This is a genomic window from Chryseobacterium sp. c4a (genome assembly GCF_009900745.1).
Classification (GTDB): domain Bacteria; phylum Bacteroidota; class Bacteroidia; order Flavobacteriales; family Weeksellaceae; genus Chryseobacterium.
In genome coordinates, this window is record NZ_WXVU01000013.1 from 57,672 (window position 1) to 173,014 (window position 115,343).

Annotated in this window: 114 protein-coding genes and 16 tRNA genes (2 of these 130 cut by a window edge); 83 read left to right on the top strand and 47 right to left on the bottom strand. The window is 35.2% G+C overall.

Annotated elements, in window-relative coordinates; all coding sequences use genetic code 11:
* Positions 1-1,088, top strand: partial view of a hypothetical protein gene (locus GTR01_RS16400; RefSeq protein WP_160138883.1) — the 3' portion only. Its footprint begins 193 nt before the window's first position; only the last 1,088 of its 1,281 coding nucleotides appear in the window; its start codon lies beyond the left edge, outside the window; its stop codon occupies positions 1,086-1,088.
* A 308-nt stretch (positions 1,089-1,396) separates the two neighbouring features.
* The gene (locus tag GTR01_RS16405) at positions 1,397-2,941 is read left to right on the top strand and encodes a serine hydrolase (protein WP_160138884.1); all 1,545 of its coding nucleotides are present in this window, start codon (positions 1,397-1,399) and stop codon (positions 2,939-2,941) included.
* Positions 2,942-3,345: 404 nt separating this feature from the next.
* Here GTR01_RS16405 and GTR01_RS16410 read toward each other — a convergent pair whose 3' ends face one another.
* The gene (locus GTR01_RS16410) at positions 3,346-3,822 is read right to left on the bottom strand and encodes a SixA phosphatase family protein (protein WP_160138885.1); all 477 of its coding nucleotides are present in this window, start codon (positions 3,820-3,822) and stop codon (positions 3,346-3,348) included.
* A gap of 115 nt (positions 3,823-3,937) precedes the next feature.
* On the opposite strand from GTR01_RS16410, the gene ruvX reads away from it, so the two are divergent.
* From ruvX to GTR01_RS16435, 5 genes are all read left to right on the top strand, one after another.
* On the top strand, positions 3,938-4,354 hold the full coding sequence (ruvX, locus tag GTR01_RS16415) for a Holliday junction resolvase RuvX (protein WP_160138886.1): 417 nt from the start codon (positions 3,938-3,940) through the stop codon (positions 4,352-4,354).
* Positions 4,351-4,923, top strand: coding sequence for a peptide deformylase (def, locus tag GTR01_RS16420; RefSeq protein WP_160138887.1), 573 nt, complete (start codon positions 4,351-4,353; stop codon positions 4,921-4,923). Before ruvX ends, def begins: the two co-directional genes overlap by 4 nt.
* A gap of 76 nt (positions 4,924-4,999) precedes the next feature.
* Positions 5,000-5,557 (top strand): DUF5606 domain-containing protein, encoded by a 558-nt coding sequence (locus GTR01_RS16425; protein WP_129058634.1) that lies wholly within the window; start codon positions 5,000-5,002, stop codon positions 5,555-5,557.
* Between the two features lie 262 nt (positions 5,558-5,819).
* Positions 5,820-6,587, top strand: coding sequence for a nucleoside triphosphate pyrophosphohydrolase (gene mazG / locus GTR01_RS16430; protein WP_160138888.1), 768 nt, complete (start codon positions 5,820-5,822; stop codon positions 6,585-6,587).
* Positions 6,588-6,638: 51 nt separating this feature from the next.
* Positions 6,639-7,514, top strand: coding sequence for a hypothetical protein (locus GTR01_RS16435; RefSeq protein ID WP_160138889.1), 876 nt, complete (start codon positions 6,639-6,641; stop codon positions 7,512-7,514).
* 84 nt (positions 7,515-7,598) lie between these two features.
* Here the strand turns inward: GTR01_RS16435 and GTR01_RS16440 are convergent, their stop codons facing one another.
* Both GTR01_RS16440 and GTR01_RS16445 read right to left on the bottom strand, forming a co-directional pair.
* Positions 7,599-8,318 carry a hypothetical protein gene (locus GTR01_RS16440; RefSeq protein ID WP_160138890.1) on the bottom strand — a complete coding sequence of 240 codons (720 nt, stop codon included), beginning with the start codon at positions 8,316-8,318 and terminating at the stop codon, positions 7,599-7,601.
* Positions 8,319-8,617: 299 nt separating this feature from the next.
* Positions 8,618-12,334 (bottom strand): metallophosphoesterase, encoded by a 3,717-nt coding sequence (locus tag GTR01_RS16445; RefSeq protein WP_160138891.1) that lies wholly within the window; start codon positions 12,332-12,334, stop codon positions 8,618-8,620.
* Between the two features lie 26 nt (positions 12,335-12,360).
* On the opposite strand from GTR01_RS16445, the gene GTR01_RS16450 reads away from it, so the two are divergent.
* Complete coding sequence (locus GTR01_RS16450; RefSeq protein ID WP_160138892.1) at positions 12,361-13,545, top strand: Pycsar system effector family protein; 1,185 nt, start codon at positions 12,361-12,363, stop codon at positions 13,543-13,545.
* 65 nt (positions 13,546-13,610) lie between these two features.
* On the opposite strand, the gene GTR01_RS16455 is transcribed toward GTR01_RS16450, so the two are convergent.
* The 19 genes from GTR01_RS16455 to GTR01_RS16540 all read right to left on the bottom strand — a co-directional run bounded on the left by GTR01_RS16455 (position 13,611) and on the right by GTR01_RS16540 (position 32,689).
* Positions 13,611-15,929, bottom strand: a complete 2,319-nt coding sequence (locus GTR01_RS16455; protein ID WP_160138893.1) for a GAF domain-containing protein — start codon at positions 15,927-15,929, stop codon at positions 13,611-13,613.
* A 229-nt stretch (positions 15,930-16,158) separates the two neighbouring features.
* Complete coding sequence (locus GTR01_RS16460) at positions 16,159-16,617, bottom strand: hypothetical protein (RefSeq protein ID WP_160138894.1); 459 nt, start codon at positions 16,615-16,617, stop codon at positions 16,159-16,161.
* A gap of 171 nt (positions 16,618-16,788) precedes the next feature.
* The gene (locus GTR01_RS16465) at positions 16,789-18,168 is read right to left on the bottom strand and encodes an NADH-quinone oxidoreductase subunit N (RefSeq protein WP_160138895.1); all 1,380 of its coding nucleotides are present in this window, start codon (positions 18,166-18,168) and stop codon (positions 16,789-16,791) included.
* 152 nt (positions 18,169-18,320) lie between these two features.
* Positions 18,321-19,814 carry a NuoM family protein gene (locus GTR01_RS16470; RefSeq protein ID WP_160138896.1) on the bottom strand — a complete coding sequence of 498 codons (1,494 nt, stop codon included), beginning with the start codon at positions 19,812-19,814 and terminating at the stop codon, positions 18,321-18,323.
* Between the two features lie 2 nt (positions 19,815-19,816).
* Positions 19,817-21,730, bottom strand: coding sequence for an NADH-quinone oxidoreductase subunit L (nuoL, locus tag GTR01_RS16475; RefSeq protein WP_160138897.1), 1,914 nt, complete (start codon positions 21,728-21,730; stop codon positions 19,817-19,819).
* Positions 21,731-21,732: 2 nt separating this feature from the next.
* Positions 21,733-22,062 (bottom strand): NADH-quinone oxidoreductase subunit NuoK, encoded by a 330-nt coding sequence (gene nuoK, locus GTR01_RS16480; protein ID WP_065396642.1) that lies wholly within the window; start codon positions 22,060-22,062, stop codon positions 21,733-21,735.
* A gap of 4 nt (positions 22,063-22,066) precedes the next feature.
* Entirely contained in the window at positions 22,067-22,564 is a 498-nt protein-coding gene (locus GTR01_RS16485) for an NADH-quinone oxidoreductase subunit J (protein WP_066700053.1), read from the bottom strand.
* Positions 22,564-23,121, bottom strand: coding sequence for a NuoI/complex I 23 kDa subunit family protein (locus GTR01_RS16490; protein WP_040996950.1), 558 nt, complete (start codon positions 23,119-23,121; stop codon positions 22,564-22,566). The genes GTR01_RS16485 and GTR01_RS16490 overlap by 1 nt, the downstream gene beginning before the upstream one ends.
* Positions 23,122-23,178: 57 nt before the next feature.
* Positions 23,179-24,243 carry an NADH-quinone oxidoreductase subunit NuoH gene (gene nuoH, locus GTR01_RS16495; RefSeq protein ID WP_160138898.1) on the bottom strand — a complete coding sequence of 355 codons (1,065 nt, stop codon included), beginning with the start codon at positions 24,241-24,243 and terminating at the stop codon, positions 23,179-23,181.
* A 97-nt stretch (positions 24,244-24,340) separates the two neighbouring features.
* Positions 24,341-25,339 (bottom strand): 2Fe-2S iron-sulfur cluster-binding protein, encoded by a 999-nt coding sequence (locus GTR01_RS16500; RefSeq protein WP_160138899.1) that lies wholly within the window; start codon positions 25,337-25,339, stop codon positions 24,341-24,343.
* A gap of 41 nt (positions 25,340-25,380) precedes the next feature.
* The gene (locus GTR01_RS16505; RefSeq protein WP_160138900.1) at positions 25,381-26,253 is read right to left on the bottom strand and encodes a hypothetical protein; all 873 of its coding nucleotides are present in this window, start codon (positions 26,251-26,253) and stop codon (positions 25,381-25,383) included.
* 5 nt (positions 26,254-26,258) lie between these two features.
* Positions 26,259-27,617 (bottom strand): NADH-quinone oxidoreductase subunit NuoF, encoded by a 1,359-nt coding sequence (nuoF, locus tag GTR01_RS16510; protein ID WP_160138901.1) that lies wholly within the window; start codon positions 27,615-27,617, stop codon positions 26,259-26,261.
* 96 nt (positions 27,618-27,713) lie between these two features.
* On the bottom strand, positions 27,714-28,223 hold the full coding sequence (gene nuoE / locus GTR01_RS16515) for a complex I 24 kDa subunit family protein (RefSeq protein ID WP_068939949.1): 510 nt from the start codon (positions 28,221-28,223) through the stop codon (positions 27,714-27,716).
* Between the two features lie 125 nt (positions 28,224-28,348).
* Positions 28,349-29,572 carry an NADH dehydrogenase (quinone) subunit D gene (gene nuoD, locus GTR01_RS16520; RefSeq protein WP_089697003.1) on the bottom strand — a complete coding sequence of 408 codons (1,224 nt, stop codon included), beginning with the start codon at positions 29,570-29,572 and terminating at the stop codon, positions 28,349-28,351.
* A gap of 74 nt (positions 29,573-29,646) precedes the next feature.
* Positions 29,647-30,141 carry an NADH-quinone oxidoreductase subunit C gene (locus tag GTR01_RS16525; protein WP_027373525.1) on the bottom strand — a complete coding sequence of 165 codons (495 nt, stop codon included), beginning with the start codon at positions 30,139-30,141 and terminating at the stop codon, positions 29,647-29,649.
* A 6-nt stretch (positions 30,142-30,147) separates the two neighbouring features.
* Positions 30,148-30,708: an NADH-quinone oxidoreductase subunit B gene (locus tag GTR01_RS16530; protein ID WP_002983540.1), complete on the bottom strand. Its 561-nt coding sequence runs from the start codon at positions 30,706-30,708 to the stop codon at positions 30,148-30,150.
* Between the two features lie 101 nt (positions 30,709-30,809).
* A complete protein-coding gene (locus GTR01_RS16535) occupies positions 30,810-31,181 on the bottom strand; it encodes an NADH-quinone oxidoreductase subunit A (RefSeq protein ID WP_045492896.1) in 372 nt (123 codons plus the stop codon).
* Between the two features lie 122 nt (positions 31,182-31,303).
* The gene (locus GTR01_RS24525; RefSeq protein ID WP_167386949.1) at positions 31,304-31,480 is read right to left on the bottom strand and encodes a hypothetical protein; all 177 of its coding nucleotides are present in this window, start codon (positions 31,478-31,480) and stop codon (positions 31,304-31,306) included.
* Positions 31,481-31,555: 75 nt separating this feature from the next.
* A complete protein-coding gene (locus GTR01_RS16540; protein ID WP_160138902.1) occupies positions 31,556-32,689 on the bottom strand; it encodes a GNAT family N-acetyltransferase in 1,134 nt (377 codons plus the stop codon).
* A gap of 106 nt (positions 32,690-32,795) precedes the next feature.
* Between GTR01_RS16540 and GTR01_RS16545 the strand changes: the two genes are divergently transcribed.
* Complete coding sequence (locus GTR01_RS16545; RefSeq protein WP_089739349.1) at positions 32,796-33,506, top strand: zinc metallopeptidase; 711 nt, start codon at positions 32,796-32,798, stop codon at positions 33,504-33,506.
* 70 nt (positions 33,507-33,576) lie between these two features.
* Here GTR01_RS16545 and GTR01_RS16550 read toward each other — a convergent pair whose 3' ends face one another.
* The 10 genes from GTR01_RS16550 to rbfA all read right to left on the bottom strand — a co-directional run bounded on the left by GTR01_RS16550 (position 33,577) and on the right by rbfA (position 43,391).
* Positions 33,577-34,182: an IMPACT family protein gene (locus tag GTR01_RS16550; RefSeq protein ID WP_160138903.1), complete on the bottom strand. Its 606-nt coding sequence runs from the start codon at positions 34,180-34,182 to the stop codon at positions 33,577-33,579.
* Between the two features lie 102 nt (positions 34,183-34,284).
* Entirely contained in the window at positions 34,285-36,336 is a 2,052-nt protein-coding gene (locus GTR01_RS16555; RefSeq protein ID WP_160138904.1) for a YCF48-related protein, read from the bottom strand.
* Positions 36,337-36,449: 113 nt separating this feature from the next.
* Positions 36,450-36,635 carry a bacteriocin-like protein gene (locus tag GTR01_RS16560; RefSeq protein ID WP_160138905.1) on the bottom strand — a complete coding sequence of 62 codons (186 nt, stop codon included), beginning with the start codon at positions 36,633-36,635 and terminating at the stop codon, positions 36,450-36,452.
* A 42-nt stretch (positions 36,636-36,677) separates the two neighbouring features.
* Positions 36,678-36,842 carry a bacteriocin-like protein gene (locus GTR01_RS24915; RefSeq protein WP_410492604.1) on the bottom strand — a complete coding sequence of 55 codons (165 nt, stop codon included), beginning with the start codon at positions 36,840-36,842 and terminating at the stop codon, positions 36,678-36,680.
* A 40-nt stretch (positions 36,843-36,882) separates the two neighbouring features.
* Positions 36,883-37,932 (bottom strand): bifunctional diaminohydroxyphosphoribosylaminopyrimidine deaminase/5-amino-6-(5-phosphoribosylamino)uracil reductase RibD, encoded by a 1,050-nt coding sequence (ribD, locus tag GTR01_RS16565; RefSeq protein ID WP_160138906.1) that lies wholly within the window; start codon positions 37,930-37,932, stop codon positions 36,883-36,885.
* A gap of 64 nt (positions 37,933-37,996) precedes the next feature.
* Positions 37,997-39,799: a DUF349 domain-containing protein gene (locus GTR01_RS16570; protein WP_160138907.1), complete on the bottom strand. Its 1,803-nt coding sequence runs from the start codon at positions 39,797-39,799 to the stop codon at positions 37,997-37,999.
* 74 nt (positions 39,800-39,873) lie between these two features.
* Positions 39,874-40,611 carry a shikimate dehydrogenase family protein gene (locus tag GTR01_RS16575; protein ID WP_160138908.1) on the bottom strand — a complete coding sequence of 246 codons (738 nt, stop codon included), beginning with the start codon at positions 40,609-40,611 and terminating at the stop codon, positions 39,874-39,876.
* Between the two features lie 64 nt (positions 40,612-40,675).
* A complete protein-coding gene (locus tag GTR01_RS16580) occupies positions 40,676-41,773 on the bottom strand; it encodes an endonuclease (RefSeq protein WP_160138909.1) in 1,098 nt (365 codons plus the stop codon).
* A gap of 49 nt (positions 41,774-41,822) precedes the next feature.
* On the bottom strand, positions 41,823-43,028 hold the full coding sequence (locus GTR01_RS16585) for an ABC transporter permease (protein WP_160138910.1): 1,206 nt from the start codon (positions 43,026-43,028) through the stop codon (positions 41,823-41,825).
* Positions 43,029-43,031: 3 nt separating this feature from the next.
* A complete protein-coding gene (rbfA, locus tag GTR01_RS16590) occupies positions 43,032-43,391 on the bottom strand; it encodes a 30S ribosome-binding factor RbfA (RefSeq protein ID WP_160138911.1) in 360 nt (119 codons plus the stop codon).
* A 93-nt stretch (positions 43,392-43,484) separates the two neighbouring features.
* Between rbfA and mce the strand changes: the two genes are divergently transcribed.
* The 9 genes from mce to GTR01_RS16635 all read left to right on the top strand — a co-directional run bounded on the left by mce (position 43,485) and on the right by GTR01_RS16635 (position 53,015).
* Positions 43,485-43,883 carry a methylmalonyl-CoA epimerase gene (mce, locus tag GTR01_RS16595; RefSeq protein WP_160138912.1) on the top strand — a complete coding sequence of 133 codons (399 nt, stop codon included), beginning with the start codon at positions 43,485-43,487 and terminating at the stop codon, positions 43,881-43,883.
* A gap of 62 nt (positions 43,884-43,945) precedes the next feature.
* A tRNA-Ile gene (locus tag GTR01_RS16600) sits at positions 43,946-44,019 on the top strand.
* A gap of 240 nt (positions 44,020-44,259) precedes the next feature.
* Positions 44,260-45,501: a DNA cytosine methyltransferase gene (locus tag GTR01_RS16605; protein ID WP_160138913.1), complete on the top strand. Its 1,242-nt coding sequence runs from the start codon at positions 44,260-44,262 to the stop codon at positions 45,499-45,501.
* 25 nt (positions 45,502-45,526) lie between these two features.
* Positions 45,527-46,243 (top strand): SinI family restriction endonuclease, encoded by a 717-nt coding sequence (locus GTR01_RS16610; protein WP_160138914.1) that lies wholly within the window; start codon positions 45,527-45,529, stop codon positions 46,241-46,243.
* A gap of 319 nt (positions 46,244-46,562) precedes the next feature.
* Entirely contained in the window at positions 46,563-47,381 is an 819-nt protein-coding gene (locus GTR01_RS16615; RefSeq protein ID WP_160138915.1) for an FkbM family methyltransferase, read from the top strand.
* A gap of 229 nt (positions 47,382-47,610) precedes the next feature.
* Positions 47,611-49,362, top strand: a complete 1,752-nt coding sequence (locus GTR01_RS16620; protein WP_185155142.1) for an alkaline phosphatase D family protein — start codon at positions 47,611-47,613, stop codon at positions 49,360-49,362.
* Between the two features lie 93 nt (positions 49,363-49,455).
* A complete protein-coding gene (locus GTR01_RS16625; protein WP_160138917.1) occupies positions 49,456-50,145 on the top strand; it encodes a hypothetical protein in 690 nt (229 codons plus the stop codon).
* Between the two features lie 230 nt (positions 50,146-50,375).
* Entirely contained in the window at positions 50,376-51,956 is a 1,581-nt protein-coding gene (locus GTR01_RS16630; RefSeq protein WP_160138918.1) for a Na+/H+ antiporter, read from the top strand.
* Positions 51,957-51,968: 12 nt separating this feature from the next.
* A complete protein-coding gene (locus tag GTR01_RS16635) occupies positions 51,969-53,015 on the top strand; it encodes an MBL fold metallo-hydrolase (RefSeq protein WP_160138919.1) in 1,047 nt (348 codons plus the stop codon).
* Between the two features lie 82 nt (positions 53,016-53,097).
* On the opposite strand, the gene GTR01_RS16640 is transcribed toward GTR01_RS16635, so the two are convergent.
* Positions 53,098-53,937, bottom strand: a complete 840-nt coding sequence (locus GTR01_RS16640) for a DUF4822 domain-containing protein (protein WP_160138920.1) — start codon at positions 53,935-53,937, stop codon at positions 53,098-53,100.
* A 118-nt stretch (positions 53,938-54,055) separates the two neighbouring features.
* Positions 54,056-54,910 (bottom strand): hypothetical protein, encoded by an 855-nt coding sequence (locus GTR01_RS16645; protein ID WP_228452263.1) that lies wholly within the window; start codon positions 54,908-54,910, stop codon positions 54,056-54,058.
* Positions 54,911-55,162: 252 nt separating this feature from the next.
* Between GTR01_RS16645 and GTR01_RS16650 the strand changes: the two genes are divergently transcribed.
* The 4 genes from GTR01_RS16650 to GTR01_RS16665 all read left to right on the top strand — a co-directional run bounded on the left by GTR01_RS16650 (position 55,163) and on the right by GTR01_RS16665 (position 58,808).
* Positions 55,163-55,882: a DUF434 domain-containing protein gene (locus GTR01_RS16650; protein ID WP_160138921.1), complete on the top strand. Its 720-nt coding sequence runs from the start codon at positions 55,163-55,165 to the stop codon at positions 55,880-55,882.
* A complete protein-coding gene (locus tag GTR01_RS16655) occupies positions 55,875-56,525 on the top strand; it encodes a hypothetical protein (protein WP_160138922.1) in 651 nt (216 codons plus the stop codon). Before GTR01_RS16650 ends, GTR01_RS16655 begins: the two co-directional genes overlap by 8 nt.
* A 249-nt stretch (positions 56,526-56,774) precedes the next feature.
* Complete coding sequence (locus tag GTR01_RS16660) at positions 56,775-57,833, top strand: hypothetical protein (protein WP_160138923.1); 1,059 nt, start codon at positions 56,775-56,777, stop codon at positions 57,831-57,833.
* Between the two features lie 189 nt (positions 57,834-58,022).
* Positions 58,023-58,808, top strand: coding sequence for a TatD family hydrolase (locus GTR01_RS16665; RefSeq protein WP_160138924.1), 786 nt, complete (start codon positions 58,023-58,025; stop codon positions 58,806-58,808).
* 67 nt (positions 58,809-58,875) lie between these two features.
* Here the strand turns inward: GTR01_RS16665 and deoD are convergent, their stop codons facing one another.
* Positions 58,876-59,586 (bottom strand): purine-nucleoside phosphorylase, encoded by a 711-nt coding sequence (gene deoD / locus GTR01_RS16670; RefSeq protein WP_123908932.1) that lies wholly within the window; start codon positions 59,584-59,586, stop codon positions 58,876-58,878.
* Between the two features lie 286 nt (positions 59,587-59,872).
* Between deoD and GTR01_RS16675 the strand changes: the two genes are divergently transcribed.
* The 7 genes from GTR01_RS16675 (at position 59,873) to GTR01_RS16705 (ending at position 68,321) form a co-directional block, all read left to right on the top strand.
* Positions 59,873-60,262 (top strand): VOC family protein, encoded by a 390-nt coding sequence (locus tag GTR01_RS16675; protein WP_160138925.1) that lies wholly within the window; start codon positions 59,873-59,875, stop codon positions 60,260-60,262.
* 497 nt (positions 60,263-60,759) lie between these two features.
* Complete coding sequence (locus GTR01_RS16680) at positions 60,760-61,410, top strand: hypothetical protein (RefSeq protein WP_228452264.1); 651 nt, start codon at positions 60,760-60,762, stop codon at positions 61,408-61,410.
* Complete coding sequence (locus GTR01_RS16685; RefSeq protein ID WP_160138926.1) at positions 61,407-62,540, top strand: AAA family ATPase; 1,134 nt, start codon at positions 61,407-61,409, stop codon at positions 62,538-62,540. The genes GTR01_RS16680 and GTR01_RS16685 overlap by 4 nt, the downstream gene beginning before the upstream one ends.
* A complete protein-coding gene (locus GTR01_RS16690; RefSeq protein ID WP_160138927.1) occupies positions 62,513-63,256 on the top strand; it encodes a hypothetical protein in 744 nt (247 codons plus the stop codon). Before GTR01_RS16685 ends, GTR01_RS16690 begins: the two co-directional genes overlap by 28 nt.
* The gene (locus tag GTR01_RS16695; RefSeq protein ID WP_160138928.1) at positions 63,247-65,625 is read left to right on the top strand and encodes a hypothetical protein; all 2,379 of its coding nucleotides are present in this window, start codon (positions 63,247-63,249) and stop codon (positions 65,623-65,625) included. Before GTR01_RS16690 ends, GTR01_RS16695 begins: the two co-directional genes overlap by 10 nt.
* Positions 65,615-67,309, top strand: coding sequence for an APC family permease (locus GTR01_RS16700; RefSeq protein ID WP_160138929.1), 1,695 nt, complete (start codon positions 65,615-65,617; stop codon positions 67,307-67,309). Before GTR01_RS16695 ends, GTR01_RS16700 begins: the two co-directional genes overlap by 11 nt.
* A complete protein-coding gene (locus GTR01_RS16705; protein WP_160138930.1) occupies positions 67,302-68,321 on the top strand; it encodes a hypothetical protein in 1,020 nt (339 codons plus the stop codon). The genes GTR01_RS16700 and GTR01_RS16705 overlap by 8 nt, the downstream gene beginning before the upstream one ends.
* Before the next feature lie 197 nt (positions 68,322-68,518).
* On the opposite strand, the gene GTR01_RS16710 is transcribed toward GTR01_RS16705, so the two are convergent.
* A complete protein-coding gene (locus GTR01_RS16710) occupies positions 68,519-69,898 on the bottom strand; it encodes an SDR family NAD(P)-dependent oxidoreductase (RefSeq protein ID WP_160138931.1) in 1,380 nt (459 codons plus the stop codon).
* 11 nt (positions 69,899-69,909) lie between these two features.
* Positions 69,910-69,982: transfer RNA gene (locus GTR01_RS16715), tRNA-Ser, on the bottom strand.
* Between the two features lie 68 nt (positions 69,983-70,050).
* Here GTR01_RS16715 and GTR01_RS16720 point away from each other — a divergent pair.
* The 28 genes from GTR01_RS16720 (at position 70,051) to GTR01_RS16850 (ending at position 83,139) form a co-directional block, all read left to right on the top strand.
* Positions 70,051-70,179: a penicillin-binding protein gene (locus GTR01_RS16720; protein WP_185155143.1), complete on the top strand. Its 129-nt coding sequence runs from the start codon at positions 70,051-70,053 to the stop codon at positions 70,177-70,179.
* 388 nt (positions 70,180-70,567) lie between these two features.
* Positions 70,568-70,693: a hypothetical protein gene (locus GTR01_RS24795; RefSeq protein WP_262885757.1), complete on the top strand. Its 126-nt coding sequence runs from the start codon at positions 70,568-70,570 to the stop codon at positions 70,691-70,693.
* A gap of 63 nt (positions 70,694-70,756) precedes the next feature.
* A tRNA-His gene (locus tag GTR01_RS16725) sits at positions 70,757-70,824 on the top strand.
* A gap of 4 nt (positions 70,825-70,828) precedes the next feature.
* Positions 70,829-70,898 (top strand) — tRNA-His (locus GTR01_RS16730).
* Between the two features lie 5 nt (positions 70,899-70,903).
* Positions 70,904-70,977, top strand: a tRNA-Arg gene (locus tag GTR01_RS16735).
* A 5-nt stretch (positions 70,978-70,982) separates the two neighbouring features.
* Positions 70,983-71,067, top strand: a tRNA-Ser gene (locus GTR01_RS16740).
* A gap of 7 nt (positions 71,068-71,074) precedes the next feature.
* Positions 71,075-71,145 (top strand) — tRNA-Asp (locus tag GTR01_RS16745).
* A 65-nt stretch (positions 71,146-71,210) separates the two neighbouring features.
* A tRNA-Pro gene (locus GTR01_RS16750) sits at positions 71,211-71,282 on the top strand.
* A 98-nt stretch (positions 71,283-71,380) separates the two neighbouring features.
* Positions 71,381-71,453 (top strand) — tRNA-Leu (locus GTR01_RS16755).
* Positions 71,454-71,458: 5 nt separating this feature from the next.
* A tRNA-Asn gene (locus GTR01_RS16760) sits at positions 71,459-71,530 on the top strand.
* A gap of 276 nt (positions 71,531-71,806) precedes the next feature.
* Positions 71,807-71,888 (top strand) — tRNA-Cys (locus GTR01_RS16765).
* Between the two features lie 201 nt (positions 71,889-72,089).
* Positions 72,090-72,176 (top strand) — tRNA-Tyr (locus GTR01_RS16770).
* Positions 72,177-72,419: 243 nt separating this feature from the next.
* A tRNA-Glu gene (locus tag GTR01_RS16775) sits at positions 72,420-72,491 on the top strand.
* A 217-nt stretch (positions 72,492-72,708) separates the two neighbouring features.
* Positions 72,709-72,781 (top strand) — tRNA-Phe (locus GTR01_RS16780).
* Between the two features lie 101 nt (positions 72,782-72,882).
* Positions 72,883-72,955, top strand: a tRNA-Gln gene (locus GTR01_RS16785).
* 8 nt (positions 72,956-72,963) lie between these two features.
* Positions 72,964-73,034, top strand: a tRNA-Trp gene (locus GTR01_RS16790).
* Between the two features lie 136 nt (positions 73,035-73,170).
* Positions 73,171-73,656, top strand: coding sequence for a ribonuclease H-like YkuK family protein (locus tag GTR01_RS16795; RefSeq protein ID WP_160138932.1), 486 nt, complete (start codon positions 73,171-73,173; stop codon positions 73,654-73,656).
* Positions 73,657-73,690: 34 nt separating this feature from the next.
* Positions 73,691-74,467, top strand: a complete 777-nt coding sequence (locus tag GTR01_RS16800) for an ATP-grasp domain-containing protein (protein ID WP_160138933.1) — start codon at positions 73,691-73,693, stop codon at positions 74,465-74,467.
* Between the two features lie 11 nt (positions 74,468-74,478).
* The gene (locus GTR01_RS16805) at positions 74,479-75,024 is read left to right on the top strand and encodes a 3'-5' exonuclease (protein ID WP_160138934.1); all 546 of its coding nucleotides are present in this window, start codon (positions 74,479-74,481) and stop codon (positions 75,022-75,024) included.
* Between the two features lie 19 nt (positions 75,025-75,043).
* Entirely contained in the window at positions 75,044-75,829 is a 786-nt protein-coding gene (locus tag GTR01_RS16810) for a hypothetical protein (RefSeq protein ID WP_160138935.1), read from the top strand.
* A 26-nt stretch (positions 75,830-75,855) separates the two neighbouring features.
* Positions 75,856-76,233: a cyclic-phosphate processing receiver domain-containing protein gene (locus GTR01_RS16815; RefSeq protein ID WP_160138936.1), complete on the top strand. Its 378-nt coding sequence runs from the start codon at positions 75,856-75,858 to the stop codon at positions 76,231-76,233.
* Complete coding sequence (locus GTR01_RS16820) at positions 76,230-77,243, top strand: RNA ligase, Rnl2 family (protein ID WP_160138937.1); 1,014 nt, start codon at positions 76,230-76,232, stop codon at positions 77,241-77,243. The genes GTR01_RS16815 and GTR01_RS16820 overlap by 4 nt, the downstream gene beginning before the upstream one ends.
* A 52-nt stretch (positions 77,244-77,295) precedes the next feature.
* Positions 77,296-77,886: a DUF5565 family protein gene (locus tag GTR01_RS16825; RefSeq protein ID WP_160138938.1), complete on the top strand. Its 591-nt coding sequence runs from the start codon at positions 77,296-77,298 to the stop codon at positions 77,884-77,886.
* Positions 77,887-78,070: 184 nt separating this feature from the next.
* On the top strand, positions 78,071-79,054 hold the full coding sequence (locus tag GTR01_RS16830) for a peptidase (protein ID WP_228452265.1): 984 nt from the start codon (positions 78,071-78,073) through the stop codon (positions 79,052-79,054).
* Positions 79,055-79,188: 134 nt separating this feature from the next.
* Complete coding sequence (locus GTR01_RS16835) at positions 79,189-79,752, top strand: metallophosphoesterase family protein (RefSeq protein ID WP_160138939.1); 564 nt, start codon at positions 79,189-79,191, stop codon at positions 79,750-79,752.
* Positions 79,753-79,892: 140 nt separating this feature from the next.
* Positions 79,893-80,438: a 3'-5' exonuclease gene (locus GTR01_RS16840; RefSeq protein ID WP_160138940.1), complete on the top strand. Its 546-nt coding sequence runs from the start codon at positions 79,893-79,895 to the stop codon at positions 80,436-80,438.
* 69 nt (positions 80,439-80,507) lie between these two features.
* Positions 80,508-81,059 carry a 3'-5' exonuclease gene (locus GTR01_RS16845; RefSeq protein WP_160138941.1) on the top strand — a complete coding sequence of 184 codons (552 nt, stop codon included), beginning with the start codon at positions 80,508-80,510 and terminating at the stop codon, positions 81,057-81,059.
* 106 nt (positions 81,060-81,165) lie between these two features.
* On the top strand, positions 81,166-83,139 hold the full coding sequence (locus GTR01_RS16850) for an AAA family ATPase (protein WP_228452266.1): 1,974 nt from the start codon (positions 81,166-81,168) through the stop codon (positions 83,137-83,139).
* A 13-nt stretch (positions 83,140-83,152) separates the two neighbouring features.
* Here GTR01_RS16850 and GTR01_RS16855 read toward each other — a convergent pair whose 3' ends face one another.
* From GTR01_RS16855 to GTR01_RS16865, 3 genes are read right to left on the bottom strand one after another with little or no spacing between them, the layout of a single operon-like run.
* On the bottom strand, positions 83,153-84,052 hold the full coding sequence (locus GTR01_RS16855) for an alpha/beta fold hydrolase (RefSeq protein WP_160138943.1): 900 nt from the start codon (positions 84,050-84,052) through the stop codon (positions 83,153-83,155).
* Positions 84,049-84,393, bottom strand: coding sequence for a GIY-YIG nuclease family protein (locus GTR01_RS16860; protein ID WP_160138944.1), 345 nt, complete (start codon positions 84,391-84,393; stop codon positions 84,049-84,051). The genes GTR01_RS16855 and GTR01_RS16860 overlap by 4 nt, the downstream gene beginning before the upstream one ends.
* 6 nt (positions 84,394-84,399) lie before the next feature.
* Complete coding sequence (locus tag GTR01_RS16865) at positions 84,400-84,825, bottom strand: MarR family winged helix-turn-helix transcriptional regulator (RefSeq protein WP_160138945.1); 426 nt, start codon at positions 84,823-84,825, stop codon at positions 84,400-84,402.
* Between the two features lie 457 nt (positions 84,826-85,282).
* Here GTR01_RS16865 and GTR01_RS16870 point away from each other — a divergent pair, with 457 nt between their 5' ends.
* From GTR01_RS16870 to GTR01_RS16880, 3 genes are read left to right on the top strand one after another with little or no spacing between them, the layout of a single operon-like run.
* Positions 85,283-87,817, top strand: coding sequence for a DUF6493 family protein (locus GTR01_RS16870; protein ID WP_160138946.1), 2,535 nt, complete (start codon positions 85,283-85,285; stop codon positions 87,815-87,817).
* Entirely contained in the window at positions 87,798-90,494 is a 2,697-nt protein-coding gene (locus GTR01_RS16875; RefSeq protein ID WP_160138947.1) for a DUF6493 family protein, read from the top strand. The genes GTR01_RS16870 and GTR01_RS16875 overlap by 20 nt, the downstream gene beginning before the upstream one ends.
* Before the next feature lie 4 nt (positions 90,495-90,498).
* Positions 90,499-91,848, top strand: coding sequence for an SWIM zinc finger family protein (locus tag GTR01_RS16880; protein ID WP_160138948.1), 1,350 nt, complete (start codon positions 90,499-90,501; stop codon positions 91,846-91,848).
* A gap of 160 nt (positions 91,849-92,008) precedes the next feature.
* Here the strand turns inward: GTR01_RS16880 and GTR01_RS16885 are convergent, their stop codons facing one another.
* The 3 genes from GTR01_RS16885 to GTR01_RS16895 all read right to left on the bottom strand — a co-directional run bounded on the left by GTR01_RS16885 (position 92,009) and on the right by GTR01_RS16895 (position 93,211).
* The gene (locus tag GTR01_RS16885) at positions 92,009-92,155 is read right to left on the bottom strand and encodes a hypothetical protein (RefSeq protein WP_160138949.1); all 147 of its coding nucleotides are present in this window, start codon (positions 92,153-92,155) and stop codon (positions 92,009-92,011) included.
* A 155-nt stretch (positions 92,156-92,310) separates the two neighbouring features.
* Entirely contained in the window at positions 92,311-92,757 is a 447-nt protein-coding gene (locus tag GTR01_RS16890) for a VOC family protein (RefSeq protein ID WP_160138950.1), read from the bottom strand.
* Positions 92,758-93,010: 253 nt separating this feature from the next.
* Positions 93,011-93,211, bottom strand: a complete 201-nt coding sequence (locus tag GTR01_RS16895) for a hypothetical protein (protein WP_160138951.1) — start codon at positions 93,209-93,211, stop codon at positions 93,011-93,013.
* A 57-nt stretch (positions 93,212-93,268) separates the two neighbouring features.
* On the opposite strand from GTR01_RS16895, the gene GTR01_RS16900 reads away from it, so the two are divergent.
* The 8 genes from GTR01_RS16900 to GTR01_RS16930 all read left to right on the top strand — a co-directional run bounded on the left by GTR01_RS16900 (position 93,269) and on the right by GTR01_RS16930 (position 99,050).
* Positions 93,269-94,618, top strand: a complete 1,350-nt coding sequence (locus GTR01_RS16900) for a TROVE domain-containing protein (protein ID WP_228452267.1) — start codon at positions 93,269-93,271, stop codon at positions 94,616-94,618.
* Positions 94,619-94,640: 22 nt separating this feature from the next.
* Complete coding sequence (locus GTR01_RS24665; protein ID WP_228452268.1) at positions 94,641-94,787, top strand: hypothetical protein; 147 nt, start codon at positions 94,641-94,643, stop codon at positions 94,785-94,787.
* Between the two features lie 46 nt (positions 94,788-94,833).
* On the top strand, positions 94,834-95,415 hold the full coding sequence (locus GTR01_RS16905) for a hypothetical protein (RefSeq protein ID WP_160138952.1): 582 nt from the start codon (positions 94,834-94,836) through the stop codon (positions 95,413-95,415).
* 26 nt (positions 95,416-95,441) lie between these two features.
* Positions 95,442-95,849, top strand: coding sequence for a hypothetical protein (locus tag GTR01_RS16910; RefSeq protein ID WP_160138953.1), 408 nt, complete (start codon positions 95,442-95,444; stop codon positions 95,847-95,849).
* Positions 95,850-95,970: 121 nt separating this feature from the next.
* Positions 95,971-96,648, top strand: coding sequence for a hypothetical protein (locus tag GTR01_RS16915; protein WP_160138954.1), 678 nt, complete (start codon positions 95,971-95,973; stop codon positions 96,646-96,648).
* A 12-nt stretch (positions 96,649-96,660) separates the two neighbouring features.
* Complete coding sequence (locus GTR01_RS16920; protein WP_160138955.1) at positions 96,661-97,194, top strand: DUF6584 family protein; 534 nt, start codon at positions 96,661-96,663, stop codon at positions 97,192-97,194.
* 343 nt (positions 97,195-97,537) lie between these two features.
* Entirely contained in the window at positions 97,538-97,759 is a 222-nt protein-coding gene (locus GTR01_RS16925) for a phosphate ABC transporter substrate-binding protein (RefSeq protein ID WP_160138956.1), read from the top strand.
* Between the two features lie 460 nt (positions 97,760-98,219).
* Entirely contained in the window at positions 98,220-99,050 is an 831-nt protein-coding gene (locus GTR01_RS16930) for a hypothetical protein (protein WP_160138957.1), read from the top strand.
* 450 nt (positions 99,051-99,500) lie between these two features.
* Here the strand turns inward: GTR01_RS16930 and GTR01_RS16935 are convergent, their stop codons facing one another.
* Positions 99,501-99,824 (bottom strand): helix-turn-helix domain-containing protein, encoded by a 324-nt coding sequence (locus GTR01_RS16935; RefSeq protein WP_228452269.1) that lies wholly within the window; start codon positions 99,822-99,824, stop codon positions 99,501-99,503.
* 38 nt (positions 99,825-99,862) lie between these two features.
* Complete coding sequence (locus GTR01_RS16940) at positions 99,863-100,288, bottom strand: transposase (protein WP_160138959.1); 426 nt, start codon at positions 100,286-100,288, stop codon at positions 99,863-99,865.
* 608 nt (positions 100,289-100,896) lie between these two features.
* On the opposite strand from GTR01_RS16940, the gene GTR01_RS16945 reads away from it, so the two are divergent.
* From GTR01_RS16945 to GTR01_RS16980, 8 genes are all read left to right on the top strand, one after another.
* Positions 100,897-102,435 (top strand): SulP family inorganic anion transporter, encoded by a 1,539-nt coding sequence (locus GTR01_RS16945; RefSeq protein ID WP_160138960.1) that lies wholly within the window; start codon positions 100,897-100,899, stop codon positions 102,433-102,435.
* A gap of 333 nt (positions 102,436-102,768) precedes the next feature.
* A complete protein-coding gene (locus GTR01_RS16950; RefSeq protein WP_160138961.1) occupies positions 102,769-103,437 on the top strand; it encodes an HAD family hydrolase in 669 nt (222 codons plus the stop codon).
* 8 nt (positions 103,438-103,445) lie between these two features.
* Positions 103,446-104,270 (top strand): phosphoribosyltransferase family protein, encoded by an 825-nt coding sequence (locus tag GTR01_RS16955; protein ID WP_160138962.1) that lies wholly within the window; start codon positions 103,446-103,448, stop codon positions 104,268-104,270.
* Complete coding sequence (locus GTR01_RS16960; protein ID WP_160138963.1) at positions 104,260-104,817, top strand: TerD family protein; 558 nt, start codon at positions 104,260-104,262, stop codon at positions 104,815-104,817. Before GTR01_RS16955 ends, GTR01_RS16960 begins: the two co-directional genes overlap by 11 nt.
* A gap of 2 nt (positions 104,818-104,819) precedes the next feature.
* On the top strand, positions 104,820-105,995 hold the full coding sequence (locus tag GTR01_RS16965) for a toxic anion resistance protein (RefSeq protein WP_185155144.1): 1,176 nt from the start codon (positions 104,820-104,822) through the stop codon (positions 105,993-105,995).
* A gap of 145 nt (positions 105,996-106,140) precedes the next feature.
* Positions 106,141-106,959, top strand: coding sequence for a hypothetical protein (locus tag GTR01_RS16970; protein WP_160138964.1), 819 nt, complete (start codon positions 106,141-106,143; stop codon positions 106,957-106,959).
* Between the two features lie 64 nt (positions 106,960-107,023).
* Positions 107,024-107,632, top strand: a complete 609-nt coding sequence (locus GTR01_RS16975) for a TerD family protein (protein ID WP_160138965.1) — start codon at positions 107,024-107,026, stop codon at positions 107,630-107,632.
* Positions 107,633-107,719: 87 nt separating this feature from the next.
* The gene (locus GTR01_RS16980) at positions 107,720-108,760 is read left to right on the top strand and encodes a TerC/Alx family metal homeostasis membrane protein (RefSeq protein WP_160138966.1); all 1,041 of its coding nucleotides are present in this window, start codon (positions 107,720-107,722) and stop codon (positions 108,758-108,760) included.
* Here the strand turns inward: GTR01_RS16980 and GTR01_RS16985 are convergent.
* The gene (locus GTR01_RS16985; RefSeq protein WP_160138967.1) at positions 108,757-109,218 is read right to left on the bottom strand and encodes a hypothetical protein; all 462 of its coding nucleotides are present in this window, start codon (positions 109,216-109,218) and stop codon (positions 108,757-108,759) included. The genes GTR01_RS16980 and GTR01_RS16985 overlap by 4 nt on opposite strands.
* Before the next feature lie 83 nt (positions 109,219-109,301).
* Between GTR01_RS16985 and GTR01_RS16990 the strand changes: the two genes are divergently transcribed.
* Both GTR01_RS16990 and GTR01_RS16995 read left to right on the top strand, forming a co-directional pair.
* The gene (locus tag GTR01_RS16990) at positions 109,302-109,829 is read left to right on the top strand and encodes a TetR/AcrR family transcriptional regulator (RefSeq protein ID WP_160138968.1); all 528 of its coding nucleotides are present in this window, start codon (positions 109,302-109,304) and stop codon (positions 109,827-109,829) included.
* A gap of 3 nt (positions 109,830-109,832) precedes the next feature.
* Positions 109,833-110,246 carry a DUF1348 family protein gene (locus tag GTR01_RS16995; protein WP_160138969.1) on the top strand — a complete coding sequence of 138 codons (414 nt, stop codon included), beginning with the start codon at positions 109,833-109,835 and terminating at the stop codon, positions 110,244-110,246.
* A gap of 162 nt (positions 110,247-110,408) precedes the next feature.
* Here GTR01_RS16995 and GTR01_RS17000 read toward each other — a convergent pair whose 3' ends face one another.
* The gene (locus GTR01_RS17000; RefSeq protein WP_160138970.1) at positions 110,409-111,422 is read right to left on the bottom strand and encodes a catalase; all 1,014 of its coding nucleotides are present in this window, start codon (positions 111,420-111,422) and stop codon (positions 110,409-110,411) included.
* Between the two features lie 306 nt (positions 111,423-111,728).
* On the opposite strand from GTR01_RS17000, the gene GTR01_RS17005 reads away from it, so the two are divergent.
* From GTR01_RS17005 to GTR01_RS17025, 5 genes are all read left to right on the top strand, one after another.
* Entirely contained in the window at positions 111,729-112,163 is a 435-nt protein-coding gene (locus tag GTR01_RS17005) for an FKBP-type peptidyl-prolyl cis-trans isomerase (RefSeq protein WP_160138971.1), read from the top strand.
* Between the two features lie 140 nt (positions 112,164-112,303).
* A complete protein-coding gene (locus tag GTR01_RS17010; protein ID WP_160138972.1) occupies positions 112,304-113,254 on the top strand; it encodes a hypothetical protein in 951 nt (316 codons plus the stop codon).
* Between the two features lie 65 nt (positions 113,255-113,319).
* Positions 113,320-113,730 carry an Rrf2 family transcriptional regulator gene (locus tag GTR01_RS17015; protein ID WP_160138973.1) on the top strand — a complete coding sequence of 137 codons (411 nt, stop codon included), beginning with the start codon at positions 113,320-113,322 and terminating at the stop codon, positions 113,728-113,730.
* A gap of 58 nt (positions 113,731-113,788) precedes the next feature.
* Positions 113,789-114,442 (top strand): NAD(P)-dependent oxidoreductase, encoded by a 654-nt coding sequence (locus tag GTR01_RS17020; protein WP_160138974.1) that lies wholly within the window; start codon positions 113,789-113,791, stop codon positions 114,440-114,442.
* Between the two features lie 15 nt (positions 114,443-114,457).
* Positions 114,458-115,343 carry the 5' portion of an MBL fold metallo-hydrolase gene (locus tag GTR01_RS17025; RefSeq protein ID WP_160138975.1) on the top strand. It continues 287 nt past the right edge of the window, so only the first 886 of its 1,173 coding nucleotides appear in the window; its start codon is at positions 114,458-114,460; its stop codon lies beyond the right edge, outside the window.

Below are 115,343 nucleotides of genomic sequence, written 5' to 3' on the forward strand. Positions count from 1 at the left end.
AACTTTCATTAGCGGATAAAAAGCCGTTCTATCAGATTGCTTACTCTGCAGGAGGAAAAGCTTTTGGAGAAAATATTTACAGACTGGGTGGTGCAGCCTCTTCAGAAGAAGGATTCTCTAAATTAACGGCAGATAATACCGGAAATATTAGCTCAAAAGGATTTATAGCTACTCAAAATAATGGATTTGAACCTAATTATTTAGTGGTAAGTGATAGTGAAGGATATTATTGGGATGGTTCAAGAGGAATGCTTAAAATTCAGACCTTTAATCCGGGAACTATGCAGCGTACAGGAGAAATTGATCTTTCTTCATTAGCTCAAACGATTGATCCTTCAGTGCTTGAGCCAGGGGAAACAGCGTATCAGGCTGCAGGACAATTAATCTTAATCAAAAGAGATGATAAGTTGTACCTTGATTTACAGATCGGTAAAAAAGGATCAAACTGGCAGATCAAACCTGTTGTAAAAGAAGTGGCGGTTGCTGTATACAACCTGACTTCAAAAAAAGTAGAAAATATTACGAAATATCCTAATACTACGAACTTAGGACTTTTCACTGATCACGTTCTATGGAGTATTGATGAGGTTACAAAAGATATCTATATGGTAGCGGCATCGGATATGAAAGCTCAGGAAGCTGCTTATTCATCAAAGATTCTTAGAATAAAGAACGGACAAACTACCTTCGATTCGACTTTTCAAATTGATATGAAGGACTATGTACAGCCGGCTGAGTTTAACAGAATCTTCGCTTACAATAATAAAATCTATACTACTATCCCTTCAACCGGTGCATCTTATTATGCAGGTGGACATGGAGTAAGCTACAGAAATGATATCTGGTTCTGGAATGAAATTGATGTGCAGACGAAGAAAGCCGTAAAACTTGATATTCCGGTAGATAATTTCTACAACTATCAAAACCCATTCTTATATAAAAACAGAATCTATTTTATGTCTAATAATAAAGTAGATAACTTTTCAGGCTTAAGTTCTTATGATCCTGTTTCTAAAAACACAAAAGTTGAGTTTAAACTAAAAGGAAGCGGTAGATTAATGGGAGTAAACATCATCACTAAAAAATAATTTCTTTTTTGTTAGTACAATAAGATCATTTGATTTAACGAGAACCGGAAGAAAAGTCTTCCGGTTTTTTTTGTGGGTATGAGTAGGGAAGTAAGGAAGTAAGGAAGTGGGAAGCTGGAGGCTGGAAGTTATCGTAGACATGGTTATAAAATTCAACCTGATTTACAACTTAGGTTTATAATGATTTCCTTTTATTTATAACCTAAGAGTACTTCCATCTTCCATCCTCAAGCTTCCATCCATATAAATCACAATTTTATTATTTCATACTCAGCTTATTTACTAAATTTGGGAAAATTAAAAAAATAATGAAGCAGAAATTTTCTTTTTTCATTTTTCTTTTAACCGTAGGATTGGCGAACGCACAGGTTGAAGAAAAAAAACTGGATGAGCTGATCCAAAATACGTTGAAGACCTTTGATGTTCCCGGAATGTCGGTAGGAGTTGTAAAAGATGGGAAAGTGACCTATTCCAAAGGGTTTGGAGTACGCTCTCTTACTTCCAAGCAGCCCATGGATGATAATACCTTGGTCGGAATTGCTTCCAATTCAAAAGGGTTTACTTGTGTGGCTCTGGCGATTCTTGCAGATGAAGGAAAATTGAACTGGGATGATAAAGTTTCAAAATACATTCCCGAATTCCAGATGTATGACCCGTATGTTTCTCAAAATGTAACGATTAAAGATTTGATTACACACAGAGCAGGATTAGGACTGGGACAAGGAGATCTTATGTTTTTTCCGGAAGGAGGAAGTTTAACGGTTAATGATATTATTCATAATGTGAGATATTTGAAGCCAGAAAATCCTTTCAGAACAAAATTGGACTATAACAATATCATGTTTATTGTTGCGGGTGAAGTGATCCACAGAATCTCCGGATTAAGCTGGGCAGAATTTATTGAACAAAGAATCATGAAACCTGTAGGAATGACTTCCAGCTTTGGAAGCTACAACAGAGCGAAGGCAGCAACCAATAAGATCGATGCCCATGCGCCTGTAGACGGTAAAGCCATTGCAGTACCCCATGATTGGAACGAAACCGGAAATGCTGCCGGAGGAATTATGAGTAATATCAAAGACATGACTACCTGGGCAGAATGTTTAATGAATAACTTCACCACAAAAGATGGTAAGAAATTAGTTTCCGATAAAAATGCCCAACAGCTTTGGAGCCTACAGATTCCTGATAGAGTAGCCGCTAAAAATCCTTATGATACAAGTTTCTATGGTTATGGTTTAGGTTGGTTCTTAAGTGATGTAAAAGGACACAAACAAGTACAGCATACAGGAGGATTGATTGGAACGGTAACTCAGTTTACGTTAATCCCTGATCTTAAATTAGGAATCGTTGTATTAACGAATCAACAATCTGGAGCAGCATTTAACACCATTACCAATACAGTGAAAGATTCTTACCTTGGAGTAGCAGACAGAAACTGGCTGAAAACGTATGGAGACAGAATGGTAAAAATGGAAGGTGAATTTAATAAACAAAAGAAAGAAGCTTTTGCAAAATCAGAAGCCTTTAAAAAGGAGAAAGCCCTTCAGCCCAAAGCAGAACAGTTTACCGGAACGTATAATGATGTTTGGTTCGGAGATGTTGACATTGCTCAGCAGGGAAATACCTACAGAATTTCATGCAAAAACTCACCAAGATTAAAAGGAGAGCTAGTTCCATATTCTAACAATTCATTCATCATTAAATGGGATGACAGAAGTTATGATGCCGATGCTTATATCTTATTCGATTATGATGAAAACGGAAAAGCCCAATCTGCAAAATTAAAACCGATTTCTGACGTTACCGATTTCAGTTTTGATTTTGATGATCTGGACTTGAAAAGAAAGTAAAAGATAAAATTTTAGAAAAATATTGAAAAGAACGGACTTTGGTTCGTTCTTTTTTGTTTGTTAACCACGAATGTCACTAATTTATTCACAGATAATACTAATTTTAATGATCATTGAAAATGAGGACTGATATAATTCAATAGGAACGGGCTTTAGCCCGTTTTTTATGTTGATATCAATAATGGCTTTAGCCGAAACTAACCACCCGTCAAAAAATGATTTTTGTTGCCCCTCAGGTGTGGAGGGGAATATGTAGCCGGTAAAAGAAATGTTGGTTTATTGTACAAGATTCAGGTCTTGTTGTGAAAAGGATAAGTTCTGCTTAAAATCAAAATAAGTTTTCTTCTGTTTCTAACATGAGAAAAGAAGTATAATATGGAAGCATAAAAAATAGAAAATTGAAGTTATATTTTCCCTGGTTCATAAAAGAATAAAAGTTTCTTTTTGGCTCCATCAAATTCAGACCAGGACTCACAGTCTACTTCAAAACCAGCAACTCCACAGGTCGGAAAATGAAAAATATTTTCAGAAATAGAATTCGCAAAATTCGAAATTCCATTATTATGAGAGAAAAGAGCTACTGAGCTTAGATTGTCATCCAGGTCATAGATTACAGATTCAAAATTTCTTTCCGAAGGATTATATAATTTGTCATTCGTAGAGCAGCCTAGCTGATAGGTCTGATTAAAAATCTTACACGTATTCAAAGCACGAACCGCCGGGCTTGATACAAAATAATCGATGGAAATGTTATTGTTTTTAAGGAATCTGGACATGTTCATAGCATCCTCCAGTCCCTTGTCTGCCAAAGGTCTGTCAAAGTCTTCCGTTTCTTCCGGCCAGTCGCTTTTCGCATGTCTTACGAGGATGAGTCTCTTCATATATCTGTTTTTTGGAAGATTAAAATTATAAAAAAAAATATGGAATGAAACATGATTTACATAAAAAAACTGCGTAATGAATAAAATCAGTAAATTTTACTAAATTTGCAAACTTATGGGACAAATCCTTGCAATAGACTATGGAAAAGCCCGTTGTGGCATTGCTGCAACGGATGATATGCAGATTATAGCCAGTGGGTTAGAGACTGTAGAGAACCGTAATGTAATGGAATTTTTGAAAAAATATTTCAGTGAAAATAAGGTTGACGAAGTGGTGATTGGGCTTCCCATAGATTTGAAAGGAAATATTTCAGAAGTGGAAACTGATATTTTAAAATTCATTGAAGCATTTCAGAAAGAATTTTCGGATATTGCAGTTCATCGTTTTGATGAAAGGTTTACTTCCAAAATGGCTTCATTCTTTATTTCTCAAAGCGGGAAAAACAAGAAGAAAAGACAGGAAAAAGGATTAATAGATAAAGTAAGTGCAACCATCATATTGCAAAATTTTTTAGAACAAAGATTAAGATGATACTACCGATAAGAGCTTTTGGGGATCCTGTTTTGAGAAAAGTGGGAAAAGATATAGAAAAAGATTACCCCGGATTACAGGAACTGATAGATAATATGTTCGAAACGATGTACAGCGCAAACGGAATTGGTCTTGCAGCGCCTCAGATCGGTTTGGATATCCGTCTGTTTGTAATAGACGTTACTCCTCTTGCGGAAGATGAGGATTATGAGGATATTAAGGATGAGTTGGCAGAATTCAAAAAAGTGTTCATTAACGCTAGAATCCTTGAAGAATCTGGTGAAGAATGGAAGTTTAATGAAGGCTGTCTGTCTATTCCGGATGTAAGAGAAGATGTGAAAAGAAAGGGAACAATCGTTATTGAATATTATGACGAAAATTTTGTAAAACATACAGAAACTTTTTCCGATATTAGAGCCCGCGTAATTCAGCATGAATATGACCATATTGAAGGGGTTTTGTTTACCGATCACCTAAGTGCTTTGAAGAAGAAACTGGTAAAAGGAAAACTGTCAAAGATCTCTCAAGGGGATGTAAGCATCGGTTACAAAATGAGATTTCCAAAATAATTTAAACAAGGATTACAAGAAATAATAAAAAGCAAAAAGCTTAACGCTGATTGCAAAATTTACAAAAAATAAAATTATGCTGTTAGAAAAAATAATTTCAATTTCTGGAAAACCAGGACTTTACAAACTAGTTTCTCAATTAAGAAACGGATTCATCATTGAAGATGTTACCAACAAGAAGAAAGTAAGCATTGGAAACTCAAGCCAGGTAAGCTTATTAGATAATATCGCAATGTTTACATTTGAAAAAGAAGTTCCATTGTTCGAAGTTTTTGAAAATATTGCAAAAAACAACGATTACAAAGAAACAATCTCTCACAAATCTTCAGATGCGGAGTTAAAAGACTTTATGTTAGCTTCTCTTCCTAACTACGATACTGAGAGAGTATATTCTTCTGATATCAAGAAATTGGCTCAGTGGTACAATACACTTCAGAAAGCAGGATACATCACTCCTGAAAGCTTTGTAAAAGCAGAGCCTGAAACTTTAGAAGGAGAACCTGCAGGAGAAGTAAGCTTAGATGTTGATGCTAAAAAAGCAGCTCCAAAAGCAGAAAAGCCGGCAGCTCCAAAAGTAAAAGCGACTTCAGCAGCAAAATCAGCTCCTAAAAGTACGCACAGAAAGCAAGGATAATTCATTTTTGAATTTACCATATAAAACCTCGTCAGAAATGATGAGGTTTTTTTGTTTGTAATTTTTTGCAGGGTTATTCTGTGTGGAACAAAGAATCTGAGATTAATATATTCTAAAAACCTAACAGGTTTAAATAATTATTCAACCATGCTAACACGCACCCCGAATCCCGAATCCCGTACCCCATAACTTTCACCCCCAACGTTTGTCATCATGTCCTAATAACCCTTACATTTGTATAATATTGAATTTCCAATTACTTATGAATACAAAACAGGAAAAATTAGAAGCTTTCGGGAGATTATTGGATATAATGGATGATCTGCGTGAGAAATGTCCGTGGGATCAGAAACAGACGCTACAATCTCTTCGTCATCTTACCCTTGAAGAGACGTATGAGCTTTCCGATGCTATTTTGCAGGAAGATTTGCAGGAGATAAAAAAAGAATTGGGCGATGTATTGCTTCATCTGGTTTTTTATTCTAAAATAGGTTCAGAAAAAGAAAGTTTTGATATCGCAGATGTGATTAATTCCCTTAATGAAAAATTGATTTTCCGCCATCCTCACATTTATGGAGATACCGAAGTGAAAGACGAGGAAGAGGTAAAGCAGAACTGGGAGAAATTAAAATTGAAAGAAGGAAACAAATCCATTTTGGGTGGTGTTCCGAAAAGCCTTCCAAGCCTGGTGAAAGCTTATAGAATTCAGGATAAAGTAAAAGGAATCGGTTTTGAGTTCCATGATGCGGAAGATGCCTGGAAAAAGGTGGATGAAGAGATTCAGGAGTTTCATGCAGAAACAGATTTGGATAAGAAGGAACAGGAATTGGGTGATGTATTTTTCTCATTGATTAATTATGCAAGAATTTCAGGGATCAATCCGGATTCTGCATTGGAGAGAACCAATTTGAAGTTCATTTCCAGATTCCAGAAGATGGAAGGACTTGCTGAAGAACAGGATCTGAAACTTGCGGATATGTCTTTAGAAGAAATGGATGTGCTCTGGGAAAAAGCCAAACGTTTATCTTAATTTCCAATTGGAACAATTAATGCTATGTATGTTCAGTTAAAAAATAAAAATATGCTACGTTTTCTTATGTTACCCGCTTTCTTTTTATTGAGTTGTAATCCAAAGGCTCAGAATTCCCCTATTAAGAACAATGAATTAAAAGTACAGTTTGCCCTTCCCAAAAAATTAAAAGAAGTCTCCGGAATTACTTTGTCCAAGGATAAGAAAACCATTTGGGTAATAGAAGACAGAGGAAATAAAAATGCAGTATATGGCCTTAATGACAATGGTCAGAAGATAGCTAAAGTTCCTGTTGAAAATGCTGAAAATACAGATTGGGAAGATATTATTTCAGATACGCAGGGAAATGTTTATATCGGCGATTTTGGAAATAATGATAACGACAGAAAGGATTTGGCTATTTTAAAAACAGATTTGAAGGATATTACTCAAACTACTACAAAAGTCGTTCAAACCACTAAGTTTCATTATGAGGGACAAACACAATTCCCACCTAAAAAGTCAAATTTGCTCTATGATTGTGAGGCATTTGTAGAAATGAATGGCAACTTCTATCTGTTCACTAAAAATAGAAGTAAAGGATTTGACGGTACTTTCCTGGTATTTAAGGTTCCTAATAAAGAAGGAGATTTTGAAGCCAAACTGATTGGTAAATTAAAGCTTCAGGGCGGTTATAATGATGCTGCTATTACTTCTGCAACGATTAACAGTACAAAAGATAAGATCGTATTGCTTACTCACAAGAATGTGCATGTTCTCACAGGATTTAATGCCGATGATTTCAGTGCAGCTAAGATTAATAAGATTTCTTTAAACCATAATTCTCAGAAAGAGGCTATTGTTTTTGTTGATGATAAAACATTAATGATTGCTGATGAAAAAGGAGAAGGAGAGAGTGGGAATGTATATCAATTTTCACTTCAGTAAGATTTTCTATTGACTATACATATTATAAGAATCCACAGTATTTTGCTGTGGATTCTCCATAAATAAATATAAGTAGAATGATGTTTATGGTGTCAGATAAGATATGTGAATGTTTCCACTTGATAGCCTGAAATCCTGGGTGTAACGACAGCGTATTCTGAAGGTTTCTCCTGCATTAAAGAAGTTAATAGATGAAAGGTTATGGTTCAGTCCTGTAGTACGTTCTCCGTGTCCTGTAGATATTGCTGAAAGGGTTACAGTAGAAGGTGATACTCTCTGGATGTAGGAATTGGCCGTTCCTGCAGTATATCCGTTCCCATTTAAATTAAGATCATAAGTCACATAAGGTACAATATTGTAATATCCCTGTTTGACTACAGTAAAAAGGCCGGTACTGGTATTATAGGTCAGGTAAGCATTATCAATTTTATTACTGATATTATAAACATACGTTTGTGAATAATTTTCATGAGTGCTCACAGGGGCTGTATGAGTTCCTTTATAACTTCCACTGCTAGGGCTGATGGTGGTTTTATTTCCAACGAAAACAACTTTCAGAAAGTTTTCAGATTCTATGGTTCTCCATACCGGAGGATTGTCTATCCCATTTGACATAAGGAATTCACCTCTATTTCCCGAGTTTCCTTTAGTGTTGGCTGTTCCTCCTACATTCAAATCTTTTACAACCTGAAGAGAACCATTAACATGTAAAGTACTTTGTGGTGTTGGAGTCTTTATCCCTACTTGCGCATTTGAAATTGTGGACATAGCAAATAATGCCATGTATAATAGCTTTTTTATCATTCCGAAGTGTTTTTTTTAATGAATAATTTTAAACAAATATAATTTTTTAGAAATAGCCATTTTTTTCAGCAGTTGATAAACATATTGATCTATGGATAGGTGAAGGATATAAAGCTTGAAATATGAATTATTATTGAAATTCATATTTTGTTTATTATTGAAAATCTGTAAACTAAAGTACCTAATGTTAAATTTTATTTATTTTTTATGACCATCTGAAATGGGAAATTATATTAAAAAAAGAATCAACCCAATTGAGTTGATTCTTTTTTATTTAAAATGTATGTTTTGTTGTTGTATTAGAATTTCATTCCTACACCAGCAGAGACCCTTCCTCCGTCTGATCCATAGAAATAATTCAGTCTGGCAGACATCATTTCCACAATGCTTAACCAAACTCCAGCTCCTACAGATTGATGCCACTTTCTGGAATATTCTCCATCATTCCATACGCGGCCGATATCATATCCCACAAGAATTCCTAAGTTGGCAGGAGCAATATTGTTTCTGATTCTTCCAAAATCCCAACGAATCTCTGAATTGTTGGTAAAGTATGATCTTCCGGAAAATCTCTCATTTCTGAATGCTCTCAATCCGTTGTTTCCCCCTAATGCAGCAGCTTGGTAGAACTCAAAATTATCATTATTGATCCACATAACATTGCTGGCATTAGCAAATACAAACACTCCTTTCTTATCAATTCTGTGATCAATAGCCAATTTTCCTTTTAATGTAAGGAAGTTTTTGTTGAAATTGGAAAAAGTAGCTTTCCAGTCAGCATTCAGCATCAATTCCATACCCAGGGTTGGAAAGGCAGGATTATCCGCATTTTTATAGCTGAATGTATAATTAGCTCCTAAGAACTGTTGACTGCCAAAAACTTCAGGTCTTACATCTGGAGAACTATTGATAAAACGTCCGTCTTTTCTTTGAACTTTATTATCTTCAAAAGTAAGTTGCAGCTGATGATTAAAATTCATCCAGCCTTTCTTCGAGATTGAAGGAGCTACATTGAATTTGGAGATTCTGGCTCTATTGTATTCTCTTTCAGTATTTTCTTCATCATAAGGACTTTCGTTGGAAAGGCCAAAGAAATTTTGAGAGAATCTTGGTGTAGTATAAGCTGCATCAATATTAAAATCCCATCCTGAAATTGCCTTTTTAAAAATCCCCTTATAAATAAGGTTGAATCCGGCAGTGGCAGTATAAAAATTAGCTTTTAAACTATGCTTTTGAGTAAATGGATCACGGATGAAATTATTCACGGTATAATTAGCCAAAACACCAATAATGACCCCATCATCAGGGTTGTAATCAAAATTAGGATATCCGGCAAATGCATTATATTTTGGATGTTTATAATTATAGGTATTTATATCATAATCATCTGAAATATTCTTAGTTGCATTCCCTGAATTATAAGTATTCTTTTGAGACTCGAAGTCGTAAATTTTTACTTTTCTTCCGTCTGCCACATTGTATACATCATGGTTATTACCACCAATCAGTCTGATGTTCATTCTAGGATTTCCGGTTCCTACTACGTCATAAATATCGTCGTCCTCCAATCCATAGATCCAGAGTTCTTTTGTTTTTGAATCATGATAAGTTTTTTCAAAAACAAGTTCGTTTTTATCCTTTTTCTTACCTAATTTGTATTGTTGTACAAGAACAGAATGTCCGTTTTTAGTAATTACAAATTTATCAGGGTCTGAAGTTCCGGCTAAAAGAACTTTTTCCTGAAGCACATTGTAATATTCGGAGGCGTATCTCTGTAGTTTTGTTTTTCTTATTTTCAGTTTTCTTTGGATATCTGCGATGGTTTCGTCCTGAACTTCTTTGGGTAAATTATGGAATGCATCATCAATATCTGCATCAGTCAAATGTTCCTGAATATATTTTGCCTGTGCTTCCCACTCTTCCTGAGTAGAGGCTTTTAAAAAGGCAAGATCCATAGGATAAGGCTCCATAGCCAGCCATTTTACACTGCTGATATCTTCCGTAAAGGTTTTCATGTGTCGGATAGCCGGAACATTCATGATAAGTTTGAATGCAGCTCCGTCATATTTACTGAAAGCCTGATCTCTATCCTTAGGAATAGGTTTATAGACAATTTTATCGCCATCTTCATATTCTGCCCATTTCCACTGATCAGAATGCCTGTCCCAGTCACCAATAAGCATATCAAATAACCTTGCCCTGATATAAGATTCCCGGTCTACAGAATATTTGTAATTTTTGGTTAGGTTTTTCAAAACATCGTCAGTAGAAACAATATCTTTTGCATGATCCAGATAAGCTAATGTTTTGGGATCTGAAGAATAGCGTTCCTCAATCATATACATTTCATCACCATAATCTTGATTATATTTCCCTAAAGCCTGTTGTTTAGGAATATAATACAACTTCGGATTGCTATGGAAAATATTCAGTTTTTCTGACATATTTCCTATCGTAAACGGAGTGAAGGGATGGTTGGTTGTATAAAAATCCAAAAGGAATTTTTCCGGAAACGTATTGGTAAGTTCTTCTTTCAAAGTACTCTTTGTAAAGGCCATATTATTAAGAAACCTAACCGCACTTTTTTTCACTCCCCGCATCACAAATTCTTGCCCATCATTAGCTTTTAATCTTAAACTATTAGACTGGTTTCCGCCTCCTTCCCTGAAAGGAACATAGCCGCCATTCAATTCAGAAAGGTTAGCTGTAGGAGCTTCAATAGGCATTCCGTAGTATTTTCTGTAATGATCACCCCAAAGCCATCGGTAGAAACCTTTTTTTTGGGTAAGCTGAACCGGATAGATTGTAGAAGTAAATGTAGGGGGAAACGTATTCGGAAAATTATTCACAAATACGTCGGGTTTGGAGATGACAGAAATTTGTGACAATTTCTGAAGTTTAGCATCTTTTGTAGAAAAAAACTCTACATCAGAACTTTGATCTTTTCGAATATTGAGAACAGCAAAACCGCTTCCTCCATAAGAAAAGTCTGTTTTTTCAACGATCGTGGAAGGATTGGTTTTAGAACCTGCGCCACTGATGATTTGTCTCATGTTTCCTTCTTCATGATACTGCAAATTGTGATCATGTCCGGATACAAAAATGATATTATCTCTGTCTTGAACAATACTTTTCAGGCTGTTGGCAAGATCTGCGTAATGTTGATTGTTGATATCTGCCGGGCTTATCCCTGAAGAACTTCTGAGAATGTTGATGGCACTGGCAACTCCCGGTACTGGAATTTTACTACCAAGAGGAAAAAGGTGAGATTTTGCAGAATGAAATCCTGCATGAGTTCCACTGCTAATGATGGGATGATGAAGGGCAACGATGATCCTTTTTCCCTGATTTTTGATGATAAGATCTTTGAATTCAGTATAAAAATCTTCACGGGTTTTAATGTGACAATTTTTATTGATTCCTGGGTAATTATCCCAGTTCGCAATCACCCATTCCGTATCGATAGCAATCAGTTTGATATCTTTGGTAATGCTGATGTCATCAATAGGGCAGCCATTTTTAGGAAGGAAAGCTTTTTTATCATCAAAATATTTCTTTACGAATGATTCTTGGGCATTGAGCCCGTTTAATCCGCTATACCAATCATGGTTTCCTGGAATAACAAGAGTTTTTCCTTTAAAATTTTTGGTAATGGAAAATTGGTTTTCCAGTTTTTCTTTGGCTAAAGCATACCCTTTATCTGATTCTTTAGGCATTCCGTTGGGATAGATATTATCTCCAAGAAAGATCAGCATCGAGTTGCTGTCTGCAGAATCAAGCTTGCCTTTTAATAAATCCAATGTTTTTTGTGCCTGCGGTTCATCTGCATTTCCGGCATCTCCAATCAGGAAAAGTTTAAAATCGTTTTCAGATTTTATCTCAGAATCTTTTACTTCGAATAAGTTTTTGCCTTTTTGTACGTTATATGTTGCGCAGGAGTACATGACTCCGGCGGACATTACTGTTCTCAGAACAATAGAAGTATTTTTTAGATGATTTTTAAAGGATAAATTCATAAATTTACATTAACAAAAATTCAGGAATGAGCATTCTAGACAAAGCTAAAAATTATGTTGAAATCTTATTCAAAGATAAGTTATCTTCAGTATATTTTTACCATAATTTTATTCATACTGCCTATACAGTCAATAAGGCCGAGGAGATTATGAAGAATACCCCTGTCTCAGAAGAAGATCAGGAAAAAGTACTTGTAGCTCTTTGGTTTCATGATACCGGGTATATAGAATGTGCCATGAACCACGAAGAAAGAGGAGTAGAAATCATGAAGAACTTTCTTCATCAGGAAAATTACCCTGAAAATTATATTGCAGAGGTAGAAAAACTGATCCTGGCTACTAAAATTACCTATGTCCCTCAAAATCTATTGGAAAAAATTGTAAAAGATGCTGATTTTAGTCATTTTGCAGGACATGATTATAGCGATATATCAGATGCTCTTAGAAAAGAGTGGGAGCTTACCAATGTAAAATGTTTCTCCAATGAGGAATGGAATGCCGGTAACCTGGATATGCTGAAAAACAAGCATACTTTTTATACAGATTATGCTAAAGAAAATTGGGAGCCTTTAAAAAAGAAAAATATCAAGAAGATCGAAAAGAAGCTGGAAAAAGAAGATGATAAGAAGGGAAGTACAGATAATAAAGATAATAAATCTGACAGCAAAAAAGATAAAGAAAAGTCTGACCGAAGCGTCGATACTTTATTTAGAGTAACACTTAATAATCATACAAGATTAAGTGATATTGCAGATAGTAAAGCGAATATTCTATTGTCTGTAAATGCGATTATTATTTCTGTATGTCTTTCTGTATTAGTGCCAAAATTGGATGCTCCTAAAAACTCTCACCTGATCCTTCCGAGTTTTATTTTATTGTTATCCAGTGTACTCACAATTATATTTGCGATCCTTTCTACAAAACCGAATGTAACGAAAACTACATTTACTTCGCAAGATATCGCCAATAGAAAAGTAAATCTGTTGTTCTTTGGAAACTTCCAACAGATGTTGTTTGACGATTATCATAATGCGATGAGAGATCTGATCAAAGACAGGGATTATATTTATGATTCTATGGTAAAAGACCTTTATTATCTGGGAAAAGTTCTTGACAGAAAGTACAAGCTTTTATCTATAACTTATAAAATCTTCATGGCTGGAATTATTATTTCTGTGTTGTCTTTTGGATTTGCATTCCTTAGTCTGTAAAAAATATAAATAACGAGATCAGTCAATTTTAAAATTGGCTGATTTTTTTATGAAGTAAAAAGTTATTATTTTTCAGACTCATTCTGACTGATTGAAACCCTCAGTGCCAGTAACCCTGTAATTCCCTGAAGATCCTCTACCTTTAGAAATTCCACATCATGTTCCAGGATATTTTTCTTCTGAAGCTTGGTTACATATTCCAGATATTCTTTCTGGTTTTCCATCCCAAAATAAACAATGGTAATTTTTCCGGGAGCAGTGATTCTTTCTGAAGAATCTTTTATATGAGCTTTATCCAGACGTTTTTTAATGATCTCATAATAGGAATTATAGGCTCCGTCTACATCAAATCGTTTTTCATCCATTCTGAAACGGATATCTATTTTTTCATTATAAACAAAGATCAGAGAGGCTATATCCAACGGAATAGGAAGATCGTTTTTAAAGGATTGAAATTCCAGTTCCATTCTACAGATCGTCTTCAGCTGCCAGTATCTTAATTTATGTACTACTTTTGAAGTATAATGAAGATCCGGGGCAATGTTGTGACCAATATACAGGTTATGTTCCACACCATCAGACTTAAATCTTTCATAGTAATGCGGGAAGATCTGCTGAGCCTTAATTTGGCTTTCATCCAGCATATCCGCCAGCTTTCTGTTGACAAGAGTAATAGAATCATCCAGATTTTTTCTATGGCTGTAAAACAGATCTGTTTGTGCCAGTATCTGAGAAAAATAATCCTGAATTTTAGCTTTCACAGGTCTAGGGGTTCTTACCTCCAGTTTTCCCTGTAAATAGGGGTGAATTTCTTCTCTCAGTAATCTTTGGAAACGTTGTTCTGTATCTGCTTTTATTTCATTATTCAATTCATTCTCAAATACATCAAGAGCCAATATGAATTTTTCAGAATCAGAATTGATGAGCGTGAATATTGTATTAAGCCATTCTATCTGATGATTCAGGTCTTTAAGCATGAGGTTAAAACGCTTTTCAGATGAAGAACGGATATCAGATACTCCAAATAAAGGAGTCAGATTTTTAAATGAAATTTCCTTTAAAGTATGTATTTTTTTTCCTAGAGAAGCTGTAAAATATTTCTCTGCTTCATTTCTGAATTTCCAAACCACACTGTCATGAATGGTTGTATATTCCCTTTGTATGATGGCTTCTATCTGATAATTTTTTTCAAAATAAAATCTACTGAGAGAGAAGAGAACCATATCGGTAAAAAACTCAAGTTTTTTAAGCTTTAAACCATTAAAACTACCCGCAATAGGAGAGGTAAACTCCATAATAGCGAGAAGTTCATTGTCTTTCATGATTGGAATTACCATGAAGCTGTTGACGTTGTTATCCTTTAAAATAGGAAAGGAGGGAAGTCGTTTAACATTCTCATCCATATTATCCACATTGGAAACTACAATGGATTTCGAATTATGAGCTAAATTGTTAAAAGTTGTTTTACGGGTTTCTTCGTCAAATGTATTGATCCAGAAGTCCAGAATATGATTGGTAAGCAAGCTTTCATAAATCGGGAGTTTATCAAGCTTCTGTTCTTTTTTGTTAAAGGTCATCAGTCCGAAACTAAGCTCCGGAACATCAAAATATGATTTGAAAATCTCTGTCAGATTCTCATTCGGATTTAAATTTTCAGGATCAATTTCGATCATGCTTGATTTTAAATCAGAAAGTGCAACTTCTGAGGTACAGTCTACCAGTGAGATAATGGTAAAGCCTTTCAATATCCAGGATTGTGAAGGAAAATATTTTTTCCATAATTTGAAATCATCCAGATTTTCCAACAGCATATCCATGATTTCCTCAGTTGGGATTTTTGCATCCTCAGTAGGATAAATCTCTGTAAAATCTGAATTTACCGTTATCTTGTAATGTTTCATGATTCCCAGTTTATTCGGGATATCATAATAAAATGGAATGGTACTTCTGATATCTTTTTTAAAATAACTCTGAAGGATCAGACAGCAGCAGAACACATAGAATTCATTGTCACTAATATTTCTCAGCTCAATTTCAAAATCTTTTCCAGCATCTTTAAGGATATCTTTAAATCTCTCCGTATAATTGAAAGTAATATTGGAAAGAGGAATACTGGCCGCTTTTATTTCATTGCGGGTAAGCCCTGTAGGGAAAAGATCGGCGAGTAGAGATCTGATGAGATCTTCATTTTTTTCAAGAATGCTTATATCCTGGAAACCTTCTCTCAGTTCTTTAAAGTTTCGTGTTCTCTCGATCAGAGATTCAGCATAATTGGCTCTGTACTCCAGACGATCATTATAGCGAATATGTTCCAGCACATCCAAATATTTTTTGAACGAGATATAAACCTGAAAGGGAGAGTCTTTTTTGTAAAGATTAGCCAAGAGCTGAATTTTCAAGTAAAGTTATGAAAAAAAGACTATTTCCAAAGATGTTTTAGATTGGTAAAAATGATTCTTTATAACCAAATTGTTTTATTTTTTTGAAGAAATAATCAAAATAAATAGAACATTGTATCTTTCTGATTTACTTTTTAAAAGTATTGGCAGTCATCTTCTATTTTTTTGAATAATAATTAAATAAAATCCTAGCTTTTTTTCTGTCTGTATTCTTTTAATTGTATAATTTAATTTTCTTATCCTTAATCAGTGATGAGGCAAAGTCTTTAAATGATTCCTGTGCATCGGGAATATATTCAGTGAGAATATTCTTCTGGGTTTCATCATTGATGATTTTATCAATTTTCCCGGTATTGCTGTAATAAAAAAGATAGGTTTCGTAAGTGGTTTCTATCAATTGATCATTCATATAGTTTTCCACTTTGAACTTTACTTTTGCAGAATTTTTATCTTGGGAAATATCTTCAGAAGTATAGGTTGCTGCACACCCTGAACCACAACTTAGAGTAAAGGAATTATTTTCCATATCTGCTATAGTTTCTTCGATAGGAGCTGGAGCAGTGGTAGTTTGTATTGGCGGGAGATTTTCTATTTTTTGTTCCAGAGTTTTCTTTTGACAAGAAGATAGAAGGGAGATGATGAATAGAGAAGTAAGAATGGCTTTTGTGGTCATACAATGATTTGGAGTAATTATTTTTTTGAATGAAGCAGCTTTTATACTACGTTCAATCAAACTCTTTAATATGTAAAAATAACAAAATCCTGCTTATAAGAAAAGGGAGACCAAAGCACAAAAAAACCTTTCAGATCATCTGAAAGGTTTTTGATATTGTATGATAACTTTTTACAGTCCGAACATTTTTGCAAACAGATCCGGGAAAACACCCAAGATAATAATCGCTGCGATTACAAATACTGCAACAATATTGTAAGTAAGCGTTACTTTTTCTGATGACTTGAATGTTGATTCTTTAAAGAAGAACATCGCGATTATCAGTCTTAAATAGTAAGCAATGGATAGGGCAGACCCTAAAACGGCTACTAAAACTAAGAAAGCTGCTCCATTCATTGCTTGGGAGAATAAAGCAAATTTTCCCATGAAACCAGCTGTTAGCGGAACCCCTGCCATTGAAAGCATAGAGATTGCTGCAGCTGTTGCCAATAAAGGTTCTGTTTTTGCCAATCCTTTGAAAGCTCCGAAAGAAGTTTCTCTTTTTAATTTCTCTACCCAGATCAAACACATGAAAACTCCTACTGTAGATAATGAGTAAGCGAATAAATAGAATGCTAAGTTATAAGTAGAAAGACTAGTCATTCCGAAGAATACCAATCCGATGTATCCTGCGTGAGAAACTGAAGAGTACGCCAACATTCTTTTTGCATTCGTCTGAGCAAGTCCCATAACGTTTGCTAATAATAAAGTAATGATTAAGAATACTCCTAAAACATGAATCCATTCGTGAGTTACTCCAGCAAATCCGATGGTCATCAATCTGAATAGTGCGAAGAATCCTGAGATTTTTACTACACTCGCCATGAAAGCCGTGATCAATGAAGGAGAACCTGCATATACATCAGGGCTCCACATGTGGAAAGGAGCTAAAGCCACTTTAAATGCCAATGCACAAAGGATAAGCAATACCCCTAAAATGAACATTACGTTTGAAGCATTAGCTACTCCAAAGTCGTGGATCTTATATAAATCAAAGCTACCTGCACTTCCATAGATGAACGCAATTCCGAAAAGTAAGAAACCTGTCGCGAATGCCCCCATTAAGAAATACTTGATTGAAGCTTCATTTGATCTTAAATCAGTTTTGTTGGCACCTGCCATTACATATAACGGGATAGAAAGAATCTCAACACCTAAGAACATAGTTACCAAGTTCTGGTATCCGAAAAGAACAATTCCTCCGCATAATGCAAATAACATCAATGCATATAATTCTGACTGGTGGCTTCTGTGATTGCTGAATGCAAAACCTCCCAAGAAGAATAACAATAAAGTTGTTACAATGGATAATTTAGTGAATAATGCTGTATTAGCACTGTATTCATACATATGCTTGTAGTGATCGAAGAACGAACATTCAGGCATAAAGCTTACATACAATGCGATGATTAAACCCAAAATCCCAATGTATCTTGCGAATTTTCCTTGCTCGAAAACTCCTGAAAATAACGCAATAACTGCCGTTAGGAAAACAATAATTAAAACACTCATAATATAGATTTGAGATGTGAGATTTAAAGTTTAAAGTTCAAGGTTTAGAGTTATAAGTTTCCAGCTCAAAAGTTCCTGTCTCTTATCTCTTCGTCTATTATCTTTATTCTCCCTAATCTCTTATTTTTTTAATTTTTAAATCTTTTAATTTTTTAGTTAGCCATCGCTGTGTAGATAAACTTCACTGAACTACTCACCATGTCGATTACCGGTTGTGGGAAAATACCAAGTAAGATCACAAAAACCGCTAAACTAGCTAATACAGAGAATTCTACACCAGATAAATCTTTTGCTGTGCTTAAAACTTCTGCATTTCCTTCTCCAAACATTGCTTTTCCGTAGAATCTCAATAAGTACACCGCACAAAGAATTACCGTAAGACCAGCAATTACTGCTGCAGTTCCGTTGAAATCATATACTGATTTTAACAGGATAAATTCCCCGATGAATCCATTCGTCAATGGAACTCCCATTGAACCTAATATAATGATCAAGAATAAAACAGCAAACTTAGGCGCTACTTTAGCTAAACCACCCATTTGTCTGATGTCTCTTGATTTAAATCTCTTGTATAAAATATCACAACAGTAGAATAAACCTACTACGTTGATACCGTGAGCGAAAGTCTGTACCAAAGCACCTTCAGCACCTTCTACATTGAAAGTTCCTCTTAAAGTAACCACTGCAGAAGCGAAGATACCTGCTACCATCAATCCTACGTGAGAGAAAGATGAATAAGCGATGATTCTCTTCATATCCGTCTGGATGATGGCAATCAATGCTCCGTGAACAATTCCTACAATAGCAAGGATGATAACAATCTGTCCGGAAATTCCTGCAATCGGAAGCGGAGTGATTGGAAGTAAATAACGCATTACACCATACACCGCCATTTTAAGCATGATACCAGATAACAACATCGATCCCTGAGTAGGAGAGTAGGTATAGGTATCAGGCTGCCAAGTATGGAAAGGGAATACCGGTAATTTCACTGCAAAAGCAAAGAAGATGAACCAGAATACCACAGTCTGTTGTGTTTCGTTCAGTTGCGCATTATATAGATCCGTTAAAGCGAATGATGCAGAGTGGTTGTACACATAGATCAATCCGGCTAACATAAATAAAGATCCAACGAATGTATATACGAAGAACTTCGTAGTGAATTCAAACCTTTTATTCTCTTGTCCCCAAAGTCCGGCAATAAACCAAATTGGAATCAAAGTTACTTCCCAGAAAATGTAGAACAATAATCCGTCTAGAGAAGTAAATACTCCCACAAGACCGAATTGCATCAACAGAATCAATCCGTAGAATGTATTTCTGTAGTTTACACTTTCGTTGAAAGAAGATAAAATGATGATTGGCGCTAAAATGTTAGTCAGCAATAAAAGAAGCATACTCATTCCATCGATACCGAAGTGAAGAGAGCTTTTCATAAATTGTGACCACGGATAATTGATCTCGTGCTGCAATACGCTGTCTACTGTCGGAGTAAAATCAAAATCCGATAGTATATAGAACGTAAGAAGCATTTGTACCAATGCAATCCCTAGTGCCAAATATTTGCTGGAATTACTCTTCCACGCAAAAACTAATCCCGAACCTACTAGAGGTAATAGTAATAATGTTAATAATAAACAAGACATTATTATTGTAATAAAAAGTTAACAATTAATATAATTCCCACAGCTAAAGACATGATAAGAATATACGTCTCTACATTTCCGTTTTGAACACGCTTCATAGCTTTTCCGCTGTCTTCAGCACCATCACCTACAAAGTTTACAAAACGGTCTAAGATACCCTTATCAAACATCTTTCCTCCGCGTCCTAATCCTTCAACAGTTTTTACAATCAATGCGTTGTAAAGTTCGTCAACGTATAATTTCTTAGCAGAAAGCTTTTCCCATCCGGTATAGTTTTCTTCTGCCACAGCCATTTTTTTCTTTTTCACGTAGGTATTTCTAACGATAAACCATACAGAGAAGAACATTAATACTGTAGCTGCTAATAAGATCATTTCAGTATTGAAAGGTACTCCGGAAAGAGTAGCTTCCATCTGGCTGTAGCTTTGTTCCGTAAGAACAGGCTTTAACCATTCCATCAGTTTAGCATAGTGTCCGTGACCGATGAAGTGTGGCAGGTTGATAAAACCTCCAACTACAGAAAGAATAGCCAATACGATCAATGGTAATGTCATATTAGACGGGCTTTCATGTAAGTGGTGTTTTTGCTCTTCAGTACCTCTGAACTCTCCGTGGAAAGTAAGATAGTATAGTCTGAACATATACGTTGCAGTCATTGCCGCTAAAACAAATAAGATTACCCAGTAAACAGGGTTTTTAGCGAAAGCTGCTATTAAAATTTCGTCTTTAGAGATCATCCCTGATAATAGAGGGAAACCTGAAATTGCTAATGTCCCGATCAGGAAAGTCGCGTGCGTAAGAGGAATATATTTTTTAAGACCTCCCATGAAACGCATATCCTGTTCGTTGCTCATAGCGTGGATTACAGAACCTGCACCTAAGAATAGTAAAGCTTTAAAGAAAGCGTGCGTCATTACGTGGAACATAGCTGTTGTATAAGCTCCAAGACCTAAAGCGATGAACATAAATCCAAGCTGTGAAACTGTAGAGTATGCCAATACTTTTTTGATATCGTTCTGACGTAGAGCATAGAATCCTGCTAAAGCCGCCGTTAAGAATCCGATGAATAAAATCCCTCCTTGTACAGTAGGTGCTAAAGTAAATAAGAAGTTAGATCTTACTACTAAATAGATCCCCGCTGTAACCATCGTTGCCGCGTGAATTAACGCAGAAACCGGAGTTGGCCCAGCCATCGCGTCCGGTAACCATGTATATAATGGAACCTGAGCAGATTTACCGGTAGCACCGATGAATAAACTCGCTGTGATAAAGATAATCACTGTTCCGTCTAATTCAAATTTTGAAGCGTTTTCAGCTACTGAAAGGTAATCTACAGCATTCGTCTGAGCAGCAATCATAAAGATACCGATCAATAATGCCAAGTCACCAATTCTGTTCATGATGAAAGCTTTTCTTGCCGCTTTACCGTATTCTTCGTTGGTATACCAGAATCCGATCAATAAGTAAGAACAAAGACCTACACCTTCCCATCCGATGAATAAGATAAGGTAGTTGCTTCCCATTACTAAAAGTAACATTGAGAAGATGAAAAGATTCAGGTAAGTAAAGAACTTATAGAATCCTTTATCATGACTCATATATCCGATAGAGTATAAGTGGATCAGTGAACCGATACCTGTAATAATCATTACCATCATTAAAGACAGCTGATCGATCTGGAATCCAAAATTGATCTGAACTCCGTTTACTCTAAACCATTCAAAAGCTTTTACGATTACAGGCTGGCTTTCAGAATTGAAATTCATGAAAAGACTTACAGCAATACAGAATGATCCAAAAACCATAGCTGTTGCTAAAGAACCAACTACTATTTTTGGAAGATTTTTTCCGAATAAACCGTTAATAAGAAACCCTAAAAGTGGTAAAAGTACTATTGCATATACTAAATTCTCCATTCTTATCCTCTTAATTTATTAAATATACTAACATCTACAGAACGGGTATTTCTATACAGCATAGCAATAATTGCCAGACCTACCGCTACTTCAGCAGCTGCAACCACCATAATGAAGAACACTAAAAGCTGTCCGTCTCCGTTCCCTTTGTATGCTGAAAAAGCAGCCAATAAAAGGTTTACAGAATTAAGCATAAGCTCTACACAGCCCAGAATCACAATAGCATTTTTTCTAAGCAATACGCCCATTACTCCTAAGCAGAACAATACTGAACAAAGGATAATGAAGTAGTCCAAAGGGATGCTTTGTATAAATGTATTTACTTCTCCCATAATTTTATAAATCTTTTTTACCGATTAATACCGCGCCTACAATACCTGCTAAAATCAGGATGGAAGCAAGCTCAAACGGTAAAACATATTCATTAAACAAAAGTCTACCCAGGTTCTTCGTAAGACCAACACCTCTGTCTACATTCTCAACAACAATGTGGTTTTGCTGAACTCCTCTGAATACTCCTAAAACTCCTACCAAAAGAAGACCTGCAGTAAAAACTCCAATAAATTTTAAAGTATTACCCTTCTTACTTTCGTCTGCTTTATTAAGGTTAAGCATCATTAAGATGTAAAGGAAAAGTACCATGATGGCACCTGCGTACACTATAATCTGGATGATTGCTAAGAATTGTGCATTCAGAAGAATGTACATTCCGGCAATTGAAAACATCGTAACAATTAATGACAAAATAGCATATAAAGGATTTTTTGCAAACACGAAGTACACCGCACTTGCTACTGCTAAAAACGCCACCAAGAAAAATAAAAACTGATCCATTATTTTACCGCATTTTTTTGTTTCTCGGATTGTCTTGTCGTGATGTCAATCCTTTCATTTATTTTTTCAACTAATTTATCTTTTCCGTAAATGAAAGAACCTCTGTTGGTCTCTACGTCTACCAATCTGTCCGTAAGATAGATCGCAGATTTAGGACAAGCCTCTTCACACATCCCACAGAAAATACATCTTAGCATATTGATTTCATATACTGAAGCGTACTTTTCTTCTCTGTAAAGACCTTTTTCCTCTTTTGTTCTTTCAGCAGCAGTCATCGTAATGGCTTCTGCAGGACAAGCTACCGCACAAAGTCCGCAAGCAGTACATCTTTCTCTACCTTCCTCGTCTCTTTTCAAAACGTGCTGGCCTCTCCAGATGGTGGTTCTTGGCTTCTGTACTTCCGGATACGAATATACTGCGGGAGCACCCTTTATCACGGTTCTTACAGCATGCTTAAATGTAATCCCCATTCCTGTAAAGATGGCAGGAAGGTAGATTTTTTCAGCAAGGGTCATTTCTTTATTGGAAACAACTTTTGATCTGTTTGTAAGTTTCATTTATTTAATTTTTTTAGGCTGAATCTGTATCCAGCATTAAAAATATATTCTTATCTCTTAGTTTGCAAATGCTAAAATTACAGCTCCTGTAATTAATAGGTTTACTAATGCCATTGGGATTAATGTTTTCCATCCTAAGTGCATTAACTGGTCATATCTGAATCTTGGAAGTGTCCATCTGATCCACATGAAGATCAAAATTCCGATTACAGTTTTCGTTAAGAATGCTACGATACTTAAGATTCCTGCAACGTTTTCTCCCCAGTTCTGAGTTACCCATTCAATACCAGGATAGTTATATCCACCGAAGAAAAGTACTACCATGAATGCATTAGAGATAAACATGTTCACGTATTCCCCGAACATATATAAACCTAACTTCATAGAAGAGTATTCTGTAGAGTATCCTGTTACCAATTCAGATTCACACTCAGGTAAATCGAACGGGTGTCTGTTTGTTTCTGCTAAAGCGGCTACAAAGAATACAAGGAAAGCAATTGGCTGGTAGAAAATATTCCAGTTCATCCCGGAAACCCAAGGAATAACTCCCCAAAGTTTTCCAGTAGTTTGGCTTTCAGTGATTACTTTTAAGTCTAAGCTTCCAGACATCATAATGATAGAAAGAAGTGCTAGTCCCATTGCCAATTCATAAGAGATCATCTGAGAAGAAGCACGGATAGCACCTAATAATGAATATTTGTTATTCGAAGCCCAACCTCCGATCATGATTCCGTAAACACCAATGGAAGCCATTCCGATGATGAAAAGTACACCAACGTCAATGTTAGCTACCTGAAGATCAAAAGAAGTACCTGCAATATTTAAACTTTTACCCCAAGGAATAACTGCTCCTGTGATCAATGAAATAAACATTACTAAAGCTGGGCCCAATACGAAAAGGAATTTTTCAGCATTGGCAGGCGTAAAGTCTTCCTTAAAGAAGAATTTTCCACCGTCAGCAAGAGGCTGCAGTAATCCGAAAGGTCCCGCTCTGTTAGGACCAATTCTATCCTGCATGATAGAGGCTACTTTTCTTTCTGCCCAGGTAGAGTAGGCTGCAATCGTTAACGATAGCAGGAAAAGTGCTAGTACAAGTATAAGTTTAAATGTAAGTAAATCCATTTTTTATTGTAAAGATTTTTAGATGTGAGATGTCAGATACTAGATATAAGATAAAGTCTGATGTCTTGCGTCTGAAATCTAATTGTCTTTATTAAAATTATTTTTCGTCTTTTTCACTGATTTCCTTTGCATCAGGATTATCAATCATTATCAATTCGTCTTTTGGCTTTTGGTAATGATTCAATGAAATTACAGAGTGTCTGTCGATATGTCTAGGACCTTCGATATTCCAGTCTGATAAAGATTTTCTTTCGAAACGGCATGTATCGCAGATGAATTCTTCAACTTCACCCCACTGGTCTTTTCTTGCAGTAACTCTTACAATTTCGTCACCTTTCATCCAAACTACAGCTTTTCCTGAACACTTATCACATTTACAAGTAGCATTCATTGGTTTTGTAAACCATACTCTGCTTGCAAAACGAGATGTTCTGTCTGTTAATGCTCCTACAGGACAAACGTCGATAACGTTTCCGATGAAGTCATTGTCTAAAGCTTTATTTAAGTAAGTAGAAATTTCAGCATGATCTCCTCTGAAAAGAATACCGTGCTCTCTTTCACCTGTTAATTGGTTAGCAGCTAATACACATCTTGCACAAAGAATACAACGGTTCATGTTCAGTTTGATGTGTGGGCCAAGATCATCAGCTTCGTAAGTATTTCTTTCAAATTCAGTTCTTGTCTCAAGGTTTCCGTGCTCGTATCCAAGATCTTGAAGGTGGCATTCACCAGCCTGGTCACAAACCGGACAGTCAAGAGGGTGATTTACCAATAAGAATTCGGTAACGGCTTTTCTTCCTTCCTGAGCTTTCTCAGAAGTAAGGTTTTTAACTTCCATACCGTCCATTACATTTGTTCTGCAACTTGCTACCAATTTCGGCATAGGACGTGGATCTGCTTCAGATCCTTTAGAAACTTCTACAAGACAAGTTCTGCATCTTCCGCCACTGGTTTCTAATTTGCTGTAGTAACACATTGCAGGAGGTACAGATTTACCACCAATTTGTCTTGCAGCTTCCAAAATAGAAGTACCAGGCAAAACTTCAGTAGTCTGTCCGTCTATAGTTATTTTGAATTTTTTAACTTCTTCGCTCATATTGTATGCTTTAAGCTTTATGCATTAAGCAATAGGCTTTGTTATTTATATTTCTTTGTATTAAATGTATATCCAATTCCCCCCATGATTTGTCCGAAAACAAAATCCTGTTGAGCTTTGTCTGGCTTGTTATTCAATGTAGTTTTAATATCCCACATATTGATGTAACCTGCTTTTCCTTCTAATCTCACCATTACGTGGTTCCAAAGTACTAAGTTAAGGCTGGCTCTTACATCGGTTCCCATACCTGCAACGTGGAAACGGTCACTTCTTTCATTTCCAAAAAGTTTTACATTACTTTTTGGGAACATAAATCCGATACCGGCACCATAAGACCAAACCAAATCAACATTCTTCTTATTGATAATACTTTGATACTTTTCAAGACCTAAGTTTTCATAATTAAGTCCGTCTGTATGTTCAAAAGTAAGGAACTTCTCATCTGCAAGGTTTACTTGCCCGTTTTGTACTATGGCAGCATATTCAGGATCTGAGATATGTCCTTTAAAGTTAACGGTTTGATTTTGATCCATCACATATTTCATGTGGTCAATTCCTAAAACAAGCGCTAAATTATCTTTAATAAAATATCCTATTCTGAAGTTATACTGCGTTACAGTAAACCAACTTGGATCAAAATAAACAAGTCCAAATTTGGTAGGTCTATCCTGAGCCGTTACATTATTCAGTTGAAAATCATATCCATTTCCTTTAAAACGAATATCAGAATTACTGAATGCTGCTCTGTTCCATCCGTAGAAAAAGAACATTTGTCCTTTTTTACTTAAAGGCTCAGGTTTCTTAGAAACAGGAGTCTTAAACAGATCTGCATTATTTTCTACTACTAAAGAATCCTTTTTTTGTCCGAAAACAAAACTCGACATCATTAAGCCGACAACAAACAATCTTTTCATTTCAACTACGCATTCTTTTCAACAGCTGGGATAGGATCTGCATAATGTGCCAATCCATAGTTCTGAGTCTGAGATAACTCAGGGTTTTTCACGTGCCATTCAAATTCATCTCTGAAGTGACGAATGGCTGCTGCAACTGGCCAAGCCGCTGCATCACCTAATGGACAGATCGTATTTCCTTCGATTTTTCTCTGGATATCCCAAAGTAGATCGATATCTTCCATTTTACCTTCTCCTTTTTCAATTTTCTTAAGGATTTTGTACATCCATCCTGTACCTTCACGGCAAGGAGTACATTGTCCACAGCTTTCGTGGTTGTAGAATCTCGCTAAAGTCATCGTGTGATCTACAATACACTGGTCTTCATCCAATACGATGAAACCTCCTGAACCCATCATTGTTCCGGTAGCAAAACCACCGTCAGCTAATGATTCATAGTTCATATATCTTGGCTCTCCGTTCACTGTTCTTAGCAATAAGTTGGCAGGAACAATCGGAACAGAACTTCCTCCAGGAATACAAGCCTTTAATTTTTTTCCGTTTTTAATACCACCACAATATTCATCAGAGTAAATGAATTCTTCTACAGTAATGGTCATGTCAATTTCGTATACTCCTGGTTTGTTGATGTTTCCACAAGCAGAAATTAATTTCGTCCCTGTAGATCTGCCTACACCAATTTTAGCATACTCAGCACCTGTAATATCAATGATTGGAACGATTGCTGCAATAGACTCAACATTGTTTACCACTGTTGGTCTTTCCCAAAGACCTTTTACAGCCGGGAATGGCGGTTTTAATCTTGGATTTCCTCTTTTTCCTTCAAGGGATTCAAGCAATGCCGTTTCTTCACCACAGATGTATGCTCCACCACCTCTTTGTACATAGATTTCAAGATCGAAACCAGTTCCTAAAATATTTTTACCTAAAAATCCTGCTGCTTTAGCTTCTTCAATAGCTTCTTCAAGGATATCCGGAATCCAAGAATATTCTCCACGGATGTAGATATAAGAAACATTTGAACCTAAACAGTAAGATGAAATTAGCATTCCTTCGATCAATAGGTGAGGAAGGAACTCCATCAGATATCTGTCCTTGAATGTTCCAGGCTCAGATTCATCAGCATTTACCACAAGGTGTCTTGGAACGCCTTCCGGTTTTGCCAAAAAGCTCCATTTCATCCCTGTAGGGAATCCAGCTCCACCACGACCTCTTAGTCCTGAAGTTTTTACTTCTTCAAGAATCTCATCAGGAGTCATCTTCAAGGCCTTTTCAGCTGCTGTATAACCTCCCTGTTTACGGTATGTTTCAAAGTAGCGGATACCTTCTATATGTGCGTCTTTAAGTAAAAGTTTTTTACTCATTGTTTATTATGCTTTTAGCTATTGGCTTTGGGCTTCTAGCTTTTTATAATTATTTTAAAAATTAACTGACTTTAAATCCGGGATTCAAAATCATGATTAGTCTAAAGCAAGTTGTCCCTGTCTGCAAAGATCAAGGATTTCGTCTACTTTTTCTATCGTTAAATTTTCATGAAAGAACTTACCAAGCTGCATCATCGGTGCATAACCACATGCTCCAAGACATTCAGCAGGTTTTAGAGTGAACATACCGTCTTCAGTAGTTTCACCGTCTTTAATGTTCAGTTTCGTTCTGATATGATCAAGGATTTTTTCGCTTCCACAAACCATGCAAGGCCCGGTTCTGCAAACTTCCAAAACATATTTACCCACCGGCTTCATGTTGAACATGGTATAGAAAGTAGCCACTTCATATACTTCGATCGGTTTGATACTTAATAGTCCGGCAACATAATCCATCACAGGAACGTCTAACCATCCTCCGAATTCTTTCTGTGCCAAGTGAAGTACAGGAAGAAGAGCAGATTTCTGTCTTCCTTCAGGGTATCTTGCGATAATTTTGTGTACCTGTGCTAAACTTTCCGGTTTAAAAGCTATTGTTTCGCTCATTTTTTTATATAGATTAAAGAACAAAGAATCAAGAGAAAAGACTTTTTGATTCGTGATCTAAATTCAATTTTATTAATTTGAAGAAAGTCTTTATTCTTTCTTCTTTTATCTTTTAGTCAAAGTTATTATGCGTCTAATTCTCCCGCAATAATATTCATACTACACATCGTTACAATAGCATCTGAAATTACAGAACCTGTAATCATTTCAGGATATGCCTGATAGTAGATGAAACATGGTCTTCTGAAGTGAAGTCTGTAAGGGCTTCTTCCTCCGTCACTTACAAGATAGAACCCTAATTCTCCGTTTCCTCCTTCTACAGCATGGTAAACTTCTCCTTTAGGTACATCAGTTTCTCCCATTACAATTTTGAAGTGGTAGATCAATGCTTCCATTTTCTGATATACATCTGCCTTTTCTGGAAGATAGAAATCAGGAACATCCGCGTGGAATGGCCCTTCAGGAAGGTTTTCGTATGCTTGTTTGATAATTTTAATGGATTCCCAGATTTCTTGTTGACGAACCATGAAACGGTCGTAAGTATCTCCTGAAGTTCCTACAGGAATAATGAAGTCGAAATCTTGGTATGAAGAATAAGGTTGTGCAACTCTCACATCATAATCTACACCTGCTGCACGTAAGTTTGGACCAGTGAACCCGTAGCTTAATGCTCTTTCTGCTGAAATAGCTCCTGTACCGATGGTTCTGTCCATGAAAATTCTGTTTCTTTCTAATAGGGTACAGAATTCTTTGAATCTTGGTGGGAAAGTCTTTAAGAAGTCTTTCAATAACTCATGGAACTTAGGAGTGAAATCTCTTTCAAATCCTCCGATTCTTCCCATGTTAGTCGTCATCCTTGCCCCACAAATCTGCTCATACATATCATAAATACGTTCTCTTTCGATAAACATATAAGTAAGACCAGTAATCGCTCCTGAGTCCATTCCGGTTACCCCGTTACAGATCAGGTGGTCACCGATTCTCGCTAGTTCCATTAAGATAACACGCATATAGTCTACACGTTTTGGAACTTCAACGCCAATCAGCTTTTCCACTGTCATGTGCCAACCTAAATTGTTGATTGGTGCAGAACAGTAATTCATACGGTCAGTAAGGGTAGTGATCTGAGAATAGTTTCTTCTTTCAGAAATTTTCTCAAATGCTCTGTGGATATATCCTACCGTTTGCTCAGCATGAAGGATTCTTTCTCCATCCATCGTTAAGATATTCTGGAAAATCCCGTGAGTAGCAGGGTGAGTAGGCCCTAAATTGAGGGTGTATAGTTGTCCGTCAATTTGTTCCTTACTTTCGTACTGGTTTAGTATATTAGATAATGAGTTATCTTTCATAATTTAAATGCTTTAGGCTATAGGCTATAGGCTTTAAGCTTATCGCTTACTGCTTATCGCTTATTGCATTATTTTTATCTTCCGAACATGTTATCATCCTTATCGGTTCTTGTACCGTCTTCAAGGCGATATTCCTTCAACATTGGGTGGTATCCAAGATCTTCCATATTCAAAATAGGTCTAAGATCCGGGTGTCCTTTAAATTTGATCCCATAAAAGTCATACGTTTCTCTTTCCATCCAGTTAGCACCGGCGTATAACTCAACAAGAGAATCTACTTCGATATTTTCTCTAGACATAAAGATCTTCAGACGTAATCTGAAGTTGGCCATCATATTATGTAAATGGTATACAACACCAATTTCCTTGTCTGGGAATTCAGGGTAATGAATACCGCAGATATCCGTCAGGAAATTGAATTCCAAAGATGAATCTTTAAGATAGTGAATGATTTTTTTAATATCTTCTTTCTTCACTTCAATCGTCAGCATTCCATAAGGCTCTGAACTTGAAATAACAGATTCCGGAAATTCTCTGGTGATTGCTTCTAATACAAATTCGTTTGTCATTTCCGTTTAGTTGCTTATGTTGTAAGAATCTAATAATTTCTGATATTCAGGCATGTCTCTTCTTCTGATGCTTTCGCTTTCTGCTAGAGCCTGTACCTGCATTACACCTTCAATGATCTGTTCTGGTCTTGGAGGACATCCAGGAACATAAACGTCTACCGGAATAATTTTATCAATTCCCTGAAGTACAGAGTAAGTATCAAAAATACCACCGCTGGAAGCACAAGCTCCAACTGCTACTACCCATTTTGGCTCAGCCATCTGAGTATATACTTCTTTTAGGACTGGCCCTAATTTTTTTGATATAGTTCCGCAAACCATCAGCATATCTGCTTGTCTTGGAGAGAAAGAGTTTCTTTCCATACCAAATCTTGAAGCATCATAAGTAGGGTTTAGGGTAGCCATAAACTCAATACCACAACAAGAGGTAGCAAATGGCAATGGCCAAAGTGAAAACTTTCTTGCCATCCCGATTACACTGCTCAGTTTTGTTGCGAAAAACCCTTCTCCTTCATATCCTTCGGGAGCAGGTGCATCTGTTCTTATTACTGGTTTTTTATCTGACATTTTAGTAAATATTTAAAGATTAAAATATTTAAAGATTAAAAAAATAAGACCTTTACAATCTTTAAATTACTTAAATAAATTCAATCTTTTAATGTTGAAATTTATTTATCCCAATCGAGGGCACCCCGTTTCCAAACATAGAAAAACGCTACGAAGAAGATCGCAACGAACGTAAGTACAGCCAGGAATCCTTCCATGCCGAATTCTCTGAAGTTTACCGCGTAAGGATAAAAGAATACGATTTCAATATCGAATAGTACGAACAATACCGCAGTCAGGAAATATTTAATTGAAAACGGTGTTCTTGCATTTCCTTCACTAGGAACTCCACATTCCCAGCTTTGGTTTTTTACAGAATCTCCTTTTTTCTGTTTTGGCCCTAAGAAATGTGCACCAAGCAATGAAACAGCGACAAATCCTACTGCTACACCTGCCTGGATAAGGATTGGAATATAACTTTCAGGTAAATTCATTTTTGCATTATTATCTCAATTTGCAAATTTAACGAATAAACAAGAAAGCATGAAATTTATCAGCTTAAAAGTCGGCTGAAAATAGAGAAAACCTACAATTTAGAATCAATAAAAATAACGAGTTATTTCTTCATTTTTTTAAGGAGAGAGTAAGCCATAAATGCAATATATCCAAAAAGAAGACTTGCAAAAACGATATTAATTACCGTATTTGTTCTGCCATCTTGTGATTGAAAAAAGAAGTTATACGCAATAAATCCTGCAATTAAAACAGCGAAAATGATAAGTTGTGGCTTCATGAGGTAAGGGTGTTTGAGGGTGGAAGAGTTTTAGAGTGAATGAGTAAGATTGTACTCACTCATCATTATCATTTATCATTTATCATTTATCTCAAGTGAGTATGTTCTTCTTCTCTTATGATTCACGGGGTTATAATCCTGCCATAAAAGTTGAATACTTTTATTTTCTTCTAGCTCAGGATTGGTTTCTAAATATTTAACTCCTTTTTTTCTGAATATTTTCCAGATTTCTTTGAAGATGATCGAGGTAACTCCTCTTCTTTGATAGTCAGGATGGATGCCGATCAAATAGAAATTGGCTCTGTCGTTTTTTCTACCTGCTTTTAAAAAGTGCCACCAGCCAAAAGGCAATAGTTTTCCTCCGGATTTTTGTAATGCTTTAGAATAAGAAGGCATCGTAATCGCAAAGGATATAAGGTGATTGTTTTCATCCACGATACAAACAATGAAGTCTTTGTCAATAAGCTTAAAGTACTTTTCCTTATATGTTTTACGCTGTTCGTCGGAAATAGGAGTGTAGGTAGAAAGATGTTTGTACGTTTCATCTAAAAGATCAAACATTGGATCCACATACTGGATAATTTCTTCCTTATTGTTAAATTTTAAAACGCTTAGTTTGTATTTCTGAGAAATAAGCTCGTTGAATTTGTGAATTTTTTCTGGTAAAACTTCAGGGAAAATAATTTCAAATTCTACCCATTCTTTTTCTTTTACCAATCCAAGTTTCTCAAGATGCTTAGGATAGTAATCGTGGTTGTAAATTCCGATCATGGTAGCCAATTGGTCGAAACCCTTGATTAGCATTCCGGCTTTATCAAGATTCGTGAATCCCATTGGGCCTTCTATCTTATCAATATTTTTTTCTTTGGCATAATCTATTGCTTTTTGGATTAATGCCTGAGAAACTTCTTCGTCATCAATGAAATCGATCCATCCAAAACGTACTTTTTGAATTCCTAATTCTTTTTCCTCTTTATGGTTGATAAGAACAGCAATTCTCCCTACAATGTTGTCATTTTTGTATGCTAAATACTGTTTCGCTTCGGAATATTGAAGCGCAGGATTTTCATCAGCATTCCAGATGTTGATTTCGTCATTGATAAAGGATGGAACATAGTACGGATTATTTTTGTACAGATCCATTGGAAATCTTACGAATTGCTTGAGTTGGCCGGGCGTTTTTACTTCAATAATTGAAACTGTTGACATGTTTTTTGAGAGTAATTTGAGGACAAATATAAATAATAAAATCGTATACTTTGGCACAGTTTTTATATCATTATGCTTAAAAATTGAACACAAAATCTAAATAAAAATGACGGGTTATTATATCATTATTGGTATTTCAATGCTGGTGAGCTGGTGGGTTTCGTCCAGATTGAAATCAAAATTTGAATATTATTCCAACGTACATCTTCGAAATGGCCTTTCGGGAAAAGAAGTAGCGGAAAAAATGTTGCGAGATAACGGGATTAATGATGTTCAAGTAATATCAGTTCCCGGGCAGTTGACGGATCATTATAATCCGGCAGATAAAACAGTAAATCTTTCTGAAGGTGTATATATGCAGAGAAATGCAGCAGCTGCAGCTGTAGCGGCTCATGAATGCGGACATGCCGTACAACATGCTGTAGGATACTCAATGTTGAATTTACGTTCAAAGTTGGTTCCTGTAGTTAATATTAGTTCCAATCTGATGCAGTTTGTTCTTATTGCAGGTATTGCGATTATGGCAGCCACCAGAACTGTGGATAATCCTAATGGAAATACAGCTATTCTGGCTATTGGAGTTGCGATGTTTGCGGTGACAACATTGTTTGCTTTTGTAACATTACCCGTAGAGTATGATGCAAGCAACAGAGCGATGAAATGGCTTAAAGATACAGGAACAGTAACAGCTGAAGAGTTTGTTGGAGTTCAGGATAGTTTAAAATGGGCAGCCAGAACCTATGTGGTGGCAGCTTTAGGGTCTTTGGCTCAGCTTCTTTACTGGGGGTCTTTACTTCTTGGTGGAAGAAGAGATTAATTATCTTTAATTTCAAATGAAATATAAAGCATCTCAGAAAATCTCTGAGATGTTTTTTTATGAATACACATTAGTCATTGAACTCAAATGAAACATGTTGCATCTCTGATAGTTTTTCAGAAATACTTTCTTTTTGAGCCAGCTTTAATGAAGCAGTAAGAATACAGTTTTCGTTGGCATCAAAATTTAACACTTTAGCATCAAACTTTGATAATAGAGTGAAAATAATATTTTGCTGGTTAAAGTTGAATTGAATTTCAATTTCTGTTTCCAGTTCTCTTGTGATGATAGTGGCTTCTTCTAAGGTGATTTTAGCAGATTCTTTGTAGGCTTTTACTAAGCCTGAAACGCCTAGTTTTGTACCGCCGTAATAACGAACAGAGATCACAAGAACATTGGTTATTTCGTTAGCTAGAAGTTGGTTGTAAATAGGAAGTCCGGCACTTCCTGAAGGTTCACCGTCGTCATTAGCACGATAGTTTTCACCATTTAATCCCATTCTGAAAGCATAGCAGTGATGGGTTGCTTTTGGATGTTCTTCCCTAATCTTTTCCAATGCGGCCTTTAGCTCTTTTTCATTGGTGACTGGGAAAGCAAATCCGATAAACTTGCTTCCTTTTTCTTTTAATAAAGTATTTTCTATGGGTTTTTCTATGGTTTTGTACTCAAACGTCATCCTGTAATCCTCTTTATTTATGCAAAAGTATTAAATGCTTTATAAATTTACACCTTTATTGGAAAAGAAGCTGTCGGAATTCCGACAGCTTCTTCAGTATTTTTATTTTTTTATTATTTTTTGGGTGAGCCACTTTCCATTGGAATCAAACTTAACAAAATAAATTCCGGGTTTCAGCTGTGAGATATTAATTCCGTTGTTCTCTTTTGTAAATGCCATTATTTTCCCCTGAACATCATAAACCTGAACTTTGTCTAAAGCTACGGGTGTTTTAAAGAATACTGAGGATGTAGTAGGATTAGGATATATCTGAATACCTGGATGATCTTTTGTTTTCTCCATTTCGTTGGTTGCTAAAGATGCATTTGAAAAATCAGCGATATAGATATCCGAATAATCTCCTACAACTATAACTTTGTTATTAAAATATTTAATAGCATTAATACTTGTAAGTTCTAAATCATACTTAGTTATGCCAGGAACAGCAAGTTGTGAGGTAGCTCCTCCGTCTGTAGTTCTGTAGAGAACACCATTCAAGAAATAGCCCACATTTTCATTGAGAAAATAAAATTTAGAAGAATTAGAGTTTGTGGTTTCTACCCATGTTGCTCCCGCATCATTACTCGTAAATTTTTTTCCATAATTTGCAGTTATATTAATTTTGGTTGCGCTAATTACATTGACAGAATTTAAATAACCTGTTGCTTCAAAAATAGAGTTCCAGGTAATTCCTCCATCCGTAGTTTTATACAGTTTATGAGAGCCACCTGCATAACCAATCATATCGTTATAGAACTGAATGGATTCTATTTCTTCCATTTCAGTAAATTGGGAAGCTGTTGAAGGTGGTGATATGAAATGTATTCCATTGGGAGGACTTGCATAAGGTGATGCAGTACCTAATAAAACATCTCCATTATCTTTAATCCAGAAATCAGAAATAAATGTTACCGGATTATTTGATCCGGAACTATCCCATGTTTGTCCAAAATTTGATGTTAAAGAATAGCTTCCATTTCCAACAAGAATACCTTTTCCGTTTGCTTTTAATTGTACCCCTTTAAAAGCATTCAATGTAAATGTTGCCATTTGGTTGATCCAGGTATGACCACCATCAGTTGTACGGTAAACAACACTGTAGAATCCATTAGATCCGCTTCCTACGATAGTTCCCTGGTTGTCATTGGCAAAAGAAATGCTTTTTAATTTGGAAGGATAAACACCAGGTACTAAAACGCTCCAGTTAGTTGTATTGGTAGATGTATAAATGTTGGATTGTCCTCCAACAAGCATATTGCCATTTAACATACCAATCGAATTAAGATTGAAATAAGGATAAGTATTAATTAATTGTTGATTCGTCCAGGTTTGTCCCAAATCGGGTGACTTATAAATTCTATTGTCATCACCAACAACATAAAGCTGGTTGGAGTACAATTTTATATCATTTAAATTATAAGTTGCTGAAATACTTACAGGAGACCAGTTTACACCTTGATCATTTGTTTTAAAGATTTTACCATTATTTCCGACAATGAAAGCATCCGTATTATTAATAAAAAGAATTTTATTAATGCTGGTTGAGCTTAAGTTTGTAGCGCTCCAATTAGCTCCCTGGTTTGTTGTTTTGTAGATTTTTCCATTAGCAGCGCACACAAAACCGATATTTTCATCTATAAAAAAGATATCATTGATACTAGTTTGCTCCGGCAATGCCGCAAAAGTGAATGAATCTCCTGAATTTAATGTTTTGTATATAACCCCTGAATTCCCACCCAGAAAGCCTACAGATTCATTTACAAAATAAAAAGTTCTTAAAAAAGCGGCATTTGCTGATTTAGAAACAGAAGTGTTAAATCCATCCGTGGTTTTATAAATCCCGGTTTGCGTTAATACAAATCCAACATTGTTATTGAGCATTTGAATATCTCTGTATATTTCGTTTCTGAAGAGTTTTCTCCAGGTTTTCCCGCCATCCTTTGAAGAGGCTACAACTCCATATTGAGATTGATCGAGCATGTATAATGTTTGATCGGGTGTAACTTCAAGATTAGTGATAGTGGAAAATGATTTTACAGGAGTTAAAAATTGCCATTCCTGAGCGTTGGTAATGGAGATTAAACTCAAAAAAAGAATAGAGAAATATTTCTGCATTTTATTAGTTTTTTACAAAACTAATAAAAGTATTGACAAATTACGCTCAAAAAGATATATGCTGTTAAATTTTTGACAGCATATATCTTATTTTTAATAACAAATATTAGCTCTTATATTCCATCTCCGCAAAGATCCATGGGAATTAGGCACATATAGCTTGTTGGGCCACAGAAATCCTCAGGGCACTTATCTCTGCATCTTGTAGGCTGACCGTTAGGTAATGTACATGTTACAAAAATAGCACCTCCTTGAATTGTTCTTAACCCGATTCGGGATAATTTTCTTAGATTTTTCATGGTAATATTTTTAGTTCGATTAATTTGTACGATACAATAGTATTAGCATGGGAATGAACCATCTGTCCAAGGTGGTGGACAACTCATACTCGAAGGGGTAGCACAGCAATGTTGTAATGAAGATGGGTAAAACGAACAACACTCAGGAGCAATGCCTCCCTTTACTTTTTTTAAGTTCTGTCTTGAAATTTTCTTTACATTTTTCATGGTAATATTTTTTTGGATACTACTAAGGTAAGAATTTATTTCATGCAAGAGTGATAAAGTGGTTTTGTTTTGATTTGAAAAAAGAAATGATATTATCTCTATAATTTTCTATTTTATTAGGAATATGATTGAATTCCGGGGCTTTTGTCCCATTCTCAAATTTTAGGTTTTCATTTTTTATAACAATGGCTTCATCCCAAAGACCGGCATCAATGAATTGTTGTAAAGTGAAACGACCGCCTTCAATAATGATGGATTGAATCTGTTCTTTGTACAACACTTCCATCAAATCAGGTAAAAAGTTGTCTTTATAGATTGTAATGAATTCTACATGATCTTCTGTCGCTTCTTTTACAGCATTTAAAACCAATGTTCTGGCTTCGTTGTTATAGATTTTAAAGTCATTCGGAATTTTCAGATCAAAATCAATTAAAACTCTGATTGGGTTTGTACCCTCAACATTTCTGACGGTAAGACTTGGGTTGTCGTGTAAAGCGGTTTGTGTGCCTACTAAAATAGCATGTTCGTCTGCTCTTAATTGGTGAACGAATTGATTAACCAAGGCATTTGAAACAGCAGTAGGTTTGAAATCCTTATCTAAAAATCCATCACCTGATTCTGCCCATTTTAAAATGATATAAGGTCTTTTCTTTTCATGATAAGTAAAGAATCTTTTGTTCAGCTCTATGCATTCTTTTTCAAGAATCCCTGAAACGGCTTCTATTCCTGCATCCTGAATGATCTTTTTTCCCTTTCCGTTTACCTTATCATGAGAATCCATGGCACCAATGACTACCTTTTTAAAACCAAGTTCTTTAATTTTTAAAGCGCATGGAGGAGTTTTACCATAATGTGCACAAGGTTCCAACGAAACATAAATCGTTGATTCGGGGATAAGGCTTTTGTCTTTCACTGAATTGATGGCATTGATTTCAGCATGGTTTTCTCCAGCTTTATGATGGTAGCCTTCACCAATGATTTCTCCGTTGTGAACAATTACACTTCCGACAAGAGGGTTGGGGTAGGTCTTACCAATAGCTTTTTGAGCTAGTTCAATGCATCTTTTAATATATAATTCGTCGTTATTCATATTGATAAAAAGAAAAAAGCGAAGACAAATTGCTTTGCTCCGCCTTTATGTTTTGTATTAAGATTTATTCTCCTGCAATAATGTTGTGGAGATTTTGCTTTAAAGTTTCCAGATGAGCTTTCTTTTCATCAATTGTATTATAAGTATCTCTTAACAGAGGATTCTCTCTTGATGGTTTATTGAAGAATGAAAGGTTATTTTCAAGTTTAACGATTTCAGCTTCAAGATCAGAAATCTGATTTTTGATCTTTCTTGCTTTATCAGTAAGTTGATTTTCAGATAAACCTTCTTCTTTAAGCTCAAGTTCATTGATTTTGTTGATTTTCAATTTCTCTCTTAAAGTTTTATTGAACTCAGAGTTGATTGAAATTTTATCTCTAGGAACTTTCCCAATATTATTCCAAGCTGTTTTGATGGCTTCAATCTTTTCAATACTTCCTTCGTCATTGGAAACGGTTTTCAGATCGTCAAGAAGAGCTTTTTTGTTTTTGTAATTTTCTTTCCAGTTATCTGTAGAAGTATTGCTCTTTTCTCTGTAATTGTTAAAGAAAGCATTGCAGGCATCACGGAATTCATCCCAGATTTTATTGGTCATGCTCTTTGGAACATGTCCAATTTTTTTCCAGTCTTCCTGAAGTTTTTTGAACAATGGAACAGCAATATCCCATTCTTCATTATTTTGATTATCCTGAGCAGTCTGGATCAATTTAAGTTTTTCTTCAAGGTTAGCCTGTTGAGAACCTTTTAAGGACTTATAATAATTGTTTTTTGTCGTATTAAATCCTCTAAGAGTTGTTTTGAAATCATTCCAATTCTGGTTGGATAGTTTTCTAGGAACACTTCCGGTTTTCAGGAAATCAGAACGTAAGTCTTCAACTCTTTTGATTGCATTCTGCCAATAGTTGTGATTAGGTGTTTCAGAAGGTTCAGAAAGCTTCTTAATCTCAGCTATAATTTGGCTTTTCTTTTCAAGATTGGCAGTTTGTTCTTTTTCAATAGATGCTGAAAGCTCCGATTTTCTTTCGTGAATTTTGTTGGAAATTTCTTTGAATTCTTCCCATGTTTTTTCACGGAACTCTTCTGCTACAGGTTCTGCTTCTTCTTTCCACAGTTTATGAAGATACTGAAGTTCATTTAAAGCCTTTTGAATAACAGGTTCATTTTCCAATTCCTGAGCACGGGCAATGATGTGTTGTCTCTTTTCAAGATTGTGGCTGTATTCTTGCTCTAAAAATTCTTTATTCAGATCCAGCATTTGATAAAACTGGTTCAGGTGGTGGAAATAATTATTATTAAGGATTTTGAATTCAGATTTGGCAACCTGTCCGGCTTTTGACCATTCTTCCTTGATCTCACGGATAGATTTGAAAAGGTTGGTTCCCGGTTCTGAATTGGTATATAAATTTTTTAATCTTTCAATAATACTTTGACGGTGCTCCAGATTTTTCTTTTGCTCTTCTTCTTGTCCTTTCTGGAATTCATCGTGCTTTTCTTTGAAAATATTAACCAAAGCGGAAAACTTAGCTTGTGAAGGATGTTCATAGCTGAATGTTTCAGGAGCATTGCCTGCTTCTACAAACTCGTGTTTTTTATCTTCCACTTCATCATGGATGTGATGACTTGCTTTTTCTTTTAGCTGATTGAATTTTTTAGAATTTTCACCGGCATCAGATGCATTGATGAGTTTTTCCATTTCTTTCAGGGCATCAGCCAGAGAGATTTCAACATCTTCATGTTCTTCCAGGTGTTCAGCATCATCTTCATGGGAATGGGCATCATGAGCAACAGTGTTTCCTGATGTCTCCTGAGATACTTCGTTAGGATTTTTCTTTTCTTCGTTTTCAGAAAGATTGTTTTCTGTAGTCATAGCAAATCTTTTATGTGAGTGGCGTTAATATCCTTTAAATATAGCTGTAAGGCCAATTAAAGTACTAATTTATGTTATTTTTTTTGAAAATTCCAAATTTCCCAAGCTTTTTCTGCTTGTTGTTCAAGCATATAATAACCGTTTACCGTTTTGGCTCCTTTTTCAGAAGCATTGATGATAAATTGCGTGTAGTTGGGGTTATAAATTAAATCAATAACTAAATGTTCAGGAGAAAGCGCATCAAAAGGAAAAGTTAGGCAATCTTCAACATTTGGAAATGTGCCTACCGGTGTACACTGGATAATAATCTGATGTTTCTGAACAGTTTCTTTATCCAGGTTTTCAAAATTGATTTCCGTACTTCTTGAGATGGTTTGGGAGGGGATATTATGTTTGTCTAAAACATATTTTACAGCTTTTGCAGCTCCTCCGTTTCCTAAGATCAATGCTTTGTCCTGTGTTGGTTTTTTATGAAGAAGAAGTGTCTTCTCAAAACCAAAAGCATCCGTATTATATCCGGTTTTTTTACCATTTTGAATTAAAACACAGTTCACTGCTCCTATTTTTTCCGCTTCATCACTTAATTCATCAAGATAATTGATAATCTGTTCTTTATAAGGAATGGTAACATTGAAGCCTAATAATTCGGGTGATGAGAAGAGGTTTTCAACTTCATTGATTTCATTCAAATCAAAAATGTCGTAGGAGAAACCTTTAAGCATAAGCTTTTGGAACTTATTTTCGAAGAATTTTTTAGAAAAAGAATAGGAAATATTTCGACCTATCAATCCTAATTTTTTATTGGAATCCATACGATCAAAATTATAAAAAAAGACCGGATAAATCCGGCCTTTAGTTTGAAATATTTTATAATAATTATTCTACGATGAATTTAGTAGAGAAATTATCTGTTTTTAAGATGTAAGTACCTTTCACTAAACCTTTAAGGTTAATCTTATTTGAATTTTGGAAAGGATTAGCAATGGTTTCAATCACTTTTCCTGAAAGGTCAAAGATCTGAGCTTTTGAAATTTTATTAAGATTTTCACCTCTTACAAACAATTCATTGTTTTTTATCGGGTTAGGGTAGATCGTGAATTCTGTACTTTTTGTTATATTATTTTCACTTGTAGAAAGTGTAGATCCCCAGATCATATTAACCCATTCAGGGTGATCAATGAAAGGGTTTCTGTTTGATTGTCTTGCATAGACTGCATCATTTCTGTCTCTTTCTTTTTGGGAAACCGGATCTTGGGCTGCCCATTTTAGCATAAGATTTAGATACCATTGTTGTAATCCTCTATCTGTAGTGCCATCTAAGGGGCTTGATGGAGTTTGGAATTGGGTGAAAGAGGCAAGTCTATCTTCATATCTTGTAACAAAATATAACTGCATTCTTGCAATGTCTCCTTTAAACTCATCGATTGGTTCGAAGATAGTTCCACTATATCCAGGGAAAGTACAGGTTCCTAGTTTTGATCCATTAGTAGATGTCCACGTTGGTGAACTTGTTTCCCCGTAAGGATAATCGCTTCTTTTGTTGTTGACAAAATAGTCTGTAGGAATTACGAAATGAGCATCGTTTGCCATTGGAGTAGCATTTTGACCTCCGAAATATCTTTTAGGTAAAGAATGTTCTCTATTATAACAAGAGTTTTCATAATTTTTACCGTTACCACATTGTTTAGTTCCTAATACATACTCATAAGCATCCGGTCCTGCAGGCTTTTCAGAATACATATCCAATAGAGTTCCATTGTTTTCATAGTAGTTATCTAAATCTGAAGTGTAGTAAGTTGTCCATAATCCACTATATCCTTTGTCTTGAGCTCCACTGCTGATGATCTGATTAAGCTTTGTTTTTAAGGTATATCCTGTTAAACCTGTTGTACCATTATAATAACCTAATGGTATTTGGGCGAAAATATTAATAAGTGTAGTACTTAGAAATAAAAAAGATAAAATTCGTTTCATTTTTTTAAAATTGGGCCGTAAAGGTACAAAAAAATGAAACTGAAACGTGTTAATTTTTAGTAATATACTCTTTGCTGATCTTTGAGAAGAACCATGAAATAGCAATTCCAAAAAGGGATGCGGTAAGCGCTACAATAAGATAGTTTTTACCAACTATTTTTACTGGAAACGGCAATACTTCATTGGCTCTGAAGAATTCTGTGTAAAGTTGGAAGTAGCATAATGCTGTTCCAAAGATTAATCCCGTAATAACTCCGGAAATAACAATAAGAATTCCGGTATAAAAATAGGTCATTCTCAGATGGCTTAAAGGAAAGCCTAATGAAATTAGAGATTTTGCCTGTTCTTTTTTATCAAGCTGCAAGATAATAATGGCTCCTGCAAGATTAAAGGTGGTGATGAAAATAACCAATGCAAAGATCAGATAAATAAACATCTTTTCTGTATTAATCATTTTCCAGAAAGCGGCATTTTCTTCCTCTTTGGTTTTTATTTCAACGTTTTTGCCCAAAGAAGAAAGTAAATTTTGTTTTACAGCATCAGCATTTTCCGGATTTTTTAATTTAATAACAATCTGGTAAGCTGAATTTTTCGGGAGCGTTAATAATTCTTCTGCTAGTTCAATAGGAGAGATGATATAGTTGTCCATCTGGTCTTTTCCAGGGAAAACTCCTGTTACCAGGATATCTCTTTTATTATAGATATCTTCTTCTTTACTGATGATTCCAGTTCCTGGCTTCGGCATAAAGACCGTTGCATAATGATTGGAGGAATCTACCGGGATGGATAATCTGTTATCAAGACTATTTTCCATCAATACCTCATTGGAATATTTGAAACTTGGGTAAGTTCCATAGAAAATATCTTTGTTGATAGGATTTACCTTTGTATAGGCAGAATCTACACCCCGTAAATAAGCTATATCACCTTTTCCATTAAAGCTGATATAGACCTTTTCTTCAATAATACGGGAGTAGTTACCAATTTCTTTATTGCTTCTTAAAACCTTATTCACCTGATCCAGGTTTTTAATGGTTTTACCTGAAGCGCTTTTTAAAGTTAAATCAGCATGGAGATTTGAAATCAAATCTTTATTCAGGTCTTCAAGTCCTGAAAACACAGAGATAATAACGAACATTGCAGTCACAGCAACCGTCATAGCTCCTACTGCAAGCCATGTAATAAAGGTCACAGCAGTACTGCCTTTTTTAGCTAAAAGGTATCTGGATGCTATGTAAAATGCAATATTCTTCAAGATCTATAAAACAGGATTATCGCCTTCGCCTCTTAATTCTCTTTCCAATTTTTCAAAGTCATCTAGAGCGGTGTCTAAATAAAAGTTAAGTTGCGGAATGATACGTACCTGTTTTGCCATTTTCTGGCCGATGAAATTTCTGTATTGAGGTTTGTTTTCTTCAATTTCCTTCATTACCGCAGCACGGTGTTCCTGAGGGAAAATACTTAAATAGATTTTAGCAATACCCAAATCTGCCGTTACTTTTACATCTGAAACGGATACCAATATACTTTGTTTGCTGTCAGCAGCCTGCTTGCGGAAAAGTTCTGCGAAGTCTTCCTGAATGATCTGTGCTACTTTTCTTTGTCTGTTACTTTCCATAATTTATGCAAATTTAGTACTTTTGTTTGAATTGATACTTTGAAATTAAGCCACAGTATCAAATTTACGAATTAATTATATTTATTAGTATTTATGAAGCTAGAACATATTGGCATTGCAGTAAAGTCTTTGGGAGTATCTGATGAGCTTTTTGCTAAGTTGTTAGGAAAAGAATCCTATAAAAAAGAAACGGTGGAAAGGGAAGGGGTAGTAACTTCTTTCTATGAAACAGGAGAAAGCAAAATTGAACTTTTAGAAGCCAGTAATCCTGAAAGTCCAATCTCAAAATTTATAGAAAAGAAGGGGGAAGGCATCCATCATTTGGCATTTGGGGTGGAAAATATCCTGGAAGAAGTAAAAAGATTAAAAAAAGAAGGATTTCAATTTATCTCTGAAGAACCGAAAGAAGGTGCTGATAACAAATTAGTTGTCTTCCTTCATCCAAAGTCCACAAACGGTGTGCTGGTAGAACTTTGCCAAGAAAAGCAATAAAAAATTTTGTAGTGAAAGAAATTTTACTATTTTTGCAAACACAAAATTTAACCAAGTTTTGAGGTCCTATAGCTCAGTTGGTTAGAGCACCTGACTCATAATCAGGTGGTCCCTGGTTCGAGCCCAGGTGGGACCACAGAAAAGCACTCTATTTGAGTGCTTTTTTTATTTATACGTATTTCTTAGTTTTTGTAGTATCCTTTCTTAAAAAATATCTTCTGATTAACGGAAAAAGATTTAAAACTGAATGTAGCAGATTTATTAAAAGAATAGTATTCTATTTTAGAGCGAATTAGAGCTGTTTTAATGAAAATTTGAAAGATTCTGATTCTATAAATAAATATTGAAAGTGTAAATTTATTAGTAATTTTGCCGCATGATTGAAGATAAGATTAGTGAAGTTTCTTACAACGCTGATGCCCTAAATACCCTTTCTTTTTTCTCAGGAGCACTAGGTTTGGACTTAGGACTTGAAGAAGCTGGATTAAATATATTATTAGCCTGCGAGTTTGATAAACACTGCCGGGGGACAATTAGTTTAAATAAACCTGAATTAGGATTAATAGGAGATATAAGAAATTATAATATAGATCAAATTCTAGAATATGCCGGTTTGGATAACAAAGATCAGGTAGATGTAATCGTTGGTGGCCCTCCTTGTCAAGCCTTTAGTACCGCTGGTAAAAGATTAGGTTTTGCTGATGAAAGGGGAAACGTATTTCTTAAATTTATTGATGTCATTGAGAAAATTCGTCCTAGATATTTTGTAATGGAAAATGTAAGGGGGCTAATGTCTTCTATTTTACAAATTCCAATTCGTGATGAAATTATAGATAACATTCCGGATGAGTTGTTAAAAGTTAAGGGCTCTTCATTATTGTATATAATTTTAAGACTAGAGAAAGCAGGATACAATATTAATTTTGATTTGTATAATGCTGCTAATTACGGAACTCCGCAAAAAAGAGAGAGAATTGTTATTATAGGTACTTTAGGTGATGAAAAAGTTCCTCTTCTAGAACCTACCCATGCAGAAACTCCTTCTGGGAATTTAAAACCATGGGTTAATATTAATGAAGTCATTAATAATTTAGGGAATGATCCTTTAGAACATATCAAATATTCTCCTGAGAGAGCTTACTATTATGGATTATTAAAGAGTGGAGAAAACTGGCGTAATTTACCTGAAGAACTTCAGATTAAAGCGCTTGGTAAAGCTTATTATTTAGGAGGTGGAAAAACTGGATTTTTAAGACGATTAGATTGGAATAAGCCTTCACCTACTTTAGTTACAAATCCAGCCATGCCTGCTACCGACTTATGCCATCCAGATGAAATCAGACCATTAAGCGTAGAAGAATATAAAATAATACAACAGTTTCCTGATCATTGGGTTTTTAGTGGAAAAACTCTGGATAAATATAAACAAATTGGGAATGCTGTACCTACAGGCTTAGGCCAGGCAATAGGGAATACTCTAATTAATCATTCTAATCATGTCATTAAGAATAATTATTCAGACTTTAAACAAACAAAGTATAAAAACACCAAGTATCAGGATTTCATAACCAGTATGTTTAAGAATGTAGAAAGGAATTTATTTGCTAATAAAATATAATATTCCTACTTTGGCTCAAAAAGCCATGGATCCACAGATAACATTCGATGAAAGCCTAGAAAAATCATTAGAATATTTAGAAGAAGTATACAAAGATGAAGTATATTATAATGATTTAAAAATAGTTCTTTCTGTTGCGATTAAAGATGCAAGGAACTTACCCACATTCAAACCGCTTGGTAAAGAAGGCGTTTCAGTAAAGGAATATACAAAGAGATACGCTGATAAGTATATAAAAGCTTATAATAATAGGACTTCTGTAAGAAAAGCTAATCCTTCTGGAACATTTCCTGATCCAATTCAAGAAATAGTTTTGAAAAATACATTTCAAAATTCAACCGATGAAGAGATTGATAAAATTGTGTACGGCCACTCTTTTTTAATGTCGGTTGAAAATGTAATTGGAGACTTGTTGGAAGAATATCTATGTGAAAAACTGAAACCACTAGGATGGTTTTGTTGTTGGGGAAGCAGTATTGATGCAGTCGATTTTTGCAAAGCTACAGGAGAATTGTTGCAAGTTAAAAATAGTGATAATTCAGAAAATAGTTCTTCTTCAAGAGTTAGAAATGGAACTGAGATTGAAAAATGGTATAGAAGATTTTCAAAAAAAGAAAATACCTTTAATTGGGATGCCTTGAAAACTAAAACCGGAGCAAAAGATATTAGTGAAGAAGGATTCAGAGAGTTTGTGGTCAAGACTTTAAAAGATAATCCTGAATTAGTGCATGTAAAAAAATAATTTTATTGCCAGGTATTGTAAACTCTATCCATTATTAGAATAAGATATAACCTTAAATGGAACAACAGAAAAGCACTTTACTTAGAGTGCTTTTTTATTTATAGTTTCTGCTCTAAGCATATTATCAAAAAAACTCAATAATAGTTTGAAATCATCTTATTTTCTTATGGTAAACTTAGACAAAATAGATGAAAGCTTCATTGTCCAGTCTATTTTATATAAGTATGAATGATTATATTTGCGGAACTTCAGAAAATAATGGTTTACATTGTTTTTTCAGACATTGATTATACCAATTGAAACCAGCAATATCTAAATTATGTTTATCAATAAACTAAGTACAATTCTTTCTAAGGCTATCTTTTGTTTTAAGATCAGTCCTTCTTTCTCTCAAGCTTTGGCATTTATAAAAAATTCTAAAAAATATAGTTCAGAGTTTAAAAAGAATAATTTTTTTGGAAAAGAAAATAAAGAGGTTATCGCATATAATCTTGTCTTATCAGAAAGAAATATTCCCATTCATATCAGAACATACTCAGGTGATATTGATATATTTTATGAAATTTTCTGGAGAAGAACCTATCAGATTCCAAAAGAACTTTTTACATCAGGTCACAGTATTATAGTAGATCTGGGAGCGAATGTAGGATTTACATCTGTATTTTTTGCCCTACAGTATCCTCATGCCAAAATATATGCTCTGGAAGCTGAAAGAGAGAACTATACAATATTGGAGAAAAACATCTCTTTCTCCAAGAATATCATTGCTGAACATGCTGCTATTGATACTAAAGACGGAACTGTATTTCTTTCTTCCCCTGATTTATCCTATAATTTTAGAATTTCAGATACAGCTGCAGAGAAGGGAAGTCCGGTAAAATCCTATAGTATGATCACTTATATGAATATGCTGGGAATAGCTCATATTGATTTATTAAAAATAGATATTGAAGGGTTGGAACAGTTCCTTTTAAAGGAGAATAATGAGTGGCTTAGAAAAGTAGACCATATCATTATAGAGCTGCATGATCCCTATACAATAGATCAGTTAAAAGAGGATTTGTTACCTTTTGGTTTTAAAGTACTATCTCCTGGTTCTGTTGATGGGCTGAAAATGATTTTTGCCACAAAAAAGTAATCAATAAATACTCTTTTTTGCTGGTATTGATTGTGATTAAATATAAACATAGATTCTAGTTTTAATAAGGTACACTTTCTAGAAATAACAAAATATTTAATGGTTTTTAACTTTAAAACTTCAGAAAATATTATGTTAAACATATGTTTAAAAAAAGCGTAAAGAATAATTAAAACTCAGTTAACAGCCTTCTTCTCCAGATCCCGTTGCTTTGCAGAAAAAAGTAATGATGGAAAATAATAATCATCTTAACAGAAGAAGATTCCTAAAAAATTCACTGTTGGCTGCCGGAGGACTTCTTATTGCTCCTCTGATTATAAGCTGTAGTGATGATGATTTTACTGACAATGGAAAAGCTCCTGATGATCTTAAAAATGCAGGTTTTGATACTGGAGTAGCCAGTTTTGATCCTACAGCAACGGGAGTTATTATATGGACAAGATATTCCGGAGGAACAAATGCAGAAATTACATGGGAAATAAGTAAAAACAGCAATTTCTCTGAGATTTTAAGAAGAGGAAATGCTAATGCATCAGCAACCAATGACTTTACTGTAGCGGTAGATGTACAGAATATTCCGTCCAATACCAAATATTACTACAGATTCTATAACCTTAAAACGAAAGAATCCAGTGTAATAGGTGAGACCATTACATTACCCTCTAAAACAGATTCTGTAAATGATGTGAAAATGGCGGTGGTATCATGTTCCAATTTTCCTGCAGGGCTTTTCAATGTATATGGAGCGGTTGCCAAATCTGAAGCTGATGTAGTAGTACATCTTGGAGATTATATCTATGAATATGCACCGGGGCAATATGGAACCAATCCATACACGAATCAACTTGGAAGAGCTCATAAGCCAGCTAAAGAAATCCTGAATCTGGACGACTACAGAGAAAGATACAGACAATACAGAGGTGATAAAAACCTTCAGTTAGCCCACCAGAAAAAGCCTTTTATCTGCGTATGGGATGACCATGAATTTGCCAACGATACCTACAAATCCGGAGCAGAGAACCATCAGCCGGATGAAGGAGACTTTGAATTGAGAAAAAAAGCTGCATTTCAGGCATACAGCGAATATGTTCCTCTTAAAACAGGAAAAGATCTCAGAATCTACAGAAGCTTCAACTTCGGAAATATTGTTTCCCTTTATATGATGGATACCAGAGTGATAGCAAGAGATAAACAGTTGGAGTATTCGGATTATTTAGATGCTGCTGGAAACTTTGATCAGGTGAAATTTAAAACTGCATTTTTAGATCCCAACAGAAAATTGATTGGAAGTGAACAAATGACTTGGTTAGGTTCTCAAATCAATGCAGATACCGCAAAATGGAAAGTATTGGGACAGCAGATTCTGATGACCAAAATGATGGTGCCTGCAGAATTATTGATGCTTCTCAATCAGATTTTAGCAGAAATAAAAAAGCTTGGAAGTGCACAACCAGCTACGATGCAGGCTTTACAAAATACAATTGGGCAGCTGATCGTTATCAAAGAAAGATATAAAAAGCAAGATCCGGCACTTACACCGCAGGAAATAGCAAGAATAACGACCACTTTACCTTATAATCTTGATGCCTGGGACGGATATTTCATGGAAAGAGAACAATTATATTCCCTCCTTGCCGGTAAAAATATTGTTGTATTAGCAGGTGATACACACAATGCTTGGTTAGGAAAATTAACCAATGCACAAGGAAAGTTCATTGGAACCGAATTGGCTTGCAGCTCCGTTTCCTCACCAGGTCTTGAAGGCTATCTTGGGATCACTTCAGATCCTACCCAGGCGATTGCATTGGCTCAAGCTTTTTCAGCACTGATTGATGATTTGGATTATGCCAACCTTTATAAAAGAGGATATCTGCATGTGAAATTTACAGCCGGAAGTTCAGACGCAGAATGGAGGTTTGTAGACAATGTAATTTCCGATGTTTATAATGTGACAACAGAAAAAAAATATACAATCTCATAGTTTTAAAGAACATATCTTATTTTCAATTTTGTACAGAGCTTCAGGGAACAACTGGAGCTTTTTTTATTCTCATTTTTTCCGTATATTAAACAGATGCAAGAGAATTTTACAAAACAATTTTTACCATTAGTTTCCAAACCTAGCCGGATAATGACATGGCTGATAAATATTTCCGGAGGAGCATTGTTGCTGGCGATGTTTATAGTACTTGCTGTGCTTCCCTTTTTAATATCAGACAGTGTGAAGATACTTGTGCTCATTGCTATATTATATTATCCTGTTTGGGCTGTTGCGATGTATCGGATTTTCCGTTATATGAGAAAGAATATGGCTGTAGCTATCAGGAAAATAATAGTAGATGATAAAGGAATTCATTTTTATAAAAAAGATGGAAGCATAGATGATGTGCTTTACAGTCAGTTGGGGCCATCTTATCTTTCAGATGATTATGAAGTGTATATATCGAAAGAACGCAAAACATGGATACTCACTGTAGGAATAGACCATAATGAAACTCAAATAATGTTTGATGGAACACACCTTGGAAGTATGTATTACATTAAAAATTCAAGAGCGCTGCGAGCCCGATTTATCGAAGGAATTGCCCGCTTCAGACCCGATTTGAGAATAGATCCTGTTGTATTTGAAGAATTCAGTATTCATCCCGAAAAATTTACCTTTGACAGGAATAGGTATCTTAAGCACATAGGCGAAGCAGCTGTTATATTAGGTATTATATTATTAATCAGTTTCGGATTGATGTTCCTGGTTGTAAAAAAATAGGAAAACAAACTGTAAAATGTATCCGTTTTCCTGCTTTCATCAAAATAAATCACAAAGTCATGTCACAAGGAAAAATCAACATTAAGAATTATCCTGTTAGCGAACATCAATTTCCTTAATGTGTTTAATCTACACTTCTTTTTCTGTTCGAATTGAAAACCAGATAAAAAAACAAATCATATTTCTCAAAAAATATATAAATTAGATTCACACAATTAATTGAAAAACAAATGGTGGAGAATTTTATATATTATCTCGGACTGGTTCTTGTCATTATTGGAGCCATTATGCTGGCGAATCGTTTAAGAGTTGCTTATCCCATTATATTGGTGATTGCTGGTCTCCTTATCAGTTTTATTCCCGGGTTACCACCCATTAAAATTGACCCTGAACTTATTTTTATCATTTTCCTGCCACCATTATTATACGAAGCCGCTTTTGCTGTTTCATGGAAGGAAATTTGGAAGATGAGGCGGATCATTACCAGCTTTGCTTTTATTGTTGTATTTCTTACCGCGATATCAGTCGCTTTTGTAGCCAATTCATATATTCCCGGGTTTTCATTAGCGTTAGGTTTTGTATTGGGAGGAATTGTTTCTCCACCAGATGCAGTGAGTGCAGGTGCTATTTTGAAATTTGTAAAAGTTCCTAAAAATTTGTCTACTGTTTTAGAAGGTGAAAGCTTGTTCAACGATGCTTCCTCACTTATCATTTTTAGATTTGCTATGGTAGCCGTAGCAACCGGACAGTTTATCTGGCAGGATGCAGTGGTAAGCTTTGGATGGATGGTATTCGGAGGATTGGGAATCGGCCTTGTGTTGGCATTTATCTTTCTTAAAATTGAAAAAATATTTCCAACCGATGTTAATATGGATGCTATCCTTAGCTTGGTAGCACCTTATGTAATGTACATTGCTGCTGAAGAAGTTCATTCTTCTGGAGTATTGGCGGTGGTGAGTGGCGGATTGTTTCTCTCCATCCGAAGACATGAAATTTTCAGAACTTCAGAATCACGGCTTAAAGGTTCCAATGTATGGGAAAGTTTCGTATTCCTGATTAACGGAATTGTGTTTCTATTGATCGGCTTAGACTTACCGGAAATTATGGTAGGGCTGAATAAAGAAGGAATAGCTCTTTCAGATGCAATCATGTATGGATTACTGATTACAGCAGTCCTGATTATCGTACGTTTTCTATCCTCTTTTGGGGCTGTTTTTGTGACAATGATTATGAGAAATTTTATTAATGTTGCCGATAGAGATCCGGGAATGAAAGCTCCTATACTGATGAGCTGGACGGGGATGCGTGGTGTGGTTTCATTAGCCGCAGCCCTATCAATCCCTGTAGTGATGGAAAACGGGCAGCCTTTTCCTCATCGTGATCTTATTCTTTTCATTACTTTTATTGTAATTTTGGCAACCCTTATTATTCAGGGACTTACATTACCCGCTTTGATCAAGAAACTTCACTTGTCTGATACCGGAGGAGAATATATGTCTGAAGACGAATCAGAACATTTTTTAAGAAGAGGAATGCGCCGTATTGCCCTCAATTATCTTCATGAAAACTATAAAGAAAGACGAAGTGAAAATGAATATTTCAATAAATTGATGGATCGATGGGAGCAGGAAGACAAAGAAAATTCAGTGCATAAGATGTCTGATGAGGCTAAAGAAATTTATTTTGAAACACTGGAACAACAACGCATCTGGCTTCGCGAAGAAAACAGACGCAATCCAAATATCGACGAAGAATATATAAGACATTATCTAACCAGGCTGGATCTTGAAGAAGAAAGGCTCAGAATGTAAAAAAATAAAGCAATGAATTTAGTAAAACAACTCGGGCAGTTTCCTGATGAAAAAAGAAAAGAATACTTCAGTACACTTCCCAATTATGCTAATGGGAGATTTCAAAATATATTGATTACACCAGCTTTATTAGAGGGTGAAAGTATGACCAAAGCCCTTCTTAACAGTTTGTGTAAAGTAGAAAATACTTCACCAAAATCAGCACTTCCTTTTGTTATCACAGATCTAAAAAATCTTTCACCGGAAGAAAATGTTCTGGTATGGTTTGGGCACAGCTCCTATTTTATACAAATTGATGGCAAAAAGTTCCTAATAGACCCTGTTTTTAGTGGAAATGCTTCGCCAATGCCCGGATCTATAAAAGCATTTCAAGGCGCAGACTATTATAAACCCGAACATATACCGGATATAGACTTTCTTTTGATTTCCCACGATCACTGGGATCATCTGGATTATAAAACGGTACAGGAATTAAAAGATCGAGTAGGAAAAGTAATTTGTGGATTGGGAACAGGGCAGCACTTTGAATACTGGGGTTGGGAATCTGAAAAAATCATTGAAAAAAACTGGTGGGAAAGTATTGATATTGCGGATGGTTTTAGAATTACATTGACTCCGGCAAGACATTTTTCCGGAAGGCTGCTGAACAGAAATATTTCTCTTTGGACTTCCTTCGTCCTGAAGACCCCAACTAAAAATCTATTTTTGGGCGGTGATAGCGGCTATGGAAACCATTTTGCCGAAATTGGAAATAAATATGGGCCATTTGATCTTGCCATAATGGAATGCGGACAATACAACGAAAAATGGCCGTACATTCACACATTGCCGGATCAGCTTATTGGAGAAATACAAGAATTAAAAGCGAAAAATTTTATCCCCGTCCATCATTCAAAATTCAAGCTTGCACAGCATCCGTGGTTTGAACCAATAGAATTAGCCGCTAAAAATGCAGAAGACAATAATCAGCCGATTACTTTACCCATTATAGGGGAAAAAGTAGATCTCAATCAATTAGAAAATGTAACCTGGAAAAAATGGTGGGAAGAATACTGGTAGAATAAAATACATATACTTAGCGAAGAAAATTAAAACCTGCCCATCACTGAGCAGGTTTTCCTTATTATCAAAAAAATAATCACTATTGAGGTTCCTTGTGAGAATCCTTCGTGTGAATAATATCATAGAATACAGATGGATTAGTAGCATCAGGGGTAATTCTGTAGGTAAATGTCGTTTCATTCAGAACAAGAATATCTACAACGCGTGTGAATGTTGGAGTTGTAAGGGTTCTTGTTTTTCCGTCTGGAGAAATAGACCATGTCCCTTCTGATCTCAATAAATCATTCAATCCGAAGATTTTAAAAGTTCCATTAGCTTTGAAGTAAGAATATCCTACATACCCGGCTACACTTGAATTATCTAAAGCAACATCGGCTCCGCTTTTATCTTTAGCACCTGTAGTTTTCCATGGAGTAGAAGCCAGTGTAAGCTGTCCGTTTTTAGGCTCTGCATGAGCAGTTCTTGTATGGATAATATCATAATAAACAGATAGATCAGCCGCATTAGGACAGATTCTGTATGTGAATTCATTTTTGTTTAAAACAAGAATTTCAACATCACGAGTAAAAATCGTTGTTCCATCCGGATTTAAAGCAGCAATTGTTCTCGTCTTTCCCTGAGCATCTACAGACCATGTTCCTCTTGATCTTAATACATCAGTTAAACTGTAAATAGCAAAGTTCCCATCTGCTTTAAAGTAAGCAAATCCTACATAACCAGCTACGCTGGCATCCGTTAATGCTACATTAGCACCGTTTTTATCTTTAGCTCCCGTAGTTTCCCATGGAGTAGAAGATAGAACCTGCGAGGGAGTCTGTTGCTCAATAATAATTTCGTTATCATCGCTGGAGCATGAAACGAAAGGAGCAGATAAAAGTATCGCTGCAGACAAATAACATAGTTTTTTCAGTGTATTCATAAGGGTATTTTTAAGTATTTGCAAACTTATCCCTATTGCGGGTTAAAACTGTTGTATGAAATATCTCTTTTGTTGTAAAAAATATAACCGATCTTGTAATAAGTTAACTAATATCATATTACCAGCCTGTCACCAAAAGATTTCTTGCTGCTTTTACACTGCATTTCTGGTATTTTGAATAGGCCAATGCCGCTCTGCTTCTGATTTGTTCACCCGACTCATTGTTGAGATAACCTGTTAAAGCATCATGCAGAATATAAGCTTCGGGAGCCATCAAATGACTTGACCAAACTAAAGGATTAGATTTGGTTTCCAGTAATAATGGTGCGAAAAATCGTTTGCTGTAACAGGCCAGAATAATACAATCTCTTGTCTGATTATCCGTATTTTTAAAAGATTCAGACAGTTGGAAATCCATCAATCCGTCATGTCCCACATAAGACACAAGTTTAGCATTTCCGTAAAGTCCAATTTTGGTATTATTCACTGAAAGTACATCTTTCATTTGTCCTGAATTGCTGTAGAAAAAATCTTTTGTACAGTTTTTGATATATTGCCCATCATAAGCATCAGCAACCAGATAATAATTTTTCTTTGAGGTATGTTGAAAAATAAGCCTTTCCATTCTTATTGAATCCTTTTTTTCAGATTTTAAAAGCTTCCAGTCCTTGCTCTTTTTAAAGTAAGTCCGAACTCCATAAGCCGCTCCCCAATATAAGTTTTGATCAGGATCCTGCCCATTTCCTATTTTTTCGGGAACAGGAACAATGCCTTGGTATTTATTATCACATAAAGCAACAAGTACATGAAGTGTTTTAGTGTCTTTATCAAAATTATCGATATTCTTCAAGGTTTCCTGACCTTTGCCAAGACCTGCAAGGTTAATAATTTTTTCTTTCGTTTTATTTTCACAGCTTAGCAGACAAAGAGTGAAGCATAGTAATACAAACAAAAACGGGTTATTTATTTTCATGGCTTTGTGCATTTTCTATAAAAGTACAACAAACTGCTTTATGAAAAAACTATTCTTTCACAGATCATAAAGATGCAGATGGTAAAGCTTCTCACAGATCACACAGATGGCTACAAATATGAAAATCAAAAATTTTCAAAAACTTTTGTGGTTAATTATCTTTTAGCTTTTCCTTTGATATTAGTGTTTAAAGTTTCTGTATTTAGAAGATCGTTGTAAAGAATCTTATCTCTAAAAGTTCTATTTTTGAGTATGAATAACAGAAACCGCGGAAAAAATACAGGCGATGATGCATTGTTCGGTTCAGAAAAACAGATCAGTAAACTGAAACTGGCTGTTCAGGATATGCAGTATTTACTCACAAGAGGGTATGCAGAAAAAGCGGCATCTGATCTTATTGGAAACAGATACCGATTGAAAACACGACAGATACAAGTCTTGCGTGGGGCATCGGCATCAGAAGGGCAAATTCATGACAGAAAGAAGAAACAGCTGAAAATTTCGGATCTGAAAAATAAAACTGTTTACCTTGATGGCTTCAATGTATTAATCCTGTTGGAAAGTTTATTGTCAGAAGCCTATATTTTTGAAGGGGTTGATGGCTGCTTTCGAGATCTCTCCGGTGTTCATGGGACGTATAAGAGAGTTAACCAGACTCAGAGAGCCATAGAGCTTGTGAGTGCATTTTTTCAAAAGAGCCAGGTTCAGAAATTAGTATGGATTTTTGACCGGCCGGTTTCCAATAGCGGAAGAATTAAGCAGATTGTTGTTGATGTTGCGATGGAAAATCAACTTAACTGGGAGGCAGAATTAGAATTTAGTCCGGATAAGTTTTTGGCAGAAAGCTCTGCAATAATTATTTCTTCAGATGCCTGGATTCTGGATCATTGTAAAGAATGGTTTAATCTTATAAGTTATCTTATCGAAGAAGAAAACCTGTCTGTTAATCTGATACAATGTTACGATGAATAAGTTTGATGAGTATATTCCATGGATTTCAGCTGATTGGAAGGGAAAATATCAGGCTGTTTTAACAGAAGACCATCTAAAGGCTCTGTCGGAGAATATTCAAAAATTTCAGGATAACATTCTGGAGTATAACCTTCCGTATTTTAATGAAGAAGTCAAGATTAACAGAAAAAAGATCTTTAATCAGTTTATCAACATTTTCAATACTAATGAAACAGATGAGGTGAAAGCAGCGCAGTTGGAAAGTATTCCATTTGAAAATTGGCTGATTATTTTAGGGCAAAGACTGACTTCTGCAAGCATTCGTGATGAAAGGGCAGTTCCACCCCTAAACTCAATGTTGATTAAAGCCTGCCAAGAACCTTTTAACGACGATATTACCATTGGCCAACGTGCCTGGGAAAAACATACAGGAAGAATGGAAGATAACTTCTGGGGCGAAGTCAAAGGAAATAATCAGCAGAAACAGGAGAAAGTAATGATGAAAGTTCAATATATCTTAGACAACAGAACCTGGTGGAATGTTTTCTTTCATTATAAGCATGAACTGGTCTTTGAAGTCAGAGAAAAAGAAGGCCACGGAATCCGTTGGAGCCATGGAGGAAAAAAACTGATAGGATTTCTTGAAAAATTTATCAATGAATAAAATAAAAGTTGGAAGTTGGAAGAAGGAGGCTGGAAGTTACTTTTTGCTCCGAAACTTTTTATAATTTTTTAAGGAATGATAAAAGAAATAGAATTCATCCTATGACATTGATAACTTCCTTCTTCCAACTCCTAGCTTCCAGCCTATTTAACTAATATTTTCCCACTGCGTAAAAAGATTGCGTACATTATGATTAATTTTGTCCTCATATTTCGGATGTAATCTGACCAAAAAATAAAAACTATGATTATGAAATATATTTTACTTTCAGCGTTTGCATTGGCATTGTTCTCCTGTAAAGGAAAAGAAAACGGAAAGCCTGGTGAAAAGAAAGATTCATTAACTGCTGTAAAAGCTGCTCCCAATACAGAATCACAAAAAGACTTTGACATTCTGAAAGTATTACTGGATGAAGAAATAGGCAATGAGAAACCTAAAGAAATAGATTATAAAAATTATACGGTCTCTTTTCGTAATGATGAAGATCCATATACAGTGACTTTCCATACAATAGCTTCTGATGATTTTAATAATGACGGAATCACAGATTATATCATAGAAAGAAACTCCGAAGGAATGCTGGGCGGAAATGCCAATACCAATTCCGAGATTTTATATATCATTATGGGAAAAGACCATAAAATAAGCCAAAGGCATGAAATACAGGAATCTGCTCCTTTTTCATACAACGTTCTGGACGGAATTTCCTATGAAGGCGGAAAACTAAAAGCTACAGCACAACAGAACTACCGTTCTTACGATAAGCCGATAGACAGTCTGGAATCTACAGAACTTTCTTTTATTTATAAAGATGGAAATGTCTTCGAAGAATCTTATCTCACCAGTTGTTCTCTGGCGAAATGGAAAGATAAAAAGATCTTTAATCCAAGTTCTGAACATCACAGAAGTATAGACCGACATAATTATACCGAAACGATAGAAGAAAAGTATGCATCAAATGATTTTGAAGCCTCAGCAGAATTGTCAGGATGTGATAATTTGGTGATAATTTTTGAAGGAACTTATAAAACCGCAGATACAAGCCAGAAATCTATTGGAGAGAAAGGCAAACAGTTTCTGAGTTTTTTAGCTAAAAATACAAATGGATACCTTCAGAAGGATCTTTCCGTTATTCAGAATTATTACCTGACTCATAAAATTTCAGAAGATGAAGCTAAAGCAGAAAATCTGTCCTTCTATATTTTCACTAATAAAGATAAAGGAAAACTCAACTTCAGACTTGTCATGACAAAAGAATCTAATCCAAAAGAAAACGAAAACTGGGAAATTGTAACCCGGGCAAAATAGAATTAAAAGGCTGGAAGCTAGGAGCTGGAAGAAGGAAGTTAAGGATGTCATTAAACGATTATTACGTTCTTTATTATATTTTTCAAGAACTTTTATACTGATGATAAGTAGTGATATGACTGAAAGTAACTTCCATCTTCGTTCTTCCATCTTCCAGCCTATAAACAATAACACAAAAAATTAAAACAAATGAATACATACATTGATATTGGCATTAACCTGACCAATAAACAGTTCTACAATGAACAAGAAGAAATTATTAATCGCGCATTAGATAATGGCGTAGATTATATGATCCTTACCGGAACAAGCGTTCGTGGAAGCAAAGAATCAGCAGAAATAGCAGAAGATTATCCTGATGTTTTATTTTCAACAGCAGGAATTCATCCGCATGATGCAAAATCTTTTAATCATGAAAGCATTAACGAGCTGAGAAAGCTATTAAAACAGGATCACGTCATTTCAGTAGGCGAATGTGGATTGGATTTTGATCGCGATTTTTCTCCAAGACCCGTTCAGGAAAAATGCTATAAAGCTCAGTTAGAATTATCAATAGAAGTTGATAAACCACTTTTCCTTCACGAGAGGTCAGCATTTAAAAAATTTAATGAAATTACAGATGATTATCTTTCCCGATTACCGGAAGCGGTGGTTCACTGTTTTACCGGAACATTAAATGAAGCAAAAGTATATCTGGACAAAGGATTTTATTTAGGCTTTACCGGAGCTATCAGCGATGAAAAAAGATTTAAACAGTTAGAAGAAGTGATCCGATATGTTCCGCTGGACAGAATGATGATTGAGACTGATGCTCCATTCATGCTTCCGAAGAATATGCCGAGGGTGCAGAACAGACGAAATGAACCGTCATTCCTCCCTTATGTGGCCCAGACGATTGCCCATCTGAAGAAGATCAGCATTTCAGAAGTTGCAGATGAAACGACAGAAACTGCCAAGAAGTTTTTCAGACTATAAAAAAGAGCTCTACTGATACAGTAAAGCTCTTTTTTTATTGTTGAAAGGTTAATCCTTTTATCTTTTCTTATAAACTCTTGATGGCAGACTCTAAAGCCAATTCCATCATAGGTTTCAATGCTGTTTCTCTTTCGTCAGCAGAGATTTTCTCATGAGTTGGTATAATATCAGTTACTGTAAGAATAGTAGCTGCATTTTTACCTAAGTGCTGAGCATTAGCAAACAATCCGAAAGCTTCCATTTCTACTGCAGGACAGTTGTATCTTGTAGCAATTTCAGGAGTATTAGGATCTTTTCTGTAGAAAATATCACTACTGTGGATATTGATCGCTTTAGCATCTATTGATAATTCTTTAGACGTTTCATTGATCGTATTGAAGATATTTCCTTGGTGAGGAAGAATATCACCTTCAATTCCCCATGCATATTTAGCATATGTACTTTCGCTGGCTGCATTTTCAATATTTAAAATATCAAAAAGTTTAAGATCCGTATTGTAAGCACCACAAGTTCCGATTCTGATGATGGTATCTACTTCATACTCTGTAAATAACTCAAAAGAATAGATCCCGATACTTGGGAATCCCATTCCACTAGCTCCTACAGTGATTTCTTTACCTTTATAAAGACCTGTATAATAAAAGATACCTCTTGTTTTGCTTACCAGTTTTGCATTTTCTAAATAATTTTCAGCAATATACTGTGCACGAAGCGGATCCCCCGGCTGCAATACTACTTTAGCAATTTCTCCTTTTTTTGCACTGATGTGAATACTCATAATTTAATTTTGAATGGCACAAAGATAATAACTTTTATATTGACCTCATCATTGTGAGAAGTGAAATGATGAAGCCATTTTATAAGAATATCACAGGTAAATAATTGTATATAAATGTTTTGTTGATGTCTTTTAAACCAGAGTTTTAAGATCTTTGCTTTTGTCCGTCTTTTTGCAATAAAAATAAAAACAGGTAAATACAGAACAAAGATAGAATAACCGAGAGCGGATATACCTCAGTGCTGGCAGCTACTTTTGCAATATTCAATATTCTTAAAATTAAAAAATGAAAATAGAGCATATTGCAGTCTGGGTAAAAGACCTTGAAAGATCCAGAGCATTTTACGAGAAGTATTTTGGAGCAGTTTCCAATGAAAAGTATATTAATCCAATCAAAAATTTTGAATCCTATTTCCTCAGTTTTGAAAATGGCAGCCGACTTGAAATCATGACCAAGCCAGATCTTAGAGAAAGTAGTAACTCTTACGAATTCCAACAATTTGGGATCATCCATATTGCATTTTCAGTAGAAAATAAAGAAAAAGTAAATGAGCTTACAGAGACTTTAAGAAAAGACGGCTATACCATTGCAGGTGAACCCCGAACAACAGGAGATGGATATTATGAAAGTGTAATCCTCGATCCAGAAAACAACATCATTGAAATTGTTGCTTAAACTGTCATTGCGAGGAGCGCTAGCGACGAAGCAATCTCTTTCTCTTGAAGAGATTTTTATTGTTGGAAAACATTAAAGTACATAAGTACAAAGATATTTTGAAATGTATTATTTGTAATGAAAAGTATTGATTTACAGTGAATTATATTTTATGTATTTTTTTATGCAATTTTCTATGTGCCCTTTAGTTTGTAAAAAGAAATTAAGTTTACAAACTAAAGGGCATATAGATTTTATATATCCTAAATAATAATTCGTACATCCATTGCAATTATTTAACAGTACACAATCTTGTCGCAGATAAAATCTTATCGCCTTTAAAAGCATCAAAAAGAAAAAGTTTTGCGCCTTAGCGTTTTCCAACATACAATTCTTTCAAAGTAAAAAAAACGCCACTTGCAGCCTTAAAACCCGCATTTTTCCATCAGCAGCATAATTTAATATCAATCCTCACTTCAAAAGTTTTGTTCTCAACGAAATAATTCTATTTTTGTTAGATGATGGAAACCAAATCACCATTTTTAGATACAATCTTTCTGCTGAGGAAAAATGAATGCATTACGCTATTTTCCAATATTCAGACGATTTCCTCCAAAGAAGAGCAGGAAGCAGAAGAATATTTTGAAGCAGAATTTGAAAAAGAAAGACTTGAATTTCTGTCCGACCAGTTAATATGTAATAAGACAACAGCTGTTTGGGCAGCAAAAGTATTGTATTATAGTGCTCAGTTATATTTAATAAGAGAAAATACAATCAATAATCTTGAAAATCTTATTCCGAAGTTTAAAGGAACAAGAGATATTTCCTCTGTTTTATCTGCCGATCTATGTTTGAGATTCCTACCTGAAGTGATGATTGCCCTGAATTCAATAGATCCCGAAGACCCACTCATTAAGATGCTTGAAGATATTCTTACAGAATTCCATTATTCAGGAGTTGGATATGATCTTGACCTGAAGCATGTAAACTGGCAGAAAGAGTTGGAAGATAAAACCTATCGGAAATTATATTTGGAAAGAATTGTTGAGAAAAAAGACTATAAACTGGCGGAGGTTCCATTCATCAATAAATTACTTATCGCAGAATTTGGAATGCATAAAGATGCATTCTGGAGAGAATTGAAAATAATACCTGAGGAAAATCAATGATACAGAATATTAATACACTCAATACGGTTTTAAACTATGTTAAAGACACCTTTGTTGGAAAAAATGATGTAGTAGACTTATTGGGAATTTGTCTTTTGGCAAGAGAAAATGCTTTTTTATATGGGCCTCCGGGTACTGCAAAATCAGCTATTGTAAGAACCTTAGCTAAAACTGTAAAAGACGGAAAGAACTTTGAATATCTTTTAACCCGTTTTACGGAACCAAATGAAATTTTTGGCCCTTTTGATATCAGAAAATTAAAAGAAGGTGAACTTCTTACTAATACTGAAGGAATGATGCCTGAAGCTTCCATGGTTTTTCTGGATGAGATCTTCAATGCCAATTCTGCTATCTTGAATTCCCTTTTGATGGCTCTTAATGAAAAGATCTTCAAAAGAGGAAAAGAAACCAAACATTTACCAGCTTTGATGTTTGTAGGAGCAAGCAATGTTCTTCCGGAAGATGAAGCTTTGAATGCGTTGTTCGATCGTTTTCTGATAAGAATCAATGTAGATTACGTCAATCCGGAGCTCTTACAGCAAGTACTTTTAGCAGGAAGAAAATTGGAAAATGAAGAAGAAACGGACATTCCGGAAATTCATGCCGATCAGATCAGAGAACTTCAGAATCTGTGTAGAACAAAAGATTTAAGACCAATTTATGAAGTATATCTGAATACCATTATGAGTCTTCGAAACACAGGAATTGCTATTTCCGACCGTAGAGCAGTGAAACTTCAGAATCTCATCGCTGCAAGTGCTTTGATTTGCGGAAGAAATGAAGCCGTTTTATCAGACCTTTGGGTTCTGAAACATATCTGGGATACAGAAGAACAAATTGAAATTCTGGAAGGAATCATCAACCGAACCATTGAGAAGGACGATCATCCAAATTCCCATCCGCAGGCCATGCAGAACAAGACTCCCAATCCGGAAGAAGTGATGAAGGATGTGAAAATCCTTGTTGATAAATGGAATCAGGGACAACTAAGCTTTGAAGAACAAAACGTAATTAAAGATAAACTAAGATACCTTCAAACACGATGTGACTGGATCAGAAACCCTGAACAGAAACAATACATTCAGCAAGAAATTGAAAGCTTATGGCAGAAAATTCTTCAAACCATATAAAAGAATTCTGGGCAGAAATTCCCCGTGCCGATGAAGATTATTTAGGCTCTCTACGAGACTGGAAAAACGTTCAGATTGCAACGGATGATGAAACAATATGGCTCAAAGGCTTCACAGATGAACAAGCATTAGCTTCAGAGCTTCATCAATTGCCTAATTTTTTGCTGTACGAACTTCGGGATGGCCTTTTATTTAAAAAAGAAGCCTTGGTTCCCAGTAAAAAAATGAGAACAGCATTGCTTTGGATGCCTATTGATAAAGCATTAAGGCTTACTTTTCCAGCTTCTAACCAAAATTATTTTGGGATCAGTGAAAAAGTATCAGTCAGATTAAAAGAAAGTAATGAAGAACATCCGGTCATTGTTTTAATAAGCAAAATCCAGGATATCAAAGAAAGTATGGCAGCATTGCCAAAATTCAGGCTGGAAAAAATAGAATGGGCTGTGATGGACGATAATGCTCTTTTTTTAGGAACTCCATTATTAAGTCTGCCGGGAAAAACATATTGGACAAAAGACGGACACCTTTTGCCTTCCGGTTTTGATTTTGAGTTTAAAAACCTGAGTATATTTTTACAGCAGAAATATAATAAAGAATTAGATGGATGGCTGTTATGGGATGTGAATGGAAACTATCTTTCAATAAAGAAAACAGATTTCCGACCATTGTCCGTAAGCTCATTCCGTCTTACTGAAAAATCAAGAGAATGGAATTAAAGGCATACTTCCAGTCCTATGAAAATTATTTTTGGGAATGGAAAACCGATGAAGATGTTCCCGGAGATTCCGGATATAACAATAACAATCTCCTCTCCGTTCCAGGAGTAGGGGCTATTGCTTATAGGCCTTATGTCATGGAAATTCTTAAAGAACTTCAGCCTCAGGGATGGCCTCCATTCGGGGCTTTATTGATGGTCTTATATGCCATGCAGGAAGGATATACAGATTTTGCAAGCCCTTTAAGACATACTACAAAATTATATAGTGTTGGAAATTTTGAATTTAATGCAGAAAAAGAGATTGAATTTCTTGATAAAATAAAAGCACTTCCTAAAGTTTACAAACAAAAACAGAACAAAATTGTACTGTTACAGACTTTATTTAAAGATAGTCACAATACAATATCTTCTGTAAGTGCTAAACTTTCCTTGAAACTCTATTACAAAAGAGCTCATGAACTTGTTGCCAGTGCAGATAAAAAAACTGATGGGGCATCCGCTTTAACCAGAGATTTAAAAGCTTTGGATCTTAATGACAAATTTCCAACTACACAATCCATCATTGATGCGATGAAAGGATTCATCGAAGAACCAGAATTGGATGATGAGATTGTAGAGGAAGAAACTACAGCAGATACCGCTAAAGACTTTATCAGAGAACTGGTGGAAGAGCCTAAAACATTTCAGGTAGGAAGTCTGATTAAAAGGATTTGGAGCGGACTTAAAATTCCAATGCGTCATCTTTCTCCGGGAGAACAACCTATCGGTGGAGTTTCTGATATGACCAATAAAGGTGATTTTCATAAAATGCTCTTGTCAGAATTTGCTAATGATGATGAGGTATTCATGAATCGTGTGGCGAATAATGAAGCCTTATACATTCAAAGAGAAATACCACCCGAAGAAAATATTTTTGAAAGAATAATTCTTATAGATACTTCCCTTAGAAACTGGGGAACACCAAAAGTACTGGCATTTGCATCAGCAATAGCCATTATAAAACATCCTAAAGCCCACTCAGAATGTAAAGTGATGGCACTGGGGCAGGCAGCAGTTCCCATTTCTCTGAATAAAGTAGAAACCGTAATTGAAAATCTCAATCAGGTAAGCCCTGTGCTGGAAGCTTCAGAAGCATTGGATAAATTTTTTAATGAAGAATATCCCCAAAAAGATATAGAAGTATTTTTCATAACCCATGAAGAGAACCTCGAAGACGAAAAAGTTCAACGAGTTATTCATAAGAATAGAGATAAACTTAAATTTTTAGTAGCTACAACATCAAATGGAGAAATTAACTTTTATAAGCATGATAAAGGAGCGCGAAAGCATATCCAGAAAATAAAACTTCCCCTTCATGAATTGTGGGCTAATCCGCCACAGCAGAAAAATACAGAAAACAATTCAAACGGAAAGAAAACCGAACTTCCATTAAATTATCCAATTCTGTTCCCAACTCCAGTTAATAAGATTGCTCAGTTTTTGTACGAAGGTGAATTTTTTATCCTAAGCTCAAAAAAACAATTGTTGAAAACGTATCTTTCTGATAATTATTATGACAGACACTCCTATGATTACTATAAAACTTATCATGGTTGTGAGGTAATGATTGAAGACATTTCTGTAAAACCAACCGGACAATTTGCCCTGGCAAAAAATAAACAGAAACATTTTATTCTCTGTCAATATCAACCTTCCAAAAAATTAGTATCTAAACTCAATCTGAATACAAGAGAGTATTCCGATATTAATGTTACCGGATTGAATATCCCGGATGATTATCAACCCATTTATTTTGATCAGTCTTTCTATCTGCATCAGCCTGGCAACGCTCAGTTATATAAAATTAACATCGAAGGAAATATCTCTGTAGAGCCTTTTGATAACAAGTATTATGATCTGGATAAAAATATAGCAAAAGTAAATGCAGAAGTAGCCAAACTGAATAGAAGCGGATTAAAAATCATTGGAAACTTCAATAAAATAGGGGTCAATGCTCATCATAATCTTGTTTTTTCAGGATTTGAAATAAGCAGCGTATATGAGAATAGTCTGAACCTCTATAAAAACAGATCTGAGATCAAAATATTCGCAGAACAGAATAAAAATAAATATACCTTCCCGGATGGCAGCGAAGTTATTGCAGATTCTCGCGGGATGCTGACATTCAGGAGCAGTAACAAAGGAATTGAGGAATTTTATATACCCACTACAACTTATGGCTTCCTTGCATTGGCTACCTATACAGAATTTGGAGGATCAGAATATTACCTTCCGGAGCAAGCTTTATTGAAAGTAAGGACTATGGAAGAAATGTATGATCAATATTTAAAGCCATTTATAGAGCAGATCTTAGATTATGGAGCTTAGAATAAAACCTTTCCCTAAGAATATATATCCTAAAAAAGGACTTTTAATAAAAGGTTCCTCACCATGGGTATGGCTTCAGGAAATGGAAACATTGGGAATCAATTTAGATCAGATAAGATCCTTTGCTATTCCTGATAATATACCAAATGTATTGTACGGATGCTTTCTTGTATTTTCAGATCATGCTCCACAAGAAGTTGGAAGGAATGCTTATTTCCAATCGGTAGATAACAAACTTTTTATCCCGGAAAATACTACCTTTTATCCAAAAATTAATCCCGAAGATTGGGAAACAATGGGTTCGGATTTACTTATCATGCATCCTGAATTTGGACTTGTTAAATTATCAGAACAGATCGATTGGATAAGCTTGATTCAGAAGCCTGAGGAAATAGCAGCAACCATCAGAAAACCTTTGAATGGAGTTAAAATTCCACAAACCATAGAAAGCTATACAGTTGAGATAGATGATGAAAAAATGCTCGAATCATTACAGAAACCTCAAACTGAAGAAGAATGGATCAATAATTTGCCATTTGACCTGAAGAAAGTAATGGCAGGAAATAAAAAAGAAATTGAGAAATATTTAAAATACATTGAAAAATATCCTGAGCGAGCCATAGAACTGGGAATCCCTCTAGATATTATGGGAACTTCCAGAGGCGATGGTTTTGGTAAATTTACCTGGCTGGAAGGGTTATTGGGTCGTGGAGCAGGAGGTAAAGTGGAAAGTGCCGGTACCAGAAATTTTCGTTGGATATTCTGGGGCATCATTATCATTGCCATTGTGTTAAAAATAGCTTTGCCCGCCGAAGATAAACCTCTTCAGGATGAAAATATAGTCTCTTCAGGAAGTATAACAAAGGGAGCACAATCTCCTTCTGATATAATTGCTTTTCATTCCGGAGTTTCAGAAATAGATCAGAAGATAGATTCTATGTATTTTGATAAAAGGAAAAGCTTGTCTAATGAACTCCTGAATGCAGGCCTTCAGGAAAGTAAAACAGAAAAAGAAAAAAAAGAATATAAAAAGAAAGGAGGAAGGGATGTAGGTGAAATTAGTCCCGATATTCAAAAACTTAGCAATAAAGAACAGCAAAGCAGAGATTCCCTTAAAATCATTTATACAAAAAAGATAACGAAGCATATTCAGAAAAGAAGCGAAGTGCTGAAGCGTAAGATTTCCGATTCTTTAAAGCAATATACTAAAGGAAAACCTGTGAATGGAGACGTTGTAAAATATCTTTTAAAGAAAAAACAGGTGTTGATACAAGACTCTTTAGGAAAGCTATACGGCACCATTGATATTGCAGATATGCCCCCTCCGTCAGCCATCAAAGACTCCAAAGTAAAAGGCGTAGAATCTGGTGGCCATTCCCTGAAGAAAGAGGCTCCTGTTTCAGATATTATATACATGGTAATTCTGATGATTGCAGCCGTTGGATTATATTCCTTCCTGTTTAAAAATAAATCATTGAATCTTGGTGGAGATAATATTCCGATCTGGGTGAAATTCCTTTTGATCATCATCCTGGTAGCCATGCTGGTGTATCTTTTTTATCCTTTGGTTAAAATGTTTGGCTATAACTGGTTTGTATGGGTATTGGCTATTGGAGTGATGCTATTGCTTTACCGCCTGTTCAGGGATGATAAAACCATTTTAAACTCTGATGATGATGAATAAACAAAAATTTATAGATAAGTTTATGGCCGCTTTTGTATTGTTGGCCATGTTTAAAGTCATCGGTATCGTGGCAGAACTGTTTCATGAAAGTTTTTGGAGTGTTGTCGGAAATTTAATGATCTTTTTAATTGTAGCATTTATCATCCTTATGGTTATTGCTTTTTTAAAAGATAAAGAACAAAGTAAACAGAATTCAAAAAGAGGCAGAGCCGGAGGTGGAAACTTTTATCTCGAAAACTCACTGTTTGACAGAATACGAAGTAAATACGAAGACCTTGCTCAGAAATATATTGCAGAAAAAGAGTACAAAAAAGCAGCAAAAGTTTATATGAATTTGTTGCAAGACCACTACAGAGGAGCAAAAACCCTTGAAGATGGTGGATTTTATAACGAAGCAGCAGCAGTATATCTTAAAAAATTGAAAAATAAATCAGATGCAGCCCATTGTTATGAAAAGGCAAAACAATACAAAAAAGCTATTGATCTGTACAAAGAAATGGAGCAAAAAGAAAAGGTAGGAGATCTTTACAAAGAAATCAATGATCTGAAAAATGCCCATACTTACTATCAAATGGTAGCGGATGACTATACAACCAACAATCAGATGGTAAAAGCATCACTGGTATATAGAAAGAAAATGGAAAAGCCTGAAGATGCCCAAAAGGTATTATTAAAAGGCTGGGAAGAAGATAAAGATGCCTTCAATTGCTTGAATAATTACTTTACCAATATTTTTGATACTAAAAAACTGGAGGCAGAAATACAAAGTCTCTATGAAAAAACTCCGGCTTACAAAAAGATGACCTATTTGGAAGCCATGAAATATGAGTTTAAAAAAGACCCTAAACTACAGCCGGTTACCCGAAAAATAGCTTACGAGATTATTGCGGGGAAAATAGAAAACCGCTCAGAAATTGTTAACGAACTGAAATACTTTAACCCCGACGATGAAGTGATTCTTAAAGATATTTCGAGATTTAAAACCGGAAGAAATAAAATGTTTAGAAATTAAATGATAAAAATAAAATGGATAATACATTGAAATATCTCCAATATAAATATGACAATAAAAATCCCTTTGAAATTGCACAAGAAATGATATCACAAAAGGAATAATTAGATGAAGAAATAGAATAATAACTTTACAGTAACTCTAAAAAAGTTTGTTCTAAGTGTACTGCACTTTAGTTATAATCACTTCCAGCTTCCTCACCATCCCGTTTCCTGATAGTTCTTCAAAAGCTTTCCATAAATTTCCTGGTCACCCTGATTGATCTTTACAATGGGATGAAAAATTCTCATAGCACCATCCACAGGATCTAAAGGCGGTATTTTCGTTTTTTCGAAAAGTCTTTCTCTTTTGGATTCTATAGCTCCGGTGGAAATCCAGCCCACATCTACAGCATTCATGAAGATGTTGTCCTTTACAAAATCAGAAGCTGAAGTTTTTGTAAGCATATTCAGGGCAGCCTTAGTCATATTGGTATGAGGATGAAACTCATTTTTACTCTTATAGCTGAATTGTCCCTCTGTAGAAGTGACATTGATGATATGCCTGTGCTCAGCATAACTTTTTTTCATCAGAGGTTTCAAGGCAGAAATCAGCAGATAAGGAGAAATATGATTGATGAGGTTCACCTCCAGAAGTTCCTCAGTTCCGATTTCATCCATTAGAGAATTCCAGCTGTTTTTGTCTCTTAAATCCTTTGGCTGCCCAAAACGAGTGACAGGCATTTCAGACAGATCCTGGTGAGATAAAGTTAAAAAATCATGTTCTCTCCCATGTACAGGAGTTTTATTTTCAATCAGGTTTTGAGGAGTACGAGATAAAAGAAGCTTTTCCTTTACGATGAGTGGCTGATAATATTCCGGAGTATATTTGATGGTCTGCGCTGCATTATTGATAAGGATCTCAATACTTCCAAAGTTTTGATAACAATAATCTGAGAAATCATGTATCGATCTGAGGCTTCGTAAATCCAAACCATAAAGAAAAAGACGATCCTTCCATACATCATAATCATTCTCTCCCTGAAACTGTTCAGATGCCAAAGCCGGAAATCTTGAAGTGGCAACAACTTTTGCTCCGCTTCTTAAAAACTTTAAGGCCGCAGCATATCCTATTTTTACCCTTCCACCGGTAATAATTACAGTCTGACCAGTGAAATCATGAGTTAAATTTCTGTTTTTATAATTTTCATCCGCACAGGAAGGACAAAGTTTGTGATAGAAGAAATGAACCTGATGATAGGGCTGATGGCAGCAATAGCATAATTGAGGTTTTTGCAGTATTGAAAAAGACTGAGCTTGTTCTTCAGTATGAGTATACAACGTTTCATTGTCCAGAGCTTTCTTTACAATAACTGATTGTTTAAGAATTTCCAGATCAGGACTTTTAGCCTGTAATTGCTGATGATCTCTATATTCCTCTGGGTTTTTACCGATGTTTTTCTGAGCCTTTTTACGAATTGATGAGATCAGAGTTTTGAAACGCTGATTATCCGGATTGTGCAATGGGTTCTCCTGAAGTGCTTCCAGAACCTTCAGACAGGTTTCCCATTCCTCGTTACTGAATGGATATGAGGCCATAATAGAATTTTGTGGGGGAGGAGGGTTCGAACCTCCAATTTCAACGTTAGCAGTGTAGTGTTTTTCCAGTTAAACTATCCCCCGTATTGGTGAACAAATGTATCGTTTTCCGTATTGAAAAACAATTTTTCATATCTTTGCGCCAGAAAATTATGACAATACAAAGAGCACATATCAATGCAGAACTATGCGAAAGCCCATCAAAACTGGGATTATTCGTGTATGATTGGATGATATGGAATGAGGCGAAATGTGCTGACTTTGGAAATTATTTACTGTAAACTCGTAAAAAATTAATCAAAATACAACAGAAACGCCTCGATTTTTCGAGGCGTTTTTTGTTTTTTAGGTCAGAAATTATTTAGAATGAAAAAAAATAACCATAAACATGAAAATTTTTTAATTAACAATGCAACTTTAATACAATAAAATAGAGTGATAGACAACCCAATGAGAGACAGTCATTTAGGTAATTAAGATATCTGCAAAATATTGCGGACAGAAATCGCTTACTCTAAAAATTAAACATAACTAATTGATTATCAATAATTTAATTTGAAAATTTATTTGCAGGTTCCAAAAAATCCTATTTACTTTGCAACCGAAAATTGAAAGCAACAGATTTTCAGGATTCAACAAAAAATAATTTAAAAGCAAAACAAAAATAAAATGAAACAATTACATAACATACTCAATCAATATTCAGAACTATTCGGACAAGAGCCGAGAGGGATGGTGTGTGCTTATGATAGTGAAATTGTGGATAAAAGGTGCTTATATACGTGGATCAGCTAATGATCTCTCACGTCAGAATATAAACGAGCGCCTCCCAAAAAGAGGCGCTTTTTTTATGGTTTCTTTAGCTTATTTGGTAAAGCGCCGGTCTGTGGAACCGGAGAACAGGGTTCGATCCCCGGAGATACCCAAATTCATCTCATAGCTCAAAGGTAGAGTATCGGAAATGACCCGAAGGTTGAGGGTTCAAGTCCTTCTGAGGTGGCAAATGGCTCCATGGCTCAATTGGATAGAGCATGGGTTTTCTAAACCCAGGGTTACAGGTTCGAGTCCTGTTGGAGTCACAAAAGGAGAGTAGGCAAATGTTGGTTTGTTGCGGCTTACTGCTAATAAGTTCTACGACAGTAGTGAAGGTTCGATTCCTTTGCTCTCCGCAAAAAAGGTCTATTGAGGTAATGGTAACCTGCCCGACTGTCTCTTGGGCACTGCGAGTTCGATTCTCGCATAGACCGCAAAGATTCATAGAAGTATCGGCTCCGGCTGTCTCCCGGAAAAGAATGAAAGTGAATCTGCAAAGCTGGAAAGATAACGGTGGTTGTTTACCCGTCTTGGACGCGGGAGGTCGCAAGTTCGAATCTTGCTTTCCAGACAGAAAAAATGATGAATAATGAGTAATCAGGAATCATAGGTAGAAACATAGTTTTCAATAGTACTTATCACCAATTACCCATTACTTATAAAACCGCCGCGGGAATGGTGGAACGGTAGACACACTTGATTTAGGATCAAGGCGCTGAGGGTTCGAATCCCTCTTCCCGTACAAAAGATTTCGTAGCTCAATGGTAGAGCGCTGGTCTGTTAAACCAGAAGTTGAAAGTTCGAATCTTTCCGGAATCGCAGTAACTAAATGTTAATTGTTTCAGGAGAAAATAAAAGTTTGTCAAGAGCAGAAGATCTTTACACCAAAACACGAAAAGTACAGACAAACTTTTTCTTTCTCAATCATAAGCAGTTAGAAGCTAAATATAAATATGATTAATACAATTTTAGGTAAAAATAAAGTCTGTCAAGCGCAGAAGTTCAAACAAAAAAATAGAGACAGACTTTGTTTTTTTAATAATAGGCAGTAAAAGATGACTCATTACCCATTGCTTATTATTCATATTAAAATCTGATGGTTCGCCGAAGTGGAAGAGTCGGGGCGGTCTGCAAAACCGTTGCGTAAGCTGAGTGGGTTTGAATCCCATAACCATCTCAAAGTAAAATTGTAAGTGAATAGGAAGAAGTATCTATCACTTATAAGAATGAAGAATATCCTTTATTAATAAAAGAAAAATGTCTGTCGAGCGCAGAAGATCTTTAAGCCAAAACACAAAATACAGACAGGCTTTTTCTTTTTATCAATAATGAGCAATAAGTAATGAATGATAAATTACTCATTTCTTATAAAAAATCTGGAAGTACGCCGAAGTTGGAGAGTCGGGGCAGACTGTAAATCTGTTGCTTCATTGCTGAGTAGGTTCGAATCCTACTACTTCTACCAAACCGCTGATAATGTAATGGCAGCATGCAGGAAATATACTCTTGTTGTTTAGGTTCGATTCCTAGTCAGTAGGTCAAAGAAAATATTAAATGCTCAATATAATTTTCGAAAGAAAGGCTTGTCAAGCGTAGAAGTTCTTTTTGTTAAGCAAATTTAAAGACAAGCTTGTTCTTTTTTAATAATGAACAATAAGTAATGAATGATAGATTACTCATCACCAATTACTTATTGCTTATAAAAAACGCTCTATTCGTCTAACGGTAAGGACGTCTGCCTTTCGAGCAGAAAACAAGGGTTCGATTCCCTTATAGAGTACTGGATGTGAATAACTGGTCAATATTGAATTGATTTTAATACCATGAAAGTTCAGATTAAAAAAACATTGGCCAGTTGCCATTCACACAGAATGAAGAAAAGGGAAAGGGTTTGTCAAGCGCAGAAGATCTTTAGTCAATAAAAAGAGACAACCTTTTACTTTTTATAATAAGTCATGAATGATAGAAAAATAGTTTTCATCATTACTCATAAACAGGGAAGAGTGGTGTACTTGGTGTGCACGTTAGTCTGAAAAACTAAAGGTACAGGTTCAATTCCTGTCTGTTCCGCAAAAACATGAATGATAAGTAATATAATGAGTCATCTTTGATACTTGACAGTTTTTTAACATTACTCATTACCAATTACTTATTACTCATGAATTTAAATCTGATTCATAGTGTAATTGGTCAGCACACAAGATTTTGATTCTTGGAGTTTAGGTTCGAGTCCTAATGAATTAACAATATTTACTCTGATAGTGTAATGGCAGCATCTCAGTCTCCAAAACTGATGGTACTGGTTCAAGTCCGGTTCGGAGTGCAAAACGAATAATTAATAGTGAATTCGCTTTACGGGCAATTTAAAAACTCACTTGCGAAGCAAAATTCACTATTGACCATTCACTAATTAATTATCAATAATCATTTATCAATTATAAATTAAAGTATGTAAAAAAATGGAAACGCAACAACAAACATGGCAGAACATGAACGGAAAATTTTTCCAACATTCTATCACACAGCTGGTAGAAGAAGCCATTATTCGCGAACAAGCAAACGGACATCGTCTGAAAGTATGTGTGGGATCAGACTCTCACGTATATGGAGAAGCTATTAATTATGCTACAGCAGTAGTATTTATTCGTGAAGGAAAAGGAGCGTTTACCTTTATCAGAAAAGAAAGAGAAATACAGAACATCAGTATCAAAGAACGAATGCTGAATGAAGTCAACAAATCTGTTGAAATCGCTTATGCAATCTGTTCTGTATTGGACACTTATGGAGTAGAAATGGAGGTACACGCAGACATTAATACCGATCCTGATTTTAAATCCAATGTAGCATTAAAAGATGCTATGGGATATATTCTGAGAATGGGATATGTGTTTAAAGCAAAACCTTTTGCCTTCGCTAGTTCCAATTGTGCTGATATGATGGTGTAACAAGATAAAAAATTAAAGATTAAAACCAATAACCATGTATTTTTTAATTCAGTCTACTATATATTCAGATCCCGATCATTATAAAATTTTTGAGGCACTGGAGGAATTAAATATTGATTATAAAGTGATCAATATTCTGCCAACAGCAGATAAAATAGACTTTGAAACAGATCGAAAAGATATTTTCGTTTATGGTTCTGTGACAATTGCAAGACTGGCTAAACAGCATTCAGATTGGGTTCCCGGTTCTTTTTACGGAGGTAACCATTTGTATGAGATTTATTCACAACATTATGGTGAAAACCTTTTGAATCATAAGGTTTCCGTGCAAACTATTTCTGAAGAATTATCATGGAAAAAAGGGGAAGAAAAATTTATTAAGCCTTACAATGAAGCGAAGATTTTTACAGGAAAGGTTTTTACAGAATCAGAATGGAAGGATTTTGTTTTTGAAAAATTAGAAAATCAAGCCAACAGAATTACAGCAGATTCTTTAATTCAGATCTCCGAAGCCAAGCGAACCATAAAAGAAGCAAGACTTTGGATTGTAGGCGGAGAAATCGTTGACAGCGGTTATTACCAACTTCATGAGGAAGCTCCTTTCGAAGAAAATGTTTCCCGGGACGGGTTGAATTTTGCGAAAGAAATGATTCAACTGTTTAATCTTGAAAAAGCCTTTGTAATGGATATTTGTTTAACAGATGAAGGCTGGAAAATTGTTGAAATCAATGGCATCAACAGTTCCGGATTTTATCCCAATACCAACGTGAAAAGTGTGATCAAGGCATTGAATATCTACTTTTCAAATTAAAAAATAAAACAATGCTTTTGTATGATAAAATTACAGTAATAGACATAGAAGCGACTTGCTGGGAAGATGACAAGATTCCTGAAAATCAGGAAAGAGAAATTATTGAAATCGGAATCTGCAAGCTGAATATGTCAGATGGAAGCATCGAAGATAAAAGAAGTTATTTCGTAAAACCTTACAAATCCGAAGTCAGTGAATACTGTACACAACTGACCGGAATTACAGCAGAAAGACTGGAAAAAGAAGGTCTCTCTTTTCAGGAAGCCTGTTCAAGAATAAAGAACAGATACAATTCACTGGTCAGAATCTATTCAGGATACGGAGGATTTGATAAGGAAATTATGGAAAGTCAATGTAAAGAAATGGGAATAAGATCTCCCTTTAATACAACTTATATTGATCTCAAAATATTGATAAGCCTGATGAAAGGAGAAAAGCCGAGAGGTCTTTTAAAAGAACTCGAAGCAAGAAATCTTGAATTTGAAGGCAATAACCACAGCGGAGCAGACGATGCTTATAATACCGCAAAACTATTATATCACGTATTAAGAAAATAATACAACAAAAACTAAAAACATGACTCACAATAGAATAGCCGTTATCGGTTTACACGAACAGGAATACGAATATATACGACAGCATTATGATGGCCTTATGATCTGGCATCAATCCATTCCGATGATAAAAGTAGTCGATGGAACATTATATGTGGAAAAACCTCAGGGAGTAGGAATGCTTCCGGTAGATAAAGTAGTTTATCATGGAATTTTTGAAGATGATCTTGATCTTATCGCCGGGTTGGCCATTTGGAATGGGCCATGCTTTCCAAACGCCTACGGAATGATGGAATGCCGATTGAAAATTCCTTGCCTTGCCAAAGCGATGAAGTATTCAAAATTTAATTCCCAAAGAGGATTTATCTCGGCAGGAGCTTATGTGAATACGGATACCGAATTGGTAGCAAAATGGGGCAACTGGCACTGTGGAGAAAACAAACATAAATTTACAGGAAGCTGGGAAAGTACAGAAAACAGTGTGCTCGAACCTTATTTTGAAGGCGATGCTGTAAGAATATTAAACATCGGTGAAAAATCCTGGCAGATCAAGCTTGAAGGAGAAACATGGTTAAAATCCATACATCCGGATGATGCCCAATTCATGGAAATTGATGCAGAACTCCTACAGGATACCCTGATGTTAAAAGAAAAAATAGGAATGGATGTGATCGCGAATGACTATATCGTTCAGAAAAACGGTCATAAACATTTATTGGAAATTAATCATATTCCCAATATTACAAGGTTTGAAGAAGTGAGATTACATTTCTTAAAGACTGTTGTAGATTGGATTCAAGAGGACTAGATAAAGTTCAAAGACAAAAAAATACGATGGAAATGACCAAAAGACTATTGTTTCTGGATGATGTAAGATACCCGATTGAGGCGTATCATTATACCAAACAGGATATATTTCTCAGAAGAGATTGGCATATTGTTCGGAATTACGATCAGTTTGTCAATAGAATTCTGGCAAAAGGCCTTCCGGAAATGATTTCTTTTGATCATGATCTAGCCGATGAACACTACCTGAAAGCAGACACGAAAGAGTTTGTGGAAAAAACAGGCTATGATTGTGCAAAATGGTTAATAGAATACTGTATGGATCATTATTTAGACTTACCGAAATTCTATAGCCACTCTATGAATCCTGTGGGAAAAGAGAATATAGAAAGACTTTTAAAAAACTTTAAAAAACTAAAAAAATGATTTTCAAAACATATAACTCTATAGAAAATGCTTACCAAACCCGTGTGATCGATCAAATCAGACTACAGGGCTTTGGGGATGAGGTTTTCATTGTGCAGGAAAAAGTTCATGGAGCTAATTTCTCTTTCTTTACCGACGGAAAGGAAATTAAGATCGGGAAGCGAACTGCTTTTATCGAAAAGGATGAAAAATTTTTCAATGCACATCAGATTTTGGAACGCTACAGAAAAAATGTAATAGAGGTGTTCTGGAAGGTAAAAACCATGTACCCGGATGTTGAAACTGTGGTGATCTACGGTGAATTGTTCGGTGGCGGTTACAAACATAAAGAAGTAGAACCTGTAAAAGATGCTGTGAAAGTGCAGAAAGGAATTGAATATGCGCCTCACAATGACTTTTATGCTTTTGATATTAAACTGAATGGGATTACCTATTTGGATACGGAAGTGATCAATCAGATTTTTGAGGAGACAGGATTTTTCTATGCAAGAACCCTTTTTCAGGGAACTCTGGAGGAAGCTTTGAGGTTTCCCAATGTTTTCAATTCAAAAATTCCGGGTTGGTTTGGGCTTCCCGAATTAAACAATATGTGTGAAGGAACCATTATCAAAACTCTAAAAACCAGATATTTTGGAAACGGATCCAGAGTCATTCTGAAAAATAAGAATGAAAAATGGATCGAGAAGTCTAAAATGGTCAAAAAACAAGATAAAATTGTCCAGAAACAGGTTTATTTCAGTGAAACTGCTCAAAATATTTGGGATGAAATCCAAAGATATGCAACAGTGAACCGCCTGAATAATGTGGTGAGCAAAATCGGCGAATTCGAACCTAAAATGATAGGAAAAGTGATTGGTCTTTTTGCACAAGACATTTTAGAAGATTTTGAAAAAGATTTTCCGGCAGTTTTTACAACCATTGAAAAAGAAGAACAGAAAAGGATCAATAAAAAGTTGAATTCTTTAGTGATTGATATTGTGAAAGAAGAATTAAATTCAGCAAAAGTATAGTTTGGGATTGATGCCAATGAATAAAGAACTTTTGCCATTAAAACAATTAAAAATGAAAAAGATAAGTACATTATTCAAAAAAGATATAAATAATTTAGGAAGAGTTATTAACGAAATTAATCCTGAAAACAATTGGGTTTTTGATGGAAAAGCTATTGCTACGCAAAAGTTTGATGGTTCTGCATGTGCAGTGATCAATGGTAAATTATACAAAAGATACGATGCCAAAAAAGGTAAAACAGCTCCTGAAGGTGCAATTCCATGTCAGGAAGCAGATCTTACTACAGGCCATCATCCGCATTGGGTAGAGTGTAGCATGGAGAAAAAAGATGATCAGTACTTCTGGGAAGGTTTCAATGCGTTGGCCGAATCGGGCAAGGTAGAAGAGGGTACTTACGAACTTATTGGTGAGAAAGTGCAGGGAAATCCTGAAAATATTAAAGGTCATTTATTAGTAAAGCACGGAAATAATATTCTTAGTTTAGAAAGTTTGGATTTTGAATTTATCAAAAACTTTCTGAGCAATCCTGAGAATAATATGGAAGGTATTGTTTTCCATCATACAGCGGATAATCGTATGTGTAAGATCAGGAAATCTGATTTTGGTATACGTAGAAAAGCGATAAAAGAACTTATTGTTTAAAATAAAGATGAAGTTTCGGTAATTTATTTTACCGGAACTTTTTTATGTATAAATGCAACCACAAATCTAGATATTTTTGAGTCTATAAAGGTGAAATTGTTAGTATTCACATTAGGCAGCCAGTTTGTCATTCCATAGGAATCCCTACGGTAAAAATTTAAAATGATATTTAGATTCCTACGGAATGACAAAGAAATTGGTTTTGTGGTTTAAAAAGAAAGAAAAAATGTTACAGGCAGAAATAAAAAGTCTTTTAAAAGAAGACATCAGTATATTAATAAAAGTTCCCAACTCCGCAAAGCACTATTTGTGTGATTGTGGAGAGGCCAGTTTATTAACGGTAAAAGAAGCGCAGGCGATATCGGCGATATTGATCAGCCATACTCATATCGATCATTTTTCCAATTTTGATGGTATTTTCAGACATCAGATTGGAAGTGGAGAAAAAGTCGTTATCTGTGGGCCAAAAAATATTCATCAGCAAATTGAAGCAAGATTAAAATCCTATACCTGGAATTTAATAGCAGAAGATGCTATTGAATATGAGATCCGTGAAATTGTTTCCAAAGAAGAAATCAAGGTTTATACCCTTCGTCCTCCTTACTGGAATATTGAATATGTAAAGACTCAGAATTTCCTTTTTGAAGATGAATTTGTAAATATAGATTTTGCTATTCTTGATCACAAAACAGATTCCATTGCGTACCTTTTTAAAGAAAAGGATACCGTTACTTTTCATGAAAATGCTTCTGGTTTTAAGAAAGGAAAATGGATCAGTGAACTGAAAGCAGCCTTTGAAAATAATGATCCGGATAAAGAAATTGAAATAGAAGGAACTCTGTATAAAACATCAGATTTGTTTCATTTGTTAACCAGAAATGAAGGTTACAAATTAGGAGTAATCATGGATCATGCTGCGGATGAAGACAATTATAAAAAGATAAAAGAAGTCTTCAGCAATGCAGATACAGTCTATATTGAAACATTTTACAAGGATTCAGATCAGGAATTTGCAAAGATTAATTATCACAGTTTTGCCTCTGCATCTGGAAAAATCATGAATGAGTGTAAGGTAAAAGAAGCCATTCCGATCCATTTTTCAAGAAGATATACTGAAAATGATCAACAAGAAATTGAAACCGCTTTTTATCAAGCTTTTCAAAATTAAAAAACGTAGTACTTCTTTCAGAAAAAGTCCCAGTTGAAGACCTAGTATTTTCCTTCTCAGGAGGAATGTTAAATCTACAATTTGACGGGTGGTTCTAAACACTACCAATAACTAAACAAAAAAATTAAAAAACAATGAAACCTAATATATTTTTTACAGCAGACCATCACTTTGGTCACGAAAATATTATAAAATTCTCCGAAAGACCCTTTGAGTCTATGGAGCAGATGAATCAAGAACTGATTAAAAGATGGAATGAAAGAATCAATCCCGGAGATACGGTTTACCATTTAGGAGATTTCAGTCTTGGGAAACCGGATTTTACAAAAGAAATCTTAGATCAGCTGAACGGAAACATCCATTTGATCAAAGGAAATCATGAAGGAGCAGCTTTAACGTACCCTAAGCGATTTGCCTCCATCAGAGATTATCATGAATTGAAAATTGATGAGCCGGATACCAGCAATGGAAAACAGAAAATCATTCTTTTTCATTACGCCATGCGCACCTGGAATGGCTCACATCGTGGAGTCTGGCAGCTATACGGACATTCACACGGAACATTGCCGGATGATGAAATGGCATTGAGCTTCGATGTAGGAGTAGATTGCCACAATTTTTACCCGATTTCCTACGAAGAAGTCAAGGAAATCATGAAAAAGAAAAAATGGACACCACCATTTGCCCCTCGAGAGTAGTAGACAGGAGAGCTTGGGAGAAAAGAATTTAAACAGAAAATAAATCAATAGCTAAATGATGCCATATTTATGGTATCCAGATTCTTTATGACCTGGTTTATTGACTTTATCCTGCTCTCATTAATACATTGTACACAACCATGAAAACAACCAATGAAATCATAATTGTCGATTTGGAAGCAACCTGTTGGGAAAACGACAGGATTCCAATCGGACAGAAAGTAGATATTATCGAAATGGGAATTTGTAAATTGGATCTGATATCCAAAACTATTTCCCAAAAACAAAGCATTTATGTCATTCCCGAAAGATCAGAAATCAATAGATTCTGTACAAAGCTAACAGGAATTACCCCGCAATTAATAGAAGAAAAAGGAATCTATTTTGAAGAAGCCTGTGAAAAGATCAGAGATGAATACAACCCTGAATCTCTTACCTGGGCCGGATACGGAAACTTCGACAGAGAACAGATTATTGAACAATCCGACTGGCTCGGAATTGAAAATCCTTTTTCAGGACAATACCTTGATGTGATGTATGAATTCAAAAGACATTTCAGACTTCATAAATCTATTGGCTTGAAAAGAGCTCTGGATCATCTGAAAATGGATTTCGACGGAAACCATCACAGCGGAGCAGACGATGCTTATAATACCGCCAAAATTCTCAATAAGATTTTGGAATAACTTTTTAGATGGAAGTATAAAAATCAAAACTATACATTACTTCCATCCTTTAATTTTAAATATAAAACAATGAAAACAACAGAAAATATACTCATTATAGACCTTGAAGCCACGTGTTGGGAAAAGTACCCGCCGAGAGGTCAGGAAAGTGAGATAATCGAAATCGGGGTTTGTATCATGAATGCAAAAACCGGTAAAATCTCTCAAAATGAAGGGATTTTAATAAAACCCCAACATTCAAAAGTGAGCCCGTTCTGTACGGAGCTTACTACTCTTACTCAAAATATGTTGGATAATGAAGGAATCATGCTGGATGATGCTTTTGATATCCTGAGAGCAGAATACGATTCAGAAGAATTGACCTGGGCAAGCTATGGAAACTATGATCTGAATATGCTTCAGAACCAGGCCAGAAGATTTTATGTGGATTATCCTTTAAGTGATGACCATATCAATGTGAAAACATTATTCGGTGAAATTCATCCTACGGTAAGAAAAAGTGTAGGAATGCAAAGAGCCCTGAATGAACTTGGGTTTAAATTAGACGGAACCCATCACAGAGGAGTAGATGATGCCAGAAATATTGCCAAGATTCTGCATTGGTGCCTACAGCATAATTAAAATCTAAATAGATAATAATTGATATGAAGAGACTGCTCCGAAAGGTTCAGTCTTTTTTTATGGCCTTTTATTTTTTATAATTTACCTTTGATAAAAATTGTATCCCTTGGAGGAGCTCATCAAACTACTGGAACATACCAACAGAAGCGTTTTTCTGACAGGGAAAGCAGGAACTGGAAAAACTACCTTCCTGAATGATTTTGTAAAGAAAACACGTAAAAAACATATTATTGTTGCTCCTACCGGGATTGCAGCAATTAATGCTGGTGGAGTAACCATACATTCATTGTTTGCCATTCCTTCACGAACCTTTGTTCCTACCACAGAATTTGTTGATCCTAATCTTGCGATGAATATCAATGAGTTGTTTCCCCATTTTAAGTACAGAAAAGAAAAACTGGATCTTTTTCGGGAAATAGAATTAATTATTATTGATGAAGTATCCATGTTGAGAGCTGATTTACTGGATATGATGGATCATTCTTTAAGAAGAGTAAGACGAAATCAATTGCCGTTTGGAGGAGTTCAGTTGTTATTAATAGGAGATCTATATCAATTGCCGCCTGTGGTAAGAGATGATTCTGAAAGGATTTTATCAAAATTCTACGAAACTCCTTTTTTCTTTTCGGCCAAGGCTTTACAAAATGTACGATTAATCACTGTAGAATTAACAACGGTATACCGTCAGCAGGATGAAGAATTTTTAGAAATACTCGATGCAGTAAGACATGCAGACTTTCACGAACTGGATTTTGAAAAATTAAATTCCCGATACAATCCTGATTTTGAGCCTGAAAATGAAACCTACATTCATCTATGTTCTCATAATCGTATTGCAGATCATATTAATCAGAAAAAACTCACGGAGCTCAATGAAGAATCTATGTTGTATAAAGCTTCAGTGATTGGGGAGTTTAAAGAAACCCAATATCCGATGGAAGAAACTCTGGAGCTGAAAGTGGGTGCTCAGATTATGTTTATTAGAAATGATTCATCGCCTGATAAAAACTTTTACAATGGGAAGCTCGCGGAAATTTCCTATCTCGATGAAGATATTATAAAAGTCGTATTGGATGAAAGTAAAAAAGAAATTATCGTAACCACCGAAGTCTGGGAACAGAAAAGATATACTCTTGATGCTGATAAAAACATTCAAACAGAAGTATTGGGAAGTTTTGAACAATATCCTATACGATTGGCTTGGGCAGTTACCATTCATAAAAGTCAGGGATTGACATTTGATCGTGTCATTATTGATGCCGGAAGATCCTTTGCCAGTGGGCAGGTCTATGTTGCATTAAGCCGTTGCAGAACTTTGAATGGAATCGTCTTGAAATCTAAAATTTCACAGAATGCTATATTCAAAGATCATAGAATTGAAGACTTTCAGCAGGTTACCAATGCCAATGACAGGCTTACACAGATCATTGAACATGAAAAATATGATTATACATTGCATAAAGTTCAAATGACATTAGATGCAGCGTGGATAAAAGAAACAGTCTTGATTTGGAAAGAAATAGCTCTAATGGCAAAGATGTCGGATCAGGAAAAGATAGATGCTTTGTCTGATGAGTTTGAAAGAGAAAGCGAGCACCTTTTTAAAGTATCTGAAAAATTTAAAAGAATAATCCGTTTGAAATTAGCCGATTTTATAGCTGGAGAAATTCAATGGAGTGAGGTCGAAGAAAAATGTCAGGGCGCTGTACACTTTTTTTATAAGAATACTGCAGAAAAATTTTTATTGCCTTTGAAAAGTCTTTACTCGGATACGATAGGAACTAAAGGCTTAAAAAAATTCAATGAAGAAACGAAAACCTTTTTGTATGATCTTGAAAACTACATTGAAAGATTGAAAGCCAGTTACCTGTTGGATGTGCTGTTATTTGATAAAGAAATTGAAATAGATACTTCAATAACCGTTGTTAAAAAACCAACACACCTTATTACCTTTCAATTATTTGATGAAGGGATGCCTCCTTTTGAAATTGCTGAAAAAAGAAATCTTACTCTGGCAACCATCTACAGGCATCTGGCAAAAATGGGATTGACAGAAGTAGAGAGAACTTTTAAACAATAATATCACCTCAACACTATGCTCTAACTCCTGGGCTTAATTCTGTAATTTGATCATAGATTGAAGGATATAATTCCGGTGGAATAGAATGCCCCATTCCTTCAATCAGAATAAATTGTGCATCGGGAATAGAATCTGCAATATCTTTTCCACAATCCGGATGAAAAATAGGATCCTGAGTTCCATGGATAACCAAAGTTGGAATTTTGATTCTCGTTAAAACTTCCCGATCATACCGATAAGTAGCTATGGCCAGCAGTTGTCTTATAATACCGTCTTTTGTGTTTGAGCGGGTAAGCTCTTCTTCAATCATTTCTCTTTCTAAGTTTTCATCCAGTTTATATAAATCTCCTGAAATTCTTCTAGCAAAAAATAGCTTATCCTTAATATAACCCTCTTTATCTGCAATTGGATCTACTGAAGGTTTCATCATCATGGCCATAACATCAGGATCTGAAGGTGGTAAAGCCGGATTCAGAGATGTTGACATGATGATCGTTAATGATAAAACCCTTTCAGGATAGTACGACCCTAATAATTGGGCGATAATTCCACCCATAGATCTGCCTGCAAAATGAGCCTTTTCAATCTGTAAATAATCAAGTAAGCCAATCACGTCCTTGGCCATATCCATCAGAGAATAAGGAATATCTTCTGCTTTTATTTTAGAAAAGAAAGTCTGATGATTTCCAGTAAAATTCAAGGGTTTATGAGAATGAAAAACAGACATTCCGGAATCTCTGTTATCAAACCGGATCACTCTTAAACCGTGTTGTACCAATAATTCACAAAATGTATCATCCCAGCGAATCATCTGGCTTCCCAATCCTGAAATCAGTACTATGGTCTGTTGATGTTCCGCTCCTAAGATTTCATAGCAAAGATCAACTTCATTTATTTCAACAATATGGTTCATAATCCGTAAAGTTCTCCGTCAATTTCCGATAGGGCAGTTCGTTCTGCCTTTAAGATCTCCTGACGGTAATTAACATATTTATTTTCCTGAGTAGGAATAATGGTTATAAATTCAAAACTGAAATTTTCACTTCCATATTCATTCCAGTCTTGTTGTAGCTGAGTATTGGTGTATAAGCCACTTTGTAATACAAACTTCATCTTATTGACCAATGCTTCCAGATTCAATGCTCCTTTGATATATTGTTTTCCATTTATATTATTTCTCACAGCAAGTACTCCCATGGTGATAACATGGTTTTTTGCCTTTTCTCGAAGTTGCTGTTTTATAGTATTTTTCATATTGATCTATTTAATATTTCCACCCAATTCGGATAAAAGTTCAGTAGCTGTTTGCAGTTGTTTATTCTTTTTTGAAGAAAGAATATTCTTGGTGGCATATTCAGCAGTTACTTTTGCTTCTTCAAATATTTTTTTTCCATTAGGAGTAATCACAACATAGCTTACCCTGGCATCTCTTTCATTGGTTTCTCTTCCCACCAATCCTATTTTTTCCAGAGGATTTAGTAAACGGGTGATACCGGAAGCTGTAACCCCAATTTTCTCAGCCAAATCAATTCTGCGCATTTTGCTTTCAGAAGATTGACTAAGGATATAAAGAATCACAAAATCATTAAATCCCAACCCATGGGAACTCAGAGAATCAAACTTTCGGACAATAACCGATTGTAGTTTGTTGATATTCATTAAAAATAATAATTCAGAGCTTATCATTGAAAAGTATTTGAGTTCTCAAGTATTTTATTTTTGCAAATATATGAATTTTAATGAACTACAAGTATTTGTATATATTTTTTTCTGTAGAATATGCGTTCAGTTAAAATCGGAAATGGAATCAGGAAACTCAAGATCTGTAAATAGGGTATAATGTGTTTGAGTATCAATAAATTATGATTATGTTGTGATTTGTATACCAAATGGTAATTTTCATTTTTCCTTTTCTTATTTCTATCCTTTTTTCAAAGAGATGCTAATAAAACTACCAGTTTTAGGCATACTTTACGATTTCTTACTCCATATATCTTTACAATGGGAGAACTCGGTATTGAAGTAAAGCGAGTGGTAGAAGAGCTTTTATTAACTTAAAATTTTGTTAAAAAATTCACTTTTTAGGGATAATTTACTTCCGGGCAATCAAATTTCTTTATTTTAGCCGGGCAAGAATGAATTTATGCTTATTGAGGAGCAGTTTAAGGTTATATATTTAAACTATAAAATCAAGGAAATTATTCCTTTCCTAAAGAATCTTACACCTAAAGATAGAAAAGAAGTAGCTGCCATTTTGAAGAAGCACATAAACAAAGAATGGGGGCACAATACAGTATCGGTGTTGGCAGCTTTGGCGTGCAGTATAACGAAGGAGGAATATGAAAAGATGAGACCGGGATTCCATTCCATTCCGGAAGAACTTGTTGATGAACTTTTTGAAACCTATGTTCCTGATTGGATTGGAGAAAGTCATTTGTTCCTCAATGGGTTCGATTATCTGAAAGTGCTGGAATGGGAACAGAAAGGTTACTTGACTCTTCAACCTGAATTCTGGGCCTCTTTGCTTTCCTCATCATCAAGAACGGAAGAAATACTCCTTGCTTATCCGGTAACTCTGAAATCCCATATCTGGTATTTGTTTGAGCATGAATGCAGCATTACCTCTATTTATCAAAACAGAAGCTGGAAAGATGTTGTAAAGAATCTTATTGAAGAAAAGAAAATTGACCGTTCAAGAGTCTTGAAAGCAAGCCTTGCTGCAATCAATTTTAATTTTTCAAAAGAACATAATACCTGGTTCCTTGAACTTTTTGCTTATCTGGAACCTACCCACAAAGAAATTCTGGATTTACAGGATGAAATATTTATGATCTTTCATTCCACACAACATTCGTTGTTTCCGGGAGTATTAAAGATTATCAATCCGATAGTTGCAGAAAATAATTTTAAAACAGAAGATTTTTTGCAGGCTGCTGCAGCTTTGATGACTCTTCCCACGAAGAATATTGTCAATGCCCTCCTTCAGGCACTGGAGAAAATAGCAAAAGATCATAAAAAATATCATGAAACAGTATGCCTGTTTTTGATGCCTGTCTTTTTGAATAAAGATAAAACACTTCAAACCAAAGGGGCAAAGGTTATCGTTAGATACGGAGATCCACAATCAGAAAAAATAAAGACAGAACTGACATTTTATACAGCTTCTCTTCTTTCTGATGCACAGTCTTTACTGGCGAAATTTCTTCTGGTAAATGATGTCATTGAAAGTAAAGAAGAACCTAGCTATGAAGCCGCTCCATGGTATATATCACAGCCTATTACTCCTGTAGAAGCCATTGATGATTTTATTTTCCTGGCTTCTCAGATCTTTAATAATAATGAAACTTACCACATTGATCTGTTTCTGGATGCTTTGATAAGATTCAATGGTACTTTTGAAGAAGAAGATTTTAATAAGCTTGAACCTACCTTTAATGCCGCATTCAAAAGAAAAGAAACGATAGGATTCCAACATTTGATGGCCACTTTTGTGATTCATTATGGTCTGTTGAAACAGAGAAATACATCAAAAGTATTATCGGATGCCTATTTGAGTTTTCCTACACTCGAAAATTGGAGTGAAAAAAGAACTCCTTTTATTTTTAAAGCATATCAACAGCTGTTCTTAGGTGTATTTGAGTTTTTAAGAGAAAATAAACAACTTCCGTTACTGTCAGTACCGGAACATACACCTTGTTGGATCACGATGAATACTCTTGTGGATAAATTAAAAATTTATCAGCTGCAAAAAGAGATGCCTATTCCTTTTGATCTGGAGATTGCTTTACTTCGGGTAAAAAAAGAGAAGCTGAAAAAAGGGGAACAATATGCAAAAGAACAGCTGAATGATGAATATTTTGATCTTCTCAAGCCGGTTCTGGAGCAAGACTATTTTTCAAAACTTTATAAAAAAGAATTTCTTGATGGCAGTTTCGACTGGAAGCTGGGATATAAAAAGATCTATAAGTGGAATGATACTGAAGAAGTTCCAGAATCATTAATCTCTATTGAAAATAGTAAAGAACTCCATGGAAATGCTTCGTTTCTGGATTATCTTTTCAATTCTTATCACACAATGTATCAGGATGATTTGATTCGTGCTTTATATACAACCCCTTATTTTTCGGGATCTTTGGTGGTAAGCAAATACAATAGTGATTTATCCTGTTCTACCTATCAGTATGACATAAAAGGGAATATAGAATTCCTTGATGCCTTAATGAAACTGAATCTTCCGTTTCAGCCTGTACATTATTTGTTTCTGTCAGCAGGATTGTTTAATAAAGATAAAACATTCTCTGGTATGGCTTTTGAAGCCCTAGTAAACAAGGCTGTTTCAGAGGATTTTAATATTCTGGAACTCGGAATGATTATAGGCAAAAAGATTAATTTTGAATGGGCACCTGTGAAACGATTTACAGATGGGCTTTCTGGATTTATTAATCTGAGTACCAGACATAACCAAGTCTTTGAAAAACTGTTGATATCCATTCTTTCAGCAGTTGAAAAACCGGTTTTTAATATCAAAAAACTGTTGGAGCTCTATTATGAGCTCCTGAATCAAAACAGAACCCAGGTAAGTGAGAAAATTGCTGAAGGTTTGAAAGAATGGGAAAATGAGAATAACCTGAAAAAAATTATACATCAAATTAAAACACATGAAAGAAAGACTTTATGAGATCCTTAATGAGGAAAAAATACATGAGATCGTCCCTTTTCTGAAGCAGCTTACCGCAGAAGAAAAGCAGACATTAGTACCTACGATAAAAAAAATAGATCGTGAGATCAACAAGATCATCATGACTAAGAATTCTTACCATACAGCAGGCTCTGTAAATCAGCATGCTATTATTGATATTGCATCATTTGTCTGTATGGATCAAAAAAACTTTGGTAAAAATTACTGGAGTCTTTTTCGCAATATAGAACAAACAGAGCAGATTTTAGAATGGGGATGCCCAGATTGGTTCTCCGACTTTATCAATGATTCTATTGATGCTGAGTTTACAGCTTTCAATTATCAGCATATTTTAGGATGGGCAGAAAAAGGCTATATCCAGCCTAAACCTGAATTGCTGGGACATCACCTGAGTAATTATCCGGCAGATCTGGATCAGCATCCCGAAACACTCAGGACTCACTTTTGGTATCTGTGCGAATATCCATCCAAATCATTACCATTCCAGAGAGATTGGTTTCCACTGGTACAAAAGCTTGTTTTAGAAGAGAAAATCGACAGGAAAAGATTTTTAAGAGAATGCCTCCTGGCTGCCAACAGAAATTTCAATAAGAATGTGACAGGTTGGTTCATGGATGCTTTTACAGCTTTAAAACCAACAGAAAATGAATTGGTAGAGCTTCAGGATGAGTTATTAGCCGGATTAACGTCTGTGCAGTCAAAAGCTGCCAATACAATTCTTATTCATTTGAAGAAAATGGTAGGAAATCCAGCTTTTAAAAGCAGTGAATTTGCTCATTATCTTCCTAATTTGTTGAGTCAGGAAGTTAAAACCGTTGTGATGGGCAGTCTTACGTTAACGGAAAAGATCTTCCAACATAAAAAACTTGATCCTGAAGTCTTAGGAATTGCTTTAACCTCTGCATTTGTAAGCAAAGATGACAGTATACAGTCAAAAGCAGCAAAGATTATTCTGAAATATATTCCTCCGTCCGAAACGATAAAAGAATCACTTTCTCATTACTCGGATAATATTCTGACGAATGTGCGTGCTCTTTTAGATCCATATATAGAAGAAGAACTTCAGGAGCTGGAAGCAATTGTTTCAGAAAAAATATCTTTGACCACAGAAGAAAATAAAGTTAAGGTATTGGAAAGTTTTGAAGATTTAATGTTTTTCCTTCCCTTAGCTATAGAAGATCCATACAGCCATCATTGTGATACAGCTTTGTCCGGCTTTGCCCGCTTTGCTAATGATATCAATGAAGAGTCTGTAAAATTAATAGAACCTGTATTTCTTAAAGCCTGTAAAACCATTGCAAAATGGGAAGTTCCGTATTTGAATGTCCTGATATGCAATCTTATTATTAATTATGGATTAAGTTTATTGGAAAAATATCCGGATCAGCTTAAAAATCTGGAAAAAATATATCAGAAAACCAGTAATGAAGAAGCTGCAAGAGAAGGATATTTAAACTATCAAAAAAAGCTTGGCCCTATTGCAAAAGTGGGAGCAGGTAGCCCTGTAATGAAAGCTTTTAAGGAGTTGGCAATATATACTTATGAAAAAATAAATGCTGGTGACAGCGTTCCTTTACTATTTGCCATTACCCATGCTCCTTGTTGGATCTGTCCCGTTACTTTGGTAGAAAGGCTTCAGGTATATCAGGATAAAGATATAGAACCTCACCATCTGGATTTGCAGTTGGCATTGCAGCGATGTGCTTTAGATAATACTTCTGAGGCATTACAGCTTGCTGAAGCAAAATTAAAAGGAGAATATAAAGAACTAATGCTTTTCTTCTTTGGTAAAAATCCACAGCCAAAAGGGAAATTCGAACATCCTGCATGGTGGATGACTGCCGGAATTACACGTTCTCCGGGAACAGATTTTAAAGAGTTTAGTAGTTTTGGATATGATACAATTCCTAGGGAGTTTTTTTCAGGTGTTTATCAATGGAAAACCATTGACAGCAAGAAAAATTCATACTATCCCACTGAGCTGAATATTACCATTCCAAAATATCACGTAGAAAAAAGAAAAGATCCGTTGCTGCTGGAATACTTTATTGCTGAACCAAGAGAGCTTTCTGAAACCATTGGAATGATGTGGTGCTTTCCAAACACATTAGGGAATGCCTTGGCTAAAGTGATTAAAAGCTGTCTTTTCTATTCAGGTATTGCAGAAGTGTATGAAAGAAATCTAGTACTGAATACAGCACAAGCCCTTTATCAGGTTAAAAAACCTTTGGAAGAAATGGGATATCTGTTTTTAGGTACCATTTTCCTGGATGGAGATAAAACAATCCGTGGAACTGCTGCTGAAATCTGGCTGGAACATGTTTCTCACAAGATGATAGACAATGCGCAATTAGGAAAAGTGATTGGTACTCATGAAAAATTGGAGTGGGCACCGGTAAAAAGATTGACAGATCTTATTCAACATCAGATGCTGAATGTCAGTAAAAATCATAATATTGCATTGGAAGAACTAATTTCCAACATTCTCCTTCAGATGGATAAGCCTGTTACCAACCTGAAGAAATTGCTGGAGGTGTACCACGAAGTATTAGCTTTAAACCAGTCGGAAGCTCATAAAAAAGTAATCGAAAAACTCAACGACTGGAAAGAAAACTCGAGCCTGAAAAAAATCTGCAATCATCTTCTAAAAAAATAGATGTATGGAAGATATGCTTACTTATAATTATTCAAGATCATCCTCATTCGTAAAGAAAGATGCGCTTGAAGAACTGTTTCTTGCCCAATATAGCGAGATACAGAAAAAGACAGATGTACCCTGTTTTTTTTGGGGAAATGTGAGACAGCCTTTTATATTGGCGCGTTGTCTCATCACGCTTTCCAATATTGTGAAATCAAGTTTCAGTTTATCACCATTTCAAATGGCTCTTCTTAAAGATCCGATCGTTACTGCTGGGAACGAAAGACTTCGCTTTGAAGGCTTTTCCCATTGTGCAGGCGTATATGCCCGTGTAGATGTTCTTCCTGGTGGACTGGATGGTGAGTTCCTGAAAAACGGAACCACCAATGTAGACTTTAATCAGACTATGATAACAGCCTTGGGAAGCATTCGTCCCAACGAACAAATTATGCTTTCTGTGGGAGAAAAAGAAGTGGGACTGTACAAGGAAGAAAAAAAAGTAGTGGAAAGAAAAGTTCCACTGCCTGTAAAATGGATAAAAGGCCTGGGAACTGTGCAGATTTATCTTTCCGAATCGGAAAAACAACATACCTTTAATAAGATTCAGACCCAGCAGTTGTTCAGAGGAATGCCAAAAGGAGTAGTGAAGTCAGATTACTATCTGATTGTAAGAGGAAACAAACCAATGTTCTCTCCTGTAAAATCCGTTGATGCTGTTTGTATTGGAGGTCTTCATAGACTTCGTTTGCTGGAACCTTTGCTTCCGTATATTGATTCTATGCAGGTGTTTCCACATCCGAATATGCAATCTACCACTTGGCAGCTCTATATGGGAAATATAAGATTCAGCTTTTCTTTATCAAGAGAAAGCTGGCGCGGATTCTCAGGTGAAGGAGCCTTGTTAAACAGCCTGACTACAGAAGTTCCTGATGAATGGATGGATGCATTAGATAAATATGCCTATGCCAATCAGTCGTTCAATGCAACAACTCTGACAATAGAAGAAAATCTTAGTGTAAGTAAAACAGAAAACTTAACAAGAAGATTGGCTGCTATGGGATTACTTGGATATGATCTGGATGATAATGAATTTTTCTACCGCAGATTACCTTTTAAACTGAGCCGGATCTTAGGGTTGAATCCTCGAATGAAAAATGCTGAAAAGCTGATTGAAGAAGGAAAAGTAGAGATTTTAAATAATACCAAAGAAAGAACAGAAGCCAGAGTAGAAGGTACAGGTGTACATCATACTGTAATTCTGGAAGAAGATAAAGAACGCTGTACCTGTGAATGGTTTAGCAAGTATCAGGGCGAAAGAGGGCCTTGTAAACATGTGTTGGCGGTGAAGAAAATGGTGAATCTAGTATATTAAATCTAAACTTCGGCAAGCCCTAAGGGCTTGCCGAAGTTCGTTAGAATAGCAATAGATTTAATAAGGAATTATTTTTTAACAGAGACAAGAGCGATAATAGCAAAAAAAGGAGCTAGTGAAAATGTGCCGTATAAAACTAAAGATGCATTTTGTGTACCTTCTATCCCTCCAGAAATTGATTGATAACTTCTTCCTGTATAAAAGTTTTGTTGAGAAATGATTGATCAAAATACAGCTGAATGACTTCCAGATCAGCTGAAGCTTTTTCTGTTGAAAAAATCTTACCGGGAGAAAGAATAGCGATCATAGTCGGGCCAAGTTCAAAACTATGATGCCCGATTGTGATCTAAGTAAGTCCTTTTAAACATAGCAAAACAATGTCGTCATTATTCTTTTGCGGAACTACAGCCAGAAACTGACTGGGATCTTTTGTGTAAAGGATATCTGAATTCATTTTAAGTTTTATTGAAGATTCATCCACTCTTCATAAGAAAGTACTCCCAATTCCGGCTTACTTTCTCCTTCCAGAATGGAAATAAACTCAAGCTGATTACCATCCGGATCATTAAAATAAATAGCCAATGCAGGCATCCACGCAAATACCATAGGTTCTATACTACCGTTTTTCAAAAAATTATAAGGCTTTAAATTTTTATTCTCTAAAAACTTTACGGAATAATTCAAAATGTCTTCCTTAGTACTGGTAAACGCGAAATGTCTTGTCTGAAGGTTTTCTTTCTGCTCCCATAATCCAAGCATAAACTCCTTTCCTTCTCCAATCCAAAGAAATGCAATAGGTCTTGTTTCATCTCTATGTGCCAATTTCAACCCCAATACTTCAGTATAAAACTGAATTCCTTTTTCTAAATCACTTACCTGAACATGGGTTTCGTATAATCCTTTAATCATAGCTTTAATTTTAATACCACAAAGCTAGAAAACACTCGTATAACAGCCTTGTAATACCGATTTCTTTCATGAAAATGAATGATAGATAAAAGATAAAAGATAAAAGATAAAAGATAAAAGATAAAAGATAAAAGATAAAAGATAAAAGATCTTGCCGTTAAACAACAATTATGCATCAGGATATCAACATCAATAGAGGCGGGCTTTAGCCCGGCTTTTTTGTAAACATAAATTATTTATTAGGATATCAACATCAATAGGGGCGGGCCTTAGCCCGACCAAACAATAAACCATCAAATTCCATTGGCTTTAGCCAAAACTTAAAATCGGCCTTATCAGCAACATCTGAGAGATCTTCAAATCCTTCATCAACCCCGCTTGAAATAAAAAGTAATTTTTTTTCAAAAAAATAATCTACGCAAAAAGACTGCGTAATACTGTTCTTACTTTGCATCAGAAATCAGAGAGGAAGCAAAACTCTTCCCATGTTTAACACTAAAAACAGTAACTCATGAAATTTAACTTTCTAAGAAAAGAAAAAATAGTGGTAACCAACCACGAAGGTGCAAAAGCTTATGTAATGACACCTGCAGAAGAATTGTACAGTGCTGTAGTGACAACAGGACTGTCAGATATTACGTATGAAAAAGGAAATGACAGATTAGAGAGAATACAATCTCTGATTCAGAAAAACGATCCGGAATTTGTTGCAAAACTTGCTGTATATGCCAGAAAAGATATGCATCTACGTTCTATTCCATTAGTTTTGGCCACAGAATTAGCGAAGGAAACTTCTGGTAACGGTCTGGTGAGCAAAACGGTAGATGGCGTGGTTCAGAGAGCAGATGAAATTACAGAATTGTTAGCGTATTATCAGCTTGCTAATGAAAGAACGGAGACCAAAAAATTGAATAGACTGTCCAAGCAGATCCAGAAAGGTCTGGCAAAGTCTTTCAATAAATTTGATGAATATCAGTTTGCTAAATACAACAGAAAAGGAGAAGTAACCTTAAAAGACGCTTTGTTTCTTGTACATCCAAAAGCAAAAGATGAAAACCAACAGTCCATTTTCAACAAGATTGTAAATGATATTTTGGAAACCCCTTATACATGGGAAGTAGAACTTTCAGTATTGGGTCAGAAAAAGTTTGTAAACGAAGCTGAAAAGAAACAGGCTTTCAAAAGCAAATGGGAAGAACTGATCTTCAGTAATAAACTGGGATATATGGCTACTTTACGAAACCTAAGAAATATTCTTGAAGCCGGAGTATCTCCAGAGGCAATGAGTAAGGTTTGTAATTATTTGTCAGATGAAAGAGCAGTGCGCAATTCAAAACAATTGCCATTTCGTTTCCTGGCTGCGTATAGAGAATTGAAAAAGATTGATTCTCCTTATCTATCCTCTGTTTGGAATGCATTAGAAGAAGCAGTAGTGGTAAGCGCACAGAATATCAAAGGTTTTGGGTTCAATACTTCGGTAGTGATTGCGGCAGACGTTTCAGGTTCTATGCAGAAATCAGTTTCTCCTAGGAGTAAAGTATTATTATATGATATTGGTTTGCTGATGTCTATGATCCTGCAGTCGAAGTGTCAGAATGTGACTACAGGAATCTTTGGTGACCGATGGCTGCGTGTTGCGATGCCAAAACAAGGCATTTTGAACAATGTAGATGCCTTCTACAAAAGGGAAGGTGAAGTAGGATATTCTACGAATGGTTACCTGGTGATCGAAGATTTGATCAAAAGAAAAGAAATCGTAGATAAAGTAATGTTGTTTACCGATACACAACTGTGGGATAGCAGCGGAAGAGGAAACTCTTTTGAAGATACATGGAGTAAGTATAAATCGATGGCTCCCTAAAGCTAAACTTTATATTTTTGATTTGGCAGGATACGGCAGACAGCCTATTGATGTTAAAAGAAATGATGTATACCTTATTGCAGGCTGGTCAGACAAGATTTTCGATGTATTGAATGCCTTAGAAGACCAAAAATCAGCCATAGAAATGATTGAAAAAGTAGTGCTGTAAAAGGCACTGCTACTTCAGTTATCCTTAATTCCTAAAAAATAAACCCATGAAGATTATCAATAAATATCCCGTGTTTGTAAATGTTGTACGGATAGGGAAAGAATCTTTTCAATTCAAATTTAAGAAATCATTATGCTTTGATGAAGGAGAGGATTTTTTTGTAGTCAATTTTCATGGGTTAAAGATTCATCAGGATGCTGAAGAATGTATTAAATCTATAAAAAATGACCATCTGAATATGGATTCAGTCATTACGATTGATGGCAATACCATGGAGATCTTTACAGGGAGCTTTGAAGAATCCCTTTGGGGCGATTGGTGTACAAGCTTTTCTCCATTTGAATTTGAAAGGTATGATACCATGTATGTTCAAAAAGAACTAAAGGATTGGGAGGATGAATTATTATTAACCGTTAGAATGCAGGTTCTGGAAAAAATACGTCAGCATGTAATGAGCCCTGAATTTAGAAATAAGATACATGAGTATTGCACAGATGATATACTGAAGATAGGCTTGGAACCAATGCAACGGGAAACATTAACAGATGTTCTGGAAAAAATTAACAAGCTTAATGCCTGGGATTATTATGAAGTATTTGTCCGAAAAGGAAGATTTGATATCAGTTAAATTATACCCAATTCATTATAATTAAAATGGAAAAAATCGTAGAAGATCTTACCCATCTCTGTATATGCTCTGTTTGCGGAGCCCCTGATTGTGGTGCCGAATATGCATTGTGGACAGAATTTGAAGGCCAAAAAGAATATGTAACTTTTGGTGGTGATAGTTTCGGAAGCTACCTTAATTATTGGTATTATGAAGGAATTCCTTTCTGTGAATACAGACAATTGCCCGAGTTTGTAAGGCATTACACAGAGTACATAGGATGGCGTGACCATGAAACCGAAGAAATAAAAGCTGATGATTTTCTGAGAACTTTAGAATCCATAAAGAATAGCCAAAAGGCAGATCAGGATTTTGAAGAATATTATTATCCTGTTTTTAAAAGATTCGTGGAAAATGTTATCCAAAAAGGAGGTAAGCTATTTATAGAAATTTAAAAACAAAATAAGCCTTATAAAAATTAGTATATTAGGAGCTTATTCCCGCTTTCCGCTATATCTTTTTCGCCTGCCTTAGGGCAATTCAGAAAAAGGATGCCACTGCAATCGGGGCTAGAAAATGCAGAGATATATTATGATAGAGCTTATTAACACCATTGAAATTAATCCTTTAAAATATTCCAAAGAAGACTTTGAATTACCGGAAGCCGTTGAGTATCCTGATCCGGAAGAGTATTTTTTGAAACTGACAGAAACAGCATCACGGCTTACCCTTAATTTTAATGGGATTCAGAAAGGTTCCAATCTGGTAGATATTGAAACCATTGATGATGAAAGTTTACAAATGATTGTAGCTGGAAAACTTAGTGAAGTAGAATTTGAAGACCCTGATGAAAATGGTTTTGTATTATCTTTTGATGGTGGAATTGTATTGAAAAAAGATGATGAAGTTCTTATTCAGCCAAGCTGCTGTGGAGATATGGAAAATATTGAAAACTGGGAGAAAGTTATAGATAACAGATCTTTCGGATGGGCAGAAATGTGGATCGGACATCCCTGGGTTTTGTATAAAAGAGAAAATGGAGTCATCAGTTTTTCAGATTATACAGAAGCTAATATTAATGAGGTGAAAAATGTAAAAATAAAATTTGAAGTTGATGAATCAGAATTTCAAAATGAATTGGGAAAAGTGATCCAACATCAGATCCGTTTTAAAAATAGAATTTTAGATATTTTGAAGAAAATGAATATCAACAATGCCGAGGTAATTTCAAAACACATGTCCGGTATTGAATAAAAAGATACAACCATGGAAAAGCTGTTTGATAGAATAGAACAAGATTTGAAAGAAGGAAAAAAGAAAAAAGCTTGTGACAGATTAAGAAATTTAATCAACCAGTTTCCAAATGATCTTTCTTTGAGAACTAGATTAGGCCAGATTTATTATAACGCAGGATTTCTTGATGAAGCCGGAAAGTTCTGGATTTTATCTGAACCTGAAAATGAGGAAATGGAAAAAGCTGTTGCGCTCTACAGAAAGACATTAAGCAATTCTGGAAATGCTATTTTAAAAGATATTGTCTTCAGAGGAAATAAAACTCTCCTTAATGAATATGCCGTGAATATTTTGGCTGAACTTGAGAAAGATAGCCTCAATAAAACAAAACATATCCCTGATTTTAAACCTAAAAACAGAGAGAGCAGCAATTATCCAAAGTCGGAAGCCAAAACAGGATTTCTAAATACTTTAATGTTCATAATGTTGATCGTATTTCTGATATCGCTTCCTATTTTAGGGATTTTCAAACTTTTTGAGTTGATAAAATCATTATTTTCCTATTAAAAAATAAACTACGTAAAAAGGATGCGTACTTACTATGTAATTTTGCAGTATAAATATTACCGGTGTCGTAAGAAAGATTTACTTCGATTCCAAAACTGACAGTGTCTTTCACCAAGTTATCCGGTAAAAATAAACCAATGCCGTAGCTAAGAGTTTCATCGTCAACTTCCAATTGAAACCATTAATTACTCTTATGATTTTTTGCTTGGTTTTTATAAAAAAAATGAACTGCGTAAAAAGAATGCGCAGTAACCAGATAAATTTGTAACATCAACTAATAACCATGAATAATTATAAACCAGATCTTAAAGAAGCAGTGTATTGAGGTTAATACTCAATACTCATGAAAAAAATTAAAACTTTAAGACAAAAATTCGGAATCAATGAATATGAATGGATTGATTTCCCGAAGAAAATTTCCGGGGTACAGATTTCCAGATTCCAATACGGAAACGATTTAGGATGTTCGTATTGTTTTCCACACGGATTAGAAGTGGTGAACGCAAAATATACCAAGTTTCAGCGAAACTGGAAGAAATTCAGAAGAACCCAATGGAAAAATTAAAAGCAAGTGCCGTAAAACAGAACTACTTCGTGGGGTAACAGAGGTATAGGTTCAAGTCCTGTTCTGCGAAAGCAGATGGTATAAAGATAGCACGCCGTTAATACGAGTCTGTTTAGCTGATTGCCTTGCTGTTTTTGATTATCATTTTGTAATCATATTTGAAACGAATACAAATGGAAAGCAAAAAAAGTATAAATCAAGTGTCGTTTAGGAATCATACTTCGACCACATCATTAGGTTATAGGTTCAATTCCTGTCATTCTTGTTGTAAACGGGATGTAGCTCAAAAATAGGATAGAGCAAATGAAAGAAAGGATTCCATACTTTTACCTTGATTATAATAAGAGTGCCGTAGAAAAGGCTTACTTCGGTTTATTTGGTTCAACTCCAGAAGATCATGAAAATGATCTGTAAATGTCTTTTCAAAATTTGCCTCTTTTTATTTTTAAAATTAATAACAATGGATATACCAATTAATCTGACTGAATTTTTATACTGGGTCAAAGAACGTACAGAAAAAATATGGTCTGTAGATGATGAGAATTGTCTCAATGGATTTTACGGTGCCAAATGGCAAGGCCTTTCAGATGAACAGATTAACGAGATCGAGTATAAGTATGAAGTTCGGTTTACACCAGAGCATCGGGAGTTTTTAAAAATCCTTCATGCTATTGATAAAAAAGAAATTGTTGAATATGAAGATGAGGGAGAACTGATTATAGAAGAAAGTACATTCTTCTATAATTGGCTTGCTGATGAAAAGGAAGTTGCGGAAATAATAAAAGGCTCTTATAATTGGATGAAGCACGATGTTGATGAAAAAAGTCAGGTTTGGCTGAAGTCATGGGGGATAAAACCCGCATCTTTGGATAGGAGAATAGAAATTTTTGAAGAATGGTTTTCTCATGTTCCGGCTCTTTTACCTTTAAGAGGTTTCCGATATATTGTAAGTGATGAAAATCTTAAATGGAAGCCAATTATTTCAATGGGGTCTTCTGATATTATTGTTATGGGCTGGGATTTCAGAACTTATTTATTAAATGAGCTAAGGAATCATCTTGATATTCATATCGAAGTCTTTGATGAAGAAGACCAAATGTTTTATCCGGAACTTATTGATGAGGTTCAGCAAATATTTGATGAAAATTTTAAATATGATGAAACCAAAGATATTCCTTTTCTGAAAGAAAGAATTCTTTATTTGTCTTCTGGTTGGAGTAGTTTTGGTTTAATGGATTACCCTGAAAATGCCAGAGTTCATCCTATCTATATTGCTGAAGAAGAAAAATAAAAACAAACAAGTGCCGTAGAATAGTGCTACTTCATTCATCACGACGGGGACACGGGTTCGAGTCCCGTCTCTTCCACTCAAAACAAAGGAAGAGTAGCTCAGCTGGTTAGAGCACGACATCACTATTTGCCTGTCGCCTTGTTTTATTATTAAAAAATAAATATTTACAAAAAATTAAATAAACGAAGCCAAAAGCAGGGAGGAGGAAATAATCTTTGTATCGTAATTTTCTAAAAAGTCCGACAAGTTATTCTTTCAGACTTTAACAACTTCCTTTCTTCCCACTTCAAGCTTCCTTTCTAAATGATAAGTGTCGTTAGAAAAAACTTCATCGTACCTATTGGGGAGGAATAGCGAAGTCGGTCACTCCGGCAAGGCTATCCGGTTCGACTCCGGCATACGTGTGCCCCGGGTTTTTCTTACTATTACCTTATAAAAAAAGCCGATATATTATTTATCGGCTTTTTTTATAGCTTGATCCAGCTCTTCCTCAAACATGAGTTTCCATTTGGAAAGAGTAGTTCTGCTTATCTTATATTTTTTAGACATATAACTGGTAGAATGGCCATGCTTCTTTTGATACTCAAGAAGTTTAAGCATCGTTTTTTTGTCGTACGTTTTAAGTTTTTGATTGTTTCTTTGGCTTTCCTTAGAAGGTTTGAAAAGCCTGTCATTGAATTTCAGAACATCTTCACTGGTATCCAGCTTTCCAAGAAGTTCCTTTATTTTAGGATCTTTTAATTTATCAGGATACTCCATTTTGAGCATGTCCATGTATATCTTCTTATAATTGGGACGCATCTCTTATTAATTTATCCGTTAATGTCAGTTTTCTGAAGCCACCTATGAAGTGTACTTTTAGGAATAGAATACTCCTTAATAACTTCACTTTGAGTCATCTCCCCTGAAAGAATTCTTTTCATAATGAATTCCTTAATTTCCTGAGTATAAATGTTTTTTCTGAAGTAAGGGATCTTGTCAGATTTTTGCTGATTTTTGTTGGCTGCTGCAGGCGGAGCATATAAAATCAAGTGTGAACTGTAGAGCCTGAAAAAATCATATTCTAATAGTTTACTCCATCTTAAAAGAAGATCCACATCTATTGATCTATTGTTGTACATTCCTTCTACAGTATCTTCATCTCTATCCAGGAACTTACATATCCTCTCCATGGTTATTTCGCTTTCATCAACCCTCTCCTTAATAAACTTTCCAATATGGATTTCTTTGTATAACATTTTTATTTAATATTATCTATATTATTAAAACTTATGCATAAGAAAACGCAAAACAGGCAATATATATTATTCTATCATTACAGAATGTAATTCACTTATTTTTGAAATCAGAAAATGCAGGATACATTCAAAATTTTGAATTCCTTAATGCGACTTATAAAGTCTTTGGAAATAGGTTAGGACAGCTTAATCTTAAATGGATATTTTAGGTATAGGCTTTATTTCCAACGGGTAATCGCTCCTCTTCTGTTTCAAACTTCTTTTTTCTACCATTTGTGTAAATAATATATAGCCTATTAAACTTGTTTCATGCAATTCTATTTACGTTAAGCTTTTGTGTTGAAAGGTTGTATGTGTATTGACAACCAGTTTTTTACGTTTAGAATATCTTGTTTAGTACCAAATAATCTGCTTAATTGTTTTCAAATTTAAACAAAAATTAAAAGCGAAGACAAGGAGAAATATAAAAAAGTTTGTTTATGGACTAATTTTAATTAAAATTAACATATTATTTGAACGGAAGTGTGAATTATTCTAAATAAAAGTAGTATAAAGAGGCAAAAGAGAAAATTGTATAGCATTCAATAAGTATTTACCTTTGCATTTCAATGAAAAATACTATCAGCTTATTCGATTTTTCGAAGAAAATAAATTATAAAAATGAACTATTGGCAGGCTTTACGGTTGCCATGACCATGATTCCCGAGTCTCTTTCATTTGCGATTCTGGCAGGATTATCTCCACTTACCGGATTGTATGCTGCTTGTCTAATGGGATTGGTAACGGCTGTTTTGGGAGGCCGCCCGGGGATGGTTTCTGGAGGAGCCGGAGCAACCATTGTTGTTTTAATTGCACTCATAAAATCTCACGGCATCGAATATCTCTTTGCTACCGTAGCTTTGGCTGGAATCCTTCAAATACTTGTTGGAGTTTTTAAATTAGGAAAATTTGTAAGACTCATTCCACAACCGGTTATGTACGGATTCCTGAACGGATTGGCGATCATTATTTTTATGGCGCAGGTTGAGCAGTTTAAAATTACAGATGCTAATGGAGTTGTAAATTGGCTTCAGGGAATGCCTTTGTATATCATGGGAGGTTTAACGGTGCTTACTATTACGGTTGTCTACTTTTTTCCAAAACTTACAAAAGCTGTTCCTGCATCTTTAGTAGCGATTATTGTTGTATTTGCCATTGTTCTTGGGTTTAATATTCCCACGAAAACAGTAGCAGATATCGCCCATATCAGTGGAAATCTTCCAAGTTTTCATATACCACAGATTCCTTTCACTCTGGAGACCCTGCAGATTATTTTTCCCTATGCCTTAATTATGGCTGGTGTAGGTCTTATCGAATCATTGTTAACTTTATCGATGGTGGATGAGATAACCAATTCTAAAGGAAGTGCCAACAAAGAATCAGTAGCACAAGGATTAGCTAATATTAGCAACGGTTTTTTCGGTGGAATGGGAGGATGTGCAATGGTTGCCCAAACTTTGGTAAACCTTAATGCAGGCTCTAGAGCACGACTATCAGGAATTATCGCTTCTATCATGATCTTATTGATTATTTTGTTTGGAGCCCCTATTATTGAGAAAATTCCGATGGCGGCCTTAGTAGGAGTAATGATGATGGTTTCTATCAGTACCTTTCAGTGGGTTTCTATCAGAATTGTGAATAAAATGCCGAAATCAGACATATTTGTAGGAATTACTGTTGCTTTAATTACCGTGGTTCTGCATAATCTTGCCCTTGCTGTTTTGGTAGGAGTGATTATTTCTGCTTTAGTTTTTGCCTGGGATAATGCCAAGAGGATTCGTGCCAAAAAATATATTGATGAAAATGGAGTTAAACATTATGAGATATATGGGCCATTATTTTTTGGTTCTGCAACAGCCTTTGCAGATAAATTTGATCCAATAAATGATCCTGAGCAAGTGGTGGTAGACTTTAAGGAAAGTCGAATCGTAGATATGAGTGCCATCGATGCAGTAGATAAATTATCAAAACGATATAAACAACAAGGGAAAATAGTATTACTTCGCCACCTTAGTGAAGACTGCCGCAAAATGTTGAAAACTGCTGAAGCTGTAGTAGAAGTTAATATTCAGGAAGACCCTAGCTATAAGGTGATGCCGGAAAAGTAGGGTATAAATCAATAAGTGAATTTTGCTTTGCAAGTGAATCGTGAATTTTTTGAAATATAGTTGAAACTAACAAGCGAAGCGAATTGACTATTCACTATTCACAACAAGAAATACTTAAAACTCACACAAGGACTGTAAGATAAATCTACAGTCCTTATTTTTTACCATTTCTTCTCTCAAATCATAAAATATCTTAAAACAGAGAGGTAAAGTTATGCAGTAATGATAAAAATTTTATCTTTGGGAAGATATAGAGAATTAAACACTTTTTGATGATTAATAAATTTTAAATCTTTTTCAAGAAGCTAAATAAAACTTTTAACTTAAAACATATTGAAAACAGATATCGACATTCATAACCACTGTCATTTTTCTTTTGACTTGTGGCTCACCCTAATCAAATCTCACCCTGAATTTAAAGCAAAAAGAGTTGAGCTGTTCTCCTCATTTTTTAATGTGGACGCTCCGATTGAAGTGGTTGCAAGAACTGTAAAATATTATGATGATCTTTGCAATACCATTAACGAAGTTACAGGAGGAAATATAGACACTTTCGAGATTTATCTGATGATTCTGGGAGCATTGAATGTAGATGTAAAGCTTTTAAACAAAGAAAAGCTGAATGAGTTTTATGTAAAAAGCGAAGAACTGTTTCTTGAGTATAAACCTGTTGTCATTTTTGAAAATATTCATGATTTTTTTGATGAAATTAAAAATCAGGGAAAAACCATCAATATTCTGAGTAATACAGGATTTATCAAAGGAAAAACCATGAGAAAGTTTCTGATTCATGAAAATCTGGATCAGTATATTGATTTCCATATTTATTCTGACGAAATCAACTGTTCAAAACCGAACCCACTTATTTTTCAGGAAGTGAAAAATAATCTTAAAGATCAGGATCTTCCACTAAGCCAGATTCTACACATTGGTGACAATCCGGTTGCCGATTATAAAGGAGCAAAAGACTTTGGGTTCAGCGCACATTTACTTAAACACTAACCATAAACATGAACAAAAGATACAGCTTACACCACATTCATTCAGCAGATGAGTTTACTTTCTCACCGGCAGAATACAGCTATTTCAAGTATGGCGATAAGTCGTATGCTGAAAAATTTGCAAAAGAATTATTCGACGGATTTATTTCCGAAAACGAAGAACTTTTAAATACAGATAAAGAGATTGTAGTGCTTCCAAGCCCTTATATGGCCATTCCTACGGCTTCCAATTTCTTATGTTTTTACTTTAAAAAACATTTGGATTATTATTTGTTTCAAAAAGAGAAAAAGTCAAGTATTTTATCAAAAATCAATAGAAATCATACCTATATCACAGATTATGGAAACCTTAATTTTGAGGATCGTAAAAATCTGATTGCCAATGATACTTATTACATTGATAAAGACTTTTTAAGGGGAAAACTTTGTATTTTTATAGACGATATAAAAATTACAGGAAGTCACGAGTTTACAGTGAACAGAATCCTGGATGAATATGATGTGGAAGCAGACTTCATATTCCTGTATTATGCTGAACTGATGAACTTTGATCTGGATCCTAAAATTGAAAACTTTTTCAATTATTATGCAGTGAAAAACGTAAAACATATTGCAGAAGTAATGAATAAATTCAGTTTTCAGTTCAATACAAGGATTGTAAAATATATTTTAGGCTTAGATTCAAGTAATTTTGATTATCTTACGTCTAAAGTAAAAAAAGAACAGATGGATCTCCTGCTGGAGCTGGCCATTAGCAACAATTATCATTTAATAAAAGAATATAAAAATAACATCAATACTTTAACACAAACGGAATTATATTATGGCTATTAACTTACAAAAAGGACAAAGAGAAAACATCAACGCACCTAAATTCACTGTAGGTTTAGGATGGGATATTAATAATACTTCTACAGGAACAGCATTTGACCTTGACGCTTCTTTATTTTTGTTAGGTGATGACAAAAAATTAGTTTCAGATAATCACTTTATTTTTTATAATAATCTTGAGTCTCCGGACAAAGCAGTAATCCACACTGGTGATAACCTTACAGGAGAAGGATCAGGTGATGATGAGCAGATCAAAATTGATCTTACAAAAATTGACGATTCTGTAAAGGAAATTACGGTTGTAGTAACGATTCACGATGCAGACACAAGAAGACAAAACTTTGGACAGGTAAGAAATTCTTTCATCAGAATTTTCAATACAGATACGAATGAAGAGATCTTAAAATACGAATTGGATGAAGATTTCTCAATCGAAACTGCAGTAGAATTCGGAAGAATCTATAACAGAAACGGAGAATGGAAATTTGAGGCTGTAGGAGCAGGACAGAGAGACGGCCTTGAGAAATTTGTATCAATTTATCAGAAGTAATCATGGACAATCAAGAAAATCAACCTATAGATCCGCTAGGATCAATTGAACCTCTTAGAACATTTGAACCTACACCAATGGTTCCGCCAACACCGGCTCAGCCTGCTCAAAATGTAGCACCAGCAGTGCTTGTAGATAGAGAGGGGAATGTAAATTTAACACAGTTGCCATCAGAAGACCGCCAGAAATATGAAATTTTGGCGAACTCTATTGATGAAGCTAATCCAGGATCCATTGTTAATTTTGGAGCAGAACTTCAGAAAACATTAACCAATCAGAGTGATAGCTTCTTAGGAAATGTAAGAAGATCAAACTCAGGAGAAGTGGGAGGGCTTATCAATGATCTTTTGGTAGAGCTGAACTATGTAGACGTAGAAGAGCTTAACACAAACAAAGTAAAAAGCTTTTTGAGTAAGTTACCATTCATGAAGAAGGTAATCACTCAGGTGGAAAACCTGTTTACAAAATATGATAAAATCATTAACAATATTGAGCAGATCTCCTATAAAGTAAATGCAGGAATCATTACTTCTACAAAGGATAACGCAGTTCTTCAGACGATTTTTGAAAGCAATGTAAATTCTATCAAACAAATTGAAGAACTTGTGATTGCTGGAAATATTAGAATGGAAAGAGCGGCTGTCGAGTTAGCTCAGATGGAAACTGCTCCACAGAATTTCCAGGACTATCAGATTGCCGATAAGAGAGATTTCATTGCAAGATTAGATAGAAGAATGGCTGATCTTAAAGTGGTACGTGTGATCATGATGCAGTCACTTCCTCAGATTAGATTGGTTCAGAATAACAACGTTTCTATTGCAGAAAAAGCGCAAACTATTCTTACCACTACACTTCCTTTATGGAAAAATCAGCTTTCGCTTGCCGTTGCGATGTACAGACAGCAGCAGAGTATTGAAATTCAGCAGAAAGTATCTTCTACTACAGAAGAAATTTTGAGAAAGAATGCAGAGCGTCTTGGTCAAAACTCAGTGAATGTAGCGAGAGCTAATGAACAGACCATTGTATCTGTAGAAACATTAAGAGAAACAACTTCAATGTTGATCAATACATTAAATGAAGTGAAACAGATTCAGAAACAAGGAGCTGACAACAGAAGAAAACTGGATCAGGATCTTCAGACATTGGAGCACGAATTGAAAGCAAATGTCAGAGGTTAATTTTTAGGGTACTAAGGTGGGGGAAGATGCAGCAACCATATTGTCACAAAGCAGAAGAAGGTTAACAAGACTTAAGCTTCTTGCTAATTTTTTTGAACATATTGACATAATATCAATTTACATCAAAACAGATATTATCCACAATTTGTTCCAGGAAAATACGGCTCTGGATTACAATAAGCTGGAACTTTTTCACCTGCAGTATACCGACAGTCTTATCGAACTTTTGACGAAGATAAAAAGACAAAAGGAAAATGATATGCTGGCGGTTCTTAATGAAATTGACATCAACAATAAATATATTTCAGGTTTTGAAGAAAGGCAGGTAGACAATTTTCAGACAGATAGGAAAATGTACAGCGGTATATTCTCTCAACATTTGAAGGCTTTGTATAAAGATCTTACAGAAGATATTTTCACTGCCAATTGGGAGAATGTATTGTATTTCCATAAAAAATATGCTAAAGAATTTTATAGGACAGAAGCTGATGAATCTCTGCTGAAATCTGAAAACTTTCCGGCATATCAATATAGAGATTATTCTATTGAAAGAAAATTATTGGGAAGGCTGAATATACAAGGATTTAAAGTCCGTTTTGTATGTGGTTATCAGATTGGAACCCATGAATATGAGCTTTTCAAAATCTTTCAGACGGATGATCATTTTATTTTCAGTGTGGATGATAAAAAGCTTTATCTTTTTGATAAAGAACTGGATAAACTGGATGTTTCTGAAAATCAATCGAATCAGAGTACCATTATTGATCAACTGAAAAATAAAAATGAGCAGCTGGAAAATAATATGAATGAGAGGAAGCGAAACTTACCTCCGGAGGTAGAAGCTGTGCTGAAAGATTATCTAAGAAACCTTGAGAATATTGATATTATGAGCAAAATATTTGCCTTTGATGAAGAAACAAATATTCTGCGGGCAATGCTTAATTTAAACCTGAATAATCAGTAAAAACAAAATTTGAAAAAGCGGATGATATTTCGCAAAAATGTAAATAACAACTAAACATAAAGAAATGGCTATCAACTTACAAAAAGGTCAGAGAATCAACCTTAAAAAAGAAAACGGAGCTGAACTTTCCCAGGCATGTGTTGGAATCAACTGGGGAGCAATTGAAAAAAAAGGACTATTCGGAACTAAAAAAGAAGCAGTAGACTTAGACGGAAGCTGTATTTTATACGATTCAAATAAAAATGTAACGGAAGTAATCTATTTTGGAAACCTGAAATCCAAAAATGGCTCTGTAAGACACAGTGGAGACGATCTTACAGGTGACGTAAACGGTGATGACGGATTAGACAACGAGGTGATTACTGTAGATTTCAGCAACCTTGAACCTAATGTAGATCATGTGGCAATGGTATTGAACAGCTATAGAGGTCAGGATTTCGGAACAATTCCTTTTGCGTCTATCCGTATTTATGAAGGAACTCCAACGAATGTAAAAGAAGTTTTTGCTAAATATGATATTGCAAATGATGCTTCTTTCAAAGGACATGTTGCGATGGTAATGGGAGTTTTCTACAGAAGAAACGGAGAATGGAAATTCAATGCCATTGGAGATCCAACTGCTGATAGAAAACTGGAGCAGACGATTCAAACGGTTCAGATGAATTATTTATAATCGGTTATCAATCAAAAAATAAATAAAATAGCAATAGTTGTACTTTGTACATCTGTTGCTTTTATCATATAATAACACATTAGTCAAGTGGAAAAACATCAAAGTATTTTAGAACTGCACCCAGGTCTGGTGTGGGGATTTGCGATAACGGTTGTTATCATGCTGCTCCTGGACTTAGGAGTCTTCAATAAAAAAAGTCATGAGGTATCATCCAAGGAAGCTACGATCTGGACTGTTGTGTGGATTTCATTATCCATGATCTTTTCAGGAGTGGTTTACTGGGTTTTCAATACAGACGGAACTCCGGAAAGCCATGCCATAGCAGTAGAGAAATTTACCCAATACCAAGCAGCGTATTGGATTGAAAAAGCCCTCTCTGTGGATAATTTATTCGTATTTATCCTTGTTTTCGGATTCTTTAAAGTACCGAAATTTCTTCACCATAAGGTTCTCTTTTGGGGGATTATCGGAGCACTGATCTTCAGAGCCATATTTATTTTTGCAGGAGTAGGATTAATTAATCTTACTTATCTTCCTGAAATGGACATTTTCGGAACTCCAGTGAAGATTAATATTGTGATGGCCTTATTTGGTTTATTCCTTGTGTATGCCGGGATTAAATCGTGGGGCGGAGGAGACGATGACGACGACGAAGATTATAGCAATACAGCGGGAGCTAAGCTGATTAAAAGCTTCTGGAAAGTTTCTGATAATTATGATGGAGATAAGTTCTTCACTATTCAGAACGGGATTAAAATGGCAACACCGTTATTAGTCGTAGTTGGAGTTATCGAATTTACGGACGTTCTTTTTGCAGTTGATTCTATTCCGGCAATCTTTGCCATTTCAGACGATCCGTTTATCCTTTATACATCAAATATCTTTGCTATTCTGGGATTAAGATCATTATATTTCCTATTAGCGAACTTTATTCACATGTTCAGCAAACTTCCATACGGTTTGGCAGTTATTCTGACATTTATCGGAGTTAAAATGTTGATTGCACCATGGTATCACATTTCATCACCGGTTTCATTAGGAATTGTAGGTGGAGTATTGGTAATTTCAGTTATTCTATCCATTATGTTCCCTGATAAAGAAGAGGAAAAAGAAAAGTTAGAAGACTAAGTTTCTAGTATATATAAACGATTGCCCCTGAGAATTAATCTTGGGGGCTTTTTTGTGGGAAAGAGAGGAGGGAAGATGGAGGCTGGAAGAAGGAAGTTCTTGCAGTCGAAAGAATAATTGTTCTGTATTTTAATGGGAGGAGGATTTTGATAGGGTTGGAAGATGGAGGCGGGAAGAAGGAAGTTCTTGCAGTCGAAAGAGTAATTGTTCTGTATTTTAATGGGATGAGCATTTTGATAGGGTTGGAAGATGGAGGCGGGAAGAAGGAAGTTCTTGCAGTCGAAAGAGTAATTGTTCTGTATTTTAATGGGATGAGGATCTTGATAAAGTTGGAAGATTGAGGCGGGAAGAAGGAAGTTCTTGTAGTCGAAAGAATAGCTGATCTGTAATGTATTGGAATTAGCATAATAAGAATATGGAAAGTTATCAAGAAAACAAACAGTACCTCTATCTTCCATCTTCTTTCTAAAAAATGCAATAGACAGACAGGTTTGTCTGTTGTGTTTTTTCTCCTATATTTGTAACGTAAAACAAAAGTAATATGAAGTCACCAAGAGAAAGAATTATAGAAATCACATTCAATTTGTTTGCAAAACAGGGATATAATTCTACGGGAATTAACCAGATTATTTCTGAAGCAGAAGTGGCTAAGGCAAGCTTTTATCTTCATTTCAAGTCAAAGGAAGATCTATGTGTTGAATTTCTGAACGTCAGACATGAATATTGGTTTAATGAGCTTCATACATTTTCTGCCCAATCAAAAGATCTGCATTCAAAGGTTATCAATGCTTTTGATTTCCTGATCTATATGAATGAAAAAGAAAGTTTCAGAGGCTGCAGTTTTTTGAATATTTTATCTGAAATCCCTATGGATAATATAAAAATTCTGAAGGTGATCCGGTCTCATAAATCAGATCTTAGGAATTACTTTTTAGAATTGATACAAGATGAAACCCTTTCTGATCATGTCTATATGCTTTTTGAAAGCAGTATTATAGAAAGTCAACTCTTTAAATCAAATGAATTGATAGAGAAATCAAAAAAAATAGTCAACAATTTAATCCCTTAAACAATGGAACAGAAACATCCGCTTCCGCCTTTCACTCTTGAAACAGCGAAGCAAAAAATTCAAATGGCAGAAGATGCCTGGAATAGCCAGGATCCTGAAAAAGTTTCCAAAGCTTATACAATAGACAGTGAATGGAGAAACAGAGATACATTTGTGAACGGTAGAGAAGAAATTGTTGTATTTCTTCAGAAGAAATGGGAAAAAGAACTCAATTATAAACTGAGGAAAGAATATTGGGCACACACAGAAAATCGCATTGCCGTTCGTTTTGAGTATGAATATCAAACCAAAGATGGGAATTGGTTCAGAGCCTATGGAAATGAAAACTGGGAATTTGATGAGAATGGTTTGATGGCAAAAAGATATGCTAGCATTAATGATCTTGCAATAAAAGAAGAAGAGCGCAAGTTCAGGTAAAAAGAATAAAAATCTGCATAATCTATGAAAGTTCTAATTTTTCCATTATCATATTCTATGGGTCTGTGTGGTTAAAAATCTCAAACCGCATAGACACATAGCTTTTATGGGTAAATAAAACAATTTGTACATTCGTGGCATCTTTAACATCAGTATTTGTGTTTATAATTCAACTTTCTTTCCGTGTAAAAGCGTATTGATTTTCCTCCTTGTCTGTACTGAAACTTTATAAGCTCCCTCTCTCAGTTTTTGAATTTTTCCTACAGGATGAAAGATTGCTTTGCTTTCAAAAGGGTTAAAAGAAAGAAGCTCATTGCTGCAATCACGAGGATCCAATAAAGCGCCTTGCTCTATTTTGACCTCACCAATTTTAATGTATGGTGAATTCTTCCATTCTACATTGAGTTTATTGATAGGCTGATCTTTCAGATTATAGCAAAGTTGAATCAAAACATCTGCAGCAAAATCATTATTCTGAAAATAATTTTTTAAAGCCTTTTTCGTGTTTTGCCTTTTGTCCATATTCTTATTAACAGACTTTGGATGAAGTTTTATTTTCATCATATAATCTCCCAGGCGATAAGCCCCTACAGAATGATAATCGAAAGAAAGGATAAAATCATTTCTCTTACTAAACAATTTAAATGCATTCCTGATAAATGAACCCGTTAAAACGGATGGAATTACTTTGACGATTTGCACTATCAAAGAAAACAGGCTGCTCCAGCTTTTGATATAAGATTCATTAATGGCTGTGAATAGTTTTAAAAAGGTAGAAACAGAATTAACCGGGAATAGGGGAAAGTTCACCAATGGATAATTGGAGAGCAGATGATTGTTTTCATCCCTGATTTGTACGGCAAAACCATAAGCTGGGATATCCCTTTTTGAGTTTTTAATCTTCATCTGTGCATTGGAAAGCCTTATGAGTAAATTAAATTTCTCACTATCAAAAAAAGGCTTCAAAAACTCTGGAATAGACGAGTCTACCCAAAATGTTCCTTTGGCCACTGTATATGTTTTTGCATGAGCGTTTCTTGTCGCATAATTGACATCACTAATGGAAGAGGATTGTTCAACAAAATCTGCAATCGATTTTTTATTGATTTCAAGAAGCTTTTTTTCCTCTTCATTAAGCTCATCAAACTTCTTATTATATAATATCGGATTTGGCATTTAGTTTTTAAATCCAATTATAACGCCAAGTTTCGAAATTTGTGTTAAGAGATTATTACAATTATCTGAATTTTAAGTATGCCTAATAAAAGGAGAAGAAGACAAGATGATGTAAAAATGTATTCTTTTTAAATTACATTATTTAATGCATTGATAATGAGTTGTTAATGTGATTTTGTAAATGTTTTAAAAGGAGAATTTTAGTATGAATTTGAAGATTGTTTAATAAGCTAAACTTTAGATCCCTGTCTTTCCGTTTCCATCTTCCAACTCCAAAAAAGCCTTATCTTTGTAAAAAATTATAATATGGGAGTAGCAGATTTGTTATTTAAGCGTAAAAAAGAATTAGCCGAAAAAAATCTTAAAGACGGTAAAGAATATATGGAAGAGTATGGTAAGAGAGAAAGTGTTGTTCAATTACCAAGCGGCTTACAATATGAAATTATCACTGAAGGAGAGGGTGCAAAACCAGGGCCTAAATCTACTGTAAAATGCCATTATCATGGAACGACCATTACCGGAAAGGTTTTTGATAGCTCTGTAAAAAGAGGTACTCCAGCATCTTTCCCTTTAAATAGAGTTATTTCAGGTTGGACAGAAGCTCTTCAGCTAATGCCTGTTGGAAGTAAATGGAGACTGATTATTCCACCACATTTAGCATACGGAGATCAGGAGATCAGTAAAGAGATCGGGCCTAACAGTACTCTTATTTTTGAAGTAGAATTACTGAGTATTAAATAATCCAGCTTAAAAATAGATTAAAAAATTACCTGATTTCAGGTAATTTTTTTTATTTGTACTATATTCGTATAGATGAATTATATTGAAATTGGAGATGATTTCTGAAAATAATTCAGCTACTGCACAAAAAATTAGTTTGCATGAAAAAGCTACTTTCCCTCTTTATTGCTTTTGGTCTGCTTACTTCTTGTGTTTCCAAGAAGAACCAGCTCATTCAGCAGAACATACTTACCTTAAAGGACAGCTATTGTAAAGCTCCCTTTAAGTATAATTATAGTAATAAAGTTCCGTCTTACAATTCCGATTCTATTTTAACAGCAAACAATGAGTTGAAAGGAATGTTTTCTGACCAGAGTATTCTCATCTTAAATGCATTGGATAACCTGGATGAAGTTCACAAGATTATTGATCTTAAAAAAGATTCATCTCTGGCTTCTCAGGTTAAAATTCTACAGCTTAAAACTAAAATTAACAGCAGAATTACAATTGCTTTAACGGAATTGGATGCCGTCGCCGCAGAATTTGATTGCGAAGGGGAAAGAGTAGCACAAATAGGCAATTATGTAGATAATCTTAATTCATCCAGAAATAATAAATTGATATTATATTCAATTATTGCCGGAGCAGCTTCATCCATTGCCGGTGGAATTGTGAAAAGTGATGGCTGGGATAATGCTATTGGTATTGGAGGGGGTATTTTGGGAGCAGGATTCGGTTTGGCCACCCTTAATCCGAAAGGAAAAAAAGTTGAATTTATTCACCAAAGAAACCTTTTAAGAGACATCTGGCGAGGGAAACTAGAATCTCCAAATTTTCCACCGTTTATATGGTACATGTATACTGAGAAAAAGTTTTCCAATAGAGAAGAACGATCCATTATTGGAAACATGAAAGAAAGGTGGCTGCATTATCAATTTGATGATAATAAAACAGCAGCAGATCAATCGGTGATTTTCAGTGATGGCGGATATTACAGAGCAGATGACCTTCATAACAGAGCGGCTATGCTCAATCAGATGCAGTCGGCAACAAGAACAATCAATCAGAATATTAATTATTTACTGCTGGATCTGGATAAATTAATCCTTTAAGAAAAAATTAACTGTAATATATTTTGTTACAATTAAAATTTGTGTATCTTTGCAGAGTAATTACAATGAATAATACAAGATTTGCTACGGCAATACATATCATGACCTTATTGGCGAAAAGTCCTCAGGAGTGGCTCACTTCTGATTGGATTGCTGGGAGTATCAATGTAAATCCTGTCATTGTACGTAAAGAGATCAGTGTATTAAAAGAAGCGGGTTTAATTATCAGCAGACAAGGAAAAGAAGGGGGGAGCCAGCTTGCAAAAGACGCTGAAAATATTACAATTTCTGAGATTTACAGATCCGTAAAGAATACAGAAGTATTAGGAAAAAAAAATCAAAATCCTAATCCTGCCTGTAGTGTAGGAAAAGAAATTAATAGTCATTTAAATACATTATTTGAAGAGACCGATCAGTTGGTAAGTCAGTTTTTAGGAGACAAATCTTTGCAAAAATTCGCAGATCAGTTCGAATAAAATTTTTTACCTATAAATGTAACAAAAATTATTACAATTTAAATAAATATAAAACATTATGAAAAAAGTAGCAGTAATCGGTGCAACCGGATTTGTAGGAGCACACATCGTAACAGAATTGGCAGACAGAGGATATGCCGTTGAAGCTTTAGTAAGAGACGCGTCAAAGGTAAAAACACAGGAAAATGTAATAGCAAAAAGCGTAGATGTAAACAATGTAGAAGAATTAGCTGAAGCTTTAAAAGGAAGTGATGCCGTAATCAGCGCATTCAATGCAGGATGGACAAATCCTAACCTTTACAACGACTTTTTGAATGGTTCTGAAAATATTCAAAAAGCAGTAGAAGAATCAGGAGTAAAAAGATTAATTGTTGTAGGAGGAGCTGGAAGTCTTTACACACCAGATAATGTTCAGATCGTAGACACTCCGGATTTTCCAGATGCGTATAAACCGGGAGCAACTGCTGCCAGAGACTATTTAAACAAGATTAAAGAAAATAATACTTTAGATTGGACTTTCTTCAGCCCGGCAGTGGAAATGAATCAGGCTAACGTGGGATCAAGAACTGGAAAATACAGAACATCATTGGAAACTCCTGTATTCGATGCAGAGGGAAGAAGCCGTCTTTCAGTAGAAGATGTAGCAGTAGCTTTGGTTGATGAACTTGAGCAGAACAACCACATTCGCGAACGTTTCACTGCAGCTTATTAATCTAAAAAGAACAAAATGTTAAAAAGAAAGTTATTATCATTAATGACCATTTTAGGTTTCATTAGCGTATTTGCAGGAAACCTGAAAGTAAAAGTATACAATCCCGGAACCAAGGCTATTTTTCCAATTACGTCTACCATTATTTATGGAGATAAAGATGCTATGCTTATTGATGCTCAGTTTCAAAAGCAATATGCAGAGCAATTGGTAAAAGAAATAAAAGCAACGGGCAAAAATCTAAAAACGGTTTTTATATCCCATAGTGATCCGGATTTCTATTTTGGATTGGATGTTATTAAAAAAGCTTTTCCTAACGTAAGAATTATTTCTACAGCACAGACGGCTTATCTTATTTCCGCTTCAAAAGATGATAAAATGGCTGTTTGGAAGCCACAGTTAAAAGCAGATGCTCCATCGGAAATCATTATTCCGGAAGCTGTTACTTCAATCCCTGATCTTGAAGGAAACAAAATTGAAATCAAACAAAATCCTGAAGATCCGGCACACAGCTTTCTTTGGATTCCATCCATTGAAACGATTGCAGGAGGAATTTCAGTTTCCATAAATTCACATCTTTGGATGGCAGATACTCAGAATGTAAAAGCTATTGACCAATGGATTGGGCAGATTGCTGCAATGAGCTCTCTAAGACCTCAGCAGGTTATTCCCTCACATTTTGCAAAACAGTCTTTGTCTCCAGCATCTCTGGATTTCGTAAAAGCATATCTTGAAGATTACAAGAAAGCCGTTACTGAAAATAAAACTTCATCTTCCATTGTAAACTTTATGGTAAAGAGATTTCCGAATCTTCCCGGAAAAGATGAATTGGAAATGGGGGTAAAGGTTTTCTTAGGCGAAATGGATTGGGATTTAAAATCACCATATCCGGCCATCGGACACA

Bases quoted from the DNA above. Each gene is read 5' to 3' on its own strand.
- GTR01_RS16920 (WP_160138955.1), top strand. From the start codon at position 96,661: ATGGAAAAGCTGTTTGATAGAATAGAACAAGATTTGAAAGAAGGAAAA.
- GTR01_RS16575 (WP_160138908.1), bottom strand. From the start codon at position 40,611: ATGGATTCCAATAAAAAATTAGGATTGATAGGTCGAAATATTTCCTAT.
- GTR01_RS16535 (WP_045492896.1), bottom strand. From the start codon at position 31,181: ATGAATTTACCTGAAAGTTATATTCCAATCCTTATCCAGGCAGGTGTA.
- GTR01_RS16800 (WP_160138933.1), top strand. From the start codon at position 73,691: ATGTATTTTTTAATTCAGTCTACTATATATTCAGATCCCGATCATTAT.
- GTR01_RS16660 (WP_160138923.1), top strand. From the start codon at position 56,775: ATGAAATATATTTTACTTTCAGCGTTTGCATTGGCATTGTTCTCCTGT.
- GTR01_RS16845 (WP_160138941.1), top strand. From the start codon at position 80,508: ATGAAAACAACAGAAAATATACTCATTATAGACCTTGAAGCCACGTGT.
- GTR01_RS16435 (WP_160138889.1), top strand. From the start codon at position 6,639: ATGCTACGTTTTCTTATGTTACCCGCTTTCTTTTTATTGAGTTGTAAT.
- GTR01_RS16885 (WP_160138949.1), bottom strand. From the start codon at position 92,155: ATGATCGCTATTCTTTCTCCCGGTAAGATTTTTTCAACAGAAAAAGCT.
- GTR01_RS16695 (WP_160138928.1), top strand. From the start codon at position 63,247: ATGGAATTAAAGGCATACTTCCAGTCCTATGAAAATTATTTTTGGGAA.
- GTR01_RS16570 (WP_160138907.1), bottom strand. From the start codon at position 39,799: ATGACTACAGAAAACAATCTTTCTGAAAACGAAGAAAAGAAAAATCCT.
- GTR01_RS16675 (WP_160138925.1), top strand. From the start codon at position 59,873: ATGAAAATAGAGCATATTGCAGTCTGGGTAAAAGACCTTGAAAGATCC.
- GTR01_RS16580 (WP_160138909.1), bottom strand. From the start codon at position 41,773: ATGAAACGAATTTTATCTTTTTTATTTCTAAGTACTACACTTATTAAT.
- mce (WP_160138912.1), top strand. From the start codon at position 43,485: ATGAAGCTAGAACATATTGGCATTGCAGTAAAGTCTTTGGGAGTATCT.
- GTR01_RS16820 (WP_160138937.1), top strand. From the start codon at position 76,230: ATGATTTTCAAAACATATAACTCTATAGAAAATGCTTACCAAACCCGT.
- GTR01_RS16665 (WP_160138924.1), top strand. From the start codon at position 58,023: ATGAATACATACATTGATATTGGCATTAACCTGACCAATAAACAGTTC.
- GTR01_RS24915 (WP_410492604.1), bottom strand. From the start codon at position 36,842: ATGAAAAATGTAAAGAAAATTTCAAGACAGAACTTAAAAAAAGTAAAG.
- GTR01_RS16450 (WP_160138892.1), top strand. From the start codon at position 12,361: ATGAGCATTCTAGACAAAGCTAAAAATTATGTTGAAATCTTATTCAAA.
- GTR01_RS16905 (WP_160138952.1), top strand. From the start codon at position 94,834: ATGAAGATTATCAATAAATATCCCGTGTTTGTAAATGTTGTACGGATA.
- GTR01_RS16445 (WP_160138891.1), bottom strand. From the start codon at position 12,334: ATGAATTTATCCTTTAAAAATCATCTAAAAAATACTTCTATTGTTCTG.
- GTR01_RS16895 (WP_160138951.1), bottom strand. From the start codon at position 93,211: ATGCAAAGTAAGAACAGTATTACGCAGTCTTTTTGCGTAGATTATTTT.
- GTR01_RS16470 (WP_160138896.1), bottom strand. From the start codon at position 19,814: ATGTCTTGTTTATTATTAACATTATTACTATTACCTCTAGTAGGTTCG.
- GTR01_RS16555 (WP_160138904.1), bottom strand. From the start codon at position 36,336: ATGCAGAAATATTTCTCTATTCTTTTTTTGAGTTTAATCTCCATTACC.
- GTR01_RS16460 (WP_160138894.1), bottom strand. From the start codon at position 16,617: ATGACCACAAAAGCCATTCTTACTTCTCTATTCATCATCTCCCTTCTA.
- ruvX (WP_160138886.1), top strand. From the start codon at position 3,938: ATGGGACAAATCCTTGCAATAGACTATGGAAAAGCCCGTTGTGGCATT.
- GTR01_RS16945 (WP_160138960.1), top strand. From the start codon at position 100,897: ATGAAAAATACTATCAGCTTATTCGATTTTTCGAAGAAAATAAATTAT.
- GTR01_RS16440 (WP_160138890.1), bottom strand. From the start codon at position 8,318: ATGATAAAAAAGCTATTATACATGGCATTATTTGCTATGTCCACAATT.
- GTR01_RS16830 (WP_228452265.1), top strand. From the start codon at position 78,071: ATGACAAAGAAATTGGTTTTGTGGTTTAAAAAGAAAGAAAAAATGTTA.
- GTR01_RS16955 (WP_160138962.1), top strand. From the start codon at position 103,446: ATGAACAAAAGATACAGCTTACACCACATTCATTCAGCAGATGAGTTT.
- nuoF (WP_160138901.1), bottom strand. From the start codon at position 27,617: ATGAGTAAAAAACTTTTACTTAAAGACGCACATATAGAAGGTATCCGC.
- GTR01_RS16545 (WP_089739349.1), top strand. From the start codon at position 32,796: ATGACGGGTTATTATATCATTATTGGTATTTCAATGCTGGTGAGCTGG.
- GTR01_RS16890 (WP_160138950.1), bottom strand. From the start codon at position 92,757: ATGATTAAAGGATTATACGAAACCCATGTTCAGGTAAGTGATTTAGAA.
- GTR01_RS16930 (WP_160138957.1), top strand. From the start codon at position 98,220: ATGGATATACCAATTAATCTGACTGAATTTTTATACTGGGTCAAAGAA.
- GTR01_RS16650 (WP_160138921.1), top strand. From the start codon at position 55,163: ATGAATAACAGAAACCGCGGAAAAAATACAGGCGATGATGCATTGTTC.
- GTR01_RS16720 (WP_185155143.1), top strand. From the start codon at position 70,051: ATGACAATACAAAGAGCACATATCAATGCAGAACTATGCGAAAGCCCA.
- GTR01_RS17005 (WP_160138971.1), top strand. From the start codon at position 111,729: ATGGGAGTAGCAGATTTGTTATTTAAGCGTAAAAAAGAATTAGCCGAA.
- GTR01_RS16825 (WP_160138938.1), top strand. From the start codon at position 77,296: ATGAAAAAGATAAGTACATTATTCAAAAAAGATATAAATAATTTAGGA.
- GTR01_RS16680 (WP_228452264.1), top strand. From the start codon at position 60,760: ATGATGGAAACCAAATCACCATTTTTAGATACAATCTTTCTGCTGAGG.
- GTR01_RS16700 (WP_160138929.1), top strand. From the start codon at position 65,615: ATGGAGCTTAGAATAAAACCTTTCCCTAAGAATATATATCCTAAAAAA.
- GTR01_RS16490 (WP_040996950.1), bottom strand. From the start codon at position 23,121: ATGAAACTTACAAACAGATCAAAAGTTGTTTCCAATAAAGAAATGACC.
- GTR01_RS16630 (WP_160138918.1), top strand. From the start codon at position 50,376: ATGGTGGAGAATTTTATATATTATCTCGGACTGGTTCTTGTCATTATT.
- GTR01_RS17015 (WP_160138973.1), top strand. From the start codon at position 113,320: ATGAATAATACAAGATTTGCTACGGCAATACATATCATGACCTTATTG.
- GTR01_RS16915 (WP_160138954.1), top strand. From the start codon at position 95,971: ATGCAGAGATATATTATGATAGAGCTTATTAACACCATTGAAATTAAT.
- GTR01_RS16530 (WP_002983540.1), bottom strand. From the start codon at position 30,708: ATGTCAGATAAAAAACCAGTAATAAGAACAGATGCACCTGCTCCCGAA.
- GTR01_RS16925 (WP_160138956.1), top strand. From the start codon at position 97,538: ATGAAAAAAATTAAAACTTTAAGACAAAAATTCGGAATCAATGAATAT.
- GTR01_RS16865 (WP_160138945.1), bottom strand. From the start codon at position 84,825: ATGATAAGCTCTGAATTATTATTTTTAATGAATATCAACAAACTACAA.
- nuoE (WP_068939949.1), bottom strand. From the start codon at position 28,223: ATGAGCGAAACAATAGCTTTTAAACCGGAAAGTTTAGCACAGGTACAC.
- GTR01_RS16990 (WP_160138968.1), top strand. From the start codon at position 109,302: ATGAAGTCACCAAGAGAAAGAATTATAGAAATCACATTCAATTTGTTT.
- GTR01_RS17020 (WP_160138974.1), top strand. From the start codon at position 113,789: ATGAAAAAAGTAGCAGTAATCGGTGCAACCGGATTTGTAGGAGCACAC.
- GTR01_RS16705 (WP_160138930.1), top strand. From the start codon at position 67,302: ATGAATAAACAAAAATTTATAGATAAGTTTATGGCCGCTTTTGTATTG.
- nuoD (WP_089697003.1), bottom strand. From the start codon at position 29,572: ATGAAAGATAACTCATTATCTAATATACTAAACCAGTACGAAAGTAAG.
- deoD (WP_123908932.1), bottom strand. From the start codon at position 59,586: ATGAGTATTCACATCAGTGCAAAAAAAGGAGAAATTGCTAAAGTAGTA.
- GTR01_RS16875 (WP_160138947.1), top strand. From the start codon at position 87,798: ATGAAAGAAAGACTTTATGAGATCCTTAATGAGGAAAAAATACATGAG.
- GTR01_RS16815 (WP_160138936.1), top strand. From the start codon at position 75,856: ATGGAAATGACCAAAAGACTATTGTTTCTGGATGATGTAAGATACCCG.
- GTR01_RS16710 (WP_160138931.1), bottom strand. From the start codon at position 69,898: ATGGCCTCATATCCATTCAGTAACGAGGAATGGGAAACCTGTCTGAAG.
- GTR01_RS16840 (WP_160138940.1), top strand. From the start codon at position 79,893: ATGAAAACAACCAATGAAATCATAATTGTCGATTTGGAAGCAACCTGT.
- GTR01_RS16425 (WP_129058634.1), top strand. From the start codon at position 5,000: ATGCTGTTAGAAAAAATAATTTCAATTTCTGGAAAACCAGGACTTTAC.
- GTR01_RS16655 (WP_160138922.1), top strand. From the start codon at position 55,875: ATGAATAAGTTTGATGAGTATATTCCATGGATTTCAGCTGATTGGAAG.
- GTR01_RS16910 (WP_160138953.1), top strand. From the start codon at position 95,442: ATGGAAAAAATCGTAGAAGATCTTACCCATCTCTGTATATGCTCTGTT.
- GTR01_RS16940 (WP_160138959.1), bottom strand. From the start codon at position 100,288: ATGTTATACAAAGAAATCCATATTGGAAAGTTTATTAAGGAGAGGGTT.
- GTR01_RS16805 (WP_160138934.1), top strand. From the start codon at position 74,479: ATGCTTTTGTATGATAAAATTACAGTAATAGACATAGAAGCGACTTGC.
- nuoH (WP_160138898.1), bottom strand. From the start codon at position 24,243: ATGGATTTACTTACATTTAAACTTATACTTGTACTAGCACTTTTCCTG.
- GTR01_RS16900 (WP_228452267.1), top strand. From the start codon at position 93,269: ATGAAATTTAACTTTCTAAGAAAAGAAAAAATAGTGGTAACCAACCAC.
- GTR01_RS16620 (WP_185155142.1), top strand. From the start codon at position 47,611: ATGGAAAATAATAATCATCTTAACAGAAGAAGATTCCTAAAAAATTCA.
- GTR01_RS16870 (WP_160138946.1), top strand. From the start codon at position 85,283: ATGCTTATTGAGGAGCAGTTTAAGGTTATATATTTAAACTATAAAATC.
- GTR01_RS16965 (WP_185155144.1), top strand. From the start codon at position 104,820: ATGGACAATCAAGAAAATCAACCTATAGATCCGCTAGGATCAATTGAA.
- GTR01_RS16625 (WP_160138917.1), top strand. From the start codon at position 49,456: ATGCAAGAGAATTTTACAAAACAATTTTTACCATTAGTTTCCAAACCT.
- GTR01_RS16835 (WP_160138939.1), top strand. From the start codon at position 79,189: ATGAAACCTAATATATTTTTTACAGCAGACCATCACTTTGGTCACGAA.
- GTR01_RS16985 (WP_160138967.1), bottom strand. From the start codon at position 109,218: ATGGAAGATAGAGGTACTGTTTGTTTTCTTGATAACTTTCCATATTCT.
- GTR01_RS16795 (WP_160138932.1), top strand. From the start codon at position 73,171: ATGGAAACGCAACAACAAACATGGCAGAACATGAACGGAAAATTTTTC.
- GTR01_RS24795 (WP_262885757.1), top strand. From the start codon at position 70,568: ATGAAACAATTACATAACATACTCAATCAATATTCAGAACTATTCGGA.
- nuoL (WP_160138897.1), bottom strand. From the start codon at position 21,730: ATGGAGAATTTAGTATATGCAATAGTACTTTTACCACTTTTAGGGTTT.
- GTR01_RS16540 (WP_160138902.1), bottom strand. From the start codon at position 32,689: ATGTCAACAGTTTCAATTATTGAAGTAAAAACGCCCGGCCAACTCAAG.
- GTR01_RS16860 (WP_160138944.1), bottom strand. From the start codon at position 84,393: ATGAAAAATACTATAAAACAGCAACTTCGAGAAAAGGCAAAAAACCAT.
- GTR01_RS16525 (WP_027373525.1), bottom strand. From the start codon at position 30,141: ATGACAAACGAATTTGTATTAGAAGCAATCACCAGAGAATTTCCGGAA.
- GTR01_RS16935 (WP_228452269.1), bottom strand. From the start codon at position 99,824: ATGGACATGCTCAAAATGGAGTATCCTGATAAATTAAAAGATCCTAAA.
- GTR01_RS16855 (WP_160138943.1), bottom strand. From the start codon at position 84,052: ATGAACCATATTGTTGAAATAAATGAAGTTGATCTTTGCTATGAAATC.
- GTR01_RS17000 (WP_160138970.1), bottom strand. From the start codon at position 111,422: ATGCCAAATCCGATATTATATAATAAGAAGTTTGATGAGCTTAATGAA.
- GTR01_RS16690 (WP_160138927.1), top strand. From the start codon at position 62,513: ATGGCAGAAAATTCTTCAAACCATATAAAAGAATTCTGGGCAGAAATT.
- GTR01_RS16880 (WP_160138948.1), top strand. From the start codon at position 90,499: ATGGAAGATATGCTTACTTATAATTATTCAAGATCATCCTCATTCGTA.
- GTR01_RS16995 (WP_160138969.1), top strand. From the start codon at position 109,833: ATGGAACAGAAACATCCGCTTCCGCCTTTCACTCTTGAAACAGCGAAG.
- GTR01_RS16560 (WP_160138905.1), bottom strand. From the start codon at position 36,635: ATGAAAAATCTAAGAAAATTATCCCGAATCGGGTTAAGAACAATTCAA.
- GTR01_RS16405 (WP_160138884.1), top strand. From the start codon at position 1,397: ATGAAGCAGAAATTTTCTTTTTTCATTTTTCTTTTAACCGTAGGATTG.
- GTR01_RS16485 (WP_066700053.1), bottom strand. From the start codon at position 22,564: ATGGATCAGTTTTTATTTTTCTTGGTGGCGTTTTTAGCAGTAGCAAGT.
- GTR01_RS16505 (WP_160138900.1), bottom strand. From the start codon at position 26,253: ATGAAAAGATTGTTTGTTGTCGGCTTAATGATGTCGAGTTTTGTTTTC.
- GTR01_RS16410 (WP_160138885.1), bottom strand. From the start codon at position 3,822: ATGAAGAGACTCATCCTCGTAAGACATGCGAAAAGCGACTGGCCGGAA.
- rbfA (WP_160138911.1), bottom strand. From the start codon at position 43,391: ATGGAAAGTAACAGACAAAGAAAAGTAGCACAGATCATTCAGGAAGAC.
- mazG (WP_160138888.1), top strand. From the start codon at position 5,820: ATGAATACAAAACAGGAAAAATTAGAAGCTTTCGGGAGATTATTGGAT.
- ribD (WP_160138906.1), bottom strand. From the start codon at position 37,932: ATGAATAACGACGAATTATATATTAAAAGATGCATTGAACTAGCTCAA.
- GTR01_RS16550 (WP_160138903.1), bottom strand. From the start codon at position 34,182: ATGACGTTTGAGTACAAAACCATAGAAAAACCCATAGAAAATACTTTA.
- GTR01_RS16645 (WP_228452263.1), bottom strand. From the start codon at position 54,910: ATGAAAATAAATAACCCGTTTTTGTTTGTATTACTATGCTTCACTCTT.
- GTR01_RS16635 (WP_160138919.1), top strand. From the start codon at position 51,969: ATGAATTTAGTAAAACAACTCGGGCAGTTTCCTGATGAAAAAAGAAAA.
- GTR01_RS16615 (WP_160138915.1), top strand. From the start codon at position 46,563: ATGTTTATCAATAAACTAAGTACAATTCTTTCTAAGGCTATCTTTTGT.
- def (WP_160138887.1), top strand. From the start codon at position 4,351: ATGATACTACCGATAAGAGCTTTTGGGGATCCTGTTTTGAGAAAAGTG.
- GTR01_RS16975 (WP_160138965.1), top strand. From the start codon at position 107,024: ATGGCTATCAACTTACAAAAAGGTCAGAGAATCAACCTTAAAAAAGAA.
- GTR01_RS16810 (WP_160138935.1), top strand. From the start codon at position 75,044: ATGACTCACAATAGAATAGCCGTTATCGGTTTACACGAACAGGAATAC.
- GTR01_RS24525 (WP_167386949.1), bottom strand. From the start codon at position 31,480: ATGAAGCCACAACTTATCATTTTCGCTGTTTTAATTGCAGGATTTATT.
- GTR01_RS16640 (WP_160138920.1), bottom strand. From the start codon at position 53,937: ATGAATACACTGAAAAAACTATGTTATTTGTCTGCAGCGATACTTTTA.
- GTR01_RS16960 (WP_160138963.1), top strand. From the start codon at position 104,260: ATGGCTATTAACTTACAAAAAGGACAAAGAGAAAACATCAACGCACCT.
- GTR01_RS16605 (WP_160138913.1), top strand. From the start codon at position 44,260: ATGATTGAAGATAAGATTAGTGAAGTTTCTTACAACGCTGATGCCCTA.
- GTR01_RS16610 (WP_160138914.1), top strand. From the start codon at position 45,527: ATGGATCCACAGATAACATTCGATGAAAGCCTAGAAAAATCATTAGAA.
- GTR01_RS17010 (WP_160138972.1), top strand. From the start codon at position 112,304: ATGAAAAAGCTACTTTCCCTCTTTATTGCTTTTGGTCTGCTTACTTCT.
- GTR01_RS16465 (WP_160138895.1), bottom strand. From the start codon at position 18,168: ATGAGTGTTTTAATTATTGTTTTCCTAACGGCAGTTATTGCGTTATTT.
- nuoK (WP_065396642.1), bottom strand. From the start codon at position 22,062: ATGGGAGAAGTAAATACATTTATACAAAGCATCCCTTTGGACTACTTC.
- GTR01_RS16500 (WP_160138899.1), bottom strand. From the start codon at position 25,339: ATGAGCGAAGAAGTTAAAAAATTCAAAATAACTATAGACGGACAGACT.
- GTR01_RS16685 (WP_160138926.1), top strand. From the start codon at position 61,407: ATGATACAGAATATTAATACACTCAATACGGTTTTAAACTATGTTAAA.